Annotated in this window: 80 protein-coding genes and 4 tRNA genes (1 of these 84 cut by a window edge); 28 read left to right on the forward strand and 56 right to left on the reverse strand. The window is 66.3% G+C overall.

The features are described 5' to 3' along the window. The 3 genes from AB0H61_RS24725 to AB0H61_RS24735 all read right to left on the reverse strand — a co-directional run. On the reverse strand, nucleotides 1-641 hold the 5' portion of the coding sequence (locus tag AB0H61_RS24725) for a DNA alkylation repair protein (RefSeq protein ID WP_357308530.1). 100 nt of this gene lie to the left of the window's left edge; 641 of the gene's 741 nt are visible here — the first part of the coding sequence; the start codon lies at nucleotides 639-641; its stop codon lies off the left edge, out of view. Nucleotides 642-708: 67 nt separating this feature from the next. Then, on the reverse strand, nucleotides 709-1,470 hold the full coding sequence (locus AB0H61_RS24730; RefSeq protein ID WP_357308533.1) for an aspartate/glutamate racemase family protein: 762 nt from the start codon (nucleotides 1,468-1,470) through the stop codon (nucleotides 709-711). 76 nt (nucleotides 1,471-1,546) lie between these two features. Then, complete coding sequence (locus AB0H61_RS24735; protein ID WP_357308536.1) at nucleotides 1,547-2,743, reverse strand: FAD/NAD(P)-binding oxidoreductase; 1,197 nt, start codon at nucleotides 2,741-2,743, stop codon at nucleotides 1,547-1,549. Nucleotides 2,744-2,926: 183 nt separating this feature from the next. Here AB0H61_RS24735 and AB0H61_RS24740 point away from each other — a divergent pair, with 183 nt between their 5' ends. The 3 genes from AB0H61_RS24740 (at nucleotide 2,927) to AB0H61_RS24750 (ending at nucleotide 5,219) form a co-directional block, all read left to right on the forward strand. Beyond that, the gene (locus AB0H61_RS24740) at nucleotides 2,927-3,283 is read left to right on the forward strand and encodes an SPW repeat protein (protein ID WP_357308539.1); all 357 of its coding nucleotides are present in this window, start codon (nucleotides 2,927-2,929) and stop codon (nucleotides 3,281-3,283) included. Nucleotides 3,284-3,288: 5 nt separating this feature from the next. Beyond that, nucleotides 3,289-3,915: a TetR/AcrR family transcriptional regulator gene (locus AB0H61_RS24745; RefSeq protein ID WP_357308542.1), complete on the forward strand. Its 627-nt coding sequence runs from the start codon at nucleotides 3,289-3,291 to the stop codon at nucleotides 3,913-3,915. Between the two features lie 149 nt (nucleotides 3,916-4,064). After that, nucleotides 4,065-5,219 carry a lipase family protein gene (locus AB0H61_RS24750; RefSeq protein WP_357308749.1) on the forward strand — a complete coding sequence of 385 codons (1,155 nt, stop codon included), beginning with the start codon at nucleotides 4,065-4,067 and terminating at the stop codon, nucleotides 5,217-5,219. 3 nt (nucleotides 5,220-5,222) lie between these two features. Here AB0H61_RS24750 and AB0H61_RS24755 read toward each other — a convergent pair whose 3' ends face one another. The 9 genes from AB0H61_RS24755 to hppD form a co-directional block, all read right to left on the reverse strand. Beyond that, entirely contained in the window at nucleotides 5,223-6,029 is an 807-nt protein-coding gene (locus tag AB0H61_RS24755; RefSeq protein ID WP_357308545.1) for an alpha/beta hydrolase, read from the reverse strand. A 154-nt stretch (nucleotides 6,030-6,183) separates the two neighbouring features. Then, nucleotides 6,184-8,283: an elongation factor G gene (gene fusA, locus AB0H61_RS24760; RefSeq protein ID WP_357308548.1), complete on the reverse strand. Its 2,100-nt coding sequence runs from the start codon at nucleotides 8,281-8,283 to the stop codon at nucleotides 6,184-6,186. 312 nt (nucleotides 8,284-8,595) lie between these two features. Continuing rightward, nucleotides 8,596-9,786 carry an elongation factor Tu gene (gene tuf / locus AB0H61_RS24765; RefSeq protein ID WP_357308551.1) on the reverse strand — a complete coding sequence of 397 codons (1,191 nt, stop codon included), beginning with the start codon at nucleotides 9,784-9,786 and terminating at the stop codon, nucleotides 8,596-8,598. Between the two features lie 130 nt (nucleotides 9,787-9,916). Continuing rightward, complete coding sequence (fusA, locus tag AB0H61_RS24770; RefSeq protein WP_357308554.1) at nucleotides 9,917-12,019, reverse strand: elongation factor G; 2,103 nt, start codon at nucleotides 12,017-12,019, stop codon at nucleotides 9,917-9,919. A gap of 223 nt (nucleotides 12,020-12,242) precedes the next feature. Then, nucleotides 12,243-12,713 (reverse strand): 30S ribosomal protein S7, encoded by a 471-nt coding sequence (gene rpsG, locus AB0H61_RS24775; RefSeq protein ID WP_357308557.1) that lies wholly within the window; start codon nucleotides 12,711-12,713, stop codon nucleotides 12,243-12,245. Between the two features lies 1 nt (nucleotide 12,714). Then, nucleotides 12,715-13,089 (reverse strand): 30S ribosomal protein S12, encoded by a 375-nt coding sequence (rpsL, locus tag AB0H61_RS24780; RefSeq protein WP_014353064.1) that lies wholly within the window; start codon nucleotides 13,087-13,089, stop codon nucleotides 12,715-12,717. Nucleotides 13,090-13,475: 386 nt separating this feature from the next. After that, entirely contained in the window at nucleotides 13,476-14,033 is a 558-nt protein-coding gene (locus AB0H61_RS24785; RefSeq protein WP_357308560.1) for a DUF3558 domain-containing protein, read from the reverse strand. A gap of 11 nt (nucleotides 14,034-14,044) precedes the next feature. Continuing rightward, nucleotides 14,045-14,569, reverse strand: a complete 525-nt coding sequence (locus tag AB0H61_RS24790) for a DUF3558 domain-containing protein (protein ID WP_357308563.1) — start codon at nucleotides 14,567-14,569, stop codon at nucleotides 14,045-14,047. Between the two features lie 60 nt (nucleotides 14,570-14,629). Continuing rightward, nucleotides 14,630-15,841 (reverse strand): 4-hydroxyphenylpyruvate dioxygenase, encoded by a 1,212-nt coding sequence (gene hppD / locus AB0H61_RS24795; protein WP_357308566.1) that lies wholly within the window; start codon nucleotides 15,839-15,841, stop codon nucleotides 14,630-14,632. 159 nt (nucleotides 15,842-16,000) lie between these two features. Here hppD and AB0H61_RS24800 point away from each other — a divergent pair, with 159 nt between their 5' ends. Next, the gene (locus tag AB0H61_RS24800; protein ID WP_357308569.1) at nucleotides 16,001-16,531 is read left to right on the forward strand and encodes an Lrp/AsnC family transcriptional regulator; all 531 of its coding nucleotides are present in this window, start codon (nucleotides 16,001-16,003) and stop codon (nucleotides 16,529-16,531) included. 10 nt (nucleotides 16,532-16,541) lie between these two features. Here the strand turns inward: AB0H61_RS24800 and AB0H61_RS24805 are convergent, their stop codons facing one another. Further along, nucleotides 16,542-17,654, reverse strand: a complete 1,113-nt coding sequence (locus AB0H61_RS24805; protein WP_357308572.1) for a winged helix DNA-binding domain-containing protein — start codon at nucleotides 17,652-17,654, stop codon at nucleotides 16,542-16,544. Nucleotides 17,655-17,813: 159 nt separating this feature from the next. After that, the gene (locus tag AB0H61_RS24810; RefSeq protein WP_357308575.1) at nucleotides 17,814-18,788 is read right to left on the reverse strand and encodes an NADPH:quinone oxidoreductase family protein; all 975 of its coding nucleotides are present in this window, start codon (nucleotides 18,786-18,788) and stop codon (nucleotides 17,814-17,816) included. A 200-nt stretch (nucleotides 18,789-18,988) separates the two neighbouring features. Here AB0H61_RS24810 and AB0H61_RS24815 point away from each other — a divergent pair, with 200 nt between their 5' ends. Together AB0H61_RS24815 and AB0H61_RS24820 are read left to right on the forward strand one after the other, a co-directional pair. Then, nucleotides 18,989-19,312: a type VII secretion target gene (locus AB0H61_RS24815; protein WP_357308578.1), complete on the forward strand. Its 324-nt coding sequence runs from the start codon at nucleotides 18,989-18,991 to the stop codon at nucleotides 19,310-19,312. Beyond that, on the forward strand, nucleotides 19,309-20,436 hold the full coding sequence (locus AB0H61_RS24820; protein ID WP_357308581.1) for a transglycosylase SLT domain-containing protein: 1,128 nt from the start codon (nucleotides 19,309-19,311) through the stop codon (nucleotides 20,434-20,436). The genes AB0H61_RS24815 and AB0H61_RS24820 overlap by 4 nt, the downstream gene beginning before the upstream one ends. Nucleotides 20,437-20,598: 162 nt before the next feature. Here AB0H61_RS24820 and AB0H61_RS24825 read toward each other — a convergent pair whose 3' ends face one another. After that, on the reverse strand, nucleotides 20,599-20,790 hold the full coding sequence (locus AB0H61_RS24825) for a DNA-binding protein (RefSeq protein WP_357308584.1): 192 nt from the start codon (nucleotides 20,788-20,790) through the stop codon (nucleotides 20,599-20,601). Nucleotides 20,791-20,931: 141 nt separating this feature from the next. Between AB0H61_RS24825 and AB0H61_RS24830 the strand changes: the two genes are divergently transcribed. Then, nucleotides 20,932-21,702 carry an acyl-ACP thioesterase domain-containing protein gene (locus AB0H61_RS24830; protein WP_357308587.1) on the forward strand — a complete coding sequence of 257 codons (771 nt, stop codon included), beginning with the start codon at nucleotides 20,932-20,934 and terminating at the stop codon, nucleotides 21,700-21,702. A gap of 57 nt (nucleotides 21,703-21,759) precedes the next feature. On the opposite strand, the gene AB0H61_RS24835 is transcribed toward AB0H61_RS24830, so the two are convergent. Next, a complete protein-coding gene (locus AB0H61_RS24835; RefSeq protein ID WP_357308590.1) occupies nucleotides 21,760-23,430 on the reverse strand; it encodes an FAD-dependent oxidoreductase in 1,671 nt (556 codons plus the stop codon). 232 nt (nucleotides 23,431-23,662) lie between these two features. On the opposite strand from AB0H61_RS24835, the gene AB0H61_RS24840 reads away from it, so the two are divergent. Then, nucleotides 23,663-24,154, forward strand: coding sequence for a histidine phosphatase family protein (locus AB0H61_RS24840; protein ID WP_357308593.1), 492 nt, complete (start codon nucleotides 23,663-23,665; stop codon nucleotides 24,152-24,154). 47 nt (nucleotides 24,155-24,201) lie between these two features. Here the strand turns inward: AB0H61_RS24840 and AB0H61_RS24845 are convergent, their stop codons facing one another. Beyond that, nucleotides 24,202-24,405: a hypothetical protein gene (locus AB0H61_RS24845; RefSeq protein WP_357308596.1), complete on the reverse strand. Its 204-nt coding sequence runs from the start codon at nucleotides 24,403-24,405 to the stop codon at nucleotides 24,202-24,204. Nucleotides 24,406-24,501: 96 nt separating this feature from the next. Here AB0H61_RS24845 and AB0H61_RS24850 point away from each other — a divergent pair, with 96 nt between their 5' ends. From AB0H61_RS24850 to AB0H61_RS24870, 5 genes are all read left to right on the forward strand, one after another. Beyond that, entirely contained in the window at nucleotides 24,502-24,870 is a 369-nt protein-coding gene (locus AB0H61_RS24850) for a VOC family protein (protein ID WP_357308599.1), read from the forward strand. 139 nt (nucleotides 24,871-25,009) lie between these two features. Beyond that, nucleotides 25,010-25,462 carry a MerR family transcriptional regulator gene (locus tag AB0H61_RS24855; protein ID WP_357308602.1) on the forward strand — a complete coding sequence of 151 codons (453 nt, stop codon included), beginning with the start codon at nucleotides 25,010-25,012 and terminating at the stop codon, nucleotides 25,460-25,462. Further along, nucleotides 25,459-26,478, forward strand: coding sequence for an aldo/keto reductase (locus tag AB0H61_RS24860; protein ID WP_357308605.1), 1,020 nt, complete (start codon nucleotides 25,459-25,461; stop codon nucleotides 26,476-26,478). The genes AB0H61_RS24855 and AB0H61_RS24860 overlap by 4 nt, the downstream gene beginning before the upstream one ends. Before the next feature lie 298 nt (nucleotides 26,479-26,776). Continuing rightward, entirely contained in the window at nucleotides 26,777-27,088 is a 312-nt protein-coding gene (locus tag AB0H61_RS24865; protein ID WP_357308608.1) for a GNAT family N-acetyltransferase, read from the forward strand. Next, nucleotides 27,085-28,074, forward strand: coding sequence for a pirin family protein (locus tag AB0H61_RS24870; protein ID WP_357308610.1), 990 nt, complete (start codon nucleotides 27,085-27,087; stop codon nucleotides 28,072-28,074). Before AB0H61_RS24865 ends, AB0H61_RS24870 begins: the two co-directional genes overlap by 4 nt. A gap of 107 nt (nucleotides 28,075-28,181) precedes the next feature. Here the strand turns inward: AB0H61_RS24870 and AB0H61_RS24875 are convergent, their stop codons facing one another. Beyond that, complete coding sequence (locus tag AB0H61_RS24875; RefSeq protein WP_357308613.1) at nucleotides 28,182-29,150, reverse strand: helix-turn-helix domain-containing protein; 969 nt, start codon at nucleotides 29,148-29,150, stop codon at nucleotides 28,182-28,184. A gap of 105 nt (nucleotides 29,151-29,255) precedes the next feature. On the opposite strand from AB0H61_RS24875, the gene AB0H61_RS24880 reads away from it, so the two are divergent. After that, nucleotides 29,256-30,203, forward strand: coding sequence for an NADP-dependent oxidoreductase (locus tag AB0H61_RS24880; protein WP_357308616.1), 948 nt, complete (start codon nucleotides 29,256-29,258; stop codon nucleotides 30,201-30,203). Between the two features lie 80 nt (nucleotides 30,204-30,283). On the opposite strand, the gene AB0H61_RS24885 is transcribed toward AB0H61_RS24880, so the two are convergent. The 3 genes from AB0H61_RS24885 to AB0H61_RS24895 all read right to left on the reverse strand — a co-directional run bounded on the left by AB0H61_RS24885 (nucleotide 30,284) and on the right by AB0H61_RS24895 (nucleotide 32,013). Further along, nucleotides 30,284-30,763 carry an SRPBCC family protein gene (locus tag AB0H61_RS24885; protein ID WP_357308619.1) on the reverse strand — a complete coding sequence of 160 codons (480 nt, stop codon included), beginning with the start codon at nucleotides 30,761-30,763 and terminating at the stop codon, nucleotides 30,284-30,286. Beyond that, complete coding sequence (locus AB0H61_RS24890; protein ID WP_357308622.1) at nucleotides 30,760-31,092, reverse strand: metalloregulator ArsR/SmtB family transcription factor; 333 nt, start codon at nucleotides 31,090-31,092, stop codon at nucleotides 30,760-30,762. The genes AB0H61_RS24885 and AB0H61_RS24890 overlap by 4 nt, the downstream gene beginning before the upstream one ends. A gap of 63 nt (nucleotides 31,093-31,155) precedes the next feature. Continuing rightward, on the reverse strand, nucleotides 31,156-32,013 hold the full coding sequence (locus tag AB0H61_RS24895; protein WP_357308625.1) for a helix-turn-helix transcriptional regulator: 858 nt from the start codon (nucleotides 32,011-32,013) through the stop codon (nucleotides 31,156-31,158). 100 nt (nucleotides 32,014-32,113) lie between these two features. Between AB0H61_RS24895 and AB0H61_RS24900 the strand changes: the two genes are divergently transcribed. Further along, complete coding sequence (locus AB0H61_RS24900) at nucleotides 32,114-33,124, forward strand: aldo/keto reductase (RefSeq protein ID WP_357308628.1); 1,011 nt, start codon at nucleotides 32,114-32,116, stop codon at nucleotides 33,122-33,124. 163 nt (nucleotides 33,125-33,287) lie between these two features. Beyond that, nucleotides 33,288-34,976: a cutinase family protein gene (locus tag AB0H61_RS24905; RefSeq protein ID WP_357308631.1), complete on the forward strand. Its 1,689-nt coding sequence runs from the start codon at nucleotides 33,288-33,290 to the stop codon at nucleotides 34,974-34,976. A gap of 146 nt (nucleotides 34,977-35,122) precedes the next feature. Here the strand turns inward: AB0H61_RS24905 and AB0H61_RS24910 are convergent, their stop codons facing one another. From AB0H61_RS24910 to rplJ, 18 genes are all read right to left on the reverse strand, one after another. Further along, complete coding sequence (locus tag AB0H61_RS24910) at nucleotides 35,123-35,761, reverse strand: Uma2 family endonuclease (RefSeq protein ID WP_357308634.1); 639 nt, start codon at nucleotides 35,759-35,761, stop codon at nucleotides 35,123-35,125. A gap of 254 nt (nucleotides 35,762-36,015) precedes the next feature. Next, entirely contained in the window at nucleotides 36,016-36,423 is a 408-nt protein-coding gene (locus AB0H61_RS24915) for a PIN domain-containing protein (protein ID WP_357308637.1), read from the reverse strand. After that, the gene (locus tag AB0H61_RS24920; protein ID WP_357308640.1) at nucleotides 36,420-36,620 is read right to left on the reverse strand and encodes a hypothetical protein; all 201 of its coding nucleotides are present in this window, start codon (nucleotides 36,618-36,620) and stop codon (nucleotides 36,420-36,422) included. Before AB0H61_RS24920 ends, AB0H61_RS24915 begins: the two co-directional genes overlap by 4 nt. A gap of 71 nt (nucleotides 36,621-36,691) precedes the next feature. Next, nucleotides 36,692-40,645, reverse strand: a complete 3,954-nt coding sequence (locus AB0H61_RS24925; RefSeq protein WP_357308643.1) for a DNA-directed RNA polymerase subunit beta' — start codon at nucleotides 40,643-40,645, stop codon at nucleotides 36,692-36,694. Nucleotides 40,646-40,750: 105 nt separating this feature from the next. Beyond that, the gene (locus tag AB0H61_RS24930) at nucleotides 40,751-44,257 is read right to left on the reverse strand and encodes a DNA-directed RNA polymerase subunit beta (RefSeq protein ID WP_357308646.1); all 3,507 of its coding nucleotides are present in this window, start codon (nucleotides 44,255-44,257) and stop codon (nucleotides 40,751-40,753) included. A gap of 476 nt (nucleotides 44,258-44,733) precedes the next feature. Further along, nucleotides 44,734-45,462, reverse strand: coding sequence for a hypothetical protein (locus tag AB0H61_RS24935; protein ID WP_357308649.1), 729 nt, complete (start codon nucleotides 45,460-45,462; stop codon nucleotides 44,734-44,736). A gap of 11 nt (nucleotides 45,463-45,473) precedes the next feature. Further along, entirely contained in the window at nucleotides 45,474-46,235 is a 762-nt protein-coding gene (locus AB0H61_RS24940; RefSeq protein ID WP_357308652.1) for a hypothetical protein, read from the reverse strand. A gap of 28 nt (nucleotides 46,236-46,263) precedes the next feature. Continuing rightward, nucleotides 46,264-47,505, reverse strand: a complete 1,242-nt coding sequence (locus tag AB0H61_RS24945) for an MlaD family protein (RefSeq protein WP_357308655.1) — start codon at nucleotides 47,503-47,505, stop codon at nucleotides 46,264-46,266. Continuing rightward, nucleotides 47,502-48,755: an MCE family protein gene (locus AB0H61_RS24950; protein ID WP_357308752.1), complete on the reverse strand. Its 1,254-nt coding sequence runs from the start codon at nucleotides 48,753-48,755 to the stop codon at nucleotides 47,502-47,504. The genes AB0H61_RS24945 and AB0H61_RS24950 overlap by 4 nt, the downstream gene beginning before the upstream one ends. Nucleotides 48,756-48,793: 38 nt before the next feature. Beyond that, a complete protein-coding gene (locus AB0H61_RS24955) occupies nucleotides 48,794-50,038 on the reverse strand; it encodes an MCE family protein (RefSeq protein ID WP_357308755.1) in 1,245 nt (414 codons plus the stop codon). A 28-nt stretch (nucleotides 50,039-50,066) separates the two neighbouring features. After that, nucleotides 50,067-51,077 carry an MCE family protein gene (locus tag AB0H61_RS24960; protein WP_357308658.1) on the reverse strand — a complete coding sequence of 337 codons (1,011 nt, stop codon included), beginning with the start codon at nucleotides 51,075-51,077 and terminating at the stop codon, nucleotides 50,067-50,069. Beyond that, nucleotides 51,077-52,153, reverse strand: coding sequence for an MCE family protein (locus AB0H61_RS24965; RefSeq protein WP_357308661.1), 1,077 nt, complete (start codon nucleotides 52,151-52,153; stop codon nucleotides 51,077-51,079). Before AB0H61_RS24965 ends, AB0H61_RS24960 begins: the two co-directional genes overlap by 1 nt. Beyond that, nucleotides 52,150-53,499 carry an MCE family protein gene (locus AB0H61_RS24970; protein WP_357308664.1) on the reverse strand — a complete coding sequence of 450 codons (1,350 nt, stop codon included), beginning with the start codon at nucleotides 53,497-53,499 and terminating at the stop codon, nucleotides 52,150-52,152. The genes AB0H61_RS24965 and AB0H61_RS24970 overlap by 4 nt, the downstream gene beginning before the upstream one ends. Next, complete coding sequence (locus tag AB0H61_RS24975) at nucleotides 53,496-54,260, reverse strand: ABC transporter permease (RefSeq protein ID WP_357308758.1); 765 nt, start codon at nucleotides 54,258-54,260, stop codon at nucleotides 53,496-53,498. Before AB0H61_RS24975 ends, AB0H61_RS24970 begins: the two co-directional genes overlap by 4 nt. Before the next feature lie 105 nt (nucleotides 54,261-54,365). After that, complete coding sequence (locus AB0H61_RS24980) at nucleotides 54,366-55,160, reverse strand: ABC transporter permease (protein ID WP_357308666.1); 795 nt, start codon at nucleotides 55,158-55,160, stop codon at nucleotides 54,366-54,368. A gap of 10 nt (nucleotides 55,161-55,170) precedes the next feature. Continuing rightward, a complete protein-coding gene (locus AB0H61_RS24985) occupies nucleotides 55,171-56,247 on the reverse strand; it encodes an ABC transporter ATP-binding protein (RefSeq protein ID WP_357308669.1) in 1,077 nt (358 codons plus the stop codon). Nucleotides 56,248-56,487: 240 nt separating this feature from the next. Continuing rightward, a complete protein-coding gene (gene rplL / locus AB0H61_RS24990) occupies nucleotides 56,488-56,865 on the reverse strand; it encodes a 50S ribosomal protein L7/L12 (RefSeq protein ID WP_357308671.1) in 378 nt (125 codons plus the stop codon). Nucleotides 56,866-56,962: 97 nt separating this feature from the next. Then, nucleotides 56,963-57,502: a 50S ribosomal protein L10 gene (gene rplJ, locus AB0H61_RS24995; RefSeq protein ID WP_357308674.1), complete on the reverse strand. Its 540-nt coding sequence runs from the start codon at nucleotides 57,500-57,502 to the stop codon at nucleotides 56,963-56,965. Nucleotides 57,503-57,945: 443 nt separating this feature from the next. Here rplJ and AB0H61_RS25000 point away from each other — a divergent pair, with 443 nt between their 5' ends. Continuing rightward, nucleotides 57,946-59,562 carry an MFS transporter gene (locus AB0H61_RS25000; RefSeq protein WP_357308677.1) on the forward strand — a complete coding sequence of 539 codons (1,617 nt, stop codon included), beginning with the start codon at nucleotides 57,946-57,948 and terminating at the stop codon, nucleotides 59,560-59,562. A gap of 189 nt (nucleotides 59,563-59,751) precedes the next feature. Here the strand turns inward: AB0H61_RS25000 and rplA are convergent, their stop codons facing one another. The 10 genes from rplA to AB0H61_RS25050 form a co-directional block, all read right to left on the reverse strand. Then, the gene (gene rplA, locus AB0H61_RS25005; RefSeq protein WP_357308679.1) at nucleotides 59,752-60,465 is read right to left on the reverse strand and encodes a 50S ribosomal protein L1; all 714 of its coding nucleotides are present in this window, start codon (nucleotides 60,463-60,465) and stop codon (nucleotides 59,752-59,754) included. Between the two features lie 78 nt (nucleotides 60,466-60,543). Continuing rightward, a complete protein-coding gene (gene rplK / locus AB0H61_RS25010) occupies nucleotides 60,544-60,978 on the reverse strand; it encodes a 50S ribosomal protein L11 (protein WP_357308682.1) in 435 nt (144 codons plus the stop codon). A gap of 182 nt (nucleotides 60,979-61,160) precedes the next feature. After that, complete coding sequence (gene nusG / locus AB0H61_RS25015; protein WP_357308761.1) at nucleotides 61,161-61,934, reverse strand: transcription termination/antitermination protein NusG; 774 nt, start codon at nucleotides 61,932-61,934, stop codon at nucleotides 61,161-61,163. A 151-nt stretch (nucleotides 61,935-62,085) separates the two neighbouring features. Next, the gene (secE, locus tag AB0H61_RS25020) at nucleotides 62,086-62,487 is read right to left on the reverse strand and encodes a preprotein translocase subunit SecE (RefSeq protein ID WP_357308685.1); all 402 of its coding nucleotides are present in this window, start codon (nucleotides 62,485-62,487) and stop codon (nucleotides 62,086-62,088) included. A 31-nt stretch (nucleotides 62,488-62,518) separates the two neighbouring features. After that, nucleotides 62,519-62,591, reverse strand: a tRNA-Trp gene (locus AB0H61_RS25025). Between the two features lie 236 nt (nucleotides 62,592-62,827). After that, nucleotides 62,828-63,895: a fused (3R)-hydroxyacyl-ACP dehydratase subunits HadA/HadB gene (locus tag AB0H61_RS25030; RefSeq protein ID WP_357308764.1), complete on the reverse strand. Its 1,068-nt coding sequence runs from the start codon at nucleotides 63,893-63,895 to the stop codon at nucleotides 62,828-62,830. Between the two features lie 187 nt (nucleotides 63,896-64,082). After that, a complete protein-coding gene (gene rpmG / locus AB0H61_RS25035) occupies nucleotides 64,083-64,253 on the reverse strand; it encodes a 50S ribosomal protein L33 (protein ID WP_011211653.1) in 171 nt (56 codons plus the stop codon). Between the two features lie 43 nt (nucleotides 64,254-64,296). Continuing rightward, nucleotides 64,297-64,372, reverse strand: a tRNA-Met gene (locus tag AB0H61_RS25040). A gap of 87 nt (nucleotides 64,373-64,459) precedes the next feature. Beyond that, nucleotides 64,460-64,532 (reverse strand) — tRNA-Thr (locus AB0H61_RS25045). Between the two features lie 143 nt (nucleotides 64,533-64,675). Beyond that, on the reverse strand, nucleotides 64,676-65,167 hold the full coding sequence (locus AB0H61_RS25050; protein WP_357308688.1) for a YajQ family cyclic di-GMP-binding protein: 492 nt from the start codon (nucleotides 65,165-65,167) through the stop codon (nucleotides 64,676-64,678). Between the two features lie 172 nt (nucleotides 65,168-65,339). Here AB0H61_RS25050 and AB0H61_RS25055 point away from each other — a divergent pair. Continuing rightward, nucleotides 65,340-65,422, forward strand: a tRNA-Tyr gene (locus tag AB0H61_RS25055). Nucleotides 65,423-65,477: 55 nt separating this feature from the next. Here the strand turns inward: AB0H61_RS25055 and AB0H61_RS25060 are convergent. Continuing rightward, on the reverse strand, nucleotides 65,478-66,512 hold the full coding sequence (locus AB0H61_RS25060) for a nitroreductase/quinone reductase family protein (RefSeq protein WP_357308690.1): 1,035 nt from the start codon (nucleotides 66,510-66,512) through the stop codon (nucleotides 65,478-65,480). 124 nt (nucleotides 66,513-66,636) lie between these two features. On the opposite strand from AB0H61_RS25060, the gene AB0H61_RS25065 reads away from it, so the two are divergent. Then, nucleotides 66,637-67,107, forward strand: coding sequence for a MarR family winged helix-turn-helix transcriptional regulator (locus AB0H61_RS25065; protein ID WP_357308693.1), 471 nt, complete (start codon nucleotides 66,637-66,639; stop codon nucleotides 67,105-67,107). Here the strand turns inward: AB0H61_RS25065 and htpX are convergent. Continuing rightward, nucleotides 67,104-67,979: a zinc metalloprotease HtpX gene (gene htpX, locus AB0H61_RS25070; protein WP_357308696.1), complete on the reverse strand. Its 876-nt coding sequence runs from the start codon at nucleotides 67,977-67,979 to the stop codon at nucleotides 67,104-67,106. The genes AB0H61_RS25065 and htpX overlap by 4 nt on opposite strands. A 250-nt stretch (nucleotides 67,980-68,229) precedes the next feature. Then, nucleotides 68,230-69,252: a polyprenyl synthetase family protein gene (locus AB0H61_RS25075; RefSeq protein ID WP_357308699.1), complete on the reverse strand. Its 1,023-nt coding sequence runs from the start codon at nucleotides 69,250-69,252 to the stop codon at nucleotides 68,230-68,232. 207 nt (nucleotides 69,253-69,459) lie between these two features. Between AB0H61_RS25075 and AB0H61_RS25080 the strand changes: the two genes are divergently transcribed. Next, nucleotides 69,460-70,725 carry a geranylgeranyl reductase family protein gene (locus AB0H61_RS25080; RefSeq protein ID WP_357308701.1) on the forward strand — a complete coding sequence of 422 codons (1,266 nt, stop codon included), beginning with the start codon at nucleotides 69,460-69,462 and terminating at the stop codon, nucleotides 70,723-70,725. A 177-nt stretch (nucleotides 70,726-70,902) separates the two neighbouring features. Here the strand turns inward: AB0H61_RS25080 and AB0H61_RS25085 are convergent, their stop codons facing one another. Continuing rightward, nucleotides 70,903-71,409, reverse strand: coding sequence for a DUF2505 domain-containing protein (locus AB0H61_RS25085; protein ID WP_357308704.1), 507 nt, complete (start codon nucleotides 71,407-71,409; stop codon nucleotides 70,903-70,905). 40 nt (nucleotides 71,410-71,449) lie between these two features. Here AB0H61_RS25085 and AB0H61_RS25090 point away from each other — a divergent pair, with 40 nt between their 5' ends. Next, on the forward strand, nucleotides 71,450-71,923 hold the full coding sequence (locus AB0H61_RS25090; RefSeq protein WP_357308707.1) for a DUF3592 domain-containing protein: 474 nt from the start codon (nucleotides 71,450-71,452) through the stop codon (nucleotides 71,921-71,923). Nucleotides 71,924-71,936: 13 nt separating this feature from the next. On the opposite strand, the gene AB0H61_RS25095 is transcribed toward AB0H61_RS25090, so the two are convergent. Continuing rightward, nucleotides 71,937-72,302 (reverse strand): cupin domain-containing protein, encoded by a 366-nt coding sequence (locus tag AB0H61_RS25095; RefSeq protein WP_357308710.1) that lies wholly within the window; start codon nucleotides 72,300-72,302, stop codon nucleotides 71,937-71,939. A gap of 72 nt (nucleotides 72,303-72,374) precedes the next feature. Between AB0H61_RS25095 and AB0H61_RS25100 the strand changes: the two genes are divergently transcribed. The 4 genes from AB0H61_RS25100 (at nucleotide 72,375) to AB0H61_RS25115 (ending at nucleotide 79,289) form a co-directional block, all read left to right on the forward strand. Next, nucleotides 72,375-72,836 (forward strand): MarR family transcriptional regulator, encoded by a 462-nt coding sequence (locus tag AB0H61_RS25100; RefSeq protein ID WP_357308713.1) that lies wholly within the window; start codon nucleotides 72,375-72,377, stop codon nucleotides 72,834-72,836. A gap of 105 nt (nucleotides 72,837-72,941) precedes the next feature. Beyond that, entirely contained in the window at nucleotides 72,942-74,084 is a 1,143-nt protein-coding gene (locus AB0H61_RS25105) for a glycosyltransferase family 1 protein (RefSeq protein ID WP_357308716.1), read from the forward strand. A gap of 19 nt (nucleotides 74,085-74,103) precedes the next feature. Next, entirely contained in the window at nucleotides 74,104-74,814 is a 711-nt protein-coding gene (locus AB0H61_RS25110) for a demethylmenaquinone methyltransferase (protein ID WP_357308719.1), read from the forward strand. Between the two features lie 236 nt (nucleotides 74,815-75,050). Further along, nucleotides 75,051-79,289, forward strand: a complete 4,239-nt coding sequence (locus tag AB0H61_RS25115) for a bifunctional nitrate reductase/sulfite reductase flavoprotein subunit alpha (RefSeq protein ID WP_357308722.1) — start codon at nucleotides 75,051-75,053, stop codon at nucleotides 79,287-79,289. A gap of 19 nt (nucleotides 79,290-79,308) precedes the next feature. On the opposite strand, the gene AB0H61_RS25120 is transcribed toward AB0H61_RS25115, so the two are convergent. Continuing rightward, nucleotides 79,309-80,343: an aldo/keto reductase gene (locus AB0H61_RS25120; RefSeq protein ID WP_357308725.1), complete on the reverse strand. Its 1,035-nt coding sequence runs from the start codon at nucleotides 80,341-80,343 to the stop codon at nucleotides 79,309-79,311. A gap of 82 nt (nucleotides 80,344-80,425) precedes the next feature. Between AB0H61_RS25120 and AB0H61_RS25125 the strand changes: the two genes are divergently transcribed. The 3 genes from AB0H61_RS25125 to AB0H61_RS25135 all read left to right on the forward strand — a co-directional run bounded on the left by AB0H61_RS25125 (nucleotide 80,426) and on the right by AB0H61_RS25135 (nucleotide 81,667). Then, nucleotides 80,426-81,052, forward strand: a complete 627-nt coding sequence (locus tag AB0H61_RS25125) for a TetR/AcrR family transcriptional regulator (protein WP_357308728.1) — start codon at nucleotides 80,426-80,428, stop codon at nucleotides 81,050-81,052. Nucleotides 81,053-81,087: 35 nt separating this feature from the next. Next, the gene (locus tag AB0H61_RS25130) at nucleotides 81,088-81,324 is read left to right on the forward strand and encodes a hypothetical protein (protein WP_357308731.1); all 237 of its coding nucleotides are present in this window, start codon (nucleotides 81,088-81,090) and stop codon (nucleotides 81,322-81,324) included. A 118-nt stretch (nucleotides 81,325-81,442) separates the two neighbouring features. After that, entirely contained in the window at nucleotides 81,443-81,667 is a 225-nt protein-coding gene (locus tag AB0H61_RS25135) for a hypothetical protein (protein ID WP_357308734.1), read from the forward strand. A gap of 30 nt (nucleotides 81,668-81,697) precedes the next feature. Here AB0H61_RS25135 and menD read toward each other — a convergent pair whose 3' ends face one another. Then, a complete protein-coding gene (menD, locus tag AB0H61_RS25140) occupies nucleotides 81,698-83,344 on the reverse strand; it encodes a 2-succinyl-5-enolpyruvyl-6-hydroxy-3-cyclohexene-1-carboxylic-acid synthase (RefSeq protein ID WP_357308737.1) in 1,647 nt (548 codons plus the stop codon). Nucleotides 83,345-83,490 lie beyond the last annotated feature (146 nt).

The raw sequence follows: 83,490 nt of genomic DNA on the forward strand, positions 1-83,490 counted from the left end.
CCGGTGAGCAGCGCGCGGTCGATGCGCTTGCCGACCTCGCGCAGCATCCAGCCGACCGCCTTCTGGATCAGATCGCGGCGATCGCTCAGCAGTTGCTCGCACAGCGCGAAGGTGGTGGTCGCGTCGCCCGCCTTGATGAAGGCGAAGGTGGTCAGCAGCGCGACACGGCGCTCCCAGATCGAATCCGCCCGCGCCAGTTCGAAGAGCAGATCCCTCGGCCGGTCCAGCAGCCACGGTCCGATCACATTCTCGGCCGACACGTCGACCAAATCCCAGTTGTTCACCCGTCCGCGATACACCGCGTCGAGGTAGAGCCGGACCATCGCGGCCTGACCGTCGGTATCGAGCGTGCGCGGCTTGGCCGCCCTGGCGAAGCGGGCATTCAGAATCACCAGGGCCGCCAGGCGATGCTCGTGCACCTCGCTGTCGAGCAGCTCGTCGATCTCGCCGAGCGGTAGTGCGGCAAAGCGTTTCGCGACCGTGCGGGTGGCCGGAACCCGGGCACCGATGAATACATCCCCCTCGCCGTATTCGCCGGGTCCGGTTTTGAAGAAGCGCCGCAGGTGTACGGCGTCGGCGGGATCGGCCACCGCGGCCAGAGCCGTCCGAACGTCCGCCGCGGTCGGGGCGACCTCGGTCATCGCGAACCTCCCGTTCCCGATAGTGTCTGCGGCCCGGGGCAATTCGATACCGCCGGGGCCGGTCGGCTCAGATCTGCGCGCCGAGTATCCGGCCGGACTCGAACGATGCTGCGCCGGGCGGCAATTCGCCGGGACGGCCGCTGTTCAGCACGCGCACTTCACCATTGCCGGTGGTGGGCCTGCCCAGCCCATCCATGCGCCGGATCGTCTGCGCGGCAACGGCTTGCGCGCTGTCGAAAAGGCGGACACCCTCGGGCAGCGCCGCGAGGATCGCATCGATGACGAGCGGGTAGTGGGTGCAGCCGAGCACCACACCCTCGACATCGGCGGGGGTCTGCTCGGCCGCGCGGGCGATGGATTCCTTCGCGGCGACCAGATCGCCGCCGTCGATCGAATCGGCGAGACCGTGGCACGCCACGCCGACCACTTCGGCGTCACCGCCGAACTTCGCGATCAGGTCGGCCTGGTACTTGCTGGCCGTGGTCGCGGCGGTCGCCCACACCGCCACCGAACGACATACGGCGGCGGCCGGTTTGATCGCGGGGACGGTGCCGATCACCGGCACGCCGGGTCCGACCTCCGCCCGCACCTGTTCCAGCGCCGTCACGCTCGCGGTATTACACGGCAACACGATGACCTCCGCGCCGTGCCGCAACGAGGTCCGCGCGGCCTCGACCACCCGGTCGATCACCCACTGCTCCGGCTTCGGTCCCCATGGCGCGCCATCCGGGTCCAACTGCAACAGCAGGTCGACATCCGGCCGCAGCTTGCGCAGCCAAGCGGCCGTGGGCAGCAACCCCAGCCCGGAATCGATGAGCGCGACGATCACCCGACCACCGTATTACAGCCCGACGGCCCGCCCTATCCGGCCGGAGCTCGCACCCGGCCACGCCGAGTGAGGTAGCTCAGGCCGAGGCGAGCAGATCGGCGACCGGAGCGCCCGCGGCGATCTTGGCGCGGACCTTCATGACCTGCGGGGTCATCCCCGCGCCGACGACACCGGTCAGAATGCCGCCCTGGGAGTAGTAGGCGAGGAATTTGCGACCGTCGTCGGCGACGACGCTCACGTCGTCACCCGCACTCGGAGTGCCGAGGGCCTGGATCTTCACGTCGTACTGATCACTCCAGAAGTACGGCACCCGCGCCGCGGTGGGCGGTTCGACGCCGAGCAACGCACAGGCCAGCAGCTTGGCCTGCTCGCCCGCATTGGTCCAATGTTCGACCCGCTTACGCCTGCCGGTCTCGAGCAGCCAGGCGGCGACGTCGCCGACCGCCCAGACGCCCTCGGCCGAGGTGCGGCCCACCTCGTCGGCCAGCACCCCGCCACCGGCGGTCGGGTCGGCCAGCGCGATACCGGATTCGGCGAGCCATTCGGTGACCGGCCTGGAGCCGACACCGATGACGACCAGATCGGTGGCCACCTCGGAACCGTCTGCCAGTCGGGCGCCGCGCACGCGGTCCGCGCCGTCGGACAGAAAGGTATCCAGGCCGGTTTCGCAGCGCAGATCCACGCCCTCGGCGCGGTGCATCCGGGCCACCAGGGCGCCGACCTGTTCGCCGAGTACCGAGGCGAGCGGGGTCGGCTGCGGCTCTACCAGCACCACCTCGATCCCGCCCGCGCGGAAGCTCGCGGCGAGTTCGCAGCCGATGAAACCCGCGCCGATCACGAGAGCCTTTCCGGCCCCGGCCAATTCGGCTCGCAGCGCGGCGGCGTCGGCATGCCCGCGCAGCACGTGCACGCCCTTCAGATCGGGTAGGCCGGGCAGGCGGCGCGGCCGCAGGCCGGTGGCGATGATGAGCTGGGCGTAGTCCAGGGTGCTGCCGTCGGCCATCGTCACGCGGCGGGCGGCGGTGTCCACCCCGGTCGCCTGGGTGCTCAGCCGCAGGTCGATCCGCTTCTCGTCGAAGAATTCCGCGGGCCGCAGCGTCGTGTCGTCGGTTTCGCCGCGAACGAACTGCTTGGACAGCGGCGGGCGGTCATAGGGCAGTCGCGGTTCGTCTCCGGCGAGGACGAGTTCGCCCTCGTACCCGGCCCGCCGCAACTCCTCGGCGGTGCGCAGGCCGGCGAGCCCGGCCCCGATGATCACGATCGGCGCAGTCATGCGGCCATCCCTTCACAGTCGGTACGAAGTTACCCTAACGTCTGCTTGGTTTCGCGCGTGCGGGCAGCTCTCCCGTGACGGGGTGATCGCCGCGCAATCGTATTCATTCCGATATTGATCGGGCGGTCAATCAGGACTATACCCAGAGGTAGAACATAGTTTCGACGCCCGAGGAGGCACACCATGTTCACCGAAAGCCGCGCACAGGACGGCCTGGCCGTCGTGCTCGGACTCTTTGCCGCGCTCTCGACCTTCTGGGTCGAGACCAATGACCGCGCCATGTGGTCCTTGGTCGTGCTCGGCGTGCTCATCGCCCTCACCGGCCTGGCGCAGATCGCTCGGCCCGCGATGGCAGCGCTCGACTACGCGATGGGCCTGTTCGGCGCGCTGCTGTTCATCTCCCCCTGGGCGATGAACTTCACCGAGTACCGGGGCGCATCCTGGACCGCGTGGGTGGTCGGGGTCGTGACGGTAGTGGTCGCGGTGGCGGCGCTGCCCGCCATGTCGGCGCGTCTGCACGAGATGGCTCCGCATCACTGATGCAGATGCCGAAGCCACATCGGTCCGCCGGTCGTCGCCGGAGCGCGAAAGTCGACGGCGACGCCCGGCAGCTCATCCTGGATGCCGCGGAAAGGCTCTTCGCGGCCCAGGGATTCGACGCGACCGCGACCGCGGCCATCGCGGGCGCCGCGGGCGTGCCGAAGGGTTTGGTCTTCTATTACTTCCCCACCAAGAGCTCGATCCTGTCCACGCTGATGGCCGAACGGGTGCCCGCGCAGCCCATCGACGACATCGGCACCGTGATCGCGCCCGGTGATCCGGCGGCCAGTCTGGTCAACCTCGACGCCGCGCTGAATCTGCGCGACCACCACTCGTCGGTGCTGCGCGTCATCATGTGGCGCGAGGCCGACACCCACCCCGATGTGCGCCGCCAGCTGCGGCGGCTGCGCGACCAACTGCTCGACGTGACCGCCCGCGTGTTGCAGGCCAGCGCGCCGGGACCGGTGCAGCCGCTCACATTGCGCGCCTGCGCCGCGGCCTGGGTGTCGGCCATGTTCGCGATCGCGAGCACCGACCGGCTACACGCGCTCGACGGCGTCCCGATCCCCACCTCCGACGAGGTATTCAATGTCGCGCGGGTGGTGGCGGCGGGTATGACGCAGCTCGGCTGAATTCCGGAACCCGAGAATCTGAAAGACTCACCTTCACCTTGCCGAGGGGTATCGGTGACCATGATCGGCTGGTGCAGATTCCGAGAGTCACCCGAGGTCTCGTACGTCGCACCATCAGCGCCACGCTGGTCAGCGGCGCGACGGCGGCATTGCTGCTCGGCCCTGGCAGCGCCGCGGCCACACCCATCTATCCACAGCCCGACCCGGATCCTTTCTATGCCACGCCGGCCGATATCGGCGCCAAGGCACCGGGCCAGGTGCTCGAAACCAGAGCCATGCCGCCGCTGTTGATCTTTCCCGGCGCGACGGTGACCATGATCAAATTCCGTTCCACCAATTCGCGCGGGTTTCCGATCGCGGCCACCTCAACGGTGCTCACCCCGCACGAGCGTCGACCCGGCGCACCGCTGCTCTCCTACCAGCACATCATCAATGCGCTGGGCACCAAATGCGCCATCTCCCGGCTTCTCTACACCGAGGACCCGATGCTGCAGATCCGCGAGGCGGTGGCGCTGAATGCGGCGCTGGCGCACGGGTGGAGCGTCGCGCTGCCCGATCACCTCGGCCCCAACTCCGCCTACGGAGCGGCTCGACTCGGCGGGCAGATCACCCTCGACGGCATTCGCGCGGTACGGAAGGTGCCGGAGCTCGACCTGCGCGACAGCCCGGTCGCGATGGCGGGCTACTCGGGCGGCGGTATGGCCACCGCGTGGGCCGCCGCCCTGCAACCGCGTTATGCGCCGGAACTCGATATCGTCGGCGCCGCTGCCGGCGGGGTGCCGACGAATATGGTGGCGATGCTCGAAGCCCTGAATTACAACCCGCACCCGGCCTTCGGTTTGATGATGGCGGCCGGAATCGGCCTGGAACGCGAATACCCGGACCGATTCCCGATCAGCGACTCGATGAACGCACAGGGGCTGGCGGCGCGCGAACGGATGGCCAACGGATGCACAAACGAAATTCTCGCCGTCGGCGCCGGGCGCAGCGTGCGTGACTTCGCGAGCAGTATGTCGATGGCCAGCAACCCAACGGCGCGCGCGGTGGTCGAGGAGAACAGCCTGGAACTATTCGATGGTGTGCCGACAATGCCCATCTTCGAATGGCATTCGGAGTCGGACCCGTTGATTCCGGTGGATTCCGTCGTCAATACCAACCGGCGCTACTGCGCGGCGGGAGTCCGGTTGCAGTCCGAGCTGACCTTCTCACCCGAACATCTGTCGGCCGCGGCGCTCGGCGTCCCAGCCGCTGTGACGTGGCTCGATGCCCGCTTCCGCGGCGAACCGGCGCCGAGCAACTGCTGACGGTCAGGCCGCGGCGAGGAAGCTCGCGATATCCCGGGCGAATCTCGGGTGGGTGAGCACCGCGGTGTGCCCGATATTCGGGTAGATGATCAAGTGCGAGTCCGGAATTCCGTCGGCGGTGCGACGGAAGTTGGCCGTCGGATAGAACTCGTCGCGCTCGCCGCCGATCACCAGGGTGGGCGCCTCGATATCGCCGAGGCGAGCGGAGAGGTCGAAGGCATCCTCGGCGCGCACGAAGGCGAGGGTGTCGGCCGGATTCTCGGGGCGAAGCAGCGGGTCGGCCAGCCACATCGCCGCCGTGATCAGTCGGTCCCGCAGCTGCGACGAGTTCGGGGCCATATGGTGCAGGGCGCGGCGGCCCGCGAAGGCCGCCTCGGCATAGTTGAGCTGGTTGGCGCGGGCGTCATCCTCCAACCGATAGCCCGAGGCCGCGATCACCAGCCTGCGCACCGCGGCCGGATGGTCCGCGGCCAGCTGCAAACCGAGCGAACCGCCCGACGAAATTCCGAGAACGTCCACCGGACCGTCGAATTCGGCCAGCAGGGCGTCCGCGTGCTGGGCCGCGATATCGGCCATGGTCGTGCCCTCGGCCATGCCCGGCGCCCGGTTCACCGCGTACACCCGGAACCGCCGGGCCAGCGGCGTCAGCGACTTGATTTCCGAGGTCCGCATCCAGCCGGTCGGGTTGGCGTGGTCCGGACTGAACCAGCGCAGGAACACCAGCGGCCGCCCCGCGCCGAAGGCGAGATACGGCAGGCCGTGGGCGAGGGTGCCCTCGACGACCGTGAGTTCGGCATCGAGTTTGCTCATTACGTCCTCCGAATCATCCGATGTCCCCTGTCCATGGTCACCGAGGCGGCGGCATTTTGTCAGCTGTCGTCGCTCGGAAGGGGCGAACAGCACATGACGCGCGCGGGCCGATCCGGGAAGCGGCGCCGCCCCTTTCGGGGCGACGCCGCCTCGGTCAGCCGGTGACCCGTGCGATGATCTCCTTCGCCACGGCGGCCGGAACCTCCGCGTACGAATCGAAGACCATGCTGTAGTTCGCCCGGCCCTGGGTCTTGGACCGCAGGTCACCGATGTAGCCGAACATCTCCTGCAGCGGCACCAGCGCCGTGACGATACGGGCGCCACCGCGCTCGGCAAGGTCCCGGATCCGGCCGCGGCGCGAGTTCAGGTCGCCGATGACCTCACCCAGGTATTCCTCCGGGGTGACGACCTCGACGGCCATGACCGGCTCCAGCAACGCCGGACGAGCCCGGGCGATCGCGGCCCGGACCGCCTGCGCGCCGGCGGTGCGGAAGGCGAGATCCGATGAGTCCTGGACGTGCGCGGCGCCGTCGAGCAGCTCCACCCGCACGTTCACCATCGGATAGCCCGCGAGCACGCCGTAACGCAGGGCATCCTGCGCGCCCGCATCGACCGAAGGGATGTACTCCTTCGGAACCCGTCCGCCGGTCACCCGGCTCTCGAACTCGTAGATCGCGCCGTCCGGGGCCACGAGGGGCGCCACCGCGACGACCACCTTCGCGAACTGGCCGCGCCCGCCCACCTGCTTGCGGTGGGTGTGCTCGTACCGGTCCACGGCGGCGGTGATGGTCTCGCGGTAAGCGACCTGCGGCTTGCCGATATGAGCCTCGACCTTGAACTCGCGTTTCATCCGGTCCAGGACGATATCCAGGTGCAGCTCGCCCATACCGCCGAGAACGGTCTGGCCGGTCTCGGCGTCGACCGTGACCGCGAGGGTCGGATCCTCCTCGGCGAACCGCTGGATCGCGACGCCGAGCCGGTCCTGATCGGAGGTGGTCTTCGGCTCGATCGACACCTCGATCACCGGGTCCGGGAAGGTCATCGACTCCAACACGATCTGATCGTTCGGATCGCACAGGGTGTCGCCGGTCGTGGTGTGCTTCAGACCGATGACGGCACAGATGTGCCCCGCCCGCGCCTGGTCGATCGGATGTTCCTTGTTCGAGTGCATCTGGAACAGCTTGCCCAAACGCTCCTTTCGTCCCTTCGTCGAATTGATCACGGCGGCACCGACTTCGGCGCGTCCCGAGTACACCCGAAGGTAGGTGAGCGTGCCGAAGAACGGGTGCGCCGCCACCTTGAACGCCAGCGCCGCGAACGGTTCGTCCACGGCGGCGGCCCGGTGTACGACCGTCTGCTCATCGCCCGGCGGATGACCGTCCGCACCGCCCGCGTCCAGCGGGGAGGGCAGGTAGTCGACGACCGCGTCGAGCATCGGCTGCACGCCCTTGTTCTTGAACGCCGAACCGCACAGCACCGGGTACACAACGGAATTCACCGTCAGGCGCCGGATCGCGGACCTCAGCTGTTCGGCCGACGGTTCGATCCCCGCGACATATGTCTCCAGCACCGCCTCGTCCGATTCGGCGACGGCCTCCAGCAGCTGCCTGCGGTACCGTGCGGCCCGCTCGCGCAACTCGGCCGGGATCTCGACGACCTCGTACCGTTCCCCGAGTCCGGTTTCGCCGCGCCACACCTTCGCGTTCATCTCGACCAGGTCGACGATGCCCTCGAAGGTGTCCTCGGCGCCGATCGGCAGCTGGATGACCAGCGGCTCGGCGCCCAGGCGATCCTTGATGGTCCGCACGGTGAAGGAGAAGTCCGCACCGAGCTTGTCCATCTTGTTGACGAAGCAGATACGCGGCACGTTGTACTTGTCGGCCTGACGCCACACCTGCTCCGACTGCGGTTCGACACCCTCCTTGGCATCGAATACCGCGACCGCGCCGTCCAGCACGCGCAGCGACCGCTCCACCTCGACCGTGAAGTCGACGTGTCCAGGGGTGTCGATGATGTTGATCTGGTTGTCGTTCCAGAAACAGGTGGTCGCCGCCGCGGCGATCGTGATGCCGTGTTCCTGCTCCTGCACCATGCGGTCCATGGCGGCCGCGCCGTCGTGCACCTCACCGATCTTGTAGGTGACGCCGGTGTAGTACAGGATGCGTTCGGTGGTCGTCGTCTTCCCGGCATCGATATGCGCCATGATCCCGATATTGCGGACCCTGCCCAGATCGGCCGACATCGCACGCGTCATGGGAATCCCCCACTCCATCAACTAGTTTCGTCCGAAGAGAGACGCTCGCCTAGTTGGTGCGTTCCGGTGACGGCACGAGCATCGTGTCACGCGGCGCCGACAGCGCGCCACCTGTGACACTCTGCCGATAACTACCGCGTACGCGGATGTGCTGTAACCATGTCACCGTTCTACCCGCCCCCGGCCCACGGTGTCGACCGAATATCGCGTCGGCACAACAGACCTCGTCCGCGGACGTGGGGACTCCCCCGAAACGCCGAACGGCGCCGCTCCCGGAGGAGCGACGCCGTAGGCGATCAGAGATTCAGAGAATCACTTGACGATCTTGGTGACGCGACCGGCACCAACGGTGCGGCCACCCTCGCGGATCGCGAAGCGCAGGCCCTCGTCCATGGCGACCGGCTGGATCAGCTTGACGCTCATCTCGGTGTTGTCGCCCGGCATGACCATCTCGGTGCCCTCGGGGAGGGTAACGACACCGGTCACGTCCGTGGTACGGAAGTAGAACTGCGGACGGTAGTTGTTGAAGAACGGGGTGTGGCGGCCGCCCTCGTCCTTCGACAGGATGTACGCCTGGCCCTCGAACTCGGTGTGCGGGGTGGTGGTGCCCGGCTTCACGACGACCTGGCCGCGCTCGACATCCTCGCGCTTGATACCACGAACCAGCAGACCGACGTTGTCGCCCGCCTGGCCCTGATCGAGCAGCTTGCGGAACATCTCGATACCGGTGACGGTGGTCTTGGTGCTCTTCTCGCGGATGCCGACGATCTCGACTTCCTCGTTCACGTTGATGATGCCGCGCTCGACACGACCGGTGACGACGGTGCCACGACCGGTGATCGTGAAGACGTCCTCGACCGGCATCAGGAACGGCTTCTCGGTCTCACGAACCGGGTCCGGGATGGACTCGTCGACCGCGGCCATGAGCTCCAGCACCGACTCGGTCCACTTCGGGTCGCCCTCGAGCGCCTTGAGACCGGAGACACGCACGACGGGGGCTTCCTCGTCGAACTCCTGCGAGGCCAGCAGCTCGCGGACCTCCATCTCGACGAGCTCGAGGATTTCCTCGTCGTCGACCATGTCCGACTTGTTCAGCGCGACCAGGATGTAGGGCACGCCGACCTGACGGGCGAGCAGCACGTGCTCGCGGGTCTGCGGCATCGGGCCGTCGGTGGCCGCGACCACGAGGATGGCGCCGTCCATCTGCGCCGCACCGGTGATCATGTTCTTGATGTAGTCAGCGTGACCCGGGGCGTCGACGTGCGCGTAGTGGCGCTTCTCGGTCTGGTACTCGACGTGGGAGATGTTGATCGTGATACCACGAGCCTTCTCCTCCGGCGCCTTGTCGATCTGGTCGAAGGCCGAGGCCTCGTTCAGATCCGGGTACTTGTCAGCCAGCACCTTCGTGATCGCTGCGGTCAGCGTGGTCTTGCCGTGGTCGACGTGACCGATGGTGCCGATGTTGACGTGCGGCTTCGTCCGCTCGAACTTCGCCTTCGCCACTTTTGGGTCCTCCTGGACTTGTTGGTGCGTGCATTTGCAGCAGTGCGTGGATCATCCCCGCGGACGCGAGGATCAGGTAAAACTGACGCCCGGCACCCGGGGCCGAGTCTGGCACTCGGCCCCGAGCGGTCTACTCGCCGGTCGCCTTGGCGATGATCTCCTTCGACACGTTGGCCGGAACCTCCGCGTACGAGTTGAACACCATGGAGTAGTTCGCCCGGCCCTGGGTCTTCGACCGCAGGTCACCGATGTAGCCGAACATCTCCGAGAGCGGAACCAGCGCCTTGACGACACGGGCACCACTGCGTTCCTCCATGGCCTGGATCTGGCCACGGCGGGAGTTCAGGTCGCCGATCACATCGCCCATGTAATCCTCGGGCGTGATGACCTCGACCGCCATCAGCGGCTCGAGGATCACCGGACCGGCCTTGCGGGCCGCTTCCTTCAGGGCCTGCGAGCCGGCGATCTTGAACGCCATCTCCGAAGAGTCGACGTCGTGGTATGCACCGTCGAGCAGGGTCACCTTCAGGTTGACCAGCGGGTAGCCAGCGAGCACACCGTACTGCATGGCATCCTGTGCACCGGCGTCCACCGACGGGATGTACTCGCGCGGCACGCGACCACCGGTGACCTTGTTCTCGAACTCGTAGTGCGCACCGTCCTCGCCGACGAACGGCTCGAGAGCGATGATCACCTTCGCGAACTGACCCGAACCACCCGTCTGCTTCTTGTGGGTGAACTCGAGCTTCTCGACCGGCCTGGTGATGGTCTCGCGGTAGGCGACCTGCGGCTTGCCGACGTTCGCCTCGACCTTGAACTCCCGCTTCATGCGGTCGACCAAGATGTCGAGGTGCAGCTCGCCCATGCCACCGATGATGGTCTGGCCGGTCTGGTCGTCCAGCTTCACCGAGAAGGTCGGATCCTCTTCGGCGAGACGCTGGATGGCGGTGCCCAGCTTCTCCTGGTCGGACTTGGTCTTGGGCTCGATCGAGACCTCGATGACCGGGTCCGGGAAGGTCATGGACTCCAGCACGATCTGGTTCTGCGGATCGCACAGGGTGTCACCCGTGGTGGTGTCCTTCAGACCGATGACCGCGTAGATGTGGCCCGCCTGGGCCGCGCCGACCGGGTTCTCCTTGTTGGAGTGCATCTGGAACAGCTTGCCCAGACGCTCCTTCTTGCCCTTGGTCGAGTTGATGACCTGGGCGCCGGAGTCGACCTTGCCCGAGTACACGCGGACGTAGGTCAGCTTGCCGAAGAACGGGTGCACGGCGATCTTGAACGCCAGCGCCGAGAACGGCTCGGTGACACTCGCGTCGCGGTGCAGGACCTCGTCCTCCTTGCCGGGGACGTGACCGTCGGTGCCGCCGTCGTCCAGCGGGGTCGGCAGGTAGTCGATCACGGCGTCGAGCATGGGCTGCACGCCCTTGTTCTTGAACGCCGAACCGCACAGGATCGGGTAGAGCTCGGAGTTGACCGTCATCTTGCGGATGGCGCCCTTGATCTCCTCGATCGAGAGCTCCTCGCCGCCGAAGAACTTCTCCAGCAGCGCCTCATCCGACTCGGCGACGATCTCCAGCAGTTCCTGCCGGTACTGCTCGGCCTTCTCCGCGAGATCGGCCGGGATCTCCTGGACCTCGTACTTCTCGCCGAGCTTGGTCTCGCCCTTCCAGACCTTCGCGTTCATCTCGACCAGGTCGACGATGCCCTCGAAGGTGTCCTCGGCGCCGATCGGCAGCTGGATGACCAGCGGCTTGGCACCCAGGCGATCCTTGATGGTCTGCACGGTGAAGTAGAAGTCCGCACCGAGCTTGTCCATCTTGTTGACGAAGCAGATACGCGGCACGTTGTACTTGTCGGCCTGACGCCACACCTGCTCCGACTGGGGTTCGACGCCTTCTTTACCGTCGAACACCGCGACCGCGCCATCGAGCACGCGCAGCGACCGCTCCACCTCGACCGTGAAGTCGACGTGTCCGGGGGTGTCGATGATGTTGATCTGGTTGTCGTTCCAGTAGCAGGTGGTGGCTGCGGAGGTGATGGTGATACCACGCTCCTGCTCCTGCTCCATCCAGTCCATGGTGGCCGCGCCGTCATGGACCTCACCGATCTTGTAGGTGATACCGGTGTAGAAGAGGATGCGTTCGGTAGTGGTGGTCTTACCGGCATCGATGTGGGCCATGATGCCGATGTTGCGGACCTTGTTCAGGTCGGTGAGCACGTCCTGTGCCACGGAAATCTTCCCCGCTCGTAGCTAGTTGGGATCTTCGGGTACGAGACCCATGTCGGGTCATCACTATGTCAACGCCGAAAGCAGCACCGAAGTGCCGCTCCGACTGTATCGACCAGGCAGGATAGGAGGCCCTACGTGGTGACGACTGGCTGCCGCCTCCGGACCTTGACCTCTCCTGCCGTGTGCCTTCCGGCGCCGACACAAGCGACGGGCCGGACAGCAATCACCAGCGGTAGTGCGCGAATGCCCGGTTCGACTCGGCCATCTTGTGGGTGTCTTCGCGACGCTTGACCGAAGCACCGAGGCCATTGCTGGCGTCGAGCAGTTCGTTGGCCAGGCGCTCGATCATGGTCTTCTCACGACGGGCGCGGGAGAAGTTGACCAGCCAGCGCAGCGCCAGGGTGTTGGCGCGGCCCGGACGGACCTCGACCGGCACCTGGTAGGTGGCGCCACCGACGCGGCGAGGCTTGACCTCGAGCGACGGCTTGACGTTGTCCAGCGCACGCTTGAGGGTGACGACCGGGTCGGTGCCGGTCTTCTCGCGCGCCTGCTCCAGCGCGCCGTAGACGATGCGCTCGGCGGTGGACTTCTTGCCGTCCAGCAGGATCTTGTTGACCAGCTGAGTGACCAGCGGCGAACCGTAGACCGGATCGTTGATCAGCGGACGCTTGGGTGCGGGGCCCTTGCGTGGCATATCAGCTCTTCTCCTTCTTGGCGCCGTAGCGGCTGCGGGCCTGCTTGCGGTTCTTCACACCCTGGGTGTCGAGCGAGCCGCGGATGATCTTGTAGCGAACACCGGGGAGGTCCTTCACACGACCGCCACGCACGAGCACCATCGAGTGCTCCTGCAGGTTGTGGCCTTCACCCGGGATGTAAGCCGTGACCTCGACCGCGCTGGTCAGGCGAACACGCGCGACCTTACGCAGCGCGGAGTTCGGCTTCTTCGGGGTCGTGGTGTACACGCGGGTGCACACGCCACGACGCTGCGGGCTCCCCTTGAGGGCCGCGGTCTTGGTCTTGGCGACCTTGTCACGACGACCCTTGCGGACCAGCTGGTTGATGGTTGGCATAGACCGGCTTTCCTTGTTGTCTAACGCGGTGTCTGAAACTTCATGTCTGTGTTCAATTGGCGGCGCTCACGGGGCCCTTCGTGGTGACGCTTCGCTACCGCCTCCGGGCCCGGCGCTCGCGCCGCTGTGTTCAATTCGGCGGCGTTTCCGATCGTTCACACCGCTGTCATCGAGCCTTCACTCGCACGTCCGACCACGTTTCTCGCGTCCCGAGGTCGGGCGTGTCGTGCGCCGGACATAACCCGAATTCCGGGCACGCCGGAGAAGTCGGCCGCTTTCGCTGGCTTACGTCAGAGCACGAAATTGCCCGCATGCTTCCGGGCACAGCGATCCACGATACCCGCGATCCCGAGACAGGGTCAAAGTGGGGTCGGAAATCGAGTCTGTCACCTGGCCAGATTCAAGGTCAGCTCGACAAGCGTTTTGGCCGCGGCGCACGGATCCGGATGCGTGGTACCCGCCCGATAGTTGATCCACCAGCCGACGACGCCGGTATCCGCAGCACTGGCACTGACGCCGCAGGAGTCGGGATCGTTGGGACGCCTCGTCTCCAAACCGCGTCTGCCCTGCACGGTGACATTGCCGGTGATGTAACCGAGCTTGTCGTTGGTGATCTTCTCGTTGTTCAGTGAACCGATCTCGTACCAGTTCAGGGTGACCATCGCGTTGCCGCCCGGCGCGTCCTCCACATCCCACATGCAGACCGCGCCGTTGAACGAACCGTCGACGATCTGCGCGTCGCCGACCGCCTCGCCGATCTTGTCCGGCGCCACCACCTCGCATTCGCGTAGCAACTTGTCGAAGTTGACATTCACCGACTGGCTGCCACCCGCGGGATAGGCCGAACCCGAAATCGTCTTGCCGCAGCCCGCCGCCGTGACGGCTAGCGCGAGCGCGGTCGCCGCGATGCCGACCCGCCGAATGCCGATCCGTGCCCCGATCATGTTCGCGCCCCTCACTTCAGCCGCTGTACGGTCAGCTCGGCCAGTTTGTACGTCTTGTCGCACGGATTGCCCGCCGCCTGGAACAGGCCGTACGACATGGACCATTCGAAGAAGTCGTCGTCGAGCTGGATCGCGAGATCGCAGACGGTACCGGTCGGATCGAGTGCGCGGAATCCGGGATGGCCGCCGACCTCGATGGCGTCCGGCGCCCGGCCGACGCTGGTCACCCATGCCCTCTCCCGATCGATCGGGCTGCCACGATAGGAGGCGAAAGTGACGCTGGGAGAGGCGAGTCCGGCGGACTGCCAGTTGCAGCCGGTCGAATTCTTGAAGACCCGCGAGATCTGGCCGAGCCCCGCGACATCGCGCACCTCGTCGTCGGTGACGTGACCGCACTCCCCGACGAACGGGCCGAGCGTGGCGACCTTCGGCGGCGGGCGCAGCGGGGCGGAATCACCGGAATCGCCGTCCGACCCGCAGGCCGACAGCACCAATGTCAGGGCCATACCGGTGAGGAGCGCCGACCAGATCCGCATGCCGTGAACTCTACCGGCGGTACGGCCCGAGGCCAGGTCTACACAATTCGGCAACGATGCTCAGAGGTTGCCTCTGGCCTCCTGCTCACGCTCGATCGCCTGGAACAAGGCCTTGAAGTTGCCCTTGCCGAAGCCGAGTGAACCGTGCCGCTCGATCAATTCGAAAAAGACGGTCGGGCGGTCACCCAGTGGTTTGGTGAAGATCTGCAACAGATAGCCGTCCTCGTCGCGATCGACCAGGATGCCGCGGCGACGCAGTTCTCCGACCGGAACCCGGACCCGGCCGATGCGGGCACGCAGTTCGGGATCGGAGTAGTAGGCATCCGGGGTGTCCAGGAATTCGACGCCCTCGCTGCGCAGCGCGTCCACGCAGGCCAGGATGTCGCCGGTGGCCAGCGCGATGTGCTGGACGCCGGGACCGCGATAGAACTCCAGGTACTCGTCGATCTGCGAACGCTTCTTGCCGACCGCGGGCTCGTTGAGCGGGAACTTCACCCGGTGATTGCCATTGGCCACCACTTTGCTCATCAGCGCGGAGTACTCGGTGGCGATATCGTCGCCGACGAATTCGGCCATATTCGTGAAACCCATGACGCGGTGGTAGAACTCGACCCAGCGGTCCATCATGCCCAGTTCGACATTGCCGACGACGTGGTCGATCGCCTGGAACAATCGGACGGGCGCGCCGGGTCGCGGCCGATAGCCGGAGCCGCGCGCCACATAACCGGGCAGATACGGCCCGTAGTAGGCGGACCGGTCGATCAGGGTGTGCCGGGTCTCGCCGTAGGTGGCCAGCGCGGCGACACGGACGGCGCCGAATTCGTCGGTCTCCTCATGCGGTTCGACCAGGACGGTGGCACCGTGCCCGCGTGCCCAGTCGATGCACCGGTCCACATCCGGCACCTCCAGCGCGATATCGATGATGCCGTCGCCGTGGCGGTCGTGGTGGGCGACCATCGGGCTGTCCGGGTCGACCGCGCCCTTGATCACGAAGCGGGCCGCACCGCTGCGCAGGACGAACGCCTTGTGGTCGCGATTGCCGGTCTCCGGGCCGGAATAGGCCTCCAATCGCATGCCGAAGGCGGATTGCAGGAAGTGCGCGGTCTGGGTGGCATTGCCGACCACCCACACCAGTGCGTCCCAGCCGATGACGGGGAACGGATCAATGCTGTCGTCGTGGTCCACCAGGCCGACGAGCCCGCGCAGCTCACCATCGGATGGCAAGCGCTCACCCACCTCGCCGGCCGCCGTTCCCGTGTGTTCGATGGTCATATCCCAAGGTAATCGCCGTGGCCCGCCGGTAGGCAACTGCGACAAATTTCGGTAGGCACTGTGGCGAATTCGGCTAGCAGGCACCCCTTGATGCTGGACAATTTGAATAGCATGAGCTGGGCAGCCAGCAGTCAGCTCGCGCCCGATAGGGAGGCCGTCATGTCCCGTACGCCGGCGAAATTGGACGAGTTGGATCTCGCCATCCTGACCGCGATGCACCAGTATCAGAAGGCCGGGATCCTGGAGTTGTCCCGCCGGACGAAGGTCGCGCGGGCCACGGTCCAGTCCCGGATCGGGCGCATGGAGGAATCCGGGGTCATCGCCTCCTACGACCCCCAGATCGACGTCACCGCAGCGGGTTTCGATGTCCAGGCCTTCGTGACGCTGGAGATCGCACAGGGCGCGCTCGATCTGGTAGCCGCCGAATTGGACGGGATACCCGGGGTGCTGGAGGCGTACGCGACCACCGGGTCGGGCGATGTGTGGTGCCGGATCGGCGCGGATTCACATGCGGGGTTGCAGACGGTGCTGCTGAGCATCGACCGGACCAGTTCGGTGGTGCGCTCGCACAGTGTGATCGTGCTGTCGACGGTGGTGCCGCATCGGACGCTACCGCTGTTGCGGACCCTGACGCCCACGCACAGCAGTAAGGCGCCCGCGTATCGGCAGGCGGATCGACCAGCGGAGTAGTCCGCTCGGTTCAGGGCCGCAGATCCGCTCCCGGTTCGACGATCTCGACGCGCGGCTCCCTGTCACCTTCCAGGAATTCGAGCAACGCGTGCGCTTCGGCCTCGACCTCGCGGCGCTCGGCTGCCGACCAGGCCCGGGTCGGACTGATACGCAGCCGGGCCACCGTTGCCTTCGGGAAGATCTTGTAGAGCCCGGCCAGATAGCCGTCGATCAGCACCGGTGCGACCGCGGTCGCGAAGGCGCGCAATGGCGGCGCGTCACCGTCGGGCACGATCCGGGTCCGATCCTGGTGCGAGAGAACCGCATTGTCGTACCAGCCGAGCAGCCGGACCGGTGCGGGCAGATCGGGGTCTGCCAGTTCGGCGTCGGCGACGTCGTAGAGGGTGCGGCCGCGCTCGTCGGTATAGGTGCGCACCCGGTCACCGAGGCTGTCGACCGCCTGTTTGATGCCGGTGAACTTCGACCAGGTCTGCATATCCATCGTGGTGGCGGGGCCGAAGGCACGCAGATACCGAACCAGCAACTCCGCCAGCGCGTACCCCGGCTCCAGCGGCGCACCCAGCCACGGCTGCACCCGGGACCAGACCGGCCTGCTGTTGTCCTTCCACTTCCCGCGCGGCGGGGTCTGCAACACCGGCAGCTGGTAGAGCCAGGTCTGCAATACCGCGCCCGCGTCCCGATCCGGGTAGAGCTCGGCGGCCCTGGCCCGCATCTCGGCGGCCGACATCGGCTCGTCCCCCAGCACCGCTTCGCCGCGTTCACGCACTTCGTCCGGATCCAACCCGACCATCGCGCCATAGTTGAAACCCTTACGGAACGGGACCTTTTCGAGCTCCGGCTGAATATGCGGCGCGATCCGCAGCGCATCCGACGGGGTGACCAGGTGGATGGTGCCGCGCATCAGGGTGATCCGGACCAGCGACCGGTCGTCCAATCCGTCCGAGACGGTCATCGGATCGAAATCCGCTATGCGACTCCACAATCCGATGAACGGCGGCGGCACGTCCTGCGCTTGGAGCCCGATGAGATGGTCACACATCTCGGGCACGGTCAGTGCGGAGCGCTCCAGCAAGTGCTGGCGGGCGAGCAAAGTCCGGTTCAACACCCGGTTCGAGAGCTTCATGATGCGATCACCCTACGAGTCGCCGCCGATATCGTCCCGTCGAAGACGGACCGCCCGCGCCGAAATACGCGCCGGTCGCGGCCCACACTCCGGCCCGCCGCGCACGAATTCGCGGATCGGTTCGTGCGCGGCGCGGCGATTCCGCGGGACCGGCGATGCTCAACGCACCGTGACGACGACCTTGCCCGTGGCGGTGCGGTTGTCCAGCGAGGCGACGGCCTCCGCGGCCCGCTCCAGCGGGTACAGCACCGGCTGCGGCGGCGCGATAGTGCCCGCGGCCAGCAGCGGTTCCACCTCGGCCCACTGCTCCTGGAGGTAGCCCGGATGCGTCATCACCCATTCACCCCACGCCGCGCCGGTCACCTCGACGTTCTTCAGCAGCAGGCGATTCACCTTGACGGTCGGGATATCCCCCGCGGTGAATCCCACGACCAGCAGCCGTCCCGCCGAAGCAAGCGACCGGATGCTATCGGTGAAACGGTCGCCGCCCACCGGATCCAGCACGATATCCACACCGCGGCCACCGGTCAGCTCCTTCACCGCGGCCAGCCAGCCCTCGGTGCGGACCACATCGGTGGCGCCGTTGGCCTTCGCGACCTCGGCCTTCGCCTCGGTGCTCACCACCGCGATCACCCGGCCCGCACCCAGCGCCGCCGCCATCCGCAGCGTGGAGGTACCGATACCGCCCGCGGCGCCGTGCACAAGCACCGTCTCGCCCTCGGCCAGCCTGCCGCGGTTACGCAGGCAGAAATGCACCGTCAGATCGTTGAACAGGATGCCCGCCCCGGCTTCCAGCGAAATATTGTCCGGCAACTTGAACACCATTTGCGTCGGCGCCACCGCCACCTCGGCCATCGCATTGCCGAGCAGCGTCAATGCCACCACCCGATCACCGGGCGCCACATGCGCGTCCGCGGGCGCCTCGCGCACCACCCCCGCCACCTCGCCGCCGACGACGAACGGCAGCTCCGGCTTCATCTGGTACAGCCCACGCGTCATCAGCACATCCGGAAACGCCACCCCCGCCGCATGCACATCGATGACCACGCCCCCCGGATATCCCGCCGGCTCCGGAATCTCCACGATCTCGACCGCTTCCGGCCCCTCCAACTTGCTGACCTGGGCTGCGCGCATGTGCCGACCTCTCTGTCCACTTCGGCGACACGGACCGTCGCCAACGCTGTGACCAACATAACCGGAACCATTCACCCCACCCCGCACAGCCCGCACCGGCTTCCGACTGCCACCCGATCGCACCCGGATGCCCCTGTTCAGCAGCCCCCATCTTGTTATGCTGAGCCCGACCTCAGGTGGGGACGAAGGGGGCGATTTTCGTGGCGGAGCAATTGGATTCGGGGACGCTGCGGGTCGATCCGGCAGCGCTGAAGACATTTGCCAAGAACCTCGGTGACGAGGCGAATGGAATCAGGCAACTCAACGCGGGCGACGGCTTCACTGTCGCGGTGAATGCGCTGCCCGGCACCGGATTCGGCTCCGCCGCACAGCAAGCCACCACAATCGTCAACCGCTGCCTCCAACGCATCGGCGAGCGCCTCGACAAAATCGCCGAAACGACCCATAACGCGGCAGGCGCCTTCGAGGTGGCCGAGGACGACTTCACCAAGAAGCTCCAGACGATCGGATTGCAGCTGCCGTGACGCTTTCCATCGATGACGTCGCGAAGTGGGAACCCGACCACCTCGCCACCGCGGGCACCAATGCCCACACCATGTTCGAGAATCTGGATACCGCGGTACGGAAGGGCGTCGACGACACCGCCGACCTCGGCACCGGCAAGGTGTGGTCCGGGGCCGCCGCCGCGGCCGCGAATGCCCGGATGGAGACAGAGAAGACCCGGGCATCAGAGGTGAGCAAGGCCCTTGGAGAGCTGGAGACAGCGTTCAGCACGCGGGTGGGGAATCTGAAGGATACGAAACAAAAGGTGTTGCAGCTGCGCGACGCCGCCCAAAGTACGGGCCCGTGCCGAGCGGACTCCGACAAACGCGAGCCGGGATTCGTGGTGTCGAGCAACGGCGACGTCAGCGCCGACAATCGCATCCAGTGGTACAAGGACAATCTCAACGAGCACGAGGCCAACCAACTGTCCGACCAAGCCAGAAAAGACGCCGCGCAGTTTCACACCGATATCGTCAACGCGCTGGCAGCGGCACAACAAGTGGCCGATGACGCGACAAGAAGTGTGCAGGACGCCGTGAAAAAGCTGGAGGCCGCGTTCAACGGTCTCGGCGATCCGAATGCTGATGCGGCGGCAGCCACGAAACCGACGAACACCGCCCCGGTGACCACCACATCAAGACCGTCGAACTCGAGCAAGCCCAATTATGTGATGGGCAACCACAGCGGAAGCAGCTCCGGATCGTCATCCGGCGGGTCGTCGAGCGCACCTACCGGACCGATGCCGACCGGGGATGTCGCGAAATGGATCGAGGATGCCAAGAAGGTCCTCATCGAGATGGGCTACGACCCGAAGGACATCGATGAGCGGGCGATCGCGATGATCATCCAGCACGAATCGGGCGGCAACCCCTACGCCGAAAACCGCTGGGACAGTAACTGGGCGGCGGGACATCCTTCCAAGGGCATCATGCAGACCATCGATAGCACGTTCAATGCGTACAAGGCCCCCGGGCACGACGATATTTGGAATCCGGTGGACAATATCGTCGCCGCCGTCCGCTACTCGATCGACACCTACGGGTCGGTCGATAACGTACCCGGCATCGTCGCGATGAACTCGGGCGGCGCATACCAGGGCTACTAGCGGGTGTTCATCAACGCCGTTGCGGCTCGAGACCGTAACAGCGGATTCGGTTGACCGAGCACATCACTGCACATTCGCCAGCAAGGCATACTGGGCCGCCGCACGTTCCTGAGTCTCCCACAGCGCAGCGCAATTCAGCGATCAGCCATCGCCGAACCGCCTTCAGGCGAAGGATTGATCGTGTTCGGCCAGCGCCGCTCGGAGTTTGACAACGGCGGTGGGGCCGACGCCGTGCAGCGCCGCTACGTCGCGTTCGGTCCGGGTGGTGAGGTCGGCGAGGGTGGTGATGCCCGCGGCCGCGAGGGCGCGTTCGGCGGGCCTGCCGAGCTTCGGCGGGAGGTCCGATTCGATCATGGCTTCCATCCTGCCGGTCGGATGGCGTACCTGTAAGTACAGACGGCTCGACGCGAGGGTGTGACGTACGCCCCGTAAAGTCGTCTCACAACAGCACCGCAAAGAAAAAACGCGGCACACCGTGCAGCGCGAGGAGCACAAGTGTCACTCGATCAGCCACTCGCCCCGCTTCCCCAGGAGGGCATGGGCTTTGCTTCGGCGTGGCCCATCCGGGCTGGTGATGTGGATCCGTACGACCGGCTGCGGTTCGACAGCGTCGCCCGTTATCTGCAGGATATCGCCTGGGAACAGCTGCATCAGACCTCGCTGCACCGGACCGACCCGGTATGGATCGTCCGGCGCACGGTCATTGATGTCATCCGCCCGATCCTCTGGCCGGATGAGGTGCGACTGCTGCGGTGGTGCTCGAGTATGTCGACCCGCTGGACCAATATGCGGGTGCGCATTACCAGCGGAAACGGTGGATTGATCGAGTCGGAGGGCTTCTGGATCAATATCAGCGAGTCGAACAACAGGCCGGCCCGGATCAGCGATGAGGGCCTGACCTATCTGGCGCAGACGACCACCGAGCACCGGCTGCGCTGGCGGCCGTATCTCACCGACGCCACGCCGCCGGAGTCGGACACCGATATGCCGTTTCCGGTGCGGGCGACCGATATCGACCAGTACAACCACGTCAACAATGCCTGCTACTGGCAGGCGGTGGAACAGTTCCTGGTGGAGTATCCGAAGCTGGTCGCCGGACCGCATCGGGCGGTCATCGAGTATGTCGCGCCGGTGCTCGCGCGCCAGCATGTGACGGTACGCAGCCGGTACGAGCCGGGCGACCGTTCCGGGCGGCCGGTGCTGCGGCTGTGGTTCGTGGTCGGCGGAATCACCACGACCGTCGTCCGGATCATGCCGTTGGCTTGACGCCGCACGTTCGTATCGCCGGGCGGTGCGAAGGATCCGCCCGGCGACCACAGTTCATCAGCCGCGTGCGGCCTTGAGCAGATCCTCGCGGGTGGTGAACTTGACCCGGGGCCGCCCGGCGGCCTTGCCCGCGCTCTTCTCGGCCTGGTCGATGGACTTCCAGCCTTCCCGGTCGACCAGATCGGCCTGCCGCTGCGCGAGCAGCGCCTTCAGCGCGGCCCGATCACCCTGCGGCACACCGAGTTTGCCCGTCGTGAAGTCGGCGATCAACTGTTCGACGGTCTCCTCGGAATCGATCCGGTTCGTGCCGATGACCCCGCGCGGTCCGCGCTTGATCCAGCCGCTGACGTACACACCGGGCAGTGGCGTACCGTCGGGGCCGGTGACCCGGCCGTGCTCGTTCGGCACCACACCGCGCTGCTCGTCGAAGGGCAGCGCCGCGACCGGCTCGCCCTTGTAGCCAATGGAACGCAGCACCAGCCCGGCGTCCATGGTCTCGGTACGGTCGGTCGCCCGCGCCACCAATCGGCTGCCCTCGCTGACCAGTTCGTTGTGCGCGAACTCCACCGACTCGACCCGGCCGGTTCCGTGCAACGCGACCGGCGAGGCCAGGTAGCGGAAGACGATCCGCTTGTTCGCCGGATCGCGACGCCCCTCGGCGTACTCCTTGGCCAGGGTGTACTTCAGTTCCAGCGACGGCTCGACCTGCGGATCGTCCAGTAGCGCCTGGCTGGCCGGGTCCAGCGTCAGGTCGGCCTCGTCGACGATGACGTCGACGCCCTTCAGATGGGTCAGCGCCAGGAATTCCGGCGACGTGTAGGCCGCCTGCAGCGGACCACGCCTGCCGAGCACCACGACCTCGCGAATATTGCTGCCACGCAGCGCGTCCAGCGCGTGATCGGCGATATCGGTCTTGGCCAGTTCGTCCGGGTCGACGGTCAGCACCCGGGCCACGTCGAGGGCCACGTTGCCGTTGCCGACGATGACCGCGCGCTCGCCGGACAGGTCGAAGTGCCGTTCCGCGTAGTCGGGGTGGCCGTTGTACCAGGCGACGAATTCGGTCGCCGAGTGGCTGCCGGGCAGCTCCTCACCGGGCACGCCCATCTTCCGGTCGGACGAGGCGCCGACCGCGTAGAGGACCGCGTGGTGGTGCTTCAGCAGTTCCTCGTGCGAGATATGCGTGCCGACCTCGACATTGAGGTAGTACTGCAGGGTCTCGCGGCGGAACGCGGATTCGAACATCCCCGACACCGTCTTGGTGCCGGGGTGGTCGGGGGCGACACCCGCACGCACCAGACCCCAAGGCGTCGGCAGCCGGTCGAACATCTCGACCTCGACATCGCAGCGCCGCAGTAACTCGTCGGCGGCGTAGCAGGCCGCGGGGCCCGCGCCGACGATCGCGACCCGCAGGGTGCCGAGCTCCTTGGGCGGCCGCGTCGGGGCGACGATCGGATCGAAGTTCGATTCGAGCGGGTGCCGTTCGAAGTAGGCGGCATTGATGTCGCGGTATCGCGCCAGCGAGGCCGTCAGGTCGTCCTCGGGATAGATGGCCTCCACCGGGCACGCGTCCACACAGGCACCGCAATCGATGCAGGTGTCGGGGTCGATGTAGAGCATCTCTGTTGTCGCGAACTCCGGCTGGTCCGGCGTGGGACGAATGCAATCGACCGGGCACTCGGAGACGCAGCTGGCGTCGTTGCAACAACGCTGCGTGATTACGTAGGCCATATTGTGCAGATCCTCGAAAATGTGCGTGGGCTGTGTGCCACCCTGGGGTTGAGGTGGACAGCGGTGTCACCGTGAGCGGATAGCAGTATGTGACGCCGCTTTCAGTGTGCCTCGAGAGTGGTGTGCGCCTCTCTTTCGGTCTGCCTTCGTACCTATCACAGCAGTCCGGACACAAGTCGACAATCCCCTACCGCGACGTTCCGTAGGGGCACGACGGCTTACCGTATTGACCATGGTGCGGACTCTGATCCTCATGCGACACGGAAAATCCAGCTATCCGGATGGTGTCGGCGATCATGAGCGCCCCCTGGCGCCGCGCGGGCAGCGAGAGGCGGGGCTGGCGGGGAAGTGGTTGCGCGACACCCAGCCACCGATCGACGCGGTGCGCTGCTCCACCGCGACGCGCACCCGGGAAACCCTCGTCGCGACCGGCATCACCGCGCCGGTGGTCTTCGAACGCGGTATCTACGAGGCCTCGCCGCGCGCGCTCATCGAACTGATCCAGCTCAGCGACGACGACGTGTCGACCCTGCTGATAATCGGGCACGCGCCCGGAATGCCGTGGACGGCATGGGAGTTGGCGAGCAACCGGGAGTCGAATCAGGCGATCGAGCTCAGCAGGAAGTTCCCGACCTCGGCACTCGCGGTGCTCGAATTCGACCGCCCGTGGGCGGACGTGGACCCCGGTACCGGTGAACTGGTGCGCTTTCACATTCCGCGCTGAGCCGTATTCCGCGCCGAGCGCGGCCGGACCGGAGGATGCGCGCGGGTTCAGCGCGTCAGCTTGCCGCCGACCACGACGACCACACCGAGCACGACCAGCAGCACGAAGGCGGCGAACCCGCCGACCAACCACCACACGAGCCCGAGCGCGACAACGAACGGCGCCACCGCGATAGCGGTGATCACCGGGCTTTCCTTGACCGTGGCCCAGGCCGAACGGGCCCTGATCCGGTCGATGTCCTTACCTGGCATGCCACCAGGGTAGGCCGGAAATCGCCGCGATGGCCGTTGACGCCGGATCGACTCGGAAGCCGCGCGGCTGTCGGTACCCGATGGAATGCTGAGGCGATGGATTGGAAAATCGAACTCGTCGCCATTCCGGTCACCGACGTCGATCGGGCCAAGGACTTCTACACCAAAATCGGTTTCAATGCCGATCACGATCATCGGGTCAACGAGAGTCTGCGCTTCGTGCAGCTGACCCCGCCCGGTTCCGGCTGTTCCATCTGTATCGGCGAAGGCATCACGGAGGCGGCGCCGGGCAGCGTCGAGGGGATGCAGATGGTTGTGGCCAGTGCCGAAGATGCCTACCGACAGCTGGTGGCGGCCGGGGTGGAGGCGACGCCGGTGAAGGATATGGGCTGGGGGCTGTTCACCTTCTTCAGCGACCCCGACGGCAATAAATGGGCCGTGCAGGAGTTGCCGAAGTACAACTGAGTCATCGCTGTCCCGCTCCGCGCCGTAGGCAGGCGTGGGGAATGTTGCCGCCCCGACATCGCTTCGGAAAAATTGAGCTTGCTTGGAGTGCACTCCAGGTGACTAGCGTCGGTGGTGTTCAACGAGAAGGGCGAGTGCATTGGGCGAAACCGCAGTTCACGAGCGTAATGACGAGTGGGAGCTGCCGCGGTACTCGATCGGCGAGGTCTCCGGGAAGTCGGGGCTGAGCCGGGACACCCTGCGGTGGTACGAGCGGATCGGGCTGATGGATTACATCGGGCGCGATCACTCCGGCAAGCGGCGTTTCAGCGATCGCGACCTGGAGTGGCTGGCATTGATCGGGCGGCTGCGTACCACCGGGATGTCGGTCGCCGACATGGTCCGCTACGCGGAGCTGGTCCGTGCGGGGGATTCCACATTCCCGCAACGTCTGGAGATGTTCCGCAACACCCGCGCCGAAGTGCTCGCCAAAATCGATGAACTTCGTCAGACCGTGGCCGTGCTGGATTACAAGATCGAGATCTACGAGGGCAAAACCTCGGCTCGGCCCGGCGCACTCGCCACGCACAACAGCGAAGGGATCAAGCTATGACGGTCGCGGAGACGCTTCCCACCACCACACTGGGCACCGGCGGCATCCAGGTGGGTGCCCAAGGGCTCGGGTGCATGGGGATGAGTGAGTTCTACGGCCCCTCCGACCTCACCGAATCCCGGGCCACCCTGGACCGGGCGCTGGAACTGGGCGTCACCCTCTTCGATACCGCCGATGTCTACGGCTCCGGCCACAACGAGGAGTTCCTCGCCGATTTCGTCCGGGCCAACCGGGACCGGGTGGTGCTGGCCACGAAGTTCGGCATCGTCCGCAAGGCCGACGACCCGGCCTTCCGTGGCCTCGACAACTCACCGGAGTACATCCGGGCATCGGTGGATGCCAGCCTCCGGCGCCTCGGGATCGACGTCATCGATCTCTACTACATGCACCGGCGCAACCCGCAGGTGCCGATCGAGGAGACCGTCGGTGTCATGGCGGAACTCGTCGCGCAGGGTAAGGTCCGGGCGCTCGGCCTCTCCGAGGTGACCGGTGATGAACTGCGCGCGGCGCACGCGGTGCATCCGATCGCGGCGGTGCAATCCGAATGGTCGCTGTTCTCCCGTGATGTCGAGCGCACCGCGGTGCCCGCGGCCGCCGAGCTCGGTGTCACCTTCGTGCCGTATTCGCCGCTCGGCCGTGGGTTCCTCACCGGATCCTTCGCCGCGGCGGGCGAATTGGCCGATTCGAAGGATTTCCGCCGAACCATGCCGCGCTTCTCCGGCGAGAACGCGGCACACAATGCCGAGTTGCTGAATCCGTTGCGCGCCATCGCCGAGGCCCGCGGCGTCACGCCGGCGCAGGTCGCGCTGGCCTGGGTGCACGCACAGGCCGATGCGCACGGACTGGCGGTGGTGCCGATCCCGGGTACCCGCAGCCGGACCCGACTGGCCGAGAACGTGTCCGCGGCGACCCTCGCATTGACCGCGGACGAGCTGGCCGTCCTCGAACCGATCGCGGGCAAGGTCGCCGGCACCCGGTACGCGGATATGTCGTTCACCTCCGCCGGCCGCGAGTAACAGCCGGCACAACAGATCAGGAGTCACCCGTGTCCACGTTGACACTCAATGTCCGCGTTGCCGCGCTCGAGGAGATTCTCGTCGAGCCCTTCCAGCTGCGCCGTTTCGCCGAGACGGACTGATCCGGCCGCGAGTGCGGCCCCACTCCCTTCCCGGAGCGGGGCCGCACTCGGTGCACGAATATCTGTCGGATGATCAGCTGTCCGTCGTCGCCTGGGCCGCCACCACCATCGGCGCTTTCAACCGCGTATCGATTATGAGCAGGCACCCTGTGCGTGCTCGGAAGGAGAACAGCACCGTGACCGAGCAGACCGCAGTGAACAAGGTTGTCGACAACCCCGACACGCACCGCTACGAGGTGTTCCACGGCGGCGAACTGGCCGGGTTCACCGAGTACGTGGAGCGCGACGACATCACCGATTTCATCCACACCGAAATCGACGACGCCTTCTCCGGCAAGGGGCTGGGCAAGGTCCTGGCCCAGCAGGCCCTCGATGATGTGATCGCCCGCGGCCGGGTCATCGAGGCGCACTGCCCGTTCATCCGGGCCTACCTGGAGAAGCATCCGGAGTACGACGCGCATGTACTCGGGAAGGGCATAGAACGATGAGTGATCTGGAGCTACATCCGGACGAGGCACTCTGCGAACCGTCGCCCTGCCCCGGACCCGTCGCCGAGTTCTACCCGGCGCGCGAGGTACCGCTGGGTGGGGTGCGCGGCGTGTTCGTCGAACGGGTGCTGCCGCAGCGCGATCTGCCGACGGTGGGCGCCTGGTGCTTCTTCGACCACTTCGGCTCGCCCACGGTCACCAAAACCGATGCGCCGCCGGATATCGATCCGCACCCGCACATCGGCCTGCAAACGGTGACCTGGCCCTTCGTCGGACGGATCCGCCACCGGGACTCGGTCGGCTCGGATGTCGAGATCCACCCCGGCCAGCTGAACCTGATGACCTCCGGGCGCGGTGTGGCACATTCGGAGTACTACGCCGCCGACGCGCCCGCCGGGCACGGCCTGCAGCTGTGGATCGCGTTGCCCGGCAACCGGGCCCAGATCGACGCGCATTTCGAACAACACCGCGACCTGCCGGTCTACCAGGCGCCCGGGATACGTGCCACAGTGCTGATCGGCTCGTTGGTCGGTCACACCTCGCCCGCCACGGCATACACCCCGATCATCGGCGCCGACGTCGTGATCGAGCCGGGCGCCGAGGTCACGCTGCCGCTCGAGCCCGGTTTCGAGTACGCCCTGATGCTGATCGAGGGCGACGTGACGGCCGCGGGCACCGAATTGCCGCCCGGTCCGCTGCTCTACCTGGGTAACGAACGCACCGAACTGCGGCTCGAAACCACCGCGGGCGCGCATTTCCTGCTGATCGGCGGCGAGCCGTTCGACGAGGAACTGGTGATGTGGTGGAACTTCGTGGGACGCAGCCACGAGGACATCGTCACGGCCCGAAACGATTGGGAGAACCACAATCTCGAGCGTTTTCCGGATATCGCCGGTCACTCGCCCGAGCAGCGTATTCCGGCCCCACCGCTACCCGGCCTGCACCTCAAACCGCGCAAGCGCCGAGTGGGTTCCGCTCGATCCTGACACCGCGCGTCCAGCCACTGCCGAATACGGTGGGGCCCGGTTGTTTCGCTGTTCAGGCGGTCTCGGCGAGTAACGCTTCCAGCGCCGGATAGCGACCATACGCCGGATCAGGCGACACCGCGGAAGGTGCGACGGTAGGTGTTCGGGGAGGTGCCGAGCACCGAACGCATATGTTGGCGTAGCGAATTGGCGGTGCCGAAGCCGGCGCGGTGCGCGACCAGATCGATGCTCAGATCGCTGTTCTCCAGCAGGTCGCGGGCGCGTTCCAGACGCTGGGCGGAGAGCCAACGACCCGGTGTCGAGCCGACCTCGTCGCGGAAACGACGGGTGAAGGTGCGCACGCTCATCCGGGCGTGCGCGGCCATGTCCTCCAGGGCGATCTGGTCGCCGAGCCGGTCCAGCAGCCAGGCCCGGGTGGCGGCGGTCGAGGCGACGGTCGGCGCGGGCACCGGGCGCTCGATGAACTGGGCCTGGCCGCCGTCCCGCCAGGGTGGGATCACGCATCGGCGCGCCACCTGGTTGGCGATGGCGGTGCCGTGATCGCAGCGCACCAGGTACAGGCACAGGTCGATGCCCGCGGCAGTGCCCGCCGCGGTGAGAACGTCACCGTCGTCGACGAAGAGCACATCCTCATCGAGGCGCACCCGCGGGTAGGCGCGGCGGAATTCCTCGGCTCGCATCCAATGCGTGGTCGCCGGGCGGCCATCCAGGATTCCGGCGGCGGCCAGCACGTGAGTACCGGTGCAGAGGCCGACCATCCGGGCGCCGGGCCGGATCCGGGCCAGCGCGGCCGCGAGCGGCTCCGGCAGCGGGCCACCGAAATGCAGGTCACCGAGGTCGCAGGCGGGCGGGATCAGGACCGTGTCGGCGCGTTCGAGTGCCTCGGGTCCGTACGGCACGACGAGGTCGAACCCTTCGTCACAGCGCACCGGATGGCCATCCACCGAACACAGCAACACCTCGTACAGCGGGCTGCCGTCCTCGGCGCAGGCTTGACCGAATACGCGCGACGGTATGCCCAGTTCGAACAGCGGCACATTGTCGAGCACCAGGACCACGATGCGATGCGGAGCCATGGCCGGATTCTGTCATATGTTGGCCATCCGGCCAGCACCACCGGGGCCGACCGGACGGCAATCTGGTCACCGCTCACCGAACGAGCAGCCAGAAAGGAACCCGATATGACCACCACCATGCTCGCCGTCATCGCCCGCGAATGGGGCGCGCCCGAGGTTTTGACGCCCGTCGAGATCGAGCGCCCGGAACCCGGCCTGACCGAGATCCTGGTGCGGGTGCGCGCGGCCGGGGTGAATCCGGTGGATTGGAAGACGCGGGCCAGCGGCGCCTTCATCACCTGGGGTGCGACGCCGATCGTCGGCTGGGATGTCTCCGGCACCGTCGAGGCAGTAGGGCCCGGCGTGACGTACTTCCAGCCCGGCGACGAGGTATTCGGCATGCCCGCATTCCCCCGGCAGGCGGGCGCCTACGCGGAATTCGTTGTCGCACCGGCTCGTCAGTTCGTGCGCAAGCCGGCCGCGATCTCACATGTCGAGGCGGCCGCGTTGCCGTTGGCGGGGCTGACCGCCTGGCAGGCGCTGATCGATACCGCAGAATTGCGTGCGGGACAGCGGGTTCTGATCCACGCCGCCGCAGGCGGGGTCGGACATCTGGCGGTGCAGATCGCGAAGGCACATGGCGCGTATGTCATCGGTACCGCACGGGCGGATAAGCACGAATTCCTGCGCGGGCTCGGTGCCGACGAGGTAATCGACTACAGCACTAGGGATTTCAGCACCACGCTACGGGATATCGATATCGTGCTGGACGCCTTCGGCGGCGACTACGGCACCCGCTCTTTGGCGGTCCTGCGTCCGGGTGGCCACCTGGTGACCCTGCCCGGCCCTGACCATGTGCCCACCGCCGCGGATGCGGACGCACGGGGTATCCGCATCGGCTGGACGGTGGTCGAGCCGGACTCGGCGGGCCTTCGTGCCCTGGCCGATCTCGTTGCGGCGGGCAAACTCCGGGCCGAAATCGACACCGTACTGCCCCTCACCGATGCCGCCGCGGCCCACGCCCGCGGCGAGACCGGACGCACGCGCGGCAAGATCGTGCTCGAGGTGGCGTAGCCGGGCACACCCCGCCCGAACCCGACGCCGCGCCGGGCCCTCACCGCGCGAACGCGGTGGGGGCCGGTCGCTTTCGCGGGTCAGGCGGATTCGGCCAGCAGCGCGTCCAGCGCCCGGTAGCTCTCGTTGAGGCCGGACTCCATCCCGGACTGCAACATTCCGTCGCGCTCTTCCGGGGTGTGGAACTGACTGTCGGTCACCACCTTGGTGCGGCCGTCGCCCAGGTCGACGAAGGTCGTGGTGTCGATGGCGACATGGGCGGGCATGCCGTCCCATTCGAAGGATTGCACGATCCGCTCCTTCGGGGTGACCTCGCGGAATCTCCCCTCGAAGCCATGGGTTTCGCCGTCGGAGTGCTCGACGAAGCGGTAATGCCCGCCCTTGCGGAATTCCCAGCGTTCGATATCGAGCTGGTTGCCGCGACCCCACCACTGGGCCAGCAGTTCGATGCGACTGTAGGCGGCCCACACGCGATCCAGCGGCGCGTCGAATACCCGCTCGATATGGATCGCACGGTCGGCATCGGTCGTGATGACGGCATCGTTGGTTGTCGTACTCATCGTTCATGCTCCGTTCGCTCGAGAAATTCACCGAGACGGTCCATGCGGGCTTCCACCATCTGCCGATAGCCCTGCATCCAGGCCACCTCACGATCGAAGACGTTCTCGCCGAGTGTGCAATACCTGACTCGGCCACGCTTCTCGGTGACCACCATTCCCGCGTCCTCCAGCAGCCGAATGTGCTTCTTGATGCCGGTCAGGGTCATCTCGAAACGCTCGGCCAGTTCGCTGACTGTCGCGGGGCCGCGGCCGAGGTGTTCGAGAATCCCCCGTCGAGTGGGATCCGCGAGCGCCCCGAACGAGGCGTCAAGGAAGTCATACTGAACCATCAGGTTCAGTATTGCGGCCTCGGAGGCGGCTGTCAACGACGAATACGACGTCGAGCACCGCGATCACGGTCGCGTGATCGAATCCGGGCTCAAGGATTGGGTTCCGATGACGCGCAACAGGTCCAGCTTCTCCGCGGAATCGGTGCCCGGGCGCGGCAGATAGACCAGCAGCCGCTGAGCCGCGTTCGGGGTGAGCAGGGTTTCGCACACGATGTCGATCAGGCCGATCGCGGGATGCAGGATGCGTTTGATATCCGAGAGCCGCACCGCGACCTCGTGCTCGTCCCAGAGCCGCTCGAATTCCGCACTCCCGGATCGCAATGCGCCGATGAATTCGACCACATCCGCGTCAGCGGCGCGCCGGGCCGCGGTGGCGCGCAGATCGGCGACGTGATTGCGCCCCAACCGATCCCAGTCCTCCCGCGGGAAGATCGCCCGCGACTCCGGATCGGTGAACCAGCGCCAGGCGTAGTAGCGGTCCAACCCCTTCCGGTTGCCGTGGTCGCCCACCAGCAGGGTGTGCATCCGGTTCTGCACCAGCACCTCGCCGAGATCAGTGATCACGGTGGCGGGCGTATCGTCCAGTTTGGCCAGCATATGTAGCAGTCCGGGCCCGACATACTTATCGCCGAGGGCCCGACCGGGCGCGGGATGTCCGCAGAGGTGGTACAGGTGGTCGCGTTCGTCGCTGCTGAAGCGCAGCGCCCGGGCCAACGACGTGAGCACCTGGGTCGACGGGCGCGGACCGCGGGACTGTTCGAGCCGGGTGTAGTAGTCGGTGGACATGCCCGCGAGCAGCGCAACCTCGTCCCGGCGCAATCCGGGGGTGCGGCGGCGCACCCCGGGCGGCAGGCCGACATCCGCGGGCGTCAGCTGCTCGCGGCGACGGCGCAGGAAATCTGCCAGTCCGCTTCGGTCCATGCCTCCACTGTCCCCGACGCGAGCACCGTCATCCAGGGATCGCCGCTCCCCCGATAAACGATCTCTGCCGGGCGCACGCCGCGGGGCACAGGCTGGAGTCATGACCGAATCGAAGATCACCACCGTCCAGCTCGGCAGCACCGGCCCCACCGTCGGCCGCATCGGACTCGGCGCCATGGGCATGTCCGGCATGTACGGCGCCGCCGACGATGCCGAGTCGGCCGCCACCATCCACGCCGCACTCGATTCCGGCGCCAATCTCGTCGACACCGGCGATTTCTACGGGGCGGGGCACAATGAAATGCTGATCGGCAAGGCCATTGCCGAGCGCCCGCGCGAGGATGTGGTGCTCAGCGTGAAGTTCGGCGCGCTGCGCGGACCGGGTGGCAGTTGGGGCGGCACCGACAACCGGCCGGTGGCGCTCCGCAATTTCCTGACCTACACCCTGCAGCGGCTCGGCGTCGACTACATCGATATCTACCGGCCCGCGCGGCTGGATCCCGCGGTGCCGATCGAGGACACCGTCGGGGCCATTGCCGAGTTGGTCGAGGCGGGGTATGTCCGCCACATCGGACTGTCCGAAGTGGGCGCCGACACCATTCGCCGGGCGGCCGCCGTCGCGCCGATCGCCGATCTGCAGATCGAATACTCGCTCATCTCGCGCGGTATCGAGGCGGAGATCCTGCCGCTGACCCGCGAACTCGGTATCGGGATCACCGCCTACGGGGTGCTCTCGCGGGGCCTGCTCAGCGATACAGTGCGCGCGGGAGCGCGCTTCGGGCCCGACGACTTCCGTGCGCACAGCCCGCGCTTCCAGGGCGAAAATCTGGCCAGAAACCTGGAACTGGTGGACGCCCTCGCGAAAATCGCCGCGCACCACAATGTTTCGGTGGCGCAGTTGGCCATCGCGTGGGCACTGAGCCGCGGCTCCGATATCGTCCCGATCCTCGGCGCCCGCCGCCGCGACCGCTGGACCGAAACACTCGGTGCACTGGATATTCGACTCGATGCCGAGGAACTCGCCACCATCGAGGCGGCCGTTCCGGCCGATCGGGTCGCGGGCGAACGCTACGCGAGTGCGCAGATGGCGCTGCTCGACAGCGAGCGGTGAATGCCGGTGCTCCCGGAGCCGGACCGCTCAGGCGCGGCGGGGCACGCGGGTGGCGATCGCCACTGTGCGTAACGCTTATCCGCTCGACCACGACGTCCTTCCTGACACATGGCCTGTCGGGGGGCCTGTCCGTCCACTTGTTCAATCGATTGGGGATCTGGACATGGCTCTTCGCGAATTCTTGGCGCGACATCGCATCGCCTCGGCGGTTGCCGCGCCCGCGGTACTGGGGGTGGCGGCAGTCGTCGCCACCTCGTTGGCATTGACATCGACGCCGCAAACCAGGGATACGCAGCTCACGACATCGGTCACGGAATGCCGCGACATGGTCACCATCTCGGTGGCCGGCCGCGGCGATACCCCCGTCGAGGGAACTACCAGATTGCTGGTCGGGGCCAACGGTGAACCATTGCCCGCCGCCCTCTCCGGTGACCACAACAGCCGATGGGTCGATCCGGTCGTCAACGCACCGGCCGATGACGTCGATCCCGGCTCGTACGCCGCCGTCTACGTCGCGTATCCGGCGAATATGGCCACCTACGAAGACGCCGTCAACAGTGGTGTTGCGAATACCGAACGGGTGATGCGCGAGATCTCGCGGGCCTGCCCCGACACCAAGTTCTCCATCGTCGGATACAGCGAGGGCGCCGATGTGGTGCGCCGCGTCGCGATGAAGATCGGCCATCAGGAAGCCGATAAGGACGGCGCCTACGGGATCGTCGATCCGGCCGATGTGGTCGGTGTCGTCATCCTCGCCGACTCGGGTCGCGCGGCGGGCGACGGGCCGTTCCCCGGTTCGAAGGATCCGTACCGCAACCCCGACGGTTTCGACCAGCAATATCAGAACGGCGCGAAGCCGGTGTCGGGTCAGGGTGCGCTACCGGGCACCAGCGGTGACTTCGGTGCGCTGAACGGCAAGATCGCGTCGTTCTGCTCCGAAGGCGATCTCACCTGCGCGGCGCCGGAGAATATCTCCCTGCTGCAATTGGTGGTCAATGTCGGCAGGCAGTTGAATGTCGACGCACTCGAACGCGAGGGGCTCACACCGGCGACCGGACAGGACGTCGCCGTCGTCCTCGGCCGCATCGCGCTGGCGGCGTTCGCCGACATCCAGTCGCAGCCGAATTGGATGCAGAGCGACGAAACCTTCCTCCAGGTACTGCTGAGGGTGTCGGATCCGGAATACAAGCCGGGCGCCGCGCCGAAGACCCCCGCAAAAGCGGATTCGATCTCGACCAACGAGATGTCGCCGCTGGCCTACCTGCCGCAGAAGGTGCTCAACGAGATCGTCGGTCTCATCGTGACGAACCAGAACACGATCCCCGTGGTCATGAGCGACCCGTACAAGCTCACCCTCGGCCCGAACCACTCCGGCCACCACTTCGACTACTGGCGTGACGCCGACTCCGGCGCAGGCAAACCCCTGACCTCCGCCGAGTACGCCGCCGCCTGGCTCACCCACCTGGCCAAGCAGGCCCAGGCGGGCAAGCAGGTCGACACGAACGCCAAGCCGGAGGAGGCGGACCTCGCCGCCGTGTACAAGGCCGTGCAGGAAACCACCGCCACCCCGACGACCACGCCGACCAAGACCGCCGCCGCGACCACCACCGCCGCCCCCACGACGACCGGCCAGGTAAGCCCGTCGACAACCCCGTCACCGACAACGACCACCCCAACGACCACGACCCCGTCGGCTGCCGCCCCGACCACGACCACGACACCCGAGGTGACAACCCCACCGGCGACGTCCGCGGTCGCAAGCCCCACCCCGACCACCACCCCACCGACGACCACCCAGCCGACCACCACGACGACGCAATCCGCGGCCCCGACGACCACCGGCGCCAGGTAAGCCGACCTCACATCGGCTTCCGGATCGTCGGACAAACAATCGGCGACCGGCTTCGAGCGAAGGCCGCGATCCGCGCGATCGCGGCCGAGCTGGGCCGTAGCCCCTCCCGCTCTCGTCGGCGGAAGGGGCCGACGACCGCCCCGGTTCTATTCGATGTCCAGATCCAGTTCCGCCCAGGTGATTTCCACCTTGACCGGGTCGATCGCCGAGACGGCCACCACCGGGTCCTGCCCGCGCAATCCGATTCTCTCGGTCACGTACGAGCCGTCCGACGTGAGTCTGAGCTGTTCGATCGACGAAACCGGGCCGTCGTCATCGACCAATCGCACCAGCCAATACTGCGGGATTCCCAGTTTGGCGTATTCGGCGCGTTTGTCGACGCAATCGGCGGTCACCGTTGTCGGAGAAACGACCTCGACGACGAGGAGCGTGTCGCTCGCAGTCGGTTTCCTGCGCCACCGACCCCGGTCCGAATCGATGCAACGGTAAAGGATCGCGTCGGGACGGCGGAAACCGAACGGAACCTCCGAGACCAACATGTCGAGGTCACCACTGGCACGTAGGCACGGACCGTCCGACGGCCTGTCCCGTATGGCTGCCCGCAGTGCGGCCTCGATCGCGCGGGCTACCGAGACATGGTTCGGCGACGGCGACTCGCGGTGCACCAGCATGCCGTCCTTGACCTCGATCGTGCGGGCCAGATCCTCGGGCATTTCGGCGTAGACGTCCAGGTCGATGACCGGGATGCCGCTCCGCAGCCACGACCAGTCGTAGGCTTCGCTCACAGCGTTCAGCGTAGGTGTAGAGCACAACTATGGCGAAGGCGCGCGGATCTTTCCCTCGACCGAAGTACGTCAGCAGACCGGCCACCGTGAAACGACGATCGCCCCGCTCCATAGAGAGCGGGGCGATCGAGACTACCTACCGATTACCGGTAGTCGCTGAAACCGTAGTCGTCCAGCGGGACGGCGGCACCGGTGGTGGCGCCGAAGCTGTCCGGGCTGTAGTACAAACACAACACCTGTCGAGCCCCAGGTACTCAGGGCAGCACGTTGATGTATTCCAATCCGGCGGTCTTGACAGCACGAAAATGGTTGTCGGCCGTCGCTATGTCCCGAATGTCGAGTCTCTCGGCGACAGCTATCAGCGACGCGTCCGCTGCGCCGAGCGGATAACTCGCGAACTGCTTCATCAGCTCGATGATCCGCTGTGTATCAACAGCTTCGAATTCCTCACGAAAGACTCCGTCGCGTACCGCTTCCATGAACTGGATCTCGGCCTGCGCGCCGGCGTATTTCTGGAGCAGGTAAGTCACCTCTGCGACCACGTATGGCGTCACGACGAAATCATCTGCTCGCCCTGCCAATACCGCCCGCATCTCCGCATGCCGCTTATCTCGTCGATTCATCACCGCAACCAAGACGTTGGCGTCGACGATCAGCGTCACTGGGCCTCGAACAGTTCGGAATCCATTCGCTCGCTGAGATCGTCAGGTCCATCGAAGGACGGCAGAGCCGCGAGCCGGTCGCCCGCGCCCCCTTGCACCAGACGGAGGAGCGCGGCACGCGCCGCAGGCGCGGCTTCGGGCTGCAACTGCTCGACCAGTCGATGCAGTTCCGGGTAGTGGTCGTACGCCACACTCATACCTCGACAATACCGTGAAACGACGATCGCCCCGCTCCATAGAGAGCGGGGCGATCGAGACTACCTACCGATTACCGGTAGTCGCTGAAACCGTAGTCGTCCAGCGGGACGGCGGCACCGGTGGTGGCGCCGAAGCTGTCCGGGCTGTAGTAGGTGTCGTCGTAGGACGGCACCGCGTACGCGGCGGCACGAGCTTCTTCGGTGGGCTGAACCTGGATGTTGCGGTACCGGTTGATGCCGGTACCGGCCGGGATCAGCTTACCGATGATCACGTTCTCCTTGAGGCCGATGAGCTTGTCGGAGCGGCAGTTGATGGCCGCGTCCGTCAGGACTCGAGTGGTCTCCTGGAAGGAGGCCGCCGACAGCCACGAATCGGTGGCCAGCGACGCCTTGGTGATACCCATCAGCACCGGACGACCCGACGCGGGCTCGCCACCCTCGGCGACCACGCGGCGGTTGGCGGCTTCGAACTCGGCGCGCTCGGTCAGCGAGCCGGGCAGGAATTCCGTTGCGCCCGAGTCGATGATGGTGACGCGACGCAGCATCTGGCGAACGATGACCTCGATGTGCTTGTCGTGGATCGACACACCCTGCGAGCGGTAGACCTCCTGGACCTCGTGGACCAGGTGGACCTGCACCTGACGGGGGCCCATGACACGCAGCACCTCGTGCGGATCCGCCGCGCCTTCCAGCAGCTGCTGGCCGACCTCGACGTGGTCACCGTCGGAGAGCAGACGCTCGGTGCCGTCGTCGTGCTTGAACACACGCAGACGCTGACGCTTCGAGAGCTTGTCGTAGACAACCTCTTCGCCACCGTCATCCGGGATGATGGTGATCTTGTAGAAGCGATCGTCGTCCTCGAGCCGCACGCGACCGGAGACCTCGGCGATGGGCGCCTTACCCTTCGGCACACGAGCCTCGAAGAGCTCCTGAACACGCGGCAGACCGCCGGTGATGTCGTCACCCGCGACACCACCCTGGTGGAAGGTACGCATGGTCAGCTGGGTACCGGGCTCACCGATGGACTGCGCGGCGACGATACCGACGGCCTCACCGATGTCGACCAGCTTGCCGGTCGCCATGGAGCGGCCGTAGCAGGTCGCACACACGCCGGTGCCGGTGGTGCAGGTCAGCACGGAGCGGACCTTCACCTCGGTGATGCCGGCGTCGAGCAGCGCCTCGAGGGCCGGGTCGCCGAGGTCGGCGCCCTTCGCCACGATGACATTGCCGTTGGCGTCCAACGCATCCGACGCGAGCGTCCGGGCGTAGGTGGAGGTCTCCACGTGCGCGTCCCGGATGATCGAACCGTCGAGCTGCTTCTCGGCGATCGGCACGATGATGCCGCGCTCGGTGCCACAGTCGTGCTCGCGCACGATGACGTCCTGCGAGACGTCCACCAGACGACGGGTCAGGTAACCCGAGTCGGCGGTACGAAGCGCGGTGTCGGCCAGACCCTTACGGGCACCGTGGGTGTTGATGAAGTACTCCAGAACCGTCAGGCCCTCACGGAAGGAGGACTTGATCGGCCGCGGGATGAACTCACCCTTCGGGTTGGTAACCAAGCCCTTCATACCGGCGAGGGTACGAGTCTGGGTGAAGTTACCGGTCGCGCCCGAGTCGACGATCGTGATGATCGGGTTGTCGGCCGGGTAGTGCGCGCGCAGCGCCTTACCGACCTCTTCGGTCGCTTCCTGCCAGATCTTGACCAGGGCGTTGTTGCGCTCCTGGTGATCGAGCGCACCACGCTGGTACTTCTTCTCGATCTGATCCGACTGCGCCTCGTAGCGCTCCATGATCTCGGTCTTCTCCGGCGGAACCAGAACGTCCGACATGGAGACCGTGACGCCGGAACGAGTGGCCCAGTAGAAGCCCGCGTCCTTCAGCTTGTCGACGGTCTGCGCGACCACGATCATCGGGTAACGCTCGGCGAGATCGTTGATGATCGTCGCCTGACGCTTCTTCGGCATCTGCTCGTTGATGAACGCGTAGTCCGCGGGCAGCAACTCGTTGAACAGCACCCGGCCCAGCGTGGTCTGGGTGGTCCACGCGTCGCCGCGGTTCCAGCCCTCCGGGAACAGCTCGGCCTCGACGTCCTTCGGCGGACGCTGGTCGATCAGCCGCACCTTGATGAGCGACCGCACGGTCAGCTCACCGCGGTCGACCGCCATCTGCGCCTCGGCGGGCGAGGAGTACACGCCCTGCTCCGCCGCGTCCTTGGTGGCCGCCTGGTACTCGCCCTTGGCGCCCTCGACGAGGCGAGTCAGGTAGTACAGGCCGGTCACCATGTCCAGACGCGGCATGGCCAGCGGGCGACCCGACGCGGGCGACAGGATGTTGTTCGAGGACAGCATCAGGATGCGGGCCTCGGCCTGCGCCTCCGCGGACAGCGGGAGGTGCACGGCCATCTGGTCACCGTCGAAGTCGGCGTTGAACGCCTCACAGACCAGCGGGTGCAGCTGGATGGCCTTACCTTCCACCAGCTGCGGCTCGAAGGCCTGGATGCCGAGGCGGTGCAGGGTAGGCGCACGGTTCAGCAGCACCGGGTGCTCGGCGATGACCTCTTCGAGGACATCCCACACCTGGGGACGCTGACGCTCGACCATCCGCTTGGCGGACTTGATGTTCTGCGCGTGGTTCAGGTCGACCAGACGCTTCATCACGAACGGCTTGAACAGCTCCAGCGCCATCAGCTTGGGCAGACCGCACTGGTGCAGCTTCAGCTGCGGACCGACGACGATGACCGAACGGCCCGAGTAGTCGACGCGCTTACCGAGCAGGTTCTGACGGAAACGACCCTGCTTACCCTTGAGCAGATCGCTCAGGGACTTCAGCGGGCGGTTACCCGGTCCGGTGACCGGGCGGCCGCGACGGCCGTTGTCGAACAGCGCGTCCACGGACTCCTGCAGCATCCGCTTCTCGTTGTTGACGATGATCTCGGGCGCACCCAGATCGATCAGTCGCTTGAGGCGGTTGTTGCGGTTGATCACGCGGCGGTACAGGTCGTTCAGGTCGGAGGTGGCGAAACGGCCACCGTCGAGCTGAACCATCGGGCGCAGTTCCGGCGGGATCACCGGAACGGCGTCGAGCACCATGCCCATGGGTGAGTTGCCATTGGCCTGGAAGGCCGCGACAACCTTGAGCCGCTTGAGCGCGCGCAGCTTCTTCTGGCCCTTACCGGTGCGAATGGTCTCGCGCAGGTTGTCGGCCTCGGCGTCGATGTCGAAGTTCTCCATCAGCTTCTGGATGGACTCCGCACCCATGGCGCCGGTGAAGTACTCGCCGTAGCGGTCGATCAGCTCGCGGTAGAGGACCTCGTCCACGATGAGCTGCTTCGGGGCCAGCTTTGTGAAGGTCGTCCAGATCTCGTCCAGCCGGTCCAGCTCGCGCTGGGCCCGGTCACGGAGCTGACGCATCTCACGTTCGCCGCCGTCCTTGACCTTGCGGCGCACATCGGACTTGGCACCCTCGGCCTCGAGCTCGGCCAGGTCGGCCTCGAGCTTCTGGGCGCGGGCCTCCAGGTCGGCGTCACGCTGATCGGCGACGGCCTTCTTCTCGACCTCCATCTCGGCTTCGAGCGTGGAGAGCTCGTTGTGACGCAGCTCCTCGTCGACACCGACGATGACGTAGGCGGCGAAGTAGATGATCTTTTCCAGATCCTTCGGCGCCAGGTCGAGCAGGTACCCGAGGCGCGAAGGCACGCCCTTGAAGTACCAGATGTGGGTAACCGGAGCGGCCAGCTCGATGTGGCCCATCCGCTCACGACGCACCTTGGCGCGAGTCACCTCGACGCCACAACGCTCACAGATGATGCCCTTGAAGCGGACACGCTTGTACTTACCGCAGTAGCACTCCCAGTCCCTGGTGGGACCGAAGATCTTCTCGCAGAACAGGCCGTCCTTCTCCGGCTTGAGCGTGCGGTAGTTGATGGTCTCCGGCTTCTTCACCTCGCCGAAGGACCATTGGCGGATGTCTTCGGCGGTGGCCAGACCGATCCGGAGTTCATCGAAGAAGTTGACGTCTAGCACGTAACTTCCTTTCCCCTATTCGGGTCGAATTCGAGCAAAAGTTCACTAGTGGGTCGAGCGCGGAGGCCGGATGTCGTCGGCGTGCACGACATCCGGCCCTGCCGCCTAGTTCGCCAAATCGTCGACGGTGGCCGCTTCGTTCCTGGACAGGTTGATGCCCAGGTTGGCCGCCGCGCGCTCCAGATCCTCGTCGTCACCGTCGCGCATCTCGATTGCCGCGCCGTCCGAAGACAGCACCTCGACATTGAGGCACAGCGACTGGAGTTCCTTGAGGAGCACCTTGAACGACTCCGGAATGCCCGGTTCCGGAATGTTCTCGCCCTTCACGATCGCCTCGTAGACCTTCACGCGGCCAACGACGTCGTCGGACTTGATGGTGAGCAGCTCCTGCAGCGTGTAAGCCGCGCCGTAGGCCTGCATCGCCCAGCACTCCATTTCACCGAAGCGCTGACCACCGAACTGCGCCTTACCACCGAGCGGTTGCTGGGTGATCATCGAGTACGGGCCGGTCGAACGGGCGTGGATCTTGTCGTCGACCAGGTGGTGCAGCTTCAGGATGTACATGTAGCCGACCGCGACCGGGTACGGGAACGGCTCGCCGGAGCGGCCGTCGAACAGGGTCGCCTTGCCATCGTCGTTGACCATGCGCTCACCATCGCGGTTCGGCAGGGTCGAAGCGAGCAAACCGGTGAGCTCCTCCTCGCGGGCGCCGTCGAAGACGGGGGTCGCGATATTGGAGTTCGACGGTGCGCCGAGCATCTCCTCCGGCAGCGCGTCGGCCCAATCGGGCCTGGTGCCGTCGGTGGCGACGTCGACCTGCCAGCCTGCCTTACCGATCCACCCGAGGTGGGTCTCCAGGATCTGGCCGATATTCATACGACGCGGCACGCCGTGCGTGTTCAGGATGATGTCGACCGGGGTGCCGTCCGGGAGGAACGGCATGTCCTCGGTGGGGAGGATCTTGCCGATAACACCCTTGTTGCCGTGCCGGCCGGCGAGCTTGTCGCCGTCCTGGATCTTGCGCTTCTGCGCCACGTACACACGGACCAGCTCGTTGACGCCCGGAGGCAGATCGTCGTCGTCCTCGCGCGAGAACACGCGGATGCCGATGACCTTGCCGGACTCACCGTGGGGGACCTTCAGCGAGGTATCACGGACCTCACGCGCCTTCTCACCGAAGATGGCGCGCAGCAGTCGCTCCTCCGGGGTCAGCTCGGTCTCACCCTTCGGGGTGACCTTGCCGACCAGGATGTCGCCGTCACGTACCTCGGCGCCGATGCGCACGATGCCGCGCTCGTCCAGATCGGCGAGCACCTCGTCGGAGACGTTCGGGATGTCCCGGGTGATCTCCTCGGCGCCCAGCTTGGTGTCGCGGGCGTCGATCTCGTGCTCTTCGATGTGGATCGAGGTGAGAACGTCCTCTTCCACGAGGCGCTGCGACAGGATGATCGCGTCCTCGTAGTTGTGGCCCTCCCACGGCATGATCGCCACGAGCAGGTTCTTGCCCAGCGCCATCTCACCGTTCTGGGTGCAGGGACCGTCGGCCAGCACCTGGCCGGTCTCGACCCGCTGACCCTCGTCCACGATCGGACGCTGGTTGGAGCAGGTGCCCTGGTTCGAGCGGTTGAACTTGCGCATCCGGTAGGACTTGCGGGTGCCGTCGTCGGCCATCACGGTGACGTAGTCGGCGGAAACTTCCTCGACCACACCGGACTTCTCGTTGACGACCACATCGCCCGCGTCCACCGCGGCGCGCAGCTCCATACCGGTGCCCACGATCGGGGACTCCGAACGGATCAGCGGAACCGCCTGACGCTGCATGTTCGCACCCATCAGGGCGCGGTTGGCGTCGTCGTGCTCGAGGAACGGGATCATCGCGGTCGCGACCGACACCATCTGGCGCGGCGAGACGTCCATGTAGTCGACCTCGGAGGCCGCGACGAGCTCGTTCTCCTCGTTGCCGCGGCGGCAGAGCACGCGGTCCTCGAGGAAGCGGCCATCGGCGTCGACCGGCGAGTTGGCCTGCGCGCGAACGTGCCGGTCCTCTTCGTCGGCGGTCAGGTACTTGACCTCGTCGGTGACCCGGCCATCGACGACCTTGCGGTACGGGGTCTCGATGAAGCCGAACGGGTTGACCCGCGCGTACACCGACAGCGAACCGATCAGGCCGATGTTCGGGCCTTCCGGGGTCTCGATCGGGCACATGCGGCCATAGTGCGACGGGTGGACGTCTCGGACTTCCAGGCCGGCGCGCTCACGGGACAGACCACCCGGGCCGAGCGCCGACAGGCGGCGCTTGTGGGTCAGACCCGACAGCGGGTTGTTCTGGTCCATGAACTGCGACAGCTGGGAGGTTCCGAAGAACTCCTTGATCGCGGCGACGACCGGGCGGATGTTGATCAGGGTCTGCGGCGTGATCGCCTCGACATCCTGGGTGGTCATCCGCTCGCGGACCACGCGCTCCATCCGGGACAGGCCGACGCGGATCTGGTTCTGGATCAGCTCGCCGACGGTGCGCAGGCGACGGTTGCCGAAGTGGTCGATGTCGTCGACCTCGACCGGCACCTCTTCGCCGCCGGGCGCGGTCATGACGCGATCACCCGAGTGCAGGCGCACCAGGTACTCGATGGTGGTGACGATGTCTTCCTTCGTCAGCACCGAGCCGGTGATCTGCTCACCCAGGTGGATGCCCAGCTTCTTGTTGATCTTGTAGCGACCGACGCGCGCCAGGTCGTAGCGCTTCTCCTTGAAGAACAGGTTCTCCAGCAGGGTCTGCGCGGATTCCTTGGTCGGCGGCTCGCCCGGACGCAGCTTGCGGTAGATGTCCAGCAGCGCCTCGTCCTGACCGGCGGTGTTGTCCTTCTCCAGGGTCGACATCATGATCTCGGAGAAGCCGAAACGCTCGACGATCTCCTCGTTCGTCCAACCCAGCGCCTTCAGCAGCACGGTGACCGGCTGACGACGCTTGCGGTCGATGCGGACACCGACGGTGTCGCGCTTGTCGATGTCGAACTCCAGCCACGCGCCGCGCGACGGGATGACGCGCACGCTGTGCAGGTCCTTCTCCGTGGCCTTGTCGACGCTGTGGTCGAAGTAGACGCCCGGCGAACGCACCAGCTGCGACACGACGACGCGCTCGGTGCCGTTGATGATGAACGTGCCCTTGTCGGTCATCATCGGGAAATCACCCATGAAGACCGTCTGGCTCTTGATCTCACCGGTGTTGTTGTTGATGAACTCAGCGGTGACGAACAGCGGAGCCGCGTAGGTCATGTCCTTGTCTTTGCACTCGTCGATCGAGGCCTTGACCTCTTCGAAACGAGGGTCGGAGAAAGACAGGGACATGGAGCCGGAGAAGTCCTCGATCGGCGAGAGCTCCTCGAGCACCTCCTCGAGTCCCCCCGAGAGCCCGACGTCGCCGCGAGCGGCGACTTTTTCACGCCATGACGGCGAGCCGATCAACCATGCAAAAGAGTCCGTCTGTAGATCGAGAAGTCCGGGCACCTCCAAGGGTTCACGGATCTTCGCGAAAGACACCCGCAACGGGGCTCCGGGGATTCCGGCAACTGCCTTGGTCTGGGTGGAGACTGCCAAGATGCGTCCTTCCAGCACCTCACGCGCGTCGCGTGGTGGTCCGCGACCGTCGCTTGTCTGCTACGAATTCCGCTGGTTACAACCCGAACGAAACTCGAACAGGCAACAACGGAAGTAACACCGGAAGGGTGGAACTCACGAGTGCAGATCGAGGTATGGACAGGAGGCAGCCAGCGCAACGTCCAAACCTACACCTATATGCACGGAGGTGTCAAAGTACCACCCGTGCGAACGTTCACGTGGCTGGCGCGCCGAGCCCTTCCGGGCCGGTAACCCTGCCCATCCGGGCAGGCATCCGAACCCTGCGCGGTACGGTGCCCCTACCCGAAACGCTGGCTGCGTCGAGGGCGACGGGGCGGCTGGAGCCACTGTGACAGCTGCCGCTGTTGTGAATAGCGTGACGGTTCGGGCGAAACTCGTCAAGTGGCGGGCCCGACCCGGCTCGGGTGAGATCGACTGCCCCGCTGGGCTTATCCCTCGCTCACCCGACGGATTCACTGGTCGACGATGTCGCTGGCCAGCCAGCGGCCATCCACCTTCTGCATCCGCAGCACCACCGGGCCGGACACGCTCTGCTGGGCAACGCCACCCTTGGTGGCACTCACCACCAAATTCACCAGCAACTCGGCTCGATCATCGGTGAGCAATGTCACACCGATGGGATCGGCCTTGGCATCGGCGCTGGTCTGGGCCTGTTTGATGGCGTCGACGGTGGTTCCGGAGAACTTGTCCAGATCGCTCAGCATGGTGCCGGTGACGACCGAGCGGACCGCGGCCTCGTAGCCGTCGATGTTCTTGATGTCATAGCCGTAGATGGTCCGCAGCGCGTGATCGGCGGCGGCACGCACTTCCTCGGTGGCCGCGGAGTCGAGGAAGGCCTTGTTCGAGTCGTTCACGCCGGGACGGAAGGCCGCGAGGACCGCGAATCCGGTCACCAACACTGCGGCCACCAAGCAGCCAACGACCACCGTCCACGATGATCCGGTACCCCCACGTGGCAGGCGCAGCCTGCGGACGCCGCTGAAGCGGCCCCGTGGCGCGGCCGAATCCGTCTCGGTGCGGACACCCGGCACGGCGGGCTTGCGCGTGCCGGTGGTCGCGGTGGGGCGCGTTGTGCGCGTTCCCGCGACGGAGCGCGCCGTGGGGCGTGCGGTGGATCCGGCGGCCGACGTGGCGGGTCGCCGCTTGGAGGTCACCCGGTTGACCGGTTTACGAGAATTCAACGCGGTTCCTCCTACGATCCCGGCCGCGGCGCCGCGGGTGCGCCTTCCGGAGCTCCCTGGCCCGTCGCGGGCGACTGCGCGGGCTGACCGAGGCCGCTGGGGCCGGGGCCGTCCAGCAGAACCGGCTGCGCCAGCGAGGCGACCTGTTCGGCCTTCCAGACTTCGCCGTCCTTGGTCATCTCCAGGCTCCAGGTGTAGCGATAGTCGGAGACCGATTTATCCGGCTTGGATTCGGTCACCTGCAGCACCACCAGCGCGGAGGCCTTGTCCCGTTCGCTGTTGAGCGCGGTCAACGACGCGCCGAGCACCTTGGACTTCATGCCGACGCCCGACTGAGTGGCCATCTGCTCGGACTGCTGCTGATTCTTCTGCGCCGATTCCAGGATCGGGCCGGTCATCGAGGACCGGGCCAACGCCAGCGAGCCGGGCACATCGTCGAGGTTGATCGACGTCATATTGATCGCGGCCTGGCGCGCGGCGTCGAGGGCGCTGTCCCGAGCCGAGGCGCGCGGGCCGTCGGTGAAGAACGCGGCCTTGGCCCAGCCGGTCCCGAACCAGAGTGCGGCGATCAGCGCCACCACGAGTGCGCCGACCGCCACCGCGGTCGCCGCGACGGGCGCCCGGGTCACCGCGCGCGGCGCGGACGCGGAATCGGAGGCCGCGGCGGCGGGCGCCGTCACCTCGGGCGCCATCACCTCCGCCGCCGTGGCATCGGATTCCGCGGAGTCCGGTTCGGTCACCCCCGGCAGTTCCTTGGAAAGGTCGATGTTCACGACTGCACCCTAACGTCGTCGGTCCTGGTCACCGCTTCGGCGTGACTCCCAGCAGGGTGGCCATCTGCGCGGCGATGGGATTCAGGTTCAGCTTTTCCGGATCGGTCTTGGGAACGTCGTCCCATGGCTGCGGGATACTGGGATCTGCCAGATCAGCCCGCGCGCCGCCGCGCACCGCGGTCGGATTACCCTGCGGCACAGTGCACTTCGCGTCCATATTGAACGGGAACTCGTCCTTCGAGTCATCGAAGTCCGGATTCTGCGCCTTCATTTGTTCGAGAATCTGATGTGTTCCCTCGTATCCGACGGTACAGGCGGGCGGATTGTTCACCTCGAGCACCAGGCCGAAGTGGCTGGTGCTGTCGCCCGGCGCGGTGGCCGAGGCGCCGACCGACAGCTGCGGCAACATGATCAGCAGCGGCTGCAGCGCGTAGAACTTCGGTGAGATGGCCTTCAGCAGCGACTGCAGGTTGGCCAGATCCTCGGTGAGAGCGCCGCCGCTTTCCTCCAGCAGCGCACCGATCTGCTCGCCCGCGTCGATGCCGGTGCCGATCAGCCTGCGCACCGCCGGGTCGCTGGAGCGCAGTTGCGCCGTGAGCTTGTCCAGGCCATCGCTGAACTGCCGGATCGCGGCCGACTGGTCGGCCTGGGTGCCGAGAGCCACCTTGCCATCGCGGATCAACCGAATCGTCTGCGGCAATGTCTCGTGGAAGGTCACGGTGAAGTTGTTCAGCGATTCGACGAAGACCTTGAGGTCGTCACCCTTGCCATTGAAGGCCCTGCCGAGCTCGGTCACGGTCGTGTTCAGCGCGACCAGGTCCACCGAACTGGTGAAATGGTCCACGCTGGCGATCAGTTCCTCCACCGAGATCGGGGTGGTCGCCCCGACGATCACCGAGCCGTCCTTCAGATAGGGACCGCTGGCGGTATCCGGCTGCAGATCCACGTACTGCTCGCCGATGGCCGAGCGGTTCGCCACCACGGCCTTGGCCGAGGCCGGGATCTTCGGGGCGCCGGACTCGATGTCGAGCGTCATGGCCACGCCTTCGGGCCTGAGTTCGAGATCTCCGACCCGGCCTACCGGGACGCCACGATAGGTCACCTCGGCGCCCTTGTAGATGCCGCCGGTCTCCTTCGCCTCCACCTTGACGTGGTAGAGCCCGAATCCCAGCATTTCGTCCAGCCGGACGTAGCGGGCGCCGACGAAGGCGACACCGAGTACGGCGATCAACCCGAAGGCGATCAACTGGTAGCGCACCAGACGGGTCATCGCTGGCCTCCCTCTCCGCCGACGCCGAACTGCTCCAGCAGCGGCCCGAGCGGATTCGGGACCTCGGGCACGCCGAGCGGCGGGACCGCCGCCATCGTGGGCGGCAACGGGAACAGCGAGATGGTCGGCCAGCCCGGACGCGGACCGTTGCCGCCGTAGTACGGGTTGGTCGGGTTCACCGGAACCGGGCGACCGACCGGCGGGATGTAGACCGGATCACCCTTGCCCACACCGAGATTGCTCAGCGTGACACCGATCTGCTGGTCCACCGAGAGCCAGGTATTGACCTGACCGCCGAAGGTGCCCTCCAGCGTGGCGTCCGGGAACGGGTAGGTCGGCACCAGCGGCAGCGCGGTCACCAGATCCGGTGCGGCCCGACCGAGTTCCTGCAGCGTCGGCCGCAGCGCGGTCAGGCCCACGATGAGATCGTTCTTCGAGGTGTTCAGCACGTCGAAACCGGCCTCGCCCACCCGGTCGAGCTGGGTCAGCAACGAAATCAGTTCGGGCCGTTGCTCATTGAGGATCTTGATGCCCTCCGGCAACTCGTCCAGGATCTTGCCGATCTGGTCGGTCTGAGCGCTCACCCGACTGCTCAGCGTTGCGAGGCCGTCGATGGCCCTGGTGATGTCGTCGACCTGCGCGTCCAGCCCGGCAATGAGGATATTGGCCTGCTCGATCAGCGAACGCACCTTGTCCTCGCGTCCGCCGAGTGTCTTGTTCAGCTCGGTGACAATGGGCTGTAGCTGCGCCACCCCGCCACCGTTGAGCAGCAAGGACATCGCGCCGAGCACCTGCTCGATCTCGGTGGCGTGCCGGGTGTGCTCGACCGGAATGACCGAGCCGTCGGTCAGCTTGTTCGGATCCGGATCGGCGGCGGGCTCGGAGAGCTCGATGAACTTCTCGCCCAGCAGATTCGACTGCCGCACCTCGGCCCGCGCATTGGCGGGCAGATCGACCGAGGAATTCACCAGGGTGCGCACGCTGGCGGTCCACTGATCCCTACCGAGGGTGATCTCCTCGACCCGGCCCACCGGCACGCCCTCGACCTTCACCGCGGACTGCGGCACCAGGTCGAGCACATCGTCGAACTGGATATCGATGGTCATCGGATGCTCCCCGACATCGGCGCCACCGGGCAGCGGGACGCTGTAGATACCGTTGGAGGCACATGAACCGACCAGGGCCGTGGTCGCCGCGACAATGACCGCGACACCGAAACCGCGTGCGGCGCCCCGGATCCCACCGGCCATCCGGCCGCCACCCCTCATCGAATCGCTACGCGATGCACTCATCGCCCACCTTCTTGCTCGGACGGCGGCAGCTGGTCGGACGGGGTACCGGGAACGGTGCCCGGCACCGGATCACGCTGCTGGTTCTCACCGCTGAGGATGCCGAACGGCAGAATCAGCGTCGGGGTCTTCACCCCAGCGGTGATCTGGTCGGTGATCTCCTTGCAGTGCTCCAGCACTGGACGCATCTGCTTACCGATGGCCTCGAATTTCGGGTCACCCGGCATCAGCTTGGACAGATCGAGCATCTTGCAGACCACCCCGAACGGATCCTGCAGATCGGTGAAATTGGCTCGCATATCGAGGGTGCCGGATTCGCCGTTGTGGATATTGATCAGGTTGCTCAGCGCCACCGGCAGCACCGGAAGGGCGGCGGCGAGATCATCGCGCTGGTCGGCGAGTGTCTTGGTGAGCGTGGTCAGCGCCTCGGCATTGTCGGCCAGCAGAGCCCGATTCTCGTCGATGAACCGTGCGACATCGCCGAGCGCGACCGAGAGCAGTTGCAGTGCGTCGCCGAGATTCTGGCGTTCGTCGGCGAGGAAGCCCGCCAGATCCGCGAGCTGGGTATTGAACTCGCGCACCTGCTGGTCATTGGCGGCCAGCATGCTCACGAAGCTCTGCAGGTTCTTCACCGTCTCGAAAATGTCGCCGCGCGCATCGGAGAGATAGCGAGTGGCATTGCTCAGCTGGGTGATGCTGTTGGCCAGCGCCTCGCCATTGCCCGCCAGATTCGCCGCCGAGGTGCGGACCAACTGGTTCACCGCGCCCTCTTTATTGGCGCCGTTGGGGCCGAGGGCATCCGAGAGCTCGGCAATGCTCTTGTACAGCTGATCGACCTCGACCGGGGTGACGGTGCGATCCTTCGGGATGGTCGCGTTGCGCTCCATCTTCGGGCCGCCCCGGTAGACCGGGGTGAGCTGGATGTAGCGGTCGGAGACGACCGACGGCGTGATCTGCGCGGCCTGTGCGTCGGCGGGCACGTCGTATTTACGATCGACGCTCATTACTACCTTGACCTGGTCACCCATCGGCTCGACCGAATCGACCGAACCCACCGGCACGCCGAGGATCCGCACGTCGGAGCCCTCGTAGATGCCGACCGAGCGATCGAAGTACGCGGTGATCTTGGTCGTGTTGAGCCGGTCGAACAGCCACCACAGGACGCCGACCGCCACCAGCGCGGCGATCAGGCCGATCGCGATACCCGCTTTGGTGCCGCGGCCGGAATTCCGCAGAGCGGTCAACGGCTCGTTGCGCCAGTTCCCCGCCACGTCAGTTACCTCCCAAAGTGCGCACCGGCGGCCGATACCCGGGGATCTCGGGCAGCGCGGGCGGGATCAGATTGGTGATCACCGCGTCGAACCAGCGGCCGGTGCCGAGCACGTTCGCGTACAGGCCGTAGAACGGCGCGGCCAGCTCGAGTGTCCTGGAGATGTTCTGCTGGTTGGCGTTCAGCAACTCGATGGCGCCGAGCAGATTCGTCAGCGCGGACCCCATCTGCTCCTCGTTGTCGTGCACCAGCGCGGTCAACTCAGCGGCCACCGTCTGAGCTCCGGTGAGCAGCTGATGGATGGCCTGCTGTCGAATATTCAGCTCGGTCAGCAGCTGTCCGCCGGAAGCGAGCAACCGCTCGAATTCGGCATTGCGGTCGGCGAGTATCTGGGTGGTCTCCCGGGTCGCCCTGAACATCCGCCTGAGCTCCTCGTCACGCTTCGCGAGGGTTTCCGAGAGCCGGGCCACGCCGTCGATGGATCCGCGGATATCCGGCGGCGTGGTCGCGAACGCTTCGGAGAGCACCTGCATGCTGGTCGCGAGCTGGGCGGTGTCGATCTGGTCGATATTCCTCGCGGCGTCGGTGAACGCGTCCACCACGTCGTACGGGGATACCGTGCGCGACAACGGAATCGGCTTATTGGGATCGGCCGGGCGCGAGCCCCTCGGATCCAGCGCCAGATACTTCTGCCCGAGCACCGTCTTGATCTGAATGGAGGCGGTGGTCTCATTGCCGATCCAGGCGTCCTGGGTACGGAAATCGACGAGCACCCGGTCACCATCGAGGCGAACCCCGTCGACCTGGCCGACTTTGACGCCCGCGATGCGGACTTCATTGCCCTTCTTCAGACCCGCCGCCTCGGAGAATTCCGCGGTGTACTTGGAACTCGCCCCGATGATGGGCAGTCGATCCAGGAAGAACGCCGACACCGTCACCAGCAGCACCATGGCAAGACCGAGCACACCCATGAAGGCGGGGCTGCGCTTGCCGAGCAATATCCGGTCGTCCATCAGCGGGCCTTCCCGTGGCAGCGCGGCGCGGCGTTGGTGTACAGCGGTTGGTTGATCGTCGGCATCCCGGCGGGCAGATTGAGCTGCGGCGCGTCCACGGCGCCCGGCCCCACCACGATGTCGATACCGCAGAGGTAGAACTGGAACCAGGAGCCGTAACTGCCGACGCGGCCGAGCTTCTCCATCTTCACCGGCAAGGTAGCCAGGGTCTGGTTCACCTCGTCCGAACGCTCGTTCAGGGTGCCGGTGAGCTGACTCAGTCCGGCGATCGAACCCTGCAGGGTCGGGCGGACCGGGACCAGCAGGTCCGCGGTGGCCGTGGCCAGGTTGCCCAGTGAGCTCACCGAACGGCCGACCACGTCGCGTTCCGCGGCCAGGCCGCTGACCAGTGCCTCGGTATTCACGATGAGCTGATCGAACTGATCATCGCGCTGATTGACCGTCTCGAGCACCAAGGTCAGATCCTTGACCAGTTCGCCGATCACCGCGTCCTTATCGGCGATCTTGTTGGTCAGACTGGCCGTGGAGGCGACCAGATCCCGGATGGTGCCCTGCTCGCCCTGGAAGACCTGGATGATCTCGTAGGACAGCTTGTTCACGTCTTCGGCGGTCAGCGTGCGGAACAGCGGACGGAAACCGTTGAACAGCGTGGTCAGATTGAGCGCCGGATTGGTGTGATCCAACCCGATGGTGGCGCCCTCGTTCAGCTTGCGCCCTTGCTCACCCGTGCCCTGCTCGAGCGCGATGTAGCGCTGGCCCACCAGGTTCCGGTATCGGATGGTGGCCGTGGTCGAAGCGGGCAGCCAATCGCGGTCCTGGAGTTCGAACTCCACCTCGGCCTGGCGCTTGTCGACGATCTTCACGCCGGTGACCTTGCCGACCCGCACACCGGCGATGCGCACCTCATCACCGGGGTTGAGCGAGGTGACATCGGTGAAGCGGGCCTTGAACGGGGTGCCGCCGCCGGTGTAGTTGGCGATGGACAGGCCGAGCATGGTGGTCACGAACAACGTCACCACCACGAAGATGAGCAGTTTGGTCAGCGGCCCGCCGAGGCCGCGCAACTTCTCCTTCATCGGACACTCACCTCGCTGCCGCGGAACGCCGGCGCGCCCGCCCTGGTCATCCAGCCGGGCACCTGCTCAGGCGAAACGCCGAGCGCCGCACCGTAGATCGCACCCAGCGAATGCTGTTCGCCCGGCGAACCCGCGAGCGTCGGCACCTGCCCGGCCGGGAAGACGCCGAGCTGCGGCTCCGGCAGATAGCCGGTGGTCTGGTCGCCGGGGTTGCGGCTCGGTACCGCGTAGGAGCCATCGTTGCCGGGGCCGCCGATGTACTGACCCACATCGACGCCGAGCGGATATTCGGCCACACACCACGGGCCCCTGGTGTCGAACCAGCGCGGCTCGTCCTGATTGGGCAGGTACTTGCCGCGGGTGTTGACCAGCTCGATGGTCACTCGGGAGCCGGGACGATCGGTGCCCGTGCCGAACAGCTGGTCGATACGCGGCTTCATCTGCGCGAAGTTCGCAAACGTGCAGGCGTAGGTCGGCGAGTACTTGGCCAGCAGCTCGAGCGCGGGCCGGGAGTCGGCCGCGAGATTGATGATGTTGTCGCGATTGGCGATCAGGAAGTCCGCTGTGCTCGACGAGGTCGGCGTCAATGTCGCGTAGAGGGTGTCGATATCCGAACGGCGCTGCACGATGGTCGCATTCGTGGTGCGCAGGTTGTCCAGCGCATCGATCAGCTGCGGCGCGGCGTCGGCGTAGGTGGCCGCCACCGTCGCGAAGCTCCGCAGACCCTCCTGCAGCTCCGGCAGCACCCCGTTGACATCACGGAAGATGGTGTCCAGCTTTTCCAAGGTTTCGCCGAGCGCCTGGCCCTGGCCGGCCAGCGCCTGCGACAGCGCGCCGAGGGTAGCGGCGAGATCCTGCGGCGGAATCGCCTGCAGTAGCGGCATCAGGTCGTCGAGCAGCTTGCTGACCTCGATCGCATTGCCGCTCTTGTCCTGATAGAGCGTGACGCCGTCGGTCAGATGCTGCGGGCTGGGATCCTCGGGGATCATCAGGTCCACATAGCGCTCACCGAAGAGCGTCTTAGGTAGCAGCCGCGCGGTCGCGTTGACCGGGATCTGATCGGCCTTATTCGGGTCGATCGCCAGATCCAAGGTCACCTTGCCGGCCTCCGAACGGCTGGACCGTACCTCGCCGACATTGATGCCGCGGACCTTCACATCCGCGTTGCGGGTCAAGGCATTACCGACGCTGTCGGTGATCAGGTCGACGTCGACCGTCTTCACGAACTGCTTGTTGTAGATCGCTGCGGTGGTCCAGAAGAAGAGGGCCACGACCACGAAGAACGCGATACCGAGAACGCGTGAGCGCAGCTTCTCCCTTCTTCGCCGCGCCAGCTCGCTTGTCATCCCGCCACCCGCACTGTTGTCGTAGTTCCCCAGATGGCCAGGCTCAGGAAGAAGTCGAGCACGTTGACCAGCACGATGGCGGCGCGCACCGCGCGACCCACCGCGACGCCGACCCCGGCCGGACCGCCGGTGGCGTTGAAGCCGTAGTAGCAGTGCACCAGGATGATCACGAACGCGAAGACCAGCACCTTGAGGAACGAATACAACACGTCCTCGGGTGGTAGGAACAGGCTGAAGTAGTGGTCATAGGACCCGCTGGATTGCCCGTTGAACCAGATACTGATCATTCGAGATGCGATGAAGGTGCCGAGCAGGCCGACGACATAGAGCGGAATGACCGCGACAAAGCCCGCGATCACCCGGGTGGTGACCAGGAACGGCACGCCCGGCACCGCCATCACTTCGAGCGCGTCGATCTCCTCGGAAATCCGCATGGCGCCCAATTGCGCGGTGAAACCACATCCCACCGTCGCCGAGAGCGCCAAAGCCGCCACCAACGGCGCGATTTCACGCGTATTGATGTAGGCGGTGAGGAAGCCGGTCAGCACCGAACTGCCGAGCGAGTCCAGCGCCTTGAAGCCCTGCAGGCCGACCACGACGCCGACCGAGCCGGACATGAAGACGATGACGCCGATGGTGCCGCCGATTACCGCGAGCGCACCGCTTCCGAAGGTCACTTCGGCCAGCAGCCGCATGACCTCCTTGCGGTAGTGCACCGCGGTGCGCGGAATCCAGGCGATGGCGCGCGAGTAGAACGACATCTGGTCGCCCGCGCGGTCGATGACATTCAGTGGCGCGCGAACGATCTCGCCCGCCCGGCGAGTCGTCTTGGCTAGAACCGGGCTGCGGTAGGAGGTCGCCATGGATCATGCACCCTTGGCGGGGACGACCTGCAGATACACCAACGTCAAAACCAGATTGACGAAGAACAGCACCAGGAACGTGATAACGACGGACTGATTCACCGCGTCACCGACTCCTTTCGGGCCCCCTTTGGGATGCAACCCTTTGTATGCGGCGATCACACCGGCGAGCAGGCCGAATATCAGCGCCTTGATCTCGCCGATCCAGAGGTCCGGCAACTGCGCCAGCGCTGAGAACGACGAGAGATACGCGCCGGGCGTGCCGCCCTGCAACAGCACGTTGAAGAAGTAGCCGCCCGCGATGCCGACGACCGATACCAGGCCGTTCAGCAGCACCGCGACCAGCATCATGCCGAGCACCCGCGGTACCACCAGTCGCTGGATCGGATCGACGCCGAGGACTTCCATCGCGTCGATCTCCTCGCGGATGGTGCGCGAGCCGAGGTCGGCGGCGACCGCCGACCCGGCCGCGCCCGCGATGATCAGCGCGGTCACGACCGGGGCGGCCTGCTGCACGGTGGCCAGCACGCTGGTGGCGCCGGTGAAGGATTCGGCGCCCAGCTGCTTGATCAATGAGCCCGTCTGCAGCGCCACGACGGCGCCGAACGGGATTGCGACGAGCGCACTGGGCAGGATCGAGACACTCGCGATGAACCACGATTGCTCGATGAACTCCCGCCACTGGAACGGCCGTTTGAAGCTCTTGCGGACAACATCAATGAACAGCGCAAAGATGTTGCCCGCCTGCGCAAACGCCGACTCGACTGGAGTCCGCACACGCGCGAGGTTCCGGTTCACGCGCCGTATGTTACCCGTTAGTTGTGTTGTGGCGCACTGTTGAATCGAACGCGCCGCCCTGGTATGTACCAAGATCGCCGCTGTTGTAAGCCATCACCTGTGTATCGTCGTTCTCCGCGAGCGATTCACGGATCGCCACCTGGGCCGCGTGCGGCAGCGTGTGCAGAATTTCCTGGACGCGCGCCTTGCGGCGAGCAACCGCCTGGCGCACCGGCATGCCCGGCTGCGCCTTCATCTGCGGGATGATGCCCTCGACCTCTTCGGCGCCACCGTGGTGGTGACCGGCGTCGACCATGGCCTGCTCGCGGGCCATCTGCGCCTCGTCCTTCTCCTCGGACATGCCGATCGGGCCGATCATGCGGCCGTTGAGGAACTGCTTGACCACCGGCTCCTCCGAGGTGAGCAGCACCTCGCGCGGGCCGAACATGACCAGCTGGCGACGGAACAGCATGCCGATGTTGTCCGGCACGGTGCGGGCCAGGTTGATGTTGTGGGTGACGATCAGGATCGTGGCGTCGATCTGGGCATTGATATCGATCAACAGCTGCGACAGGTACGAGGTACGTACCGGGTCCAGACCGGAGTCCGGCTCGTCGACCAGGATGATCTGCGGGTCCAGCACCAGGGCGCGGGCCAGACCCGCGCGCTTGCGCATACCACCGGAGATCTCGCCGGGCAGTTTGCCCTCGGCGCCGAGCAGACCGGTGAGCTCGAGCTTCTCCATCACGATCTTCTTGATCTCGGATTCGCTCTTCTTCGTGTGCTCACGCAGCGGGAAGGCCACATTGTCGAAGAGGTTCATCGAGCCGAACAGCGCGCCGTCCTGGAACAGCACACCGAAGAGCTTGCGGATCTCGTAGAGCTCCTTATTGGAGCACGTGGTGATATCGGTGCCGTCGATATAGATCGAGCCGCGCTCCGGGCGCAGCAAACCGATCAGAGACTTCAGGAACACAGACTTACCGGTACCCGACGGGCCCAGCAGGGCGCTGACCTCACCGGAAGGCAAAGTCAGTGAGACATCCTGCCAAATACGCTGCGAACCAAATGATTTGGTTACACCCTCGGTCCTGACCTCGACGCCCACGCCAACCTCCACATATTCTCAGCGAGCAGCCCACCGGCGAACCGCGTGCTCGGTCATCGCGGTGTGCGTGTCACAGTGGGTTCGGTCACTGTATCCCAAGAACGAGACGCGGCACACCCCAACCTGACCGAAGAGTAACCCAGACATCCTCTCAATATTCACAATGCGATCGCACACGCGTCGGAATGCAAAACGGGCGGCCCCCAATGGGGACCGCCCGTTCGATGTAATTCGATCGAATTACTTGACCGAAACCTTGGCGCCGGCCTCTTCCAGCTTCGCCTTGGCGGCCTCGGCGGCGTCCTTGGCGACCTTCTCCAGGATCGGCTTCGGGGCACCCTCGACCAGGTCCTTGGCTTCCTTCAGGCCCAGGCCGGAGACGATCTCGCGGACCACCTTGATGACCTGGATCTTCTTCTCGCCCGCACCCTCGAGGATGACGTCGAACTCGTCCTGCTCTTCGGCGGCCTCGGCCGGAGCGGCAGCGCCGACAGCGGCGACGGCGACCGGAGCAGCGGCGGTGACCTCGAACTTCTCCTCGAACTTCTTGACGAAGTCCGACAGCTCGAGCAGGGTCATGTTGCCGAAGGTCTCGAGCAGTTCGTCAACGTTGGCCATTGTTGTTTTCCTTTCGGTAGATGTTGTCTATGTGGGCGATTCGCTGGCGAGTCACCCGGTGTATTGAATTCGCGGCGCTCGCGGCTCCGCGCGGGTGTTACTCGGCGGCTGCTGCGCCTTCTTCGGCCTGCTTCTTCTCCAGCAGCGCGGCGGCCAGGCGGGCCACCTGCGAGGCGGGAGCGTTGAACAGACCGGCGGCCTTCGCCATGTTGCCCTTCATGGCGCCGGCCAGCTTCGCCAGCAGCACCTCGCGGGTCTCCAGGTCGGCGATCCGCTCGACCTCGGACACGGACAGCGCAGCGCCGTCCATGTATCCGCCCTTGATGATGAGCGCCTTGTTGTCCTTGGCGAAGGTCTTGAGGGCCTTCGCGGCGTTGACCGGCTCACCCTTGATGAAGGTGATCGCGGTCGGTCCGACGAACAAGTCGTCCAGGCCCTCGACGCCCGCCTCGGCGGCCGCACGCTTGACCAGGGTGTTCTTGGCGACGGAGTACGTGGCGTCGGCGCCGAGCGCGCGACGCAGCTCGGTGAGCTTGCCGACCGACAGACCACGGTATTCCGTGACAACGGTGGCAGTGGAGCTCTTGAACTGCTCCGCGATCTCCTCGACCGCGGTGACCTTCTCGGGTTTTGCCATACTTCGCCTCCTCTCTGGATGTCGGTTCGTTGACGAACTTCCGAAAACCAGGGGGCCTGCGACAAAACAAACGCCCCGGACGCAGAGCGTTCCGGGGCGCACAGGAAACATCGATCCGGTCTTACCGGATCAAAGTCCCGACCTCGGCTCTCCCTGCGTGGGCCGCCGGCGATGTTGCCGGACCTTCGACCGAACCCATGGCGGGATCGGCGACCAACGGTCTTCGGTAGAACGGATTGGGTAGCGATCGAACTCGTCGATAACTGACGTCCAATGTACCTGGACGGTTCCCCATCTGCCAAAACGGACCCCCGGAAGGCGTAATCGAGGCCGATCGGCATCCGAATTGTTGTGTCGCGGATCACATTTCACGGGTGAATGTGTCCGAAGTCGCGGGATAAAGGTGTTACCAACGGTGACAGTTACTGCTTGACTGCTGAACTATGGCAACCTCCATAGTCGATCCACCGGTGCTGCTGGAGCGACGGATGCACCGCTTCCTCGCCCTGGCCGTGATCTGCCTGGCCGAACTGCTCGTTGTCCTCGACAACACCATCGTCAACGTGGCCCTACCCTCCATCGGCGTCGAATTGCGCACGAGCGTCAGCGGTTTGCAGTGGGTAGTGGACGCGTACACGCTCACATTCGCCGGACTGCTGCTGGCCTTCGGCAATCTCGGCGACCGCTACGGGCGGCGCAAGGTCATGGCGATCGGGCTGCTCGGCGTGGCCGCGATGTCGATCGTCGGTGCGCTCTCCGACTCCATGGGCAGCGTGATCGCGGCCCGCGCGGCCATGGGCGTCTTCGCCGCGGCGGTCTTCCCCGCGACGCTGGCGCTGATCATCAATATCTTCACCGACCGGCGCGAACGAGCGCTGGCCATCGCGGCGTGGACCGCCATGGCGGGCTTCGCCATTGCGATCGGGCCGATCTCCGGCGGCTGGCTGCTGGAGCACTTCACCTGGCATTCGGTCTTCTGGATCAATGTGCCGGTGGCGCTGTTCGCGCTGGCCGCCACCCTGATCTGGGTGCCGGAATCCCGTTCCTCCGAGGTGGGCAGGCTCGACCCGCTCGGCATCGTGCTATCCGTCGCCGGCATCACGCTGCTGGTCTGGTCGATCATCGAGGCGCCGCATTACGGGTGGACGTCGGCGACCACGCTGGGCACCGGCGCGCTCGGCGTCATCCTGCTCGCCGCCTTCATTGCCTGGGAATTGCGCACCGCCGCACCGATTCTCGATATGCGATTGTTCCGCAACCGCCGTTTCTCGATGCCCGCATTATCGATTGCCGTCGGCTATTTCTCGATGTTCGGCTTCCTGTTCCTGATCACCCAATATTTCCAAGGGGTGCGTGAATACACGCCACTCGAATTCGGTATCGCCTCACTGCCATTCGCCTTCTCGGTGGCAATCGGCGCGCCCATTGCCACGCTGCTCGCGCAGCGGCTCGGCACCACGCCGGTCATCGTGTTGGGATTGCTGCTCACCGGACTCGGGCTGTACCTCGGCGGCCAGGTGACCGTGGACAGCGCCTATGTCACCGATGTACTGCCCTCGATGGTGTCGATGGCGCTCGGTCTCGCGATCGTGCAGGGACCCGCCACCGAATCCATCATGGGTTCACTGCCTTTGAACGAGGCGGGTGCGGGCTCCGCGGTCAACGACACCACCCGCGAAATCGGCGGCACCCTCGGTGTCGCGGTGCTCGGCTCGATCGTCGCCTCCTACTACACAACCCGCGTGACACCGCTACTGGACAAGGTGCCGAGCGCACTGATGAACGAGGACCAGAAGAGCCTGGTCGCCGCCAGCCCCCTCAGCGTCCTCGAAATGCGCAAACGCGAACTGCCCTCCTTCCTGGAGAGCCAGCGCGAAAACCTGATCACCGCCATGAAAACCGCCGCCCTCCAGGGTTCGCACACCGCCTCCCTGGTAGCCGCGGGCGCCGTCATAACCTGCGCCGCCATCGTCGCGCTGTTCCTCCCCTGGGGCGTCCACGAGGGCGAATCAGTTCTCCTCGGCTGGCGCAAATCCGAAACACCACCCCCACCCGCCTGACCGATACCCGGCCCTACAGACCCCGCACACGCTGCACAGGGGCTCTACCCTCTGTGCAGCGTGGAATGTGTCTGTGAGGCCACTTACTTCCCGGGTCCAAGCGCGGCATACCGGCGCGATACTCCTGGAAAGCGCCGAGGGCGGGAACGCTGATCGCGTTCCCGCCCTCGGCGGTGGTGTTGGTGCTACTTACGCGTCCTCGTCGAGGAGGTTGCGGGTGCGGTTCGGGTCCACCGGGATGCCCGGTCCGGTGTTCGTCGAGACCGTCACCTTCTTGACGTAGCGGCCCTTGGCGGTCGACGGCTTGACACGCAGGATCTCGTCCAGCGCGGCGCCGTAGTTCTCCACCAGCTTGGCGTCGTCGAAGGACGCCTTGCCGATGACGAAGTGCAGGTTGGCCTGCTTGTCGACGCGGAAGTTGATCTTGCCGCCCTTGATGTCGTTGACGGCCTTGGTCACATCGTTGGTGACCGTGCCCGTCTTCGGGTTCGGCATCAGACCACGCGGGCCGAGGACACGCGCGATGCGGCCGACCTTGGCCATCTGGTCCGGGGTGGCGATCGCGGCGTCGAAGTCCAGCCAGCCGCCCTGGATCCGCTCGATCAGGTCCTCGGCGCCGACGGCGTCCGCACCGGCGGCCTCGGCCTCGGCGGCCTTCTCGCCGGCCGCGAACACGATGACGCGGGCGGTCTTACCGGTGCCGTGCGGCAGGTTGACGGTGCCACGGACCATCTGGTCGGCCTTGCGGGGATCCACACCGAGACGAACGGCGACCTCGACGGTCGCGTCGGTCTTGGTGGTGGCGGTCTCCTTCGCCAGGCGCGCGGCGGCCAGCGGGGAGTACAGCTGAGTCTTGTCGACCTTCTCGGCCGCGGCGAGATACGCCTTGCTTCGTTTTGCCATGATTCTCTGTCCTTGTTCGTGGTTCAGAAGTGGTTACCGGGTCTGGCCGACCCTCCCACTCGGGGTGCGAGCTCCAGCTCAGCCTTCGACGGTGATACCCATCGACCGCGCGGTGCCCGCGATGATCTTGGCCGCCTGCTCGAGGTCGTTGGCGTTCAGATCTTCCTGCTTGGTCTTGGCGATCTCACGGACCTGGTCCATGGTGACCTTCGCGACCTTGAGGCGGTGCGGCTCAGCCGAACCCTTCTGCACACCGGCAGCCTTGAGCAGCAGCCGAGCGGCGGGCGGGGTCTTCAGCTTGAAGTCGAAGGACCGGTCCTCGTACACCGAGATCTCGACCGGAATGACGTTGCCACGCTGCGACTCGGTCGCGGCGTTGTACGCCTTGCAGAACTCCATGATGTTGACGCCGTGCTGACCGAGCGCGGGGCCGACCGGAGGGGCCGGGTTCGCCGCGCCGGCCTGGATCTGCAGCTTGATGATCCCGGCGAGCTTCTTCTTCTTGGGGGGCATCTTTCTTCCTTGGTTTCGGTTCCTTACGGTTGCCGTAAGCCTGTTGCGGGCTCGGCCCGCGTCCGGGCTCGGCCCGGCACTCGCGAACGAATCCGGTTGCCAGGATCCGCGCACGAACCCATACACCTTACCGGGTGCCGTGCCCTAGCCATTCCTGTGGGGCCGACCTGCGGCCCCGCCGATCAGATCTTCGCGACCTGGGTGAACGCCAGCTCGACCGGGGTCTCGCGACCGAAGATCGAGACGAGCACCTTGAGCTTCTGCTGCTCGGCGTTGACCTCGGAGATGCTGGCGGGCAGCGTCGCGAACGGACCGTCCATCACGGTCACCGACTCGCCGACCTCGAAGTCGACCTCGATAACCGGCTTCGGCGCCACATCGGCGGAGGTGGAGGTCTCGGCGGCGGCCGCGGCGACGGGCTTCTTCTGCTGCTGCGCGGCGGGGACCAGGAACTTCACCACATCGTCGATGGACAGCGGCGACGGGCGCGAGGTGGCGCCGACGAAACCGGTGACACCCGGGGTGTTGCGCACCGCGCCCCACGACTCGTCGTTGAGCTCCATCCGAACGAGGATGTAGCCCGGCAGCACCTTGCGATTGACGTGCTTGCGCTGGCCGTTCTTGATCTCGGTGACCTCTTCGGTCGGCACCTCGACCTGGAAGATGTATTCCTCGAGGTCCAGGTTCTGCACGCGAGTCTCGAGATTGGCCTTCACCTTGTTCTCGTAACCGGCGTACGAATGAATCACGTACCAGTCACCGGGGGCGCGACGCAGCGCGGCCTTCATCTCGGCGACGGGATCAGCGGGCTCGGCATCGACCGGAGCGGCCTCGACAGCGGGCTCGGCGTCAGCGGGCTCGGATTCGTCGACAGCAGACTCCTCGACGGTCTCCACGGCATCCACCGCGTCGTCGACCGGGAACTCGTCGTTTGTGTCGTTCTCCGGGGTGCTCACTGGGGCACTCGCTTCCTGTGTCGTCACGTACATCCTCTGCGTGCCGGGCCGGGCGCGGCGGAATCGCTCCGCCCGTCCGCCCCGGGATCGGCTGACCGTTCGAGCGACCTGCGATCAGTCACCCGCGGCCGGCGTCCGCGTTCGCGGGTGCTCAGCCGAACAGCCAGTTGACACCTTTGATGAACGCCAGATCCAACCCGCTGATGAACGCGACCATGAAGATCACGAACACCAGAACAACGCTCGTATAGGTGACCATCTGCTTCCGGTTGGGCCAGATCACCTTGCGCAGTTCCGCGATAACCTCTCGCAGGAACTTGATCAGGCGCTTGATCGGATTACCCGATCCTTCGCGCTTGGCCTTACCGGCAGTTTTGTCCGCCTTCTTCTGCGACGGCCGGTCGATCGTGGCAAGTGAGCCCGTATCGGCCGGAGCTGAGCCAGCGCGAGTCCGACGCGCGGACCGCTTGCCGCTCGGCCGAGCGACCGCGGCGGTGTCATCGCCATCATCGGCCGCATGCGCGCCGTGGCGAGTATCCCGCTCGTTGCTCACGTCGATCCTCTCTCGTCGCTGGCATTCAGGGCAGGGGCGACAGGACTTGAACCTGCAACCTGCGGTTTTGGAGACCGCTGCTCTGCCAATTGAGCTACGCCCCTTCGGTCGGACCGATGAAGTCCCGTCCAACCACTGTTCCCATATTCAGTTGTACCCGGCGCCACACAACACGCGCGCCGCTCCGGCGGTTGCCGGCCCCGTGGACGGTCCTTTGGAGAATATCCTCCGGACCGCCTGGAACCAGCCCCATAGAGCAGCGCGCAGCGGCTGGTGACCCCAGAATCCTGAGTGTACGTTACCGGCGGCCGTGTTAGCCAATCAGGGTCGGTCGACCAGGTCAGGCCAGCTGAACCGTGGCCGTCGCGCGCCCGAAGATCTTCTTGCCCGCCGACTTCGCCACGATGGCGACGACCGCGGTCCGCGTCTCCGGATCCATCGACTTGACCTTGCCCGTGTACTCCACCTCGGCGGCCTCGTCGGAGCCGACGTAGACCGGACTCGTGAAACGGACGTTGTACTCCTTGACCGCGCCGGGATCGCCCAGCCAGGAGGTGACGAAGCCGCCGCCGAGACCCATGGTGAGCATGCCGTGCGCGACCACGTTGTCCAGGCCGACGAGCTTGACCACCTCGTCGCTCCAGTGGATCGGGTTCGCGTCACCGGAGACGCCCGCGTAATTGACCAGATCGCCGCGCGTCAGCCGGACGGTACGGGGCGGCAGCTCGTCGCCCACCGAGACATCCTCGAAGTCGATCGCATGCTTACTCGGCGCGATATCGGGGATGACGGTCACCGGAACCGGCGGCTGGGCGAGCGGCTGGGTGCGCGGGTGGTGGACCGGCGCCTCCTCGCCGATGCCGTGCATCAGCACGTTGCGAACCGCGTCGGTGAGATTGGGATCAATATCACCTCCGCTACGGCCGATGAGCGTGGTGTAGGTGGTGAGCACCAGCTCGTCGTCCTGCGCGGTGACGATGTTCTTGGTGACAATGATGTCGCCGCCGAAGGCCTGCCGGAACGAGTGCAGGTAGACGTCACAGGTCAGTTGGTCGCCGACCCGGATCGGCCGGTGGAACTCCAGGATCTGGTCGGTCTGCATGATCTGGCTCAGGTCGTAACCCGTGACGATCTGCTCGAACAGCTTGCGCTGAGCCAGAATGCCGACCAGGGAGATGAAGGTGAGCGGGGCGAGCAGGCCGTCGTAGCCGTACTCCTGCGCGACGTCCTCATCCCAGTGCACCGGGTGGTAGTCCTGCACGGCGCGCGCGTATTCGCGGACCTTCTCGCGCCCGACTTCGTAGTAGTCGTCGACGCGGTAGTGGTGACCGACCATGGCGGCCGCGTGTGCGGCGGGATCGAGATCTTCCACGCTCGCCTGGACCGCTTCGTCTGTACCGGTGTTGATTGTCACGGGAGGACTGTACCTATCTGACCCCGCAGCCCGGAGTCGGCGGAGCATGCACCACCGCAGTCGGACCCTGAAACGCGCTCAGGGCCGGACATATATGTCCGGCCCTTCGCATTCACGGTCCGAGATAACCGGGTTCCGAACCCGGCGCCCACTCACGCGGCAGCGGCACGCGTTGGAGGGACTAGCGGGATTCGCGGTGCGCCCGGTGGGTGCCACAGTTCGGGCAGAACTTCTTCAGCTCCAGCCGATCCGGGTCGTTGCGCCGGTTCTTCTTGGTGATGTAGTTGCGATGCTTGCACTGCTCGCAGGCCAAGGTGATCTTTGGCCGGACATCGGTGGACTTCGCGGCCACGACATTCCTTCTTTCGGTCAACCAGATGGTCTGATCGGTTCTCTGGTAGCGATGGCCGGACTTGAACCGGCGACACAACGATTATGAGTCGTTTGCTCTACCGACTGAGCTACACCGCCACGGTCGCATTGCCTAGATGACGCGTCCGACCCCAACGATACTGGGAACGTAGCGATGCCGAGTCGGTCACCACCGGCAATCCGGCGAGCCCCCTAACGGAATCGAACCGTTGACCTTTTCCTTACCATGGAAACGCTCTGCCGACTGAGCTAAGGGGGCATGACTACTTCCGCACCGGGTCCAGCTGCTCGACTCCGGCGCGGCGAAGTCTTGAACGAGGTTACACACTTACCGGTCGCACTTCCAAACCGTGTGGTCAGAAGGGTTTTTGCGGCCACCACCGCGTGGCCGCAAAAACCGGACTACCGGTAGTTGACGAACTGCAGCGCGATACCGAAGTCCTCACCCTTCAGCAACGCGATCACGGCCTGCAGATCGTCGCGCTTCTTGCTGCTCACCCGGAGCTCGTCGCCCTGGATCTGCGCCTTCACACCCTTGGGGCCCTCGTCGCGGATCTTCTTGGAGATCTTCTTCGCGTGCTCGGAGTCGATGCCCTGCACCAGCGTGCCGGTGATTTTGAAGGTCTTACCCGAGGCCTGCGGCTCACCCGCGTCGAACGCCTTGAGTGAGATGTCGCGCCGGATCAGCTTCTCCTTGAAGACCTCCAGCGCCGCCTTGACCCGTTCCTCCGCCTCGGCGGTCAGCACGATCTTGTCCTCGCCGGACCACTCGATGGCCGCACCCGTGCCGCGGAAGTCGTAGCGGGTGGTCAGCTCCTTCTCCGCCTGATGCAGGGCGTTGTCGACCTCCTGCCGGTCGACCTTGCTGACGACATCGAAAGACGAATCGGCCACACTGCGCTCCTGTTCCTGACGGTCCTACCGGCTACTCCAACCGGGGCGTCCCGGTCACCGTTAGTTCTACCCGGAAGCGCGGCAGTAGTCCCATCACATGGCCGTTGGCCAGCCGGTTTGCATTGCGGGGGCAGGTTCGTTGTAAGCTGCTCTGCGCGCCGAGAAGCGCGACGGCAGGTTGCCCGAGCGGCCAATGGGAGCAGACTGTAAATCTGTCGGTGAAAGCCTACGTAGGTTCGAATCCTACACCTGCCACCGAAAGCCCCCGCCGATCATCATGATCGGCGGGGGTTTCTCGTTGCCGGAGCCGTTACCGGCCGCGTGGCGGGAGCGCCGAGGTATCCATCGAGTTCACCGCGTCGATGATGGTGTCTTCCTCATAGGCGAAGTGTCTTTCCAAATCGCTTGCGAGCCTGTCGAATTCGTTTCGGACATGATTCGGATCCGCCGTGTCGGCACGATCCAGCGCCGCCTGCATATCGGCGATCACCCTGGCCACCTCACCGTGCTCGCGCTGGAGCCGCTCCAGGACCGGACCCAGCTCCGGGAATTGCCGGGCGAGGATCGGGAAGACGCGGTCCTCGGAGGTGTGATGCTCGTGGAGCGCATCGCAGAAACCCATGCAGTGGGTGCGCAGGTCGCGCGGCAGGCTCGGCAATGCCATTGCCGCCGGATCGCCGATGTACGCGGTCAATTCCTGGCGGACCGCGGCGAGATCACGGGTCAATTGGGCGTGCACCTGTCGCAGATGATCACCGATCGCCGTGGTCCGTGCCGCGGCGCTCGCCGGAGCCCCGGGCGGGGTCGCGCCACCGGTGCCGAACCCCCGGGCGGCCAGCATGCCCGCGGCCCCGGCCAGCACCAGTCCGCCGACCAGTACGCCGCGGCGTCCCGCCCTCGAATTCGCGGACCGCCGCAGGGCGACCACGGGGATGACCCGCGACGTTCCCGCCTGGTAGGCCGCGAAGGCCGGATCGTGCGCGGCCTGTTCGGCATAGCGCTCATCGCGTTCGGCACCCTCGAGTGCGACGGCCGTCGCCCGATAGGTCTCGATACCGTCCGATGCGGCGATTTCCACCGTCACCTCGGGGTTCTCTCGCACATTGTGGAACCACGCGGGGTGCCGGTCGGCGCCACCGTTGGAGCCGAAGATCAGCAGCCGGTCGCCGTCCTCGCGATACACCACCGGCGTCGTGTGGGTACGCCCGCTCTTCGCGCCGACGGTGGTCAGCAGGACGAGCGGGGCGCCTTCGAACATCCCGCCGACCTTGCCCGCGTGCGCGCGGAATTCCTCGATGATCGCCGCATTGAACTCGTGTGCGGCCTGCTGTTGCGAGTCGGTCATGCCCGGTCCTTCCGGGTCGCCGACACAGACCGGCGACCGCTGGTATTAGCCTTGCCAGAGAGATTAGATTTTGCTTTGCAAGCAAAATGACTTTGTGTCCAAAGGTTATTGGGAGGTGCCGGAGGTGTCAACGGCTGCGCGTGAGCCTGCGGGCATGGCGGTGGACGAGGGCATCCGCCACCTGCTGCTCCTCATGCCGAGGGTGGTGGGACGGGCCAAGAAGATGCGGGTTCCCGAAGAGCTGCAATCGTTTTCGCTCGCACCGCGACATCTGTCGCTGCTGGCGAATCTGGTCTTCGAGGGGCCGATGACGGTCAACGACCTGGCCGCGCGCCTGGAGGTGGCGCCGACCACGGTCAGCCTGATGGTGGGCGATCTGAGCCGACAGGGTGTGCTGGAACGCCGCTCGGACGAGGTCGACCGGCGCCGGACCATCGTCGGCATCGCCGCGGCGCACGAGAAGTCGGTCAACGCCTGGCTCGGCAGCAGCGCGCGGGCCTGGCGAAAGGTCCTCGCGCCGCTGACACCCGAGCAGCGGCGGCTTTTCGTCGACACCTTCCGCGCTTACGAGGACCAGCTGGCCGCCGAGGACTAGTAGGTGCGGGGACCGCCCGCCATCTCCTCGAGACGCTGGATGCGCTCGGCCATCGGCGGGTGCGTGGAGAACCAGCGAGCGGCCCGCTCACCCGCGCGGAACGGGTTGGCGATCATCAGGTGCGATTGGGCGGTCAGCTGCGGCTCCGGGGGCAATGGGGCGGCCTGCACACCGCGCTCCAGCTTGCGCAAGGCGGAGGCGAGAGCCAGTGGATCGCCGGTCAACTCCGCGCCGGACTGGTCCGCCTGGTACTCGCGGGAACGGGAGACGGCGAGCTTGATCAGGGTGGCGGCGATCGGGCCGAGCAGCGAGATCAGGAAGACGCCGAGGATATTCGGACCCTCGCCATTGCCACGGCCACCGAACATCGAGGCGAAGAAGGCCAGGTTGGCCAGGCCGGAGATGACCGCCGCCAAGGCGCCCGCGACGGAGGAGATCAGGATGTCGCGGTTGTAGACATGCGAGAGCTCGTGCCCGAGCACCGCGCGCAGCTCCCGCTCATCCAGGATCTGGAGAATGCCGCTGGTACAACAGACCGCGGCGTGGCGCGGGTTGCGGCCGGTGGCGAAGGCATTGGGGGCATTGGTGGGGCTGATGTACAGACGTGGCATGGGCTGGCGCGCGGTGGTGGCGAGCTCGCGCACGATTCGGTAGATGACCGGCGCCTCCAACTCGCTGACCGGTTGCGCGTGCATGGCTTTCAATGCGAGCTTGTCGCTGTTGAAATACGCGTACGCGTTCATGCCGACGGCCAGCAGGATGGCGATGACCAGGATCGTCGGACTACGGAACATGGCGCCGACGAAAACGATCAACGCCGACATCCCCGCCATCAACCCGAATGTCTTCATCCCATTCGCATACCCGTGCATGTCCGCCTCTCCGCGTATCCAGGCCAGACTCGAGTGCCGCGAGACTGGCGTCGGCGCCCTGCGGTACCGGCTCGAATCAGCTGGCCCGTACCCGGCGAGTTACCCATGTGCTCACGAGATCAATTGTCGCGTCGAGCCCGGATCGTGCGCCAACTCCGATGTCACGCCGATCGCATCACACCAGGTCAACGATGACGAGCGAGTAAAGGTTCCGCATCCGGACGCGGCGCCCGCCGCGGGACGGCCGACGCTATCCGACCCGTTCGATGGTGTAGCGGACCAACCGCTCGAGCGCGTCATTGGCCGGGCCCGCGGGAAGGGCGGAGAGTTCGGCATGCGCGATATCGGCGTACCCCTGCAACTTCTCCTTGGCCAGCACCATGCCGCGGGAACGGGCGAGCAGCTCCAGCGCCTCCTCGACCTCGGCGTCGGTCTGCAACGGGTGGTCCAGCAGCTTGCGCAGCCGGTCGCCCTCGGCGCCCTCGTCACGCAGCGCGTACAGCACCGGCAGGGTGTGCACACCCTCGCGCAGGTCGGTGCCGGGAGTCTTGCCCGACTGTTCGGAGGCCGAGGAGATGTCGATGATGTCGTCGGAGATCTGGAACGCGGTGCCGACCGCGTCACCGAGCCGGGCCAGCCGCTCGATATGCGCGGCGTCGGCGCCGGAGAAGGTGCCGCCGAATCGGCCGGAGGCGGCGATCAGCGAACCGGTCTTCTCCCACACCACACGCAGGTAGTGCTCGACCGGATCCTGAGATTCGCGGGCCCCCATGGTCTCTCGCATCTGGCCGGTGACCAGTTCGGCGAAAGTCTCGGCGATGATGCGCACCGCGTCCGGGCCGAGGGTGGAGGTGAGGCGCGAGGCGTGCGCGAACAGATAGTCGCCCGCCAGGATGGCGATGTTGTTGCCCCAGCGCGAATTCACGCTCGGGGCGCCGCGCCGCATCGAGGCCTCGTCCATCACATCGTCGTGGTACAGCGTCGCCAGATGCACCAGCTCGACCACGGTGCCCGCGGTAATCAGTGCGGGATCGGTGGGATTGGGGCCGAGCTGACCGGTGAGAATGGTGAACAGCGGACGGAAACGCTTGCCGCCGGCCTTGGCCAGATGCAGGGCCGCTTCCTGCAGGAAATCCTCGCCGTCGGAGAGCTCATCGATCAGGAGCTTCTCGACCTGTTCCAGGCCGTTGCGCACGGTCGCCGCAAGCTCGGCATCACCGAGATCGACCCCGGCCACCACCGTGCTCTGCTCTGTCACAGCCGATGTGCTCATCTCTTCTCCCAGTGATGCGTCCGACCCCACGGTGAAGAACCTAGCGTGTCCGCGCCGCGCGGCCCATGAACACCGTCACTATGCGGTGTATCAGACACATTTCCATATAACCACGTGGGCGGATCGATCGCCCGTGCCCTCGGCCGTTCGGCACGGTGCCGGATCCGCCGTCGACACCGACGAGATTGCCCTGCAAGTATTGAGCGCATGGGTTCACCGGATGTCACTCCCGCGGACGGGGACGCGCTGCCCACCCGGGCCGAAGTGCTGGTGGTCGGCGCGGGTCCGGCCGGTTCGGCGGCCGCCGCATGGGCCGCGCGGGCGGGCCGCGACGTACTGCTCCTCGATTCCGCGGTCTTTCCGCGGGATAAGACCTGCGGCGACGGGCTGACCCCAAGGGCGACCAAGGAACTCGAACTCCTCGGCCTCGGCGATTGGGTGCGCACGCATACCGTCAATCACGGCCTGCGCATGACCGGTTTCGGTCGCGAAGCCCTGCTGCCCTGGCCCTCCGGCTCGTTTCCCACCTACGGAAGTGCCGTTCCCCGAACCGAACTCGACGACAAGCTGCGCGAGACCGCGGTGAAGTCCGGCGCCAGGATGCTGGACGGAACGAGGGTGGTGGATATCACCAGGGACGGGGATCTGGTCACCGGTGTAACGGTCAAGACAGCCGAGAGCACCCGGACCATCGAGTGCGCGATTCTGGTGGTCGCCGACGGCGTCCGCTCGCCGATCGGCAAACTGCTCGGCCGCACCTGGCACCGGCAGTACGCCTACGGTACGGCGGCGCGCGCCTACATCAAGTCGGGGCGCGATGACGACCAGTGGATCACCTCGCACCTGGAACTGCGCGACGCCGACGGCGCGTTGGTGCCGGGCTACGGCTGGGTCTTCCCGCTCGGCAACGGCGAGGTGAATATCGGCGTCGGCTCGCTCGCCACCGCCGCCCGCCCCTCCCATATCGCGCTGAAACCGCTACTGCAGCACTACACTTCGCAACGCTTCGATGAATGGCAGTTCGAGGGCGAACTGCGCGCCGTCGCCTCGGCGCTGCTGCCGATGGGCGGTGCGGTCTCGAATGTCGCGGGCCGCAACTGGGTGCTGATCGGCGATGCCGCGGGGTGCGTGAACCCACTCAACGGCGAGGGCATCGACTACGGCCTCGAGGGCGGGCATATGCTCGCCGACCTGCTCGACGAACCCGACCTCACCCGGATCTGGCCGGAACTGCTGCGGGCCCGCTACGGGCGCACCTTCTCCGCGGCCCGCCGGATCGCGGGCCTGGCCACCCACCCGCGCATGGTGCCGCTGGGCGGTCCGCCGGTGATGCGCTCGAAATACTTGCAGCGCACCGCCGTTCGGGTGATGGGCAATCTGGTCACCGACGAGGATCTCGATATCACAGCCCGGGCCTGGCGGGCCGCGGGCCGCGCCTCCCTGCGCTTCGACGAATTGCCGCCGTTCAGCTGAGGCGCCTCCCGCGATGGACGGACACCAGCCCCGAGGCCTACCCGCGCTCTACCTGCTACCGCATCTGCGCAGGGCGCGGGATCTGGCGGATCGCAACTATGCCGATCCATTGAATCTGGATGAATTGGCCCGCCTCCCGCGCAGTTCGGGATCGGGCCCGGACTCGGCGGGCTCGGGTCAGGCGTCGGCCTGGCCGGCCACCCATTCCTCGATGAATTTGCGCTCGCTATTGAGCACCCGATGGAACAGTTGCTCGGCTAGCGGTTCGATGGCGCCGCCGACCAGCGGAACCTTGACCTGTACGGTGCCGACCACCTCGATCTCGGAACCCTCCGCGGTCGAACGCATCTCATAGGCGCCCGACATCTCGGTCGTGACGCCGGTGGTGGCGCCCTCGAAAATTCCCTTCGCGATCTCGCCGTCCAATGCCTGCCAGTTATCGGTGCGCGAGAGTACGAGTTCGCTCTTGAGGACCTTGCCGACAATGGTGGGAATCTTGTCGGCGCTGGCTTTTTCGGTCATGTGGATGCGAACTGTTCCGGGACCGCCGGGGTGCGAGAGATCGAGAGTCGCGGTCTTCGCCTCGGCGAACCTGGCTTGCCAGACGTCGTCGCCGGTGAGTGCCCGGTGAAGATCTTCGACCGGGACGGCGTAAGGCACGGTGAAGCTGAATTTTCGGGACATGGGCGCACACGGTAGTCGAGTCGATCGGTAGCCTGTTGCGGTGTCGGAAACCAGCCAGTCCGTAAGGCGGACCGTCCGCCTGCGGCGGGTCAAGATCGGCGTCATCACCGCGGCGACGGTGGTCAGCGTGCTCATGGCATTGCTGGTGCTCGCGGCATGGCGCAATGACTATCTGATCAGTTCCGACAAGGGTGTGACCACCGCCGAGGTGCTGTCCGCGGGACGGCTGCGCTCGGCGGTCATCTACGTCACCCCGGACGGCGAGACCCACAATCCCAAGGTCGGCGTGCTGTATCCGACCAATCTCACCGCCGGTGAGCGCATCAATGTGGAGTACAACCGGGAGGACCCCGATCTGGTGCGGGTGGCGGGCCGCGACGTGCGGGTCGCGATTCTGCCCGCGCTGTCGGTGATCGTGGTGGCCTGGCTGCTCGCGCTGCCCACGCTGTGGATTCTGGTCCGGGTGGGCAGGAAGCAGCCCGGACCGGTGCACGCGCGTCCCCTGGTTTCCTGACCCGCGCCGTCTCCTACTGGGCCCACGGCGGGCTGAGCTTGCTGCCGTCGGCCAGGGTCGCCTCGAAACCGGCCGCGATCGCGATATGGGCGACCGCGGGCTCCGCGTCCGGGTTGGCCACCGTGATCGGGCTGCCCGCGGGCACGACGAGCGCGTCACCGGCCTCCAGCAATTCGCCGCTGACCTCGAGCCTGCCCGCGATGACCATGAAGATCTCGTCGCGGTCCAGGATGTGCGGCGCGTCGCTCGCCCGGTTCGGCGCCACGGTCAGCCGCCAGGTGCAGACCTGCGATGAACCGCGACTCGGCGAGGCGATCGCACTGAATTCGACGCCGGGAAGCTCGAAGCGAGGGGCCTCGGCGGACTTGATGACCAGCATTTCACTCCTGAATGGATGAGCCGATAAATAGTCAAGTCAGCTTGAACAAGCCGACTTGACTACTATGGCAGCATGACGCCCTCTTCGCAACACCTGGATCTCGGCATCCTGCTCGGCCTGGCCTACCAGCAGTTCGCGCATGAGCTGCGAGAGTCCTTGACACAGCAGGGTTTCGCCGAGGGTGGCCGGTCCGACGGCTATGTGCTTCGCTCGCTGGACGCCCGGCCGATGAATATCAGCGAACTGGCCGAACGACTCGAGATCAGCAAGCAGGGCGCCGCCCAGATCGTGGACGATATGCAGCGGCGCGAGCTGGTCGAACGGCGCCCCGACCCGGCGGATGGCCGCGCCAAACTGCTGTATCTCACCCCGCTCGGCGCCCGGACGCTCGCCGCGGCCCGCGACTTCCACCACCGGTACGAGCGGCGTCTCATCCAGGAGCACGGCGCGCAGGCGCTGACCGGGCTGCGTGCGCTGCTCGGCGCCGTCGCCACCGAGGAACTGCTGGTAGACCCCCGATTTCGGCCCATCTAGCCGCTCGATCGGGACCGGGGCCGCGCGCCAATAGTTCGCCGGACGTTTTCGCGACGGTCATGTCGGCGTGGCGGCTCGGCGCGTTGCGGCCGTCACCCTGAGGTAGTGCGCGTAGCCATCGTTTCGGAATCGTTCTTGCCGAATATGAACGGCGTCGTCAACTCCGTACTCGAGGTGCTGGACCATTTGGACCAGCACGGCCACGAGGCGCTGGTGATCGCGCCCGATACTCCGCGCGGACTGCCCGCCGCCCCGCGTCACTACGGCCGGTTCCCGGTACACCGGGTACCGGCGGTAATGGTTCCGAAGGTCAGCTCGCTGCCGGTGGGGCTGCCACAGCCGGGCATAACCGCCGCCATCGGCGATTTCGATGCCGATGTGGTGCATCTGGCCTCGCCGTTCCTACTCGGCGCTGGCGGTCTCGGGGCGGCCGTGCGGCTGGACCTGCCGACGGTGGCCGTCTACCAGACCGATGTCGCCGGATTCGCCAAAAGCTATGGACTCGGGCTCGCCAGCCGGGCCGCCTGGCGCTGGACCCGTCGCATCCACGAGGGCGCGACCCGCACCCTGGCGCCGTCCCGTGCGGCCGCCGAGGATCTGGTCCGGCACGGCATTCCCCGGGTGCACCGCTGGGGGCGTGGCGTCGATATCGCCAGATTCACGCCGTCGGCGCGGCGCGCACAGTTGCGGGCCGGCTGGCTCGACGGATCGGATCGGTTGCTGGTCGGCTTCGTGGGGCGATTGGCACCGGAGAAGCGTGTGGAGCGACTCGCCGTGCTGGCGCACGATCCGGCCATCCAGTTGGTGATCGTCGGCGACGGACCGGATCGGGCCGAGCTGGCCCGGCTGATGCCGACGGCCGCATTCACCGGTGAGCTCGGCGGCGACGAGCTGGCGCAGGCTTACGCAAGCCTCGATGTGATGGTGCACGCGGGCGAACACGAGACGTTCTGCCAGGGCGTACAGGAGGCGCTGTCCTCCGGCATCCCGGTGATCGGCCCCGACGCGGGCGGCCCGCGCGATCTGATCGCGCACTGCCGCAACGGCTACCTGCTTCCGGTCGACCGCTTCACCGAACTGCTACCGAGTGCGGTTGCCGCCCTACGTGATCCGGATATCCGGGCCCGGTTCGCCGCCGCCGCTCGCAAGTCGGTGCTGCACCGCACCTGGCCCGCCGTGTGCACCGAGCTGATGGGGCATTACGCCGAGGTCACCGGCATGCGGCTCCAGTTGCCGCACACCGCTTGACCCCGGCTACTGTCGGTGTGTGGCGAATACAGAGCAGCGGGGATCTTTTCGAGCCTCACTCGATAAGCAGCCGCACGAGGTCGCGTCGATGTTCGACGGGGTCGCGAAGCGGTACGACATCACCAATACCGTGATCTCCGCGGGCCAGGACAGGTACTGGCGGTGGGCGGTCCGCAAGGCGCTCGCGCCGCGACCGGGCGAGCGGGTGCTCGACCTGGCGGCGGGTACCGGCATCTCCACACTCGATCTGGCCAAGTCCGGCGCATGGTGTCTGGCCGCCGACTTCTCCAAGGGCATGCTCACCGCGGGGAAGTTCCGCAATGTGCCGATGGTCGCGGCCGACGCGACCGCGCTGCCGTTCGCCGATGATTCCTTCGATGCCGTGACCATCTCCTACGGGCTGCGTAATATCTCCGACAGCGAGCAGGCGCTGCGCGAAATGCTGCGGGTCACCAAGCCCGGCGGCCGGCTGGTGGTGTGTGAATTCTCCACACCCGTGGTGCCGGTCTTCAAGACCCTGTACATGGAGTACCTGATGAAGGCGCTGCCGAAGGTCGCGCGCGCGGTCAGCAGCAACCCGGACGCCTACGTCTACCTGGCCGAATCCGTCCGCGCCTGGCCGAACCAGCGGCAGCTGGCCATGCGGATCGCCGGCGCGGGCTGGTCCTCGGTGAAGTGGCGGAATCTGACCGGCGGGATCGTGGCACTACACCGGGGCTACAAGCTATGAACCGGGTGCGGTGACATCACTCACGCACCCGCGTGACAACGGGACGGTTTCGGTTCATCCCGCGCTCCCCCACCGGAGGATCTGACATTTACCCAGGTCACAGCACTTCCGGCGGGGAAGTACCGGCATCACGGACGCTCATCTCACCGCCGCGAAAATCAGCCGTGAGGAAAATTGTCATCTAGCGATAACGCTGGGTAAATGGGATGCAATGGCCGGTCGCCATGATCGGTGACATGTCGGATGCAGCCACAGCTCGCGCAGCGAACACCGCCAACACGGCGTGTTCGTACTGCGGCGTCGGCTGCGGAATCACCGTGGAGACCACGCCCGGCACCGATGGCAAGCCGGTGATCGCCAAGGTCAGCGGCGACAAACTGCATCCGGCGAATGCGGGAAGGCTCTGCACCAAGGGCGCCACCCACCTCGAGCTGATGCGGACGCCGGGGCGGATGGAGACCGCGTACCGCCGACCCGAGCGCGGGCAGGCCCCGGTACCGGTGGCGGTCGACGCCGCGGTGACCGAGGCGGCCGACCGACTGCGCGCGATTCTGGACGAACACGGTCCGGACGCCATCGCACTCTACGTCTCCGGGCAGATGTCCCTCGAAGCGCAGTACCTGGCCACCAAACTGGCCAAGGGCTACCTGCGGACCGTCCATATCGAGGCGAACTCGCGGTTGTGCATGGCCAGCGCGGGCACCGGGTACAAGCAGTCACTCGGCGCGGACGGGCCGCCCGGCTCCTACGACGACTTCGAACACGCCGACCTGTTCTTCGTAATCGGCGCGAATATGGCCGACTGCCATCCGATCCTCTACCTGCGCATGGCCGACCGGCTCAAGGCGGGCGCGAAGCTCATCGTGGTCGACCCGCGCCGCACCGACACCACCGTGCGCGCCGACCTGTTCCTCCAGCTGCGCCCCGGCACCGATCTGGCGCTGTTGAACGGGCTGCTGCATCTGCTGGTCGAAGCCGGCGCGATCGATAAGGAATTCATCGCCGAGCACACCGAGGGCTGGGCGGCCATGCCCGAATTCCTCGCCGAATACACCCCGGCACGGGTCGCCGATATCACCGGGCTGTCCGAGTCCGATATCCGTACGGCCGCGCGGATGATCGGCGAGGCGGGCGAATGGATGTCGCTGTGGACGATGGGCCTCAACCAGTCCACACACGGCACCTGGAATACCAACGCGCTGTGCAATCTGCACCTGGCCACCGGCGCCATCTGCCGGCCCGGCAGCGGACCGTTCTCGCTCACCGGTCAGCCCAATGCCATGGGCGGGCGCGAAATGGGTTATATGGGACCGGGTTTGCCGGGCCAACGCAGCCTGCTCGCCGCCGGCGACCGCACGTTCGTCGAGACCCAGTGGGATCTGGAGCCGGGCACGCTGCGCACCGAAGCCGGGCCGGGCACCATCGAGATGTTCCGCGCGATGGCGGACAGCCGGATCAAGGCGGCCTGGATCATCTGCACCAATCCCGTTGCGTCGGTGTCCAATCGCAAGACGGTGATCGCGGGCCTGGAGGCGGCCGAGCTGGTGATCGCGCAGGACGCCTACACCGAGACGGCCACCAACTCCTACGCCGACCTGCTGCTGCCCGCCACGCTGTGGGCCGAAGCCGATGCGGTGATGGTGAATTCGGAGCGCACCGTCACATTGGCGCAGCGCTCGGTCGATCCGGTCGGCGACGCCAGGCCGGACTGGCTGCTCATCGCGCAGGTGGCCACGGCCATGGGTTTCCCCGGATTCGACTTCACCTCGAGCGCCGAGGTTTTCGCCGAGATCCAGCGATTCGCCAACCCCGCGACCGGCTACGACCTGCGCGGTATGAGCTATGACGAACTGCGCGAGGGCCCGATGCAGTGGCCGTGCGCGGAGCCGGGCACGCGACGCAACCCGATCCGGTATCTGAACGACGGTGTCAGCCAGGACCTTTTCGTGGACGAGCTCGGGCACCGGCCCCGGCTGGCATTCGCCACGCCCAGCCGCCGAGCGGTCTTCTGGCCCCGCCCGCATATGGCTCCCGAGGAGATGCCCGACGACGACTACCCGTTCGTGCTCAACACCGGCCGGTTGCAACACCAGTGGCACACCATGACCAAGACCGGGAAGATCGGCAAGCTGAACAAACTGAACGGCAAACCCTTCCTGGAGGTACATCCGGCCGATGCCGAACGGCTCGGCGTGCGCGAGGGCGATCAGCTCGAAATCGCCTCGCGGCGTGGGCGAGCGGTACTACCGGTGCAGATCTCCGACCGGGTCCGGCCCGGGGACTGTTTCGCGCCGTTCCACTGGAACGACGAGCAGGGCGAGTACCTGACCATCAATGCCGTCACCAATGACGCGGTGGACGCCGCCTCACTACAGCCCGAGTTCAAGGCGTGCGCGGTGTCGTTGCGGCGGGTGGCGCCGGTACCGACGCCAACCCTCGACCCTCCCGTGGCGACGCCGCACGCTCTCCCGGCCGCGGGCACGGCCGAATCGCATCCACTGGCGCTCATCCTCGGCCTGGATACCGGTATGGCGCCGACACTCAGCGATATCGAGCAGATCTACCTCAGCGGATATCTCGCCGCGCTGCAATCGCTTCCGGTGACCGGTCAGCCGGTACTGCCGGAATCCGCGCCGCTGTCCGCGCGCAGCCGGATGTGGATCGACGGAATGCTCGCGGGCATGTACTCCCGGGGTGTCGCCACGGCTACCACGGAGGCCGCGGCGGAAATGCCCGCGGCCCAACCGGTCACGGTGCTGTGGGCATCACAGACGGGCACTGCCGAGGAGTTCGCCGCGACGGCGGCCGAGCGGCTCGCCGAATCCGGCTTCGCGCCACGGCTGCTCGATATGGACTCCTGCGAGCTCGATGCGCTCACCGGCGATGTGCTGCTGATCAGCAGCACCTTCGGCGACGGCGGCCCGCCGGATAACGGCGCCGATTTCTGGGACCGGCTCGATGACAGCGCGATCCGGTTCACCGGCCTGCGGTACGCGGTGTTCGCGCTCGGCGACTCCTCCTATGACGACTTCTGCGGACACGGCCGCAAACTGGACGCGAAGCTGGCCGAACGCGGCGCGACCAGGCTGCTGCCGCGCGTCGATAGCGAACCGGACTACCAGGAATCGGCGGACCGCTGGCTGGACGAGATTCTGATCGCGCTCGGTGGCGGGGACGGGGACGAGCCCGGCCGCCCCGATGTGGAGTCCGCGAGCCCGCCGCCGCAACCGGGTTCCACCGACATCCACCGCGCCACCGCGCCATCGACCGGACCCGGCGGCGCCACCATGGTGCTGACCCGCCCCTCGGCGCCCGCGCTCGGCCGCACCCAGCGCAACGAACCGGCTCCTTTCACCCGCAATGCTCCGGTGGCCGCGCCGCTAACGCGCAACGAGGCGCTCTCGCGCGCCGGCTCGCCGAAAGAGGTGCGGCAGTTCGGCTTCGACCTGCGCGGGCTCGACGCCTCCTACGAAGTGGGCGATTCCCTGGGCATATGGCCCGCCAACTGCGAGTCACTTGTCGCCGAATGGCTCACCGCGACCGGCCTGGACGGGCGCCGGATCATCGATGTCGACGATCGGGAACTGCCGCTGGCGGAGGCGCTGCGCACCCGCTACGACATCACCAAGGTCAGCCACGACCTGCTGACCTTCGTGGCCGAACGCAATCCGAACCAGCAGCTCGCGAAATTGCTGCGCCGGGACAATCGCAACGAGCTCGACAACTACCTGTGGGACCGCCAGGCCGTGGACGTCCTGCGTGACTTCCCCGTCCGGGCCGATCTGGTGGAGTGGCTCGGCACCCTGAAGAAGCTTCAGCCACGCCAGTATTCGATTTCGTCCAGCCCGCTGGTCAGCCCGGACGAGGTGCAGTTGACGGTGGGCGTGGTGCGCTACGGCGATCCGGCCGCGACCGGTTCGGCCGCCCGGCGCGGTGGTGTGTGCTCCACCTTCCTCGCCGACCGGGCCGACGCCGGGGTACCCATATTCCTCCAGCGGACCCCGCATTTCCGGCCGCCGCTCGACCCGAACGCCCCGATGATCATGGTCGGCCCCGGCACCGGTATCGCCCCGTTCCGCGGGTTCCTCCAGGAGCGCCGCGCGCTCGGCGCCCCCGGCCGCAACTGGCTGTTCTTCGGCGATCAGCATGCGGCACAGAATTTCTACTACCGCTCCGAACTCGAGGATATGTTCCGCTCCGGCTTCCTCACCCGGCTCGACCTGGCGTTCTCGCGGGACCAGCGGGAGCGGATCTACGTGCAGCACCGCATGATCGAGCACGGCGCCGAGCTGTGGGCGTGGCTGTGCGAGGGCGCCCACTTCTACGTCTGCGGTGACGCCACCCGCATGGCCAAGGATGTGGACGAGACCCTGCTGCGCATCGCCCAGATCCACGGCAAACTCGACGAGGCGGGCGCGCTCGCCTTCAAGAAGCAGCTCGTCGCCGACAAGCGTTACGTGCGCGACGTGTACTGAGTGGCCGGGGTCGGCGACCTCACACCGCGGGCGGGTTGAGGCGGGTGAAGTCGGGCAGACGGTAGTACGGGTAGTAGGGATAGGGCGGGGTGGTTTCACCGGCCTTGTCCAGGCGGGCGATCTGGGTGGGGTCGAGTTCCCAGCCGATGGCGCCGAGGTTCTGGCGGAGCTGGTCCTCGTTTCGCGCGCCGACGATGACGGTCGCGACGGTTGGGCGGCGCAGCAGCCAGTTGAGCGCGATCTGAGGCACGGTTCTGCCGGTCTCGGCGGCGATTTCGTCGAGAACGTCGACGATGTCGTAGAGGAGTTCGTCATCGACGGGCGGCCCCGCTTCCGCGGTCTTGTGCAGGCGGCTGCCTTCCGGGAGTGGTTGGCCGCGACGGATTTTGCCGGTGAGTCTGCCCCAGCCGAGTGGACTCCAGACGACCGCGCCGACGCCCTGATCCTGGGCCAGGGGCATCAGTTCCCATTCGTAATCGCGGCCGACCAGCGAGTAGTAGACCTGGTGCGCGACATAGCGAGTCAGGCCGTTGCGGTCGGCCGCGGCAAGGGATTTCATCAACTGCCAGCCCGCGAAGTTGGAGGCGCCCAGGTAGCGGATCTTGCCCGCGCGCACCAGATCGTCGAGTGCGGCGAGGGTTTCCTCGACGGGGGTGTGCGCGTCGAAGGCGTGCAGCTGGAACAGGTCGATGTGGTCGACGCCGAGACGGCGCAGCGATCCCTCGACCGCGCCGATCAGCCGGGCTCGGCCGGATCCCGCGTCATACGGGCCGGGGCCCGTCGGCAGGCTCGCCTTGGTGGACAGCAGCAGTTGGTCGCGCCTGCCTTTGATGGCGGCGCCGAGCACCTCCTCCGAGGCGCCATCGGAATAGACATCGGCCGTATCGAACATGGTCACGCCCGCCTCGAGGCTGATGTCGACCATGCGCCGCGCCTGTTCGGCGTCGGTGTCGCCCCACGCGCTGAACAGGGCTCCCCGCCCGCCGAAGGTGCCCGCGCCGAAGCTCAGGGCCGGGACGAGCAGACCTGATGCGCCGAGCCGCCGGTACTCCATAATGACTCCTAAAGGGTCTATAGTTCCGTTAACGTGCCGAACACTACACCCTTCGAGCATCAAATGGAACTGGAGTCCCGTTATGAAGTCGGAAGAGTCCGCGCCCGGATCTATTCGCCCGGGTGGGCGCACCGCCCGCGTCCGCGAGGCGGTCCTGCGCGTCGCGGGCGATCTGCTCGCGGAACGCGGATTCGCGGAACTGGATCTCGCGGAGGTCGCGGCCAGGGCCGAGGTCGGCAAGACCACCGTCTACCGGCGCTGGGGCACCGCGACGGGACTCGTCACCGACCTCCTGGTCGATATGGCCGAGCAATCACTACCGCGCGCCGACACCGGCTCCCTGTCCGGAGATCTCACCGCGAATGCCCGGCTGGTCGCCCGAACCCTCACCGATCCGCGACAGGGGCGGCTCTTCCGGGCGGTGATCGCGGCCGCCACGTGCGACGAGGCGGCGGCCGCCGCCTTGCGCCGCTTCTACGACATCCGGCTCACCGAATGGTCGACCTGCGTCGAGGCCGCCATCGCCCGCGGCGAGGCCCCACCCGGCACCGACGCACGCGCGGTCCTCTCCGCGGTCTCCGCCCCGCTGTACTACCGACTGCTCGCCAGCGGCGACCCGATCGACGAGACCGCCGCCGACACCGCGGCGCGGGCCGCGCTCGACGCCGTCGCCGCGGGAACATTCATCGCCCCCGCGACCAAGTCGTAACGGCGAAATGTGCTGGAAAAGAGGAGAATTGGTAGATGAAGGGCGATCGAGTGGAGATCGTCGTCGATTTCGGCGACGGGTCCCGCAGTTATGAAGTAGCCGCCACGCGAGCGGGTCGGCGGGTCGATGTACGGATCGCGCGCGGCGTGGTGGAGGTCAGCGAGGTGACCAGAACCGGGACCCCGGTGCGCACCGCACGGTTCATGGCGAACCGCACGCTGGCGCTGGTCGAGCATCCGGCGAACGGAGGCAGGGCGATCGACGGCGAGTAGGCGGGTCCACGAGGCGGTTGCCGGATGGCCCGGAGCAGAGCATCCTCGAAGCTGCCGGACTGTTGTCCGCCTCGGCCCCGGGTACCCGGGCTGAGAGCTACGCGGAGAGGAGCGCACGTTGATCGATCGCGACACATCCCGCACCACCGGCGAGGTTCCGGAGGCGGACCTGGTCGAACAGTCCGTACCGGTTTCCCCGGATGATCAAGCGGCGGACGAGAGCATCGAGCAGGCGGTCGCGGCCGCCGTCGATCGGGACGCGTGGAATGCGAACGAAGCGGACCTGGTCGAGCAGTCGATCCCGGTGCCGATGGACGACGAGGACCGCGACCCGGGCGAATAGACCGGCCGTGGAATACCGCGGGCGCAACCCTCATGGGGCAATCTTGGCGCGCACCGTAGCGTGTAGCTCACGCAGACTGGAGCGCTCGGTGGCCACCTCGAGTACCCGCACACCGTGCGCGGGGGCGGTCAATTCGACCGCCAGCTGATCCGGGTCGACCTGCCGGTGCGGAATGCGGTACGCGGCGCAGAGCGCGGCCAGGTCCATGCCGTGCGGAGTACCGAAAACCCGCTCGAAGACGCCCGCATACTGCGGGTCACCCTGTTCGAGCAGTTCGAAGATGCCGCCACCGTCGTCATTGGCGACCACAATGGTCAGATCCTCCGGGCGCGGTTCACCGGGGCCGATCAGCAGGCCGGAGGCGTCGTGTAGGAAGGTCAGGTCACCCATCAACGCGATGGTGCGGCCCCGATGGGCCAGGGCGGCGCCGACCGAGGCCGAGACGGTGCCGTCGATGCCCGCGACCCCCCGGTTGGAGAGGATCTTGACGCCGGGACGCGGATGCGAGACCAGCGCCGCGTCGCGCACCGGGTTGGAGGCGCCGAGCAGTAGCTGATCACCCTCACGCAGCGCATCCATCACCACGGCCGCGACATGCAGCCCGGTCGGCTTCGGATGTTTGGCCAATTCGGCCCGCACCACCTGATTCGCCTTGGCGTCGAGCTCACGGCAATGCGCAAGCCACTGCGCATTCGGCGCGCCCGAGGTCACCGCGCGGGTTCCGGTGCCCACCACATTGCCGGATACATCGGGCCAGCGCGGACCGGTGGTGAGGGCGAATACCGTGACGGCCGGATCCGCGAGCACCCGGGAGACCTGGCGGTGCAGGGTCGGGCGGCCGGTGATGATGGCCTGACGTGGACGCAGCAGCGCCAGCGCCAGCGGGTGCAGCGCCGGTCCGTGCATGGGCGCGGTAGGTTCCGCGACGGTCGGCAACTCGGCCAGTTCGGGACGCAGCCCGGCGCCGTGACCGGAGATCACCACGGTATCCGGGGTCAGGTCGATATCGAGGGGCACATCCAGGGTCGCGTACTGCGTCGAAGTCCAGGCCAGATCGCCGTCCCGACCGGGGGGCGCGAGCTCGCCCGGGGCCAGATCGGGCACCAGCGGTTCGCGCAATGGAATGTCGAAGTGCACCGGGCCCGCATTGCCCGAGCGGGTGCCACGCGCGGCGGCCAGCACCCGGCACACGGCCGAGCGCCAGACACTGTTCTGCTGGCCGTAGGGCCCGCCGCCGTTGCCGCCGTCGGCGTCGATCTCCGCCAGCCCGAGGCTGATGGTGGCGCGCACCTGGCTACCGAAGAGTCCCAGCTGCTCGACGGTCTGGTTGGCGCCGGTGCCCAGCATGTCGTAGGGCCGGTTCGCGCTCAGCACGATCAGCGGCACCCGAGCGTAGTTCGCCTCCAGCACAGCCGGGCCGAGGTTGGCCACCGCGGTCCCGGAGGTCATCACGACCGGCACCGGGCAGCGGCTCGCCACGGCGAGCCCGATGGCGAGGAAACCCGCGCTGCGCTCGTCGATGCGCATATGCAGCCGCAGCCGTCCAGCCGAATCGGCGGCTTCCAGCGCGAAGGCCAGCGGCGCGTTCCGGGAGCCGGGACACAACACGACATCCCGCACGCCTCCGCGCACAAGTTCGTCGACGACCACCTGCGCCTGTGCTGTTGACGGGTTCACGCTTCCAGCCTCTCAGACAGTGGGCCGGGCGTCTGCGTCACCCTGCTCACAGTGTTGTTGGCCGCGCGGGCGCGGCGGGTTCGCGGCCCTGGATGTCTCGCTGCCGAGCGGCCGAGACTTGCGACTGCGTCGCGTGCGCTTCGGCC

Origin of the sequence: Nocardia sp. NPDC050710 (assembly GCF_040654375.1) — a bacterium.
GTDB lineage: Bacteria > Actinomycetota > Actinomycetes > Mycobacteriales > Mycobacteriaceae > Nocardia.

Excerpts from the sequence above, each read along its gene's own strand:
- AB0H61_RS25100 (WP_357308713.1), top strand. The coding sequence starts at position 72,375 with ATGACGCCCTCTTCGCAACACCTGGATCTCGGCATCCTGCTCGGCCTG.
- AB0H61_RS24845 (WP_357308596.1), bottom strand. The coding sequence starts at position 24,405 with ATGCCAGGTAAGGACATCGACCGGATCAGGGCCCGTTCGGCCTGGGCC.
- AB0H61_RS25080 (WP_357308701.1), top strand. The coding sequence starts at position 69,460 with ATGGGTTCACCGGATGTCACTCCCGCGGACGGGGACGCGCTGCCCACC.
- AB0H61_RS24945 (WP_357308655.1), bottom strand. The coding sequence starts at position 47,505 with ATGACCCGTCTGGTGCGCTACCAGTTGATCGCCTTCGGGTTGATCGCC.
- rplL (WP_357308671.1), bottom strand. The coding sequence starts at position 56,865 with ATGGCCAACGTTGACGAACTGCTCGAGACCTTCGGCAACATGACCCTG.
- htpX (WP_357308696.1), bottom strand. The coding sequence starts at position 67,979 with ATGCACGGGTATGCGAATGGGATGAAGACATTCGGGTTGATGGCGGGG.
- AB0H61_RS25115 (WP_357308722.1), top strand. The coding sequence starts at position 75,051 with ATGTCGGATGCAGCCACAGCTCGCGCAGCGAACACCGCCAACACGGCG.
- AB0H61_RS24860 (WP_357308605.1), top strand. The coding sequence starts at position 25,459 with ATGACGGTCGCGGAGACGCTTCCCACCACCACACTGGGCACCGGCGGC.
- rplJ (WP_357308674.1), bottom strand. The coding sequence starts at position 57,502 with ATGGCAAAACCCGAGAAGGTCACCGCGGTCGAGGAGATCGCGGAGCAG.
- AB0H61_RS24850 (WP_357308599.1), top strand. The coding sequence starts at position 24,502 with ATGGATTGGAAAATCGAACTCGTCGCCATTCCGGTCACCGACGTCGAT.
- AB0H61_RS25125 (WP_357308728.1), top strand. The coding sequence starts at position 80,426 with ATGAAGTCGGAAGAGTCCGCGCCCGGATCTATTCGCCCGGGTGGGCGC.
- AB0H61_RS24900 (WP_357308628.1), top strand. The coding sequence starts at position 32,114 with ATGACCGAATCGAAGATCACCACCGTCCAGCTCGGCAGCACCGGCCCC.
- AB0H61_RS24740 (WP_357308539.1), top strand. The coding sequence starts at position 2,927 with ATGTTCACCGAAAGCCGCGCACAGGACGGCCTGGCCGTCGTGCTCGGA.
- rpsG (WP_357308557.1), bottom strand. The coding sequence starts at position 12,713 with ATGCCACGCAAGGGCCCCGCACCCAAGCGTCCGCTGATCAACGATCCG.
- AB0H61_RS24875 (WP_357308613.1), bottom strand. The coding sequence starts at position 29,150 with ATGGCTCCGCATCGCATCGTGGTCCTGGTGCTCGACAATGTGCCGCTG.
- AB0H61_RS24810 (WP_357308575.1), bottom strand. The coding sequence starts at position 18,788 with ATGCGCGCAGCCCAGGTCAGCAAGTTGGAGGGGCCGGAAGCGGTCGAG.
- AB0H61_RS24825 (WP_357308584.1), bottom strand. The coding sequence starts at position 20,790 with ATGATCGAATCGGACCTCCCGCCGAAGCTCGGCAGGCCCGCCGAACGC.
- rpsL (WP_014353064.1), bottom strand. The coding sequence starts at position 13,089 with ATGCCAACCATCAACCAGCTGGTCCGCAAGGGTCGTCGTGACAAGGTC.
- AB0H61_RS24960 (WP_357308658.1), bottom strand. The coding sequence starts at position 51,077 with ATGGACGACCGGATATTGCTCGGCAAGCGCAGCCCCGCCTTCATGGGT.
- AB0H61_RS24835 (WP_357308590.1), bottom strand. The coding sequence starts at position 23,430 with ATGGCCTACGTAATCACGCAGCGTTGTTGCAACGACGCCAGCTGCGTC.
- AB0H61_RS24735 (WP_357308536.1), bottom strand. The coding sequence starts at position 2,743 with ATGACTGCGCCGATCGTGATCATCGGGGCCGGGCTCGCCGGCCTGCGC.
- AB0H61_RS24895 (WP_357308625.1), bottom strand. The coding sequence starts at position 32,013 with ATGGACCGAAGCGGACTGGCAGATTTCCTGCGCCGTCGCCGCGAGCAG.
- AB0H61_RS25120 (WP_357308725.1), bottom strand. The coding sequence starts at position 80,343 with ATGGAGTACCGGCGGCTCGGCGCATCAGGTCTGCTCGTCCCGGCCCTG.
- AB0H61_RS24920 (WP_357308640.1), bottom strand. The coding sequence starts at position 36,620 with ATGAGTGTGGCGTACGACCACTACCCGGAACTGCATCGACTGGTCGAG.
- rplK (WP_357308682.1), bottom strand. The coding sequence starts at position 60,978 with ATGCCCCCCAAGAAGAAGAAGCTCGCCGGGATCATCAAGCTGCAGATC.
- AB0H61_RS24800 (WP_357308569.1), top strand. The coding sequence starts at position 16,001 with ATGTCCCGTACGCCGGCGAAATTGGACGAGTTGGATCTCGCCATCCTG.
- AB0H61_RS24880 (WP_357308616.1), top strand. The coding sequence starts at position 29,256 with ATGACCACCACCATGCTCGCCGTCATCGCCCGCGAATGGGGCGCGCCC.
- AB0H61_RS24790 (WP_357308563.1), bottom strand. The coding sequence starts at position 14,569 with ATGCGGATCTGGTCGGCGCTCCTCACCGGTATGGCCCTGACATTGGTG.
- AB0H61_RS24885 (WP_357308619.1), bottom strand. The coding sequence starts at position 30,763 with ATGAGTACGACAACCAACGATGCCGTCATCACGACCGATGCCGACCGT.
- AB0H61_RS24950 (WP_357308752.1), bottom strand. The coding sequence starts at position 48,755 with ATGGCCGGTGGGATCCGGGGCGCCGCACGCGGTTTCGGTGTCGCGGTC.
- AB0H61_RS25095 (WP_357308710.1), bottom strand. The coding sequence starts at position 72,302 with ATGCTGGTCATCAAGTCCGCCGAGGCCCCTCGCTTCGAGCTTCCCGGC.
- AB0H61_RS24755 (WP_357308545.1), bottom strand. The coding sequence starts at position 6,029 with ATGAGCAAACTCGATGCCGAACTCACGGTCGTCGAGGGCACCCTCGCC.
- AB0H61_RS24905 (WP_357308631.1), top strand. The coding sequence starts at position 33,288 with ATGGCTCTTCGCGAATTCTTGGCGCGACATCGCATCGCCTCGGCGGTT.
- AB0H61_RS24965 (WP_357308661.1), bottom strand. The coding sequence starts at position 52,153 with ATGAAGGAGAAGTTGCGCGGCCTCGGCGGGCCGCTGACCAAACTGCTC.
- fusA (WP_357308548.1), bottom strand. The coding sequence starts at position 8,283 with ATGACGCGTGCGATGTCGGCCGATCTGGGCAGGGTCCGCAATATCGGG.
- AB0H61_RS24785 (WP_357308560.1), bottom strand. The coding sequence starts at position 14,033 with ATGATCGGGGCACGGATCGGCATTCGGCGGGTCGGCATCGCGGCGACC.
- AB0H61_RS24870 (WP_357308610.1), top strand. The coding sequence starts at position 27,085 with ATGAGTGATCTGGAGCTACATCCGGACGAGGCACTCTGCGAACCGTCG.
- AB0H61_RS25075 (WP_357308699.1), bottom strand. The coding sequence starts at position 69,252 with ATGAGCACATCGGCTGTGACAGAGCAGAGCACGGTGGTGGCCGGGGTC.
- AB0H61_RS24805 (WP_357308572.1), bottom strand. The coding sequence starts at position 17,654 with ATGAAGCTCTCGAACCGGGTGTTGAACCGGACTTTGCTCGCCCGCCAG.
- hppD (WP_357308566.1), bottom strand. The coding sequence starts at position 15,841 with ATGACCATCGAACACACGGGAACGGCGGCCGGCGAGGTGGGTGAGCGC.
- AB0H61_RS24890 (WP_357308622.1), bottom strand. The coding sequence starts at position 31,092 with ATGGTTCAGTATGACTTCCTTGACGCCTCGTTCGGGGCGCTCGCGGAT.
- AB0H61_RS25000 (WP_357308677.1), top strand. The coding sequence starts at position 57,946 with ATGGCAACCTCCATAGTCGATCCACCGGTGCTGCTGGAGCGACGGATG.
- AB0H61_RS25060 (WP_357308690.1), bottom strand. The coding sequence starts at position 66,512 with ATGACCGACTCGCAACAGCAGGCCGCACACGAGTTCAATGCGGCGATC.
- AB0H61_RS24840 (WP_357308593.1), top strand. The coding sequence starts at position 23,663 with ATGGTGCGGACTCTGATCCTCATGCGACACGGAAAATCCAGCTATCCG.
- AB0H61_RS25130 (WP_357308731.1), top strand. The coding sequence starts at position 81,088 with ATGAAGGGCGATCGAGTGGAGATCGTCGTCGATTTCGGCGACGGGTCC.
- rplA (WP_357308679.1), bottom strand. The coding sequence starts at position 60,465 with ATGGCAAAACGAAGCAAGGCGTATCTCGCCGCGGCCGAGAAGGTCGAC.
- AB0H61_RS24745 (WP_357308542.1), top strand. The coding sequence starts at position 3,289 with ATGCCGAAGCCACATCGGTCCGCCGGTCGTCGCCGGAGCGCGAAAGTC.
- AB0H61_RS24970 (WP_357308664.1), bottom strand. The coding sequence starts at position 53,499 with ATGACAAGCGAGCTGGCGCGGCGAAGAAGGGAGAAGCTGCGCTCACGC.
- AB0H61_RS24975 (WP_357308758.1), bottom strand. The coding sequence starts at position 54,260 with ATGTCGTTCTACTCGCGCGCCATCGCCTGGATTCCGCGCACCGCGGTG.
- AB0H61_RS25085 (WP_357308704.1), bottom strand. The coding sequence starts at position 71,409 with ATGTCCCGAAAATTCAGCTTCACCGTGCCTTACGCCGTCCCGGTCGAA.